This is a genomic window from Isorropodon fossajaponicum endosymbiont JTNG4 (assembly GCF_016592615.1).
GTDB lineage: Bacteria > Pseudomonadota > Gammaproteobacteria > PS1 > Pseudothioglobaceae > Ruthia.
Window position 1 is genome coordinate 859,815 of sequence record NZ_AP013043.1, and the last position, 115,343, is coordinate 975,157.

The 115,343-nt window shown below is 36.8% G+C and carries 122 protein-coding genes, 2 tRNA genes, 1 other RNA gene and 13 pseudogenes (2 of these 138 cut by a window edge); 55 read left to right on the forward strand and 83 right to left on the reverse strand.

Going from position 1 to position 115,343, the window contains the following annotated elements; translation table 11 throughout:
* The 8 genes from CVFO_RS05075 to CVFO_RS05110 form a co-directional block, all read right to left on the reverse strand.
* Window positions 1-765 carry the 5' portion of a tyrosine-type recombinase/integrase gene (locus CVFO_RS05075; RefSeq protein ID WP_201338975.1) on the reverse strand. Its footprint begins 429 nt before the window's first position, so only the first 765 of its 1,194 coding nucleotides appear in the window; its start codon is at window positions 763-765; the stop codon falls past the left edge of the window.
* Between the two features lie 156 nt (window positions 766-921).
* A tRNA-Asn gene (locus tag CVFO_RS05080) sits at window positions 922-997 on the reverse strand.
* Window positions 998-1,424: 427 nt separating this feature from the next.
* Window positions 1,425-1,958, reverse strand: a complete 534-nt coding sequence (locus CVFO_RS05085; protein ID WP_201338976.1) for a hypothetical protein — start codon at window positions 1,956-1,958, stop codon at window positions 1,425-1,427.
* 385 nt (window positions 1,959-2,343) lie between these two features.
* Window positions 2,344-2,874: a hypothetical protein gene (locus CVFO_RS05090; protein ID WP_201338977.1), complete on the reverse strand. Its 531-nt coding sequence runs from the start codon at window positions 2,872-2,874 to the stop codon at window positions 2,344-2,346.
* 108 nt (window positions 2,875-2,982) lie between these two features.
* A complete protein-coding gene (icd, locus tag CVFO_RS05095; protein WP_201338978.1) occupies window positions 2,983-4,233 on the reverse strand; it encodes an NADP-dependent isocitrate dehydrogenase in 1,251 nt (416 codons plus the stop codon).
* Window positions 4,234-4,264: 31 nt separating this feature from the next.
* Window positions 4,265-4,495, reverse strand: a complete 231-nt coding sequence (locus CVFO_RS09505; protein ID WP_201338979.1) for a GNAT family N-acetyltransferase — start codon at window positions 4,493-4,495, stop codon at window positions 4,265-4,267.
* Between the two features lie 2 nt (window positions 4,496-4,497).
* Window positions 4,498-5,991, reverse strand: a complete 1,494-nt coding sequence (gene ilvA / locus CVFO_RS05105) for a threonine ammonia-lyase, biosynthetic (RefSeq protein ID WP_201338980.1) — start codon at window positions 5,989-5,991, stop codon at window positions 4,498-4,500.
* Window positions 5,975-6,736 carry an HAD-IA family hydrolase gene (locus tag CVFO_RS05110; RefSeq protein WP_201338981.1) on the reverse strand — a complete coding sequence of 254 codons (762 nt, stop codon included), beginning with the start codon at window positions 6,734-6,736 and terminating at the stop codon, window positions 5,975-5,977. Before CVFO_RS05110 ends, ilvA begins: the two co-directional genes overlap by 17 nt.
* Before the next feature lie 89 nt (window positions 6,737-6,825).
* Here CVFO_RS05110 and dksA point away from each other — a divergent pair, with 89 nt between their 5' ends.
* Window positions 6,826-7,236: an RNA polymerase-binding protein DksA gene (gene dksA, locus CVFO_RS05115; RefSeq protein ID WP_201338982.1), complete on the forward strand. Its 411-nt coding sequence runs from the start codon at window positions 6,826-6,828 to the stop codon at window positions 7,234-7,236.
* Window positions 7,237-7,273: 37 nt separating this feature from the next.
* Here dksA and thiL read toward each other — a convergent pair whose 3' ends face one another.
* From thiL to CVFO_RS05190, 15 genes and pseudogenes are all read right to left on the reverse strand, one after another.
* Complete coding sequence (gene thiL, locus CVFO_RS05120; RefSeq protein WP_201338983.1) at window positions 7,274-8,203, reverse strand: thiamine-phosphate kinase; 930 nt, start codon at window positions 8,201-8,203, stop codon at window positions 7,274-7,276.
* The gene (locus CVFO_RS05125; protein ID WP_201338984.1) at window positions 8,203-8,712 is read right to left on the reverse strand and encodes a hypothetical protein; all 510 of its coding nucleotides are present in this window, start codon (window positions 8,710-8,712) and stop codon (window positions 8,203-8,205) included. Before CVFO_RS05125 ends, thiL begins: the two co-directional genes overlap by 1 nt.
* A gap of 47 nt (window positions 8,713-8,759) precedes the next feature.
* Window positions 8,760-9,338, reverse strand: coding sequence for an NfuA family Fe-S biogenesis protein (locus CVFO_RS05130; protein WP_201338985.1), 579 nt, complete (start codon window positions 9,336-9,338; stop codon window positions 8,760-8,762).
* 2 nt (window positions 9,339-9,340) lie between these two features.
* Window positions 9,341-10,201: a pantoate--beta-alanine ligase gene (gene panC / locus CVFO_RS05135; RefSeq protein ID WP_225879217.1), complete on the reverse strand. Its 861-nt coding sequence runs from the start codon at window positions 10,199-10,201 to the stop codon at window positions 9,341-9,343.
* Window positions 10,182-10,964 (reverse strand): 3-methyl-2-oxobutanoate hydroxymethyltransferase, encoded by a 783-nt coding sequence (gene panB, locus CVFO_RS05140; RefSeq protein WP_201338986.1) that lies wholly within the window; start codon window positions 10,962-10,964, stop codon window positions 10,182-10,184. The genes panC and panB overlap by 20 nt, the downstream gene beginning before the upstream one ends.
* Window positions 10,961-11,434, reverse strand: coding sequence for a 2-amino-4-hydroxy-6-hydroxymethyldihydropteridine diphosphokinase (gene folK / locus CVFO_RS05145; protein WP_201338987.1), 474 nt, complete (start codon window positions 11,432-11,434; stop codon window positions 10,961-10,963). Before folK ends, panB begins: the two co-directional genes overlap by 4 nt.
* Before the next feature lie 93 nt (window positions 11,435-11,527).
* Complete coding sequence (locus CVFO_RS05150; RefSeq protein WP_201338988.1) at window positions 11,528-11,785, reverse strand: hypothetical protein; 258 nt, start codon at window positions 11,783-11,785, stop codon at window positions 11,528-11,530.
* Window position 11,786: 1 nt separating this feature from the next.
* Window positions 11,787-12,893, reverse strand: a pseudogene (locus CVFO_RS05155) (IS3 family transposase).
* Between the two features lie 184 nt (window positions 12,894-13,077).
* Window positions 13,078-13,304 (reverse strand): annotated as a pseudogene (locus CVFO_RS05160) (alanine dehydrogenase); the annotation flags it as partial.
* 116 nt (window positions 13,305-13,420) lie between these two features.
* Window positions 13,421-14,101 (reverse strand): tRNA (guanosine(37)-N1)-methyltransferase TrmD, encoded by a 681-nt coding sequence (gene trmD / locus CVFO_RS05165; RefSeq protein ID WP_201338989.1) that lies wholly within the window; start codon window positions 14,099-14,101, stop codon window positions 13,421-13,423.
* Window positions 14,102-14,104: 3 nt separating this feature from the next.
* Complete coding sequence (gene dapE / locus CVFO_RS05170) at window positions 14,105-15,235, reverse strand: succinyl-diaminopimelate desuccinylase (RefSeq protein WP_201338990.1); 1,131 nt, start codon at window positions 15,233-15,235, stop codon at window positions 14,105-14,107.
* A 4-nt stretch (window positions 15,236-15,239) separates the two neighbouring features.
* Window positions 15,240-16,406: a c-type cytochrome biogenesis protein CcmI gene (gene ccmI, locus CVFO_RS05175; protein ID WP_201338991.1), complete on the reverse strand. Its 1,167-nt coding sequence runs from the start codon at window positions 16,404-16,406 to the stop codon at window positions 15,240-15,242.
* Window positions 16,403-18,307 carry a heme lyase CcmF/NrfE family subunit gene (locus tag CVFO_RS05180; RefSeq protein WP_201338992.1) on the reverse strand — a complete coding sequence of 635 codons (1,905 nt, stop codon included), beginning with the start codon at window positions 18,305-18,307 and terminating at the stop codon, window positions 16,403-16,405. Before CVFO_RS05180 ends, ccmI begins: the two co-directional genes overlap by 4 nt.
* Before the next feature lie 64 nt (window positions 18,308-18,371).
* Entirely contained in the window at window positions 18,372-19,175 is an 804-nt protein-coding gene (gene serB, locus CVFO_RS05185; RefSeq protein WP_342591000.1) for a phosphoserine phosphatase SerB, read from the reverse strand.
* A gap of 22 nt (window positions 19,176-19,197) precedes the next feature.
* Window positions 19,198-19,282 (reverse strand) — tRNA-Leu (locus CVFO_RS05190).
* A gap of 94 nt (window positions 19,283-19,376) precedes the next feature.
* Between CVFO_RS05190 and CVFO_RS05195 the strand changes: the two genes are divergently transcribed.
* Window positions 19,377-19,580 (forward strand): YgaP family membrane protein, encoded by a 204-nt coding sequence (locus tag CVFO_RS05195; RefSeq protein WP_201338994.1) that lies wholly within the window; start codon window positions 19,377-19,379, stop codon window positions 19,578-19,580.
* A 56-nt stretch (window positions 19,581-19,636) separates the two neighbouring features.
* On the opposite strand, the gene cysG is transcribed toward CVFO_RS05195, so the two are convergent.
* On the reverse strand, window positions 19,637-21,031 hold the full coding sequence (gene cysG, locus CVFO_RS05200; protein ID WP_201338995.1) for a siroheme synthase CysG: 1,395 nt from the start codon (window positions 21,029-21,031) through the stop codon (window positions 19,637-19,639).
* Window positions 21,032-21,127: 96 nt separating this feature from the next.
* Here cysG and CVFO_RS05205 point away from each other — a divergent pair, with 96 nt between their 5' ends.
* A complete protein-coding gene (locus CVFO_RS05205; protein ID WP_201338996.1) occupies window positions 21,128-21,535 on the forward strand; it encodes a hypothetical protein in 408 nt (135 codons plus the stop codon).
* Here CVFO_RS05205 and CVFO_RS05210 read toward each other — a convergent pair.
* Window positions 21,532-22,200 (reverse strand): HdaA/DnaA family protein, encoded by a 669-nt coding sequence (locus tag CVFO_RS05210; RefSeq protein ID WP_201338997.1) that lies wholly within the window; start codon window positions 22,198-22,200, stop codon window positions 21,532-21,534. The two genes, CVFO_RS05205 and CVFO_RS05210, sit on opposite strands and share 4 nt — an antisense overlap.
* Window positions 22,197-22,763: a CDP-alcohol phosphatidyltransferase family protein gene (locus CVFO_RS05215; RefSeq protein WP_201338998.1), complete on the reverse strand. Its 567-nt coding sequence runs from the start codon at window positions 22,761-22,763 to the stop codon at window positions 22,197-22,199. Before CVFO_RS05215 ends, CVFO_RS05210 begins: the two co-directional genes overlap by 4 nt.
* Before the next feature lie 55 nt (window positions 22,764-22,818).
* Between CVFO_RS05215 and purM the strand changes: the two genes are divergently transcribed.
* Genes purM through CVFO_RS05230 form a run of 3 tightly spaced genes read left to right on the forward strand, consistent with a single transcriptional unit; the run spans window position 22,819 to window position 25,189 of the window.
* A complete protein-coding gene (gene purM / locus CVFO_RS05220) occupies window positions 22,819-23,820 on the forward strand; it encodes a phosphoribosylformylglycinamidine cyclo-ligase (RefSeq protein ID WP_201338999.1) in 1,002 nt (333 codons plus the stop codon).
* Window positions 23,821-23,834: 14 nt separating this feature from the next.
* On the forward strand, window positions 23,835-24,449 hold the full coding sequence (purN, locus tag CVFO_RS05225) for a phosphoribosylglycinamide formyltransferase (protein ID WP_201339000.1): 615 nt from the start codon (window positions 23,835-23,837) through the stop codon (window positions 24,447-24,449).
* On the forward strand, window positions 24,446-25,189 hold the full coding sequence (locus tag CVFO_RS05230; RefSeq protein ID WP_225879218.1) for a DUF3108 domain-containing protein: 744 nt from the start codon (window positions 24,446-24,448) through the stop codon (window positions 25,187-25,189). Before purN ends, CVFO_RS05230 begins: the two co-directional genes overlap by 4 nt.
* On the opposite strand, the gene uvrA is transcribed toward CVFO_RS05230, so the two are convergent.
* The gene (gene uvrA / locus CVFO_RS05235; RefSeq protein ID WP_201339002.1) at window positions 25,172-27,988 is read right to left on the reverse strand and encodes an excinuclease ABC subunit UvrA; all 2,817 of its coding nucleotides are present in this window, start codon (window positions 27,986-27,988) and stop codon (window positions 25,172-25,174) included. The genes CVFO_RS05230 and uvrA overlap by 18 nt on opposite strands.
* A gap of 84 nt (window positions 27,989-28,072) precedes the next feature.
* Between uvrA and pyrH the strand changes: the two genes are divergently transcribed.
* Both pyrH and frr read left to right on the forward strand, forming a co-directional pair.
* Entirely contained in the window at window positions 28,073-28,786 is a 714-nt protein-coding gene (gene pyrH, locus CVFO_RS05240; RefSeq protein ID WP_201339003.1) for a UMP kinase, read from the forward strand.
* A 3-nt stretch (window positions 28,787-28,789) separates the two neighbouring features.
* The gene (gene frr, locus CVFO_RS05245; protein WP_201339004.1) at window positions 28,790-29,347 is read left to right on the forward strand and encodes a ribosome recycling factor; all 558 of its coding nucleotides are present in this window, start codon (window positions 28,790-28,792) and stop codon (window positions 29,345-29,347) included.
* Between the two features lie 73 nt (window positions 29,348-29,420).
* Here frr and CVFO_RS05250 read toward each other — a convergent pair whose 3' ends face one another.
* Entirely contained in the window at window positions 29,421-29,804 is a 384-nt protein-coding gene (locus CVFO_RS05250; protein ID WP_201339005.1) for a hypothetical protein, read from the reverse strand.
* Between the two features lie 99 nt (window positions 29,805-29,903).
* Here CVFO_RS05250 and cmoB point away from each other — a divergent pair, with 99 nt between their 5' ends.
* The 5 genes and pseudogenes from cmoB to CVFO_RS05275 all read left to right on the forward strand — a co-directional run bounded on the left by cmoB (window position 29,904) and on the right by CVFO_RS05275 (window position 34,021).
* Entirely contained in the window at window positions 29,904-30,860 is a 957-nt protein-coding gene (gene cmoB / locus CVFO_RS05255; RefSeq protein WP_201339006.1) for a tRNA 5-methoxyuridine(34)/uridine 5-oxyacetic acid(34) synthase CmoB, read from the forward strand.
* 41 nt (window positions 30,861-30,901) lie between these two features.
* Entirely contained in the window at window positions 30,902-31,807 is a 906-nt protein-coding gene (locus CVFO_RS05260; protein ID WP_201339007.1) for a metal ABC transporter solute-binding protein, Zn/Mn family, read from the forward strand.
* A complete protein-coding gene (gene bioC / locus CVFO_RS05265; RefSeq protein WP_201339008.1) occupies window positions 31,795-32,583 on the forward strand; it encodes a malonyl-ACP O-methyltransferase BioC in 789 nt (262 codons plus the stop codon). Before CVFO_RS05260 ends, bioC begins: the two co-directional genes overlap by 13 nt.
* 63 nt (window positions 32,584-32,646) lie before the next feature.
* The gene (locus tag CVFO_RS05270) at window positions 32,647-32,823 is read left to right on the forward strand and encodes a hypothetical protein (RefSeq protein ID WP_225879219.1); all 177 of its coding nucleotides are present in this window, start codon (window positions 32,647-32,649) and stop codon (window positions 32,821-32,823) included.
* A 169-nt stretch (window positions 32,824-32,992) separates the two neighbouring features.
* A pseudogene (locus tag CVFO_RS05275) lies at window positions 32,993-34,021 on the forward strand (IS3 family transposase).
* On the opposite strand, the pseudogene CVFO_RS05285 reads toward CVFO_RS05275, so the two are convergent.
* The 13 genes and pseudogenes from CVFO_RS05285 to CVFO_RS05350 all read right to left on the reverse strand — a co-directional run bounded on the left by CVFO_RS05285 (window position 33,977) and on the right by CVFO_RS05350 (window position 46,585).
* A pseudogene (locus CVFO_RS05285) lies at window positions 33,977-34,633 on the reverse strand (DUF2927 domain-containing protein). The pseudogenes CVFO_RS05275 and CVFO_RS05285 overlap by 45 nt on opposite strands.
* A 14-nt stretch (window positions 34,634-34,647) precedes the next feature.
* Window positions 34,648-35,817, reverse strand: coding sequence for a beta-barrel domain-containing protein (locus CVFO_RS05290; RefSeq protein ID WP_201339011.1), 1,170 nt, complete (start codon window positions 35,815-35,817; stop codon window positions 34,648-34,650).
* Window positions 35,814-37,907, reverse strand: coding sequence for an ATP-binding cassette domain-containing protein (locus CVFO_RS05295; RefSeq protein WP_201339012.1), 2,094 nt, complete (start codon window positions 37,905-37,907; stop codon window positions 35,814-35,816). The genes CVFO_RS05290 and CVFO_RS05295 overlap by 4 nt, the downstream gene beginning before the upstream one ends.
* Window positions 37,908-37,924: 17 nt before the next feature.
* Window positions 37,925-39,037, reverse strand: coding sequence for a hypothetical protein (locus CVFO_RS05300; RefSeq protein WP_201339013.1), 1,113 nt, complete (start codon window positions 39,035-39,037; stop codon window positions 37,925-37,927).
* Window positions 39,038-39,175: 138 nt separating this feature from the next.
* Window positions 39,176-39,550 carry a hypothetical protein gene (locus CVFO_RS05305; protein ID WP_201339014.1) on the reverse strand — a complete coding sequence of 125 codons (375 nt, stop codon included), beginning with the start codon at window positions 39,548-39,550 and terminating at the stop codon, window positions 39,176-39,178.
* A 280-nt stretch (window positions 39,551-39,830) separates the two neighbouring features.
* On the reverse strand, window positions 39,831-41,111 hold the full coding sequence (locus CVFO_RS05310) for a TolC family protein (protein ID WP_201339015.1): 1,281 nt from the start codon (window positions 41,109-41,111) through the stop codon (window positions 39,831-39,833).
* A gap of 10 nt (window positions 41,112-41,121) precedes the next feature.
* Window positions 41,122-42,777: a hypothetical protein gene (locus CVFO_RS05315; protein WP_201339016.1), complete on the reverse strand. Its 1,656-nt coding sequence runs from the start codon at window positions 42,775-42,777 to the stop codon at window positions 41,122-41,124.
* Window positions 42,778-42,802: 25 nt separating this feature from the next.
* Complete coding sequence (locus CVFO_RS05320) at window positions 42,803-42,991, reverse strand: hypothetical protein (protein WP_201339017.1); 189 nt, start codon at window positions 42,989-42,991, stop codon at window positions 42,803-42,805.
* Between the two features lie 2 nt (window positions 42,992-42,993).
* Complete coding sequence (locus tag CVFO_RS05325; protein WP_225879220.1) at window positions 42,994-43,152, reverse strand: hypothetical protein; 159 nt, start codon at window positions 43,150-43,152, stop codon at window positions 42,994-42,996.
* A gap of 337 nt (window positions 43,153-43,489) precedes the next feature.
* A complete protein-coding gene (locus CVFO_RS05330; RefSeq protein WP_201339019.1) occupies window positions 43,490-43,747 on the reverse strand; it encodes a hypothetical protein in 258 nt (85 codons plus the stop codon).
* Between the two features lie 21 nt (window positions 43,748-43,768).
* Window positions 43,769-44,008 carry an IS66 family insertion sequence element accessory protein TnpA gene (gene tnpA / locus CVFO_RS05335; protein ID WP_342591034.1) on the reverse strand — a complete coding sequence of 80 codons (240 nt, stop codon included), beginning with the start codon at window positions 44,006-44,008 and terminating at the stop codon, window positions 43,769-43,771.
* Window positions 44,009-44,100: 92 nt separating this feature from the next.
* Window positions 44,101-44,718, reverse strand: coding sequence for an O-antigen ligase family protein (locus CVFO_RS05340; RefSeq protein ID WP_225879221.1), 618 nt, complete (start codon window positions 44,716-44,718; stop codon window positions 44,101-44,103).
* A 208-nt stretch (window positions 44,719-44,926) separates the two neighbouring features.
* Entirely contained in the window at window positions 44,927-46,585 is a 1,659-nt protein-coding gene (locus CVFO_RS05350) for a glutamine--tRNA ligase/YqeY domain fusion protein (RefSeq protein ID WP_201339023.1), read from the reverse strand.
* 32 nt (window positions 46,586-46,617) lie between these two features.
* On the opposite strand from CVFO_RS05350, the gene CVFO_RS05355 reads away from it, so the two are divergent.
* On the forward strand, window positions 46,618-47,838 hold the full coding sequence (locus tag CVFO_RS05355; protein ID WP_201339024.1) for an O-antigen ligase family protein: 1,221 nt from the start codon (window positions 46,618-46,620) through the stop codon (window positions 47,836-47,838).
* Window positions 47,839-47,902: 64 nt separating this feature from the next.
* Here the strand turns inward: CVFO_RS05355 and CVFO_RS05360 are convergent, their stop codons facing one another.
* The 12 genes and pseudogenes from CVFO_RS05360 to CVFO_RS05415 form a co-directional block, all read right to left on the reverse strand.
* Window positions 47,903-49,090 carry a CDP-glycerol glycerophosphotransferase family protein gene (locus tag CVFO_RS05360; RefSeq protein WP_201339025.1) on the reverse strand — a complete coding sequence of 396 codons (1,188 nt, stop codon included), beginning with the start codon at window positions 49,088-49,090 and terminating at the stop codon, window positions 47,903-47,905.
* The gene (locus CVFO_RS05365; RefSeq protein ID WP_201339026.1) at window positions 49,087-49,869 is read right to left on the reverse strand and encodes a glycosyltransferase family 25 protein; all 783 of its coding nucleotides are present in this window, start codon (window positions 49,867-49,869) and stop codon (window positions 49,087-49,089) included. Before CVFO_RS05365 ends, CVFO_RS05360 begins: the two co-directional genes overlap by 4 nt.
* The gene (locus tag CVFO_RS05370) at window positions 49,869-50,501 is read right to left on the reverse strand and encodes a hypothetical protein (protein ID WP_201339027.1); all 633 of its coding nucleotides are present in this window, start codon (window positions 50,499-50,501) and stop codon (window positions 49,869-49,871) included. Before CVFO_RS05370 ends, CVFO_RS05365 begins: the two co-directional genes overlap by 1 nt.
* A 319-nt stretch (window positions 50,502-50,820) precedes the next feature.
* Window positions 50,821-51,927, reverse strand: a pseudogene (locus CVFO_RS05375) (IS3 family transposase).
* A 214-nt stretch (window positions 51,928-52,141) separates the two neighbouring features.
* Window positions 52,142-52,312, reverse strand: a pseudogene (locus tag CVFO_RS05380) (DDE-type integrase/transposase/recombinase); the annotation flags it as partial.
* A 116-nt stretch (window positions 52,313-52,428) separates the two neighbouring features.
* Complete coding sequence (locus CVFO_RS05385; RefSeq protein ID WP_225879222.1) at window positions 52,429-52,785, reverse strand: pyridoxal-dependent decarboxylase; 357 nt, start codon at window positions 52,783-52,785, stop codon at window positions 52,429-52,431.
* A 205-nt stretch (window positions 52,786-52,990) separates the two neighbouring features.
* The gene (locus CVFO_RS05390) at window positions 52,991-53,317 is read right to left on the reverse strand and encodes a hypothetical protein (RefSeq protein WP_225879223.1); all 327 of its coding nucleotides are present in this window, start codon (window positions 53,315-53,317) and stop codon (window positions 52,991-52,993) included.
* A gap of 44 nt (window positions 53,318-53,361) precedes the next feature.
* Window positions 53,362-54,426 carry an anthranilate phosphoribosyltransferase gene (locus CVFO_RS05395; RefSeq protein ID WP_201339029.1) on the reverse strand — a complete coding sequence of 355 codons (1,065 nt, stop codon included), beginning with the start codon at window positions 54,424-54,426 and terminating at the stop codon, window positions 53,362-53,364.
* Between the two features lie 4 nt (window positions 54,427-54,430).
* Window positions 54,431-54,727, reverse strand: coding sequence for a Rieske (2Fe-2S) protein (locus CVFO_RS05400; RefSeq protein WP_201339030.1), 297 nt, complete (start codon window positions 54,725-54,727; stop codon window positions 54,431-54,433).
* 5 nt (window positions 54,728-54,732) lie between these two features.
* Window positions 54,733-55,341: a transglycosylase SLT domain-containing protein gene (locus CVFO_RS05405; RefSeq protein WP_201339031.1), complete on the reverse strand. Its 609-nt coding sequence runs from the start codon at window positions 55,339-55,341 to the stop codon at window positions 54,733-54,735.
* A complete protein-coding gene (locus CVFO_RS05410) occupies window positions 55,338-55,652 on the reverse strand; it encodes a cold-shock protein (RefSeq protein WP_201339032.1) in 315 nt (104 codons plus the stop codon). Before CVFO_RS05410 ends, CVFO_RS05405 begins: the two co-directional genes overlap by 4 nt.
* A gap of 8 nt (window positions 55,653-55,660) precedes the next feature.
* Window positions 55,661-56,308, reverse strand: coding sequence for a thiopurine S-methyltransferase (locus tag CVFO_RS05415; RefSeq protein WP_201339033.1), 648 nt, complete (start codon window positions 56,306-56,308; stop codon window positions 55,661-55,663).
* 15 nt (window positions 56,309-56,323) lie between these two features.
* Between CVFO_RS05415 and CVFO_RS05420 the strand changes: the two genes are divergently transcribed.
* From CVFO_RS05420 to CVFO_RS05430, 3 genes are read left to right on the forward strand one after another with little or no spacing between them, the layout of a single operon-like run.
* A complete protein-coding gene (locus tag CVFO_RS05420; protein WP_201339034.1) occupies window positions 56,324-56,806 on the forward strand; it encodes a redoxin domain-containing protein in 483 nt (160 codons plus the stop codon).
* A complete protein-coding gene (gene ung, locus CVFO_RS05425) occupies window positions 56,803-57,462 on the forward strand; it encodes a uracil-DNA glycosylase (protein ID WP_225879224.1) in 660 nt (219 codons plus the stop codon). The genes CVFO_RS05420 and ung overlap by 4 nt, the downstream gene beginning before the upstream one ends.
* Window positions 57,462-58,499 carry a 4-phosphoerythronate dehydrogenase gene (locus tag CVFO_RS05430; protein ID WP_201339036.1) on the forward strand — a complete coding sequence of 346 codons (1,038 nt, stop codon included), beginning with the start codon at window positions 57,462-57,464 and terminating at the stop codon, window positions 58,497-58,499. Before ung ends, CVFO_RS05430 begins: the two co-directional genes overlap by 1 nt.
* On the opposite strand, the gene CVFO_RS05435 is transcribed toward CVFO_RS05430, so the two are convergent.
* Genes CVFO_RS05435 through nirB form a run of 4 tightly spaced genes read right to left on the reverse strand, consistent with a single transcriptional unit; the run spans window position 58,496 to window position 65,523 of the window.
* The gene (locus CVFO_RS05435; protein WP_201339037.1) at window positions 58,496-59,953 is read right to left on the reverse strand and encodes a molybdopterin oxidoreductase family protein; all 1,458 of its coding nucleotides are present in this window, start codon (window positions 59,951-59,953) and stop codon (window positions 58,496-58,498) included. The two genes, CVFO_RS05430 and CVFO_RS05435, sit on opposite strands and share 4 nt — an antisense overlap.
* 9 nt (window positions 59,954-59,962) lie before the next feature.
* Complete coding sequence (locus CVFO_RS05440) at window positions 59,963-61,663, reverse strand: bifunctional protein-serine/threonine kinase/phosphatase (RefSeq protein WP_201339038.1); 1,701 nt, start codon at window positions 61,661-61,663, stop codon at window positions 59,963-59,965.
* A 2-nt stretch (window positions 61,664-61,665) separates the two neighbouring features.
* The gene (locus CVFO_RS05445; protein ID WP_201339039.1) at window positions 61,666-63,132 is read right to left on the reverse strand and encodes an MFS transporter; all 1,467 of its coding nucleotides are present in this window, start codon (window positions 63,130-63,132) and stop codon (window positions 61,666-61,668) included.
* 15 nt (window positions 63,133-63,147) lie between these two features.
* Window positions 63,148-65,523, reverse strand: coding sequence for a nitrite reductase large subunit NirB (gene nirB / locus CVFO_RS05450; protein WP_201339040.1), 2,376 nt, complete (start codon window positions 65,521-65,523; stop codon window positions 63,148-63,150).
* A 294-nt stretch (window positions 65,524-65,817) separates the two neighbouring features.
* Between nirB and CVFO_RS05455 the strand changes: the two genes are divergently transcribed.
* The gene (locus CVFO_RS05455; RefSeq protein ID WP_201339041.1) at window positions 65,818-66,267 is read left to right on the forward strand and encodes a molybdenum cofactor biosynthesis protein MoaE; all 450 of its coding nucleotides are present in this window, start codon (window positions 65,818-65,820) and stop codon (window positions 66,265-66,267) included.
* A gap of 2 nt (window positions 66,268-66,269) precedes the next feature.
* Here CVFO_RS05455 and mobA read toward each other — a convergent pair whose 3' ends face one another.
* A complete protein-coding gene (mobA, locus tag CVFO_RS05460; RefSeq protein ID WP_201339042.1) occupies window positions 66,270-66,854 on the reverse strand; it encodes a molybdenum cofactor guanylyltransferase MobA in 585 nt (194 codons plus the stop codon).
* Window positions 66,855-66,935: 81 nt separating this feature from the next.
* On the opposite strand from mobA, the gene CVFO_RS05465 reads away from it, so the two are divergent.
* Genes CVFO_RS05465 through moaD form a run of 4 tightly spaced genes read left to right on the forward strand, consistent with a single transcriptional unit; the run spans window position 66,936 to window position 69,994 of the window.
* The gene (locus tag CVFO_RS05465; RefSeq protein ID WP_201339043.1) at window positions 66,936-68,201 is read left to right on the forward strand and encodes a molybdopterin molybdotransferase MoeA; all 1,266 of its coding nucleotides are present in this window, start codon (window positions 66,936-66,938) and stop codon (window positions 68,199-68,201) included.
* Between the two features lie 26 nt (window positions 68,202-68,227).
* On the forward strand, window positions 68,228-68,725 hold the full coding sequence (gene moaC / locus CVFO_RS05470; RefSeq protein ID WP_201340416.1) for a cyclic pyranopterin monophosphate synthase MoaC: 498 nt from the start codon (window positions 68,228-68,230) through the stop codon (window positions 68,723-68,725).
* Window positions 68,726-68,727: 2 nt separating this feature from the next.
* Window positions 68,728-69,723, forward strand: coding sequence for a GTP 3',8-cyclase MoaA (moaA, locus tag CVFO_RS05475; protein WP_201340417.1), 996 nt, complete (start codon window positions 68,728-68,730; stop codon window positions 69,721-69,723).
* Between the two features lie 34 nt (window positions 69,724-69,757).
* A complete protein-coding gene (moaD, locus tag CVFO_RS05480) occupies window positions 69,758-69,994 on the forward strand; it encodes a molybdopterin converting factor subunit 1 (RefSeq protein ID WP_201339044.1) in 237 nt (78 codons plus the stop codon).
* Between the two features lie 100 nt (window positions 69,995-70,094).
* On the opposite strand, the pseudogene CVFO_RS08815 reads toward moaD, so the two are convergent.
* The 14 genes and pseudogenes from CVFO_RS08815 to CVFO_RS05555 all read right to left on the reverse strand — a co-directional run bounded on the left by CVFO_RS08815 (window position 70,095) and on the right by CVFO_RS05555 (window position 82,854).
* A pseudogene (locus CVFO_RS08815) lies at window positions 70,095-70,347 on the reverse strand (HPP family protein).
* Window positions 70,332-70,658, reverse strand: coding sequence for an integrase core domain-containing protein (locus CVFO_RS05495; RefSeq protein WP_201339049.1), 327 nt, complete (start codon window positions 70,656-70,658; stop codon window positions 70,332-70,334). The pseudogene CVFO_RS08815 and the gene CVFO_RS05495 overlap by 16 nt, the downstream one beginning before the upstream one ends.
* Window positions 70,633-71,037 (reverse strand): DDE-type integrase/transposase/recombinase, encoded by a 405-nt coding sequence (locus CVFO_RS05500; protein ID WP_201339051.1) that lies wholly within the window; start codon window positions 71,035-71,037, stop codon window positions 70,633-70,635. Before CVFO_RS05500 ends, CVFO_RS05495 begins: the two co-directional genes overlap by 26 nt.
* Before the next feature lie 17 nt (window positions 71,038-71,054).
* Entirely contained in the window at window positions 71,055-71,315 is a 261-nt protein-coding gene (locus CVFO_RS05505) for an SDR family NAD(P)-dependent oxidoreductase (RefSeq protein WP_201339052.1), read from the reverse strand.
* Window positions 71,312-72,451 (reverse strand): polynucleotide adenylyltransferase PcnB, encoded by a 1,140-nt coding sequence (gene pcnB / locus CVFO_RS05510; RefSeq protein ID WP_201339054.1) that lies wholly within the window; start codon window positions 72,449-72,451, stop codon window positions 71,312-71,314. Before pcnB ends, CVFO_RS05505 begins: the two co-directional genes overlap by 4 nt.
* Before the next feature lie 8 nt (window positions 72,452-72,459).
* The gene (queF, locus tag CVFO_RS05515; RefSeq protein ID WP_201339056.1) at window positions 72,460-72,858 is read right to left on the reverse strand and encodes a preQ(1) synthase; all 399 of its coding nucleotides are present in this window, start codon (window positions 72,856-72,858) and stop codon (window positions 72,460-72,462) included.
* A 39-nt stretch (window positions 72,859-72,897) separates the two neighbouring features.
* Window positions 72,898-74,022 carry an LPS export ABC transporter permease LptF gene (gene lptF, locus CVFO_RS05520; protein WP_201339058.1) on the reverse strand — a complete coding sequence of 375 codons (1,125 nt, stop codon included), beginning with the start codon at window positions 74,020-74,022 and terminating at the stop codon, window positions 72,898-72,900.
* Between the two features lie 258 nt (window positions 74,023-74,280).
* Window positions 74,281-75,543 (reverse strand): transcription termination factor Rho, encoded by a 1,263-nt coding sequence (rho, locus tag CVFO_RS05525; RefSeq protein ID WP_201339059.1) that lies wholly within the window; start codon window positions 75,541-75,543, stop codon window positions 74,281-74,283.
* A 119-nt stretch (window positions 75,544-75,662) separates the two neighbouring features.
* A complete protein-coding gene (trxA, locus tag CVFO_RS05530; RefSeq protein ID WP_201339060.1) occupies window positions 75,663-75,989 on the reverse strand; it encodes a thioredoxin TrxA in 327 nt (108 codons plus the stop codon).
* 93 nt (window positions 75,990-76,082) lie between these two features.
* Entirely contained in the window at window positions 76,083-78,599 is a 2,517-nt protein-coding gene (gene glnD, locus CVFO_RS05535; protein ID WP_201339061.1) for a [protein-PII] uridylyltransferase, read from the reverse strand.
* Window positions 78,600-78,713: 114 nt separating this feature from the next.
* Window positions 78,714-79,220: a calcium-binding protein gene (locus tag CVFO_RS05540; RefSeq protein WP_201339062.1), complete on the reverse strand. Its 507-nt coding sequence runs from the start codon at window positions 79,218-79,220 to the stop codon at window positions 78,714-78,716.
* A 24-nt stretch (window positions 79,221-79,244) separates the two neighbouring features.
* Window positions 79,245-80,351: pseudogene (locus CVFO_RS05545) on the reverse strand (IS3 family transposase).
* Between the two features lie 683 nt (window positions 80,352-81,034).
* Window positions 81,035-82,399, reverse strand: coding sequence for a glutamate--tRNA ligase (gene gltX / locus CVFO_RS05550; RefSeq protein WP_201339063.1), 1,365 nt, complete (start codon window positions 82,397-82,399; stop codon window positions 81,035-81,037).
* A gap of 5 nt (window positions 82,400-82,404) precedes the next feature.
* Window positions 82,405-82,854, reverse strand: a complete 450-nt coding sequence (locus CVFO_RS05555) for a tetratricopeptide repeat protein (protein ID WP_201339064.1) — start codon at window positions 82,852-82,854, stop codon at window positions 82,405-82,407.
* Window positions 82,855-82,934: 80 nt separating this feature from the next.
* Here CVFO_RS05555 and CVFO_RS05560 point away from each other — a divergent pair, with 80 nt between their 5' ends.
* The 12 genes from CVFO_RS05560 (at window position 82,935) to CVFO_RS05615 (ending at window position 92,187) form a co-directional block, all read left to right on the forward strand.
* Window positions 82,935-83,297 carry an Mth938-like domain-containing protein gene (locus CVFO_RS05560; protein ID WP_201339065.1) on the forward strand — a complete coding sequence of 121 codons (363 nt, stop codon included), beginning with the start codon at window positions 82,935-82,937 and terminating at the stop codon, window positions 83,295-83,297.
* A complete protein-coding gene (rodA, locus tag CVFO_RS05565) occupies window positions 83,294-84,433 on the forward strand; it encodes a rod shape-determining protein RodA (protein WP_201339066.1) in 1,140 nt (379 codons plus the stop codon). Before CVFO_RS05560 ends, rodA begins: the two co-directional genes overlap by 4 nt.
* Window positions 84,433-85,425: a lytic murein transglycosylase B gene (mltB, locus tag CVFO_RS05570; protein ID WP_201339067.1), complete on the forward strand. Its 993-nt coding sequence runs from the start codon at window positions 84,433-84,435 to the stop codon at window positions 85,423-85,425. The genes rodA and mltB overlap by 1 nt, the downstream gene beginning before the upstream one ends.
* A gap of 6 nt (window positions 85,426-85,431) precedes the next feature.
* A complete protein-coding gene (locus CVFO_RS05575) occupies window positions 85,432-86,559 on the forward strand; it encodes a D-alanyl-D-alanine carboxypeptidase family protein (RefSeq protein WP_201339069.1) in 1,128 nt (375 codons plus the stop codon).
* The gene (dat, locus tag CVFO_RS05580) at window positions 86,559-87,392 is read left to right on the forward strand and encodes a D-amino-acid transaminase (RefSeq protein ID WP_201339071.1); all 834 of its coding nucleotides are present in this window, start codon (window positions 86,559-86,561) and stop codon (window positions 87,390-87,392) included. The genes CVFO_RS05575 and dat overlap by 1 nt, the downstream gene beginning before the upstream one ends.
* Complete coding sequence (locus tag CVFO_RS05585) at window positions 87,385-88,332, forward strand: aminoglycoside phosphotransferase family protein (protein WP_201339073.1); 948 nt, start codon at window positions 87,385-87,387, stop codon at window positions 88,330-88,332. Before dat ends, CVFO_RS05585 begins: the two co-directional genes overlap by 8 nt.
* On the forward strand, window positions 88,320-88,973 hold the full coding sequence (gene murU, locus CVFO_RS05590; protein ID WP_201339075.1) for an N-acetylmuramate alpha-1-phosphate uridylyltransferase MurU: 654 nt from the start codon (window positions 88,320-88,322) through the stop codon (window positions 88,971-88,973). Before CVFO_RS05585 ends, murU begins: the two co-directional genes overlap by 13 nt.
* Before the next feature lie 35 nt (window positions 88,974-89,008).
* Window positions 89,009-89,104: signal recognition particle sRNA small type (ffs, locus tag CVFO_RS05595), an RNA gene on the forward strand.
* Between the two features lie 33 nt (window positions 89,105-89,137).
* Window positions 89,138-90,727, forward strand: coding sequence for a DNA polymerase III subunit gamma/tau (gene dnaX / locus CVFO_RS05600; RefSeq protein WP_201339076.1), 1,590 nt, complete (start codon window positions 89,138-89,140; stop codon window positions 90,725-90,727).
* On the forward strand, window positions 90,720-91,028 hold the full coding sequence (locus CVFO_RS05605) for a YbaB/EbfC family nucleoid-associated protein (RefSeq protein WP_201339078.1): 309 nt from the start codon (window positions 90,720-90,722) through the stop codon (window positions 91,026-91,028). Before dnaX ends, CVFO_RS05605 begins: the two co-directional genes overlap by 8 nt.
* The gene (recR, locus tag CVFO_RS05610; protein WP_201339080.1) at window positions 91,028-91,612 is read left to right on the forward strand and encodes a recombination mediator RecR; all 585 of its coding nucleotides are present in this window, start codon (window positions 91,028-91,030) and stop codon (window positions 91,610-91,612) included. Before CVFO_RS05605 ends, recR begins: the two co-directional genes overlap by 1 nt.
* Before the next feature lie 179 nt (window positions 91,613-91,791).
* A complete protein-coding gene (locus CVFO_RS05615; RefSeq protein ID WP_201339082.1) occupies window positions 91,792-92,187 on the forward strand; it encodes a class I SAM-dependent methyltransferase in 396 nt (131 codons plus the stop codon).
* Between the two features lie 125 nt (window positions 92,188-92,312).
* Here the strand turns inward: CVFO_RS05615 and CVFO_RS05620 are convergent, their stop codons facing one another.
* Entirely contained in the window at window positions 92,313-92,471 is a 159-nt protein-coding gene (locus CVFO_RS05620) for a hypothetical protein (RefSeq protein WP_201339084.1), read from the reverse strand.
* A gap of 5 nt (window positions 92,472-92,476) precedes the next feature.
* The gene (locus CVFO_RS05625) at window positions 92,477-92,764 is read right to left on the reverse strand and encodes a GIY-YIG nuclease family protein (protein WP_342591002.1); all 288 of its coding nucleotides are present in this window, start codon (window positions 92,762-92,764) and stop codon (window positions 92,477-92,479) included.
* Between the two features lie 75 nt (window positions 92,765-92,839).
* On the opposite strand from CVFO_RS05625, the gene CVFO_RS05630 reads away from it, so the two are divergent.
* The 4 genes from CVFO_RS05630 to CVFO_RS05645 all read left to right on the forward strand — a co-directional run bounded on the left by CVFO_RS05630 (window position 92,840) and on the right by CVFO_RS05645 (window position 98,050).
* Window positions 92,840-95,587: a valine--tRNA ligase gene (locus CVFO_RS05630; RefSeq protein WP_201339096.1), complete on the forward strand. Its 2,748-nt coding sequence runs from the start codon at window positions 92,840-92,842 to the stop codon at window positions 95,585-95,587.
* Window positions 95,584-96,234: a TIGR04211 family SH3 domain-containing protein gene (locus tag CVFO_RS05635; RefSeq protein WP_201339097.1), complete on the forward strand. Its 651-nt coding sequence runs from the start codon at window positions 95,584-95,586 to the stop codon at window positions 96,232-96,234. The genes CVFO_RS05630 and CVFO_RS05635 overlap by 4 nt, the downstream gene beginning before the upstream one ends.
* Window positions 96,234-97,694: an IMP dehydrogenase gene (gene guaB, locus CVFO_RS05640; RefSeq protein ID WP_201339099.1), complete on the forward strand. Its 1,461-nt coding sequence runs from the start codon at window positions 96,234-96,236 to the stop codon at window positions 97,692-97,694. The genes CVFO_RS05635 and guaB overlap by 1 nt, the downstream gene beginning before the upstream one ends.
* Window positions 97,695-97,813: 119 nt before the next feature.
* Window positions 97,814-98,050 carry a cupin domain-containing protein gene (locus tag CVFO_RS05645; protein WP_245394569.1) on the forward strand — a complete coding sequence of 79 codons (237 nt, stop codon included), beginning with the start codon at window positions 97,814-97,816 and terminating at the stop codon, window positions 98,048-98,050.
* Between the two features lie 58 nt (window positions 98,051-98,108).
* On the opposite strand, the pseudogene CVFO_RS05650 reads toward CVFO_RS05645, so the two are convergent.
* The 3 genes and pseudogenes from CVFO_RS05650 to CVFO_RS05660 all read right to left on the reverse strand — a co-directional run.
* Window positions 98,109-98,367: pseudogene (locus tag CVFO_RS05650) on the reverse strand (integrase core domain-containing protein); the annotation flags it as partial.
* A 33-nt stretch (window positions 98,368-98,400) separates the two neighbouring features.
* Window positions 98,401-99,189 (reverse strand): annotated as a pseudogene (locus CVFO_RS05655) (IS3 family transposase); the annotation flags it as partial.
* Between the two features lie 65 nt (window positions 99,190-99,254).
* On the reverse strand, window positions 99,255-99,449 hold the full coding sequence (locus tag CVFO_RS05660; protein ID WP_201339103.1) for a hypothetical protein: 195 nt from the start codon (window positions 99,447-99,449) through the stop codon (window positions 99,255-99,257).
* Between the two features lie 384 nt (window positions 99,450-99,833).
* Here CVFO_RS05660 and CVFO_RS08820 point away from each other — a divergent pair, with 384 nt between their 5' ends.
* The 5 genes and pseudogenes from CVFO_RS08820 to CVFO_RS05680 all read left to right on the forward strand — a co-directional run.
* A complete protein-coding gene (locus tag CVFO_RS08820) occupies window positions 99,834-100,163 on the forward strand; it encodes a 4Fe-4S dicluster domain-containing protein (protein ID WP_225879225.1) in 330 nt (109 codons plus the stop codon).
* A gap of 205 nt (window positions 100,164-100,368) precedes the next feature.
* A complete protein-coding gene (locus CVFO_RS09230) occupies window positions 100,369-100,620 on the forward strand; it encodes a 4Fe-4S binding protein (RefSeq protein WP_342591003.1) in 252 nt (83 codons plus the stop codon).
* A gap of 72 nt (window positions 100,621-100,692) precedes the next feature.
* The gene (locus CVFO_RS09235; protein WP_342591004.1) at window positions 100,693-101,109 is read left to right on the forward strand and encodes a 4Fe-4S dicluster domain-containing protein; all 417 of its coding nucleotides are present in this window, start codon (window positions 100,693-100,695) and stop codon (window positions 101,107-101,109) included.
* A 133-nt stretch (window positions 101,110-101,242) separates the two neighbouring features.
* Window positions 101,243-102,898 (forward strand): annotated as a pseudogene (napA, locus tag CVFO_RS05675) (nitrate reductase catalytic subunit NapA); the annotation flags it as partial.
* Between the two features lie 17 nt (window positions 102,899-102,915).
* Window positions 102,916-103,602, forward strand: a pseudogene (locus CVFO_RS05680) (IS3 family transposase); the annotation flags it as partial.
* 79 nt (window positions 103,603-103,681) lie between these two features.
* Here CVFO_RS05680 and CVFO_RS05685 read toward each other — a convergent pair.
* Window positions 103,682-104,443: pseudogene (locus CVFO_RS05685) on the reverse strand (transposase); the annotation flags it as partial.
* A 399-nt stretch (window positions 104,444-104,842) separates the two neighbouring features.
* On the opposite strand from CVFO_RS05685, the gene CVFO_RS05695 reads away from it, so the two are divergent.
* Window positions 104,843-104,986, forward strand: a complete 144-nt coding sequence (locus CVFO_RS05695) for a hypothetical protein (RefSeq protein WP_201339109.1) — start codon at window positions 104,843-104,845, stop codon at window positions 104,984-104,986.
* Here CVFO_RS05695 and CVFO_RS05700 read toward each other — a convergent pair.
* The 4 genes from CVFO_RS05700 to hisF form a co-directional block, all read right to left on the reverse strand.
* Window positions 104,983-105,174 carry a DUF2970 domain-containing protein gene (locus CVFO_RS05700; RefSeq protein ID WP_201339111.1) on the reverse strand — a complete coding sequence of 64 codons (192 nt, stop codon included), beginning with the start codon at window positions 105,172-105,174 and terminating at the stop codon, window positions 104,983-104,985. The two genes, CVFO_RS05695 and CVFO_RS05700, sit on opposite strands and share 4 nt — an antisense overlap.
* On the reverse strand, window positions 105,171-106,073 hold the full coding sequence (gene cyoE, locus CVFO_RS05705; protein WP_201340418.1) for a heme o synthase: 903 nt from the start codon (window positions 106,071-106,073) through the stop codon (window positions 105,171-105,173). The genes CVFO_RS05700 and cyoE overlap by 4 nt, the downstream gene beginning before the upstream one ends.
* 7 nt (window positions 106,074-106,080) lie before the next feature.
* Window positions 106,081-106,611, reverse strand: a complete 531-nt coding sequence (locus tag CVFO_RS05710) for a redox-active disulfide-containing membrane protein (protein ID WP_201339113.1) — start codon at window positions 106,609-106,611, stop codon at window positions 106,081-106,083.
* A gap of 68 nt (window positions 106,612-106,679) precedes the next feature.
* Window positions 106,680-107,453, reverse strand: coding sequence for an imidazole glycerol phosphate synthase subunit HisF (gene hisF / locus CVFO_RS05715; RefSeq protein WP_201339115.1), 774 nt, complete (start codon window positions 107,451-107,453; stop codon window positions 106,680-106,682).
* A gap of 87 nt (window positions 107,454-107,540) precedes the next feature.
* Here hisF and uppS point away from each other — a divergent pair, with 87 nt between their 5' ends.
* The 5 genes from uppS to CVFO_RS08830 all read left to right on the forward strand — a co-directional run bounded on the left by uppS (window position 107,541) and on the right by CVFO_RS08830 (window position 111,142).
* The gene (uppS, locus tag CVFO_RS05720; protein ID WP_201339117.1) at window positions 107,541-108,257 is read left to right on the forward strand and encodes a polyprenyl diphosphate synthase; all 717 of its coding nucleotides are present in this window, start codon (window positions 107,541-107,543) and stop codon (window positions 108,255-108,257) included.
* The gene (locus CVFO_RS05725; protein WP_201339119.1) at window positions 108,251-109,051 is read left to right on the forward strand and encodes a phosphatidate cytidylyltransferase; all 801 of its coding nucleotides are present in this window, start codon (window positions 108,251-108,253) and stop codon (window positions 109,049-109,051) included. Before uppS ends, CVFO_RS05725 begins: the two co-directional genes overlap by 7 nt.
* Entirely contained in the window at window positions 109,048-110,199 is a 1,152-nt protein-coding gene (gene ispC, locus CVFO_RS05730; protein WP_201339121.1) for a 1-deoxy-D-xylulose-5-phosphate reductoisomerase, read from the forward strand. Before CVFO_RS05725 ends, ispC begins: the two co-directional genes overlap by 4 nt.
* A gap of 228 nt (window positions 110,200-110,427) precedes the next feature.
* Entirely contained in the window at window positions 110,428-110,715 is a 288-nt protein-coding gene (locus CVFO_RS08825) for a hypothetical protein (protein ID WP_225879226.1), read from the forward strand.
* Between the two features lie 19 nt (window positions 110,716-110,734).
* Window positions 110,735-111,142 carry a M23 family metallopeptidase gene (locus CVFO_RS08830; RefSeq protein WP_225879227.1) on the forward strand — a complete coding sequence of 136 codons (408 nt, stop codon included), beginning with the start codon at window positions 110,735-110,737 and terminating at the stop codon, window positions 111,140-111,142.
* 167 nt (window positions 111,143-111,309) lie between these two features.
* Here the strand turns inward: CVFO_RS08830 and CVFO_RS05740 are convergent, their stop codons facing one another.
* Window positions 111,310-111,930, reverse strand: coding sequence for a hypothetical protein (locus tag CVFO_RS05740; protein WP_225879228.1), 621 nt, complete (start codon window positions 111,928-111,930; stop codon window positions 111,310-111,312).
* 108 nt (window positions 111,931-112,038) lie between these two features.
* Here CVFO_RS05740 and CVFO_RS05745 point away from each other — a divergent pair, with 108 nt between their 5' ends.
* From CVFO_RS05745 to CVFO_RS05770, 6 genes are all read left to right on the forward strand, one after another.
* A complete protein-coding gene (locus tag CVFO_RS05745; RefSeq protein ID WP_201340419.1) occupies window positions 112,039-112,917 on the forward strand; it encodes a phosphoribosylaminoimidazolesuccinocarboxamide synthase in 879 nt (292 codons plus the stop codon).
* Between the two features lie 5 nt (window positions 112,918-112,922).
* Window positions 112,923-113,723 (forward strand): DUF2797 domain-containing protein, encoded by an 801-nt coding sequence (locus CVFO_RS05750; protein WP_201339125.1) that lies wholly within the window; start codon window positions 112,923-112,925, stop codon window positions 113,721-113,723.
* 8 nt (window positions 113,724-113,731) lie between these two features.
* Window positions 113,732-114,058 carry an FKBP-type peptidyl-prolyl cis-trans isomerase gene (locus tag CVFO_RS05755; RefSeq protein ID WP_201339127.1) on the forward strand — a complete coding sequence of 109 codons (327 nt, stop codon included), beginning with the start codon at window positions 113,732-113,734 and terminating at the stop codon, window positions 114,056-114,058.
* Window positions 114,059-114,139: 81 nt separating this feature from the next.
* Window positions 114,140-114,490 carry a hypothetical protein gene (locus tag CVFO_RS05760; RefSeq protein ID WP_201339129.1) on the forward strand — a complete coding sequence of 117 codons (351 nt, stop codon included), beginning with the start codon at window positions 114,140-114,142 and terminating at the stop codon, window positions 114,488-114,490.
* Window positions 114,462-114,767 carry a hypothetical protein gene (locus tag CVFO_RS05765; RefSeq protein WP_201339131.1) on the forward strand — a complete coding sequence of 102 codons (306 nt, stop codon included), beginning with the start codon at window positions 114,462-114,464 and terminating at the stop codon, window positions 114,765-114,767. Before CVFO_RS05760 ends, CVFO_RS05765 begins: the two co-directional genes overlap by 29 nt.
* Before the next feature lie 358 nt (window positions 114,768-115,125).
* On the forward strand, window positions 115,126-115,343 hold the 5' end (the start) of the coding sequence (locus CVFO_RS05770; RefSeq protein WP_201339133.1) for a hypothetical protein. It continues 286 nt past the right edge of the window; only the first 218 of its 504 coding nucleotides appear in the window; it begins with the start codon at window positions 115,126-115,128; its stop codon lies beyond the right edge, outside the window.

Below are 115,343 nucleotides of genomic sequence, written 5' to 3' on the forward strand. Positions count from 1 at the left end.
ATTAACCTCTTTCCATGTAAGCTTAGAAACCTCACCAGGCCTTAAGAGCAAGTAAGGCGTTAAGTTCAATGCCTCTGCAATTTGATAGGTACCTCTGCCCTTGTAATTCTCTAGCGTTAACAGTAGCTCCTTAATATCATCTTCAGTAGTTACAGTGGCATGATGTTTAGTCTTATGCTTCTTAAAATGCTCGTTGGTAATATTGGCTATTGGGTCGTACTCGATCAATCCAGTAACAACACAATCTTTAAACACCCTGCTTGACCAACCCTTAACTTTCTTAAGAGCAATTGAAATACCTTTATCATCCATCTGTCTAAGAACATGCAACATATCTGGAGTCTTAATATCTTCAATTGGAGTATTGCCGATGTAAGGAAAGATGTGTTTTTCAAAAGTAGCAACTTGTTTCTGAGCAGTTCGTTTTGTCCATTCACTCTCATGCCTATTAAACCATCTGTCAAATGCTTCTCTAAAGGTAATCTTCTGCTGTTGCTTAATTTTTAACTGTTTCTTATAAGCGCTAGGATTAATACCTTGTGACAATAAGGCTTGGTTTTCATCTCTAAGCACTCTAGCTTGAGCTAATGATACTGCTGGATATTTTCCTAACGAAATCATTGAAGCTTTACCGTCATAACGATAACGAAACCTCCACTTCTTTGCACCTTTAGGAGTGATTCGTATAGACAAGCCGTTACTATCAGCGACTCCATACTCAAAGTCCTTAGTTTTTAGGTTTTTAATTTTAGTATTGTTAAGCATAGTTTTTATCTTATACTCACAATTGTACTCACTTTATATCAGGATGTCGCGGAATTTCATGGAACAGTAAAAACACACTATATTGTTAAATACCGCTATAGGTAGGTATTTAAGACATAAATCAAGACACCCTGGGGGTGTCTTGATTTACTTGTATGGCTCCTCGAGCTGGGCTCGAACCAGCGACAAATGGATTAACAGTCCATTGCTCTACCAACTGAGCTATCGAGGAATGAAGGTGAAATTATAATGATATATGCGTGTTAAAGCAATCTAAAAATCAGTTATTTTTATAGTTTTTTTAAATATGCCAAAAACTACACTGATACGTACTTATACACTAATTTTTTTTAAACAAAAAGGACGCAATTACACCCTTGATTAATCAAGATGACTAATTATTTTATCACAGGCGTTGAACCAAGCGGTTAGGTTAATACTGAAGTCGCTACAACTACTGTGGCCATTGCTACTATTTGTATTAATGTTTTCATACCTACCTCCATACTTTTTTTAATTATAACAAAAAAAATAAAATCTAAAAACATGGCAATATTTTGACTGATGCCGCCAAAAAAAAAATTCAGACAATAAAACCACCCAAAGGGTGGTTTTATTTAACCTTGCTGCTAGATTAATCTAGCAGTCAATTAGGTGTCTTACTTAGCAATCACTTGATCACGACTGTCAGCAGTTGCGTTAGCTTTAGCATAAGCATAACCTTTAGCATAAGCATCAGCTTGTGCTTTAGCGAATGCATCAGCTTGACCTTTGGCATAAGCGTCAGCAACACCTTTAGCGCTAGCATCAGCAGTACCTGCATATTTGCCATCGGCAGTTGCGCTAGAAACGTTCTTAGTCGTGTTCTTATTATTATAATGGAAACCCCAATCAGAATCGTTGTTCATATCGTTGTTGTTTGAAAAAGGACCCCAGTTGTTAGCGCCGTTGAAAGGACCCATGTTAGAACCACCATTCATTGGACCCCAGTTGTTACCACCTGAAAAAGGACCCCAGTTAGAACCACCATTCATTGGACCAAAGTTAGAACCACTATCAAATGGACCCCAGTTAGAAAGACCATTGCCAGTACCCCAGCCGTTGTTATTATTGCCATAACCGTTGTTGTTATTCCAAAATGCTGATGCAGATGTAGCAGCTACTAAAGTAGCAATTGCAATTATTTTTTTCATATTAATCTCCAAATTAAAAAGTATTAACGCTCTTATTGTTAAGCGGGTTTTTAAGTAATCAGACTTTGTGGTCTTGATGGGGGTATTATATGGTAAATATATTATAAGTCAATGGTATTCTAATATATATTAATAATGAAACCATAAGAACCCTTCTAGCCTCTCTATTAAAATATTTTACCAAAATAAAAAAATATTTAAAAAAATAAAATAACCAGAAAATATCACTAAAACTAATTAAATTAAGTGTGAAAAAAAGATAAGTTTTAGATAAAAAAATATTCAAAATTTAGCTAATATTTAATCATTAACCTGCATATAAATATAGCAGAAACAAAAAAGCCCCCCACCCCAAAGGCGGCTTTAATTTAATGCTGTCTGAATGTTACTGACCTCTACTGTCAGCATTTCCTGCAGACTTTCCATCTGCATAACCTTTAGCATAAGCGTCAGCTTGACCTTTGGCAAAACCATCAGCTGCACCTTTAACATAAGCATCAGCCTGTGCTTTGGCATTTGCAGAAACTACACCAGTTGCATTACCATCTACTGAGGCATTAGAAACGTTCTTAGTCGTGTTCTTATTATTATAATGGAAACCCCAATCAGAATCGTTGTTCATATCGTTGTTGTTTGAAAAAGGACCCCAGTTGTTAGCGCCGTTGAAAGGACCCATGTTAGAACCACCATTCATTGGACCCCAGTTGTTACCACCTGAAAAAGGACCCCAGTTAGAACCACCATTCATTGGACCAAAGTTAGAACCACTATCAAATGGACCCCAGTTAGAAAGACCATTGCCAGTACCCCAGCCGTTGTTATTATTGCCATAACCGTTGTTGTTATTCCAAAATGCTGATGCAGATGTAGCAGCTACTAAAGTAGCAATTGCCACTAGTTTTATTGCGTTTTTCATTTTATCTCCTAATTAAAATTATGTAGTATAAATAAGAAAATTAATATCTACCCGAATAATAATACACAACTAGAAAATAGAGTGCAACACTATTAGTAGACAATAATTTTATAATATAGAATCAATGATTGCATCACCGAACTCAGAGCATGACAATAATGTCGCACCATCCATAAGTCTTTCTAAATCATAAGTGACAGTTTTATTTTGAATAACCTTAGACATCGCCTCTAAAACCATATCAGCCGCCTGTGTCCAACCCATATGCCTAAGCATCATTTCTGCTGAAAGGATGATTGAACCTGGATTGACTTTATTAAGCCCTGCATACTTTGGCGCTGTGCCATGTGTTGCTTCAAATACAGCTGTTGTGCCTGAAAGATTCGCACCTGGCGCAATACCAATACCGCCCACTTGAGCAGCCAATGCATCTGAAATATAATCACCATTTAAATTAAGCGTAGCAATGACCGAATACTCTTCAGGACGCAAAAGAATTTGTTGTAAAAAAGCATCCGCAATGACATCCTTAATTGTAATTACTGTGCCTGTGTTTGGATTTTTAAACGACTTCCACGGTCCATCACCAAGGATAGTTGCACCAAATTCATCATGTGCTAACTGATAACCCCAATCTCTAAATCCGCCTTCAGTGAATTTCATAATATTGCCTTTGTGCACCAAAGTTACTGAATCTTTATCATTGTCAATGGCATATTGAATGGCGCTGCGCACTAAACGATCTGTACCCTCTTTAGAAACTGGTTTAATACCAATTCCTGAGGTATCAGGAAAACGAATTTTTGTTGTACCCATTTCATCTTGCAAAAAATCAATGATCTTTTTTACCTCAGCAGTGCCTGCCTGATATTCGATGCCTGCATAAATATCTTCAGAATTTTCTCTAAAAATAACCATATCAATCTTTTCAGGTGCTTTAACTGGCGAAGGCGTGCCTTTAAAATACTTAACTGGGCGCTGACAAATAAACAAATCCAACGTTTGACGAATGGCCACATTCAAAGAGCGCATACCACCGCCCACTGGTGTGGTTAGTGGGCCTTTAATAGACACTGAAAACTCTTCTATAGCGTCCAAGGTTTCTTGTGGTAAATATTCACCATAAATATCATTTGCTCTTTCGCCTGCATAAATATCCATCCATTGAATTGCTTTTGAGCCATTGTAGACTTTAGCAACAATGGCATCAATCACTTTTTTCATCACTGGCGAGACATCTGCGCCAATACCGTCCCCTTCAATATAAGTAATAATTGGATAATTTGGCACTTTGATAACACCCTTTTCAAAGCTAATTTTTTCACCATTTTTAGGTACTTGAATGTGTTGATAACTCATACTTTAGTTTGCAGTTGAAAACTGCATTATTTTAGCATCTTCCCCATTTGAATAGTATTTTTCTCGCTTTGGAAATTTGTTCAAATCCAAGTTTTTGATATAATTGACAGACCTTAAAATTATCCTCCCGAAGTTCTAAAATAATTGATTTATTTAATTGTTTTAACGTTTCAATCAACGCAGTTGCCACACCATGATTTTTAAAATCATGGTGTGTTGTAATGCGAAAAATTTCGACCACATCAGTCGTTTGATACACCACAGTTAAAGAAAGTATTGATAGGCTTTATTGTTGGTTTCATTTTGATAGAAATAGCCCAGTTCATCAAACTTTTGCTCAAGTTTGGGTGCATCACTGGCTTGTAAACCAATTAGTACACGACCAAAGTCAGCACTATGATTACGATAGTGGAATAATGAAATATTCCAATAACTACCAATTTTTTTTAGAAAATTAAGTAAAGCACCTGGTCGTTCAGGAAATTCAAAACGATAAATAACTTCATTTTTACAATTTGCACGACCACCTACCATGTAGCGAATATGCGTTTTTGCGATTGAATTATCACTCATATCTAGCACACCGAATGATTTTGATAGCTTATCCAACAAGGCTTTCTTTTCGCTCAACCCCTCATTCAAAGCCACACCAACAAAAATACGTGCTTGAGCATCCGACCCAAAACGATAATTAAACTCAGTGATTACGTGGTTATCTAGCATCTGGCAGAATGTTAAAAAACTCCCTGGTTTTTCGTCAATAGTAACAGCAATAATAGCCTCATTATGCCCGCCTAAATCAGCGCGTTCTGAAATATAACGTAAACGGTCAAAATTAACATTTGCACCTGACACAATTGAGACAATATTTTCATTTTTTATATTGTTATTTTCAATATATTTTTTCACCCCAGCAGTTGCCAATGCGCCTGCAGGTTCAGCGATTGAACGCACATCTTCATAAATATCTTTAATGGCAGCGCAAATCTCATCATTACTAACCAAAATTACTTCATCAACCACCTGCTTGGCAATAGGGTAAGTTTGCTCACCGATTTGTTTAACCGCCACGCCATCAGCAAAGCATCCTACATCTTTTAATACCACGCGCTTGTTGTTTTTCAATGCTTGGTAAAGTGTGGGCGAGTCTTCTGGCTCAACACCAATTACTTTAATATTAGGTGCATAATGCTTGATATAAGTTGCCATGCCAGCAATTAAGCCGCCACCACCAACAGGAATAAAAACCTTATCCATACTTGGCAGTTGCTCTAATAATTCCTTGGCAATGGTTGCCTGTCCTGCCATGACTTCAACATCATCAAAGGCGTGAATAAAGACCAAATCTTGGCTTTTTTCTAACTGTTTGGCATATTGGTAAGCATCATCATACACATCGCCATGCAGGACGACTTTTGCACCTGATTGCTCAACAGCGTTAACTTTAATCCTAGGTGTTGAAAACGGCATAACAATAATCGCACTAATACCTAATTTTTTAGCAGACAGGGCAACACCTTGCGCGTGATTACCTGCGCTGGACGCTACGACACCTTTAGAGGCTTGTTCGGCAGACAGGTTTGAAATTTTCTGATACGCACCTCGAAGTTTGAAGGTGTGAATAGCCAGTTTATCTTCTCTTTTAAGATAAATTCTATTGCAAACGCGCTTAGATAATTGAGACGCAAAAGACAATGGCGTAACACTTGCCACTTCATAAACACGTGTATCGTTTGCTAAATCAATAATGCGTTGCATGCAGTTCTCGTAGATACGCCACATCAACATAAGTTGCATTAGTCGCATCACCTTTGATTAAGTCAAAAGGCTTATCTTTATCACCTAAATGGTCAAGCACAACCAACGCACCATCAAATTCATACTTATCTGTATATTCATTAACTGTAATAACGGTCTTAAGTCCAGCTTGTGTTGCCGAAATAATGCCATTATGTGAATCTTCAAAGGCCAGGCATTGAGCAGGGCCTAAGTTCATTTGCTCTAGCACATAGGTATAAATATCACCAGCTGGCTTTAGCTTTGGCACAATATTACCAGCACCAATCACTTCAAACCAGTCTAGTGCTCCAGATCCTAATGTATTTGCAATCAAGGCATCAACATTAGCAGGGGTTGTGGTTGTGGCAATTGCCAACCTAAGATTGGTCTTTCTTACCTCATTAAACAAACGCTTAACGCCTGTTCTCAAAGGCACTGCACCTTCATCCATTAAACGTACATAAATTTTAGTTTTTAACTGATGGATAGAGGCAACAAAATCATCCAAATGTTGATGTTCAAACGCTGGGTTGTATTTTTTTAAATAATATTTAATCCGCAATTGTCCTCCTGTCACATTGAGTAGTTTGTGGTAAATCTCATTTGACCAATGCCAATCTAGACCCAACTCTTTAAATGCCAAATTAAAGGCCTTTAAATGCCCGTCACGCTCAGTATTTGCCAAAGTTCCGTCAACGTCAAAAATTAATGCTTCTAATGCCATAAAAAATTTATAATGAGAAATATAAAAAATAAATTGCTATTTTAAGGCAGTTTAGGTATAAACATACTTTTTTAATTAATCTAGTTATTATGCCACAACCAAACTACCAAGAAATTCCTAATTACCAGCCTAAAAAAAATGAAGAATTTATGAATGATGCTCAGCTTGAGCATTTCAAAAATAAATTAAATTCATGGAGGGAACAATTAGTTGATGATGCTGAATCAACCATTAATCATATCCAAGAAGATTCAAATCAGGTTGCTGATATTAACGATAGAGCTACCCTTGAAGAAGAATTTGCTCTAGAGTTAAGAACACGCGATCGTGAAAGAAAACTGATTGGTAAAATTGACAAAACTTTACACATTATTGAACTGGGCGATTATGGCTTTTGTAAAACCTGTGGTGCTGAAATTTCCTTGATACGACTAGAGGCGCGCCCCACTGCTGATGAATGTATTGATTGCAAAACCATTGCAGAGAAAAAAGAAGTTTAAAAATATATTTGACGAGCAGAAAATACCTACCCGTCAATTAAAAGTGTTGATAAGAACAACATGGCCTATCAAAAGACCCAATTTTGGTTAACACCATAGAATCGTTAATAATGCCAATTTGAGTGACTGTAATGTTGTTTTTATTTTGTAATGCTTTGAGTAAATTCATATTTTTAACTGGCACAGTAAAACACAATTCATAATCATCACCACCTGCAAGTATCAAACACCAATCATTGGTCTTTTTAATATAGGCTTTGACTTCATTGGTCAATGGAATATCATCAAGATTAATACTTGCACCCACGTTAGAACGAGTCAAAATGTGTGTTAAATCTTGCTCTAAACCATCAGAAATATCAATACAAGCATTGGCAATATCTGGCAATTGTCGCCCTAGAAATAGCTGGGGTTTTGGTCTATTAAATTGGTTAATAACGTGCTCAGAAGGCGCTTGGTTGTTTTGTAATTGCTTCCAAGCATAAGCCGCGTCACCAATCGTATTAGACACAAAAATCAAATCCCCTACTTGGGCAGATGAGCGCAATAAAGCTTTGTTCTTTTCAACCACACCAGTAACATTGATGGTGATGCTAAGTGCGCCTCTTGTGGTATCACCACCAACCAACACAATGCCAAATTCATCTGCTAAAGATTTAAGTGAGGTAGAAAACTGACTAAGCCATTTTTTGTTAGTATTTGGCAATGTTAAGGCAAGTGTCAAATATTTTGCACGTGCACCCATTGCTGCCAAATCACTTAAATTAACTGCCAGGGCTTTATAAGCAATATCACTGGCACTGGTATTTGAGGGAAAATGCACGCCTTCAATCAAAGTATCAACGCTGGTTACTAATTGGTAATTAGCATCTATATCAATAACAGCGCAATCATCACCGATACCTAAATTAACTAAATTTGAACTATCCCAATTAAAATAGGTTTCAATTAGAGAGAACTCATTCACTAACTTTGTGGGTATTTTTGTGCCAGTTTTTGATCAACCTCGCCACGACCCGCATTAAACATTGAACCAGAACCTAGCACGACAGACACCAAAATACAAAAAAATAATGGCACCACACCTAACAAACTCAAAATTGAGTCAATAATTCTTGTACCATCCATGCTTGCAGGTGCATCGTTTGAAATAATCAACGTTAACGAAGTGACTAAAAAATAAAAAATATAAGCACCAATCAATAATTTATAACGATTAAGTGAAAGCTGCCAGTGCAAATAAACCAGATACGGGTCATTGCTTTTGGCTTTTTTAGTCCGAAAATAAGTATAGATGATGATTATAAAGGAAATTAAAATAGACAAACCAATTGCGCTACTCATGTCAGTATTTAGCAATTTAATCAAACCTAAGGTAAGAAATAAATGGACAATAACTGTATTAATAGTGAACAATTCGTGCGCTACTTTGGCGTCTCTACGCTCTTTAGCACTGGCATCAATAGTAATAATCATAACCGCTAAGTTTACACCATATTATCCCAAACCCAGCAGAGTGTTACTTACATATAAGCGTTATCAGTATTGGAATGGTCTGTTACATCACGCACCGATTTAATCTCTGGAAAGCGTGTTTTAAGCTGTGTTTCAACACCTTGTTCTAAAGTGGATTTAACCGATGAACAGCCCTGACAACCACCGCCAAAATTAAGAATAACGTCCATCTGCTTAGTAATCTCGACCAGTTCAACAAAACCACCATGAGAGGCAAGTCCAGGACTGATGTCAGCAGCAATAACGTATTTTATTTTTTCTTCAAGAGGTGCGTCTTCTTTTGGTTCTTCGCCTTTGGTATTAGGTGCAGTGATGGTTAATTTCTTGCCAGTACCTGCATCTTTTAATGCCACTTCTGAATCCTTCAAATATTCAAAATTTAACTCATCAATATAGGCATAAAATCCTTCATATTCAAATTTTTGATACGTTTTACTTAACTCTTTAGGAAAGCAAAAATTAAAAGTAACTGCGGCGGCAGGTGTGCCGGCTTTTTCAACATCCACCTTTAAGCCAAGGTCTTTTTCATCTTGTTGAGCAAATAAATCAGCTACATAAACTTTTGCTTCATCGGTAATATCAAACATGATTATCCTTTTTTAAAAATTATATTGTCAATGAGTCGCACAGAACCTAAAAACACTGCAGATAATATAACAATTTGATGCGTATTACCAGTGATTTGCCTAAGGGTATTTGCGTCTAATGCCTCAAGATAGTCCAATTTAAAGTATTGCTTTAAGTCAAACTCTGCCAATTGCTTTAACACATCAACTTTTTTATTTTGTAAAATTTCATGCTTAAAATAAGACAAAATTCTGTACAAATTAGTGGCAATTTTAGCCTCATTCTCAGATAAATACTGGTTTCGAGCGCTCATTGCTAAGCCACTTTTTTCTCTAATAGTCTCGCCAGATTCTATGCATATATCCAATGATGAATTCTTGACCATTTGCTTAATGACCAACAATTGCTGATAATCTTTTTGACCAAAAACTGCAACATCAGGACGTACAATTCCAAACAATATTTCAACAACCTGAGCCACCCCATTAAAAAAATGCGGACGTGTTTTACCGCATAAAATCTGTCCAATCTTACCAACATCAGTATGTTTGCTTATACCCTTGGGGTAAATTTGTTTAACATCTGGAATAAAAACACCATCAACATTTACCTCTAATACTGTCAAATCAGCATTAAGCGTACGTGGATAACTGTCTAAATCTTCATTTTTACCAAATTGGGCGGGATTAACAAAAATACTAACAATGACTTTATCGGCTTTTTGTTTAGCAATGTCAATTAATGACAAATGTCCTTGGTGTAATCCACCCATTGTAGGCACAAATGCGACGGTTTTGCCTTGCGTGTGCCAGTCGTTAACTAGCTTGGTTATTTGAGTATTTTGATAACACAACTGCATTGCATTAATAACTGTGCTGTTCACCTGGAAAGGACTTATCTTTTACCGCTTTGATAAAAGCATTAACAGCAGACTTAACATCACCACTATCAATTAAGAAATTTTTAACAAATTTTGGCACGTGTCCTACATGAATGCCCAGCATATCATAGCTTACCAATACTTGCCCATCACAATTCACGCCAGCACCAATGCCAATAGTAGGAATACTTAAAGATTGTGACACTTGTTTAGCCAGATTGGCAGGGACGCATTCTAGCACGATTACTTTAACACCCCAAAATGCCAAAGCCAAAGCATTTTTAATAATTTTATCAGCGCTTTGCTTGTCCCTACCTTGCACCTTATAACCGCCCATTTCTATTACCGATTGCGGTTGCAAGCCTAAGTGACCACAAACGGGAATGCCATTATCTTGCAAGATTTTAAAAGATGCCTCATGTTCACACCCACCTTCAAATTTTATCATTTGTGCACCCGCTGTTATTAAGCGTTTGGCGTTTGTTAAAGTTTGTTCAGCATTGGTATAACTTTGATAAGGCATGTCCACAATCCTTAATGCATTTTGCGCACCTTTGGTAGCTGCTTGTGTATGATAAACCATATCACCCATACTTACATCTAATGTATTTTCACCGCCTTGGATAACGTTACCAAGTGAGTCTCCTATTAAAATAATGTCAATGCCACACGCGTCAAAAACTGATGCAAATGAAGCGTCATAAGCAGTTAAGCAAGCAATTTTCTCGCCAGATTGTTTAAAGCCCTTTAGCGCTTCAATGTTCATAATTTAACCAATTTAGTGATGTCTAGTTTAGCAATCAAATCTTGAATGGGCCCTAAAACTGGCACTTTCAAATTAGGCTCTAATTCTGCTAATGGTACCAATACAAACGCCCTATTCATCATTTGCGGATGTGGAACAATCAATTGCTTAGAGGCAATCACTTGCACACCATAAATAATAATATCCAAGTCAATGGTTCTTGCACCCCATTTTTTCTCGCGCACGCGATGCTGTCTAGTCTCAATATCTTGACAAACATACAGCAATTCTAATGCAGTTAAATGCGTATCAACCTGACACATGGCATTGATATAATTAGGCTGCTTTGAATCGTCAATCGGCTTGGATTGATACAAACTTGACAAACTCACCACTTTAACATCTTTAGTAGAATTAAGCGCAATTAGCGCATCTTTAATTTGCTGTTTTGGGTTGTTAAGGTTTGAACCCAGTCCGATATATGTTAACACTAATTTTATTCCTAATTCTTTGTTAATTTTGAACTTGTAAAGAGTCTTTACAAGTTATTTTTATCTAATTTTTCACTAGTAATCGATCTGTTTTTAGCTTGATAAATGGCAGTTGCTTAATTTTTCTTTAAGTTCTAGCTTGTCATCTAAAAATAGAGTTACTTCATTATGTTCTATTTCTGTTTTTACAACAATATCAATATTTTCACCATGTAAATTTTCAAGCCAGTTGATTAACTCCTCGGGTGTTTGTATTTGTGGTTTTATAGGCTCTTTTGGTTTTTTAAGTTTTAGCCAAAAATCTTCTTTGCTATCTACTTTAGTGCAATAGTTTAACCTACTTGGACACATTTCAAGCCGCTTTTTTCAATTCAGCCATCTCTTGAGCAGGTGTTAAATACCCAATCGCTGAATGAATCCTTTTGTAATTATACAAGTAGATATAACCCTCTACATTTTGCACGACTTCACTATGATTTGCAAAACTTTGATAATTTAATCTCTCAGTCTTCAGACTTCTAAAGAAACGCTCCATGACCGCATTATCCCAACAATTACCTCGCCTGCTCATGCTTTGAGTAATGTTGTTCTTGTTGCAATAATCAATAAAAACTTTAGAAGAGTATTGAGTCCCTTGATCAGAGTGGAACATGTGTTTATTTGTATTGGGCTGGTGTCTAGACACAGCATTACTAAGCGCATCCTTTGCCAACTGAGCATTAGGCTGTTTTGACAATGCCCAACCAACAACTTGTCTTGAGCCTAAATCCAACACACTGGCTAAATAACTCCCACCTTGATAGGTTTTGATATAGGTAATATCACCAACCCAATGCGTATTAATTGATTGCTGCTCAAACACACGATTTAATAGGTTTTTTGCCTTTTTAAACATCAATCTAGTATTAGGGTAATAATGACGCTTTCTTGGGCGTATGGCAACTACATTGGCTTTTTTCATTAGCGTTGCAGTTTGGTAAATACCAATGTTATAACCTTGGTTATTCAAAACTACTCGCATTCTGCGTTTGCCATAGGTGTATCCAACTTCAATAGCAGTTTGTTTGATTAATTTAATCATAGCGTTGGTGTTGTTGTTTACTCGCTTATCTTTGACTTGATAGTAATAACTACTGCGAGGAAGTTTGAGTAATGCTCATAATTCTTTAGTATTGTATTGTTGGCAAGCCTTGTTTATCTTGATAATCATATCACTTGGTGATTGTCCACAGCGAACAAGGCTGTTGCCTTTTTTAAGATTTCATTGTCCCTTTGTGCGCGCCAAAGTTGTTTCTCAAGCAGTTGTATTGTTTGTTGTTCAGAAGTCAGCGCTTTGCCTGACTCTGGTGTTTGTCCACCAAGCTCTGCTAGGTATTGTTTTCTCCATCTGCTAACTGCTGAGGAGCAAGCTCCTGATATTATCATGATTTTTTTTATTGGTGTAATTCTCATGCACCATGAGTTTGGCATAATCTAGTGTTCCCCCCTCAAGGGGGTATTGAACAGAATGTTCAACGGTAAAAGTCACTCGTTGTTTTCTTGATTTATATTGTGTCATTACTGACCTCCTTATGGTTTGTATTATAAGGCTATCTTTGTGTCCAATAAAATTAGACTATTGCAGTAAAATTAGACCATTACAGTTTGACTTTAACAATCATATCTGCAATGCTAAATATTTCTTCTGCATTCATTAGGCATGATGACAGCACCTGCTTTCTCATACACATCGTCACTCACATTGATACCAATGCCAGCATTTGTTTTTACCAACACTTTATGCCCTACTTTTGTTGCACTAAAAACCGACTCAGGTGGTCCCTACACGATATTCATTATTTTTAATTTCTTTTGAAACGCCAATAATCATTTTTTTATCCACCTATAAAAACAACACTAAAGATACCAAGTTGTCGTAACTTAAACTGCATTTTTCCATAAAGGATACCAATTATTACGGATGGTTTTAATAAAAAGATGCTATTTTTAGCAGTTTTTATATAACAAATCCTTGCGTTTTTCTTGGGTTTTTTTAATGGATTGTTCTGCTCGCCAAGTGTTAATATTAGCTTGGTATCCGCTTAGTAATACTTCAGGTACTGCTTGGTTATCAATAACTTCAGGGCGTGTGTAATGTGGGTAGTCTAGTAAATTATTTGCAAAGGAATCGTTTAATGAATCGGCATTGCCAAGTACGTTTGGAATTTGCCGGCTAACCGCATCAATAAGTACCATAGCTGCCAATTCACCACCGCTAATAACGTAATCGCCAATGGAGATTTCCATATCAATATCGTGCTCAATAATGCGCTCGTCTACACCTTCGTAGCGTCCGCATAATAGAGTGATTGAGTCAAACGTGGATAGTTCTTTAGCTAGTTTATGTTTGAGTGGTTGGCCTTGTGGTGATAGATAAATAACCTTAGTTTTTGGGTTTGATTGTTTGATTTTGTGAATGCAATCACGAATGGGCTTGACTTGCATCACCATACCAGCACCACCGCCATAGGGTTTATCATCAATATTTTTGTATTTGTTATTGCTAAACTCTCTGAGTTGCCAAGTGTGAATTGAGAGGTGTGATTTTTTGATGGCGCGTGCAATAACACCTTCATCCTTAATGGCATTAAACATATCAGGAAACAGAGTGATAACGTCAAAGCGCATGAGCTAGGTGAGTATATTTTTTAAAACGTGGTAATAGATATCGCTCAAATCTTCTAAATCCTGAATGGATACGCACTCATCAACCTGATGAATGGTGGCATTCAAAGGGCCTAGTTCCACTACTTGAGCCTCTAAAATTGGCGCAATAAAACGTCCATCAGAAGTGCCGCCTGAGGTGGATAGTTGGGTGTTTATATTTTTGACAGTTTTAATCGCATCAACACAAGCATTGACCAGTTCGCCCTTTGGGGTTAAAAATGGATAGCCAGAATGCTCCCAAGTGATTTGATATTCAAAATTGTGCTTGTCTAAAATTACGCAAACTCGGCTTTGCAATTGCTCGTGAGTGTTTTGTGTGGAATAACGAAAGTTAAAAACAATATCACTTTCACCCGGAATAACATTGGTCACTCCTGTGCCTGAGTGAATATTAGAGATTTGGAAACTGGTAGCTGGAAAATACTCATTACCCTCATCCCAAACTTCATTACACAAATCATTCAACGCTGGTATGACTAGGTGGATGGGATTATTTGCCAAATGTGGATAGGCAATGTGCCCTTGTTTACCAATGACTTTTAAAGTGCCATTTAAAGAACCGCGACGACCATTTTTAATCACATCTCCTAACTCACTAGTAGCTGATGGCTCACCCACTAAGCAATAATCAACGGTTTGATTGATTTCTTTTAAGTACTGCGCAACTTTAACAGTACCATCAGTAGCAGGACCTTCTTCGTCAGAAGTGATTAAATAGCCAATTGAACCTTTGTGATTAGGATAATCTTTAACAAATCTATCGGTTGCACTGAGCATGGCTGCCAAAGAGCCTTTCATATCAGCTGTTCCACGACCATGCAACATACCTTCTTTAACTTGGGCAGAAAAAGGTGGCACGTGCCATTTTGACTCATCGCCCACAGGTACGACATCGGTGTGCCCTGCAAATACAAACACAGGGGGTTGATGACCACGAACTGCCCAAAAATTATCAACCTCGCCAAATTTTAAATCAATGATTTCAAAATTAAGATGGCTCAAATGATTGGTCATAATAGACTGGCAGCCCTTGTCTTGTGGGGTGAGTGAGGCTATACTAACTAGCTTTTTTGCTAATTCTAAGGTTTTACTCATTAGATTATTTCACGCTCAAATGAACGGTCGAATTGTCAGCCACATTAATGACTTTGCTAAGCACTTGTATATCGCCCACACCTCGCATGGCAGAGCCAGTTGCACTAATACGCACTACCGCAATCACTTGGTCATGGCGTGATAGTTGATTACCTTGTATCACAGAGTCTTGGTCGGTTAAAACCACTTGACCAGTAAAATCTTTTAACTTAATTTTTTTAATTGCAATCGGCATCGGTCTGCCCTTGGCTGCTTTAACATAAATCATGATAAAGTCTTCGCTAGATCTTGACTTTAGTACCTCGTTAGACACATCAACACGCACACTAATAGAATGCTCAGGTGTATCCTTGCTTACTTCAACTGCTTTTAACTCAGATAGAATATTCACCAAGGCCACTCGGTCAATACTACCCTCTAGCAGAGCATTAAGTGCGCGTTGCCAAAGCCCTTTGGCTAAATTAAAATCTTGCTGGCTCACGGCAAACATGCCTGCTAAATACAAGGCGTCTGGTGCGTTCGGCTCAATCTCTAGGGCTTGTTTGATTAGCTTAACAGATTTATCTGAAAATTGATTATCACTAGCACTAATCATCATAGAGGCATACTCAACTAACAATCTTGGGTCTTCGGGATTAATTTGATAAGATTTCTCATAAGCCTCTATTGATAAATCTAATTTTCCCAACTCAAGGTACGTAAGCCCGAGCATTTTCCAAGCTTCAGAATCATCTTCGTTAGTTTGTAAATACTGCACAATTTTGTTAGCACTCTGTTCTAAACTTAGTGGCTTTTCTGCACTTTCAAGTGGCTGACTCATGTTACTTCTTGGTGTCAAATATTGATAAACACCGATGGACACGACAGGTAGTAACACCAATATTAATATCAAAACCCATGTGTTATTACTGGCATTATTTTGAATATTACTCACTTGTTGAAGCTCAATAGCCAGTGTTGTTGAAATCTCTTCTTTGGCTTGGTTAAATTGTTTTTCATCAATCAAATTTTGGTGTAAATCTTGTTCAAGTTCTAGTAATTTTTGTTTGCCTAAGGCGATATTAGAACCTTCAAGATTAATGTCATTAGATTTAAGGGGTCGATATAAAAACCAAATTATCCAAATAGAAGAGGCTATCACTATCAAAGCAAACCATAGATATAAACTCATCCTTTCACCCTCAATCGATATCTTTTATCAAATGCGGCTAATAACGCGCCTAATGCAATCAATAACCCCCCTAGCCAAATCCAACGTATGAGTGGCTTGTAATAAATTCTTAAACTCCATGAATCACCTTCTAAAGACTCGCCCAATGCAATATAAATATCACGATATAGTGATGGGTCAATAGCCACTTCGGTCATAGGCATGCCGGTGACGTATTGGCGTTTTTCAGGTCTCAAATCTGATATTTTCTTATCCTCAAAATAAACCTCTACATGACCTTTATTGCCTTGATAGTTTTGACCAGATAGGCGTGTCACACCTTTAAAAATAAAGTCATAACCTGCCATGGTGATTGGTTTATCAATGTCCATTTTTATATCCTTTTCAACACCGTACTGAGTTGTCACTGTAGCGCCTAATAAGAATACAGCAGTACCAATATGAGCAAAAATCATGCCAATAAAAGCAAGACTCATACTGCCTTTTTGGCTTAACCTTTGAAACAAAAGCACCAGTGAATGTGTCACTATCCAAATAAACAAAAAGACGGCTAATAAAACTGAGATATTATCAGCCAATAACGCACTAATAACAAACAACAAACCAACACCTACCCACACCCACTTTAATAAACCCGCTATCCTTTGCGTGGCGTCTTTCTTCCAACGCAAAAAGGGGACAATCACCATAACCAAGACTGCTGGAATCATAATAGGTACGAACACTGCACTAAAATAAGGCGCGCCTACTGAGATTTTACCCAAACCTAATGCATCTAATAGTAGCGGATAGAGCGTGCCTAAAAAGACACTTAACATTGCTGCCACTAATAAGATATTGTTAACTAGTAAACCGCTCTCTCTTGACAAAAGAGAAAAGGTATTATTACTTTGCATGAGTGAAGCTCGCCAAGCATATAACGCCAACGAACCACCAATCACAATCACTAAAAATATCAAAATAAACAAACCTCTAGCAGGGTCAGCAGCGAATGAGTGTACTGAAGTAAGAATGCCTGACCTGACTAGAAATGTGCCTAATAAACTTAACGAAAAACCAGAAATGGCTAATAGTACAGTCCAATGTTTAAATGCACCGCGCTTCTCGCTCACGCTTAAAGAGTGCACCAATGCTGTTGCCACCAACCATGGCATAAATGAGGCATTTTCCACCGGATCCCAAAACCACCAACCGCCCCAACCAAGCTCGTAATACGCCCACCAAGAACCAAGTGTAATGCCAAATGTTAAAAATGCCCATGCGATTAATGTCCAAGGGCGTGACCACCGTAACCAAGTAGAATCTAGCTGCCCACGAATAAGTGATGACAAGACAAAGGCAAATGGAACCGCCATCCCCACATAACCCATATATAACATGGGTGGGTGGATAATTAAGCCAAAATCTTGTAGCAAGGGATTAAGCTCTCGTCCTTGTATTGGCACGATATCTAGGCGCTCAAAAGGATTAGAGGTTAATAGCAAAAATAACAAAAAACCGATACTAATTAAACCAAGAATAATAAGAATATGGTTTAACACTTCAGCAGGTAAACGTTTAGAGAAGACAGATACTGCTACGCTCCAAGCGGCTAAAATCAAGGCCCACAGCAACAAAGAGCCTTCGTGTGCACCCCAAACGGCTGACATCTTAAAAATACTGGGTAGTTGTGTATTTGAATTATTTGCCACATATTTAACAGAAAAGTCATCAACCAAAAAGGCATTCATGAGAATGACAAAAGCGATTAAAATCCAGAAAAATTGCATCCATAACAAGGGTCTGGATAAGCCAGAAAGCGCGGCGTCGTGTTTAATTATGCCTATAGCGGGTAAAACAACTTGTAACAACGCAAACACCAAAGCAAACACTAATGCAAAATGTCCAATTTCAATTAACATAGATGGTTTGAGTTAAATAAACTCATTATAACGCAAAATGTCTAATTTCAATTAACATAGATGGTTATGGATTGAATAAATCTATTATTTTATTCAATCCACCGAAGTTAATGGCAATATTGGCATGTTTCATAACGCTAGGCTTGGCGTGATAAGCAACACTCAATCCAGCAATATGCATCATGTTTAAGTCATTAGCGCCATCACCCACTACAATAACCTGGTTATACAACAAGCCTTGTTTATCGCACAATTCCTTAATGAAATCCGCCTTAGCCTGTGCATTAATCATCAAGCCTTCTATAACGCCAGTTAATTGGTTATTTTCAACCGCTAGCACATTAGCACGTGCATAATCTAGTGCTAAATCTTGAGCCAAGCGATTGGTAAAATAAGTAAATCCACCTGAAACAACTGCCGTTTGAATAGACTTGGTTTTAAGAAATGAGATAAGCGCCCTACCACCAGGATTAACCGCTAAACGCTGAGTATAAACCTTGTCTAACACATCAGCACTAAGCCCTTTTAACAAAGCAACACGCTCGATTAAAGAGTCATCAAAATCCAATTTACCTTGCATGGCAAGCTCGGTAATGACAGCTACTTGTGATTTAATATTGGCAAAATCAGCAATTTCATCAATGCATTCAATATTAACCAAGGTTGAATCCATGTCACTAACAAACAATTTAATGTTAGAAAAATCAATCTCAGGCAAGTGGTTAAAATCAGTTTGATGTTGTTGTCTTAAATCATCAAGATTGACCAGTGCCATTTGATGGCGAATATGAGTGTTGAAAACTTGAAAATTGCTTGAAATTTGCTTAGCAATATTTTCATCTAGACTGTGTTGAATAGTAATTTGCATGCTCAAATTAACAACCTAATATTGGTGCGGAAGGAGAGACTCGAACTCTCACGTCTTTCAACACTGGAACCTAAATCCAGCGTGTCTACCAATTCCACCACTCCCGCATTTGAATCTAACACCCTCTCAGGGAGTTTGAAGATTTGAAATTATACCTAATTAGTGTTATAGTGACGACTTTTAAAACATGAAGGAGTAAGCATGACAGTTAATAACGTCGTATCAGCAATGGCTGGTGTTATTATTATGATTTCACTACTATTAGGTGCACAAGCAATCAGTCCATTTGCTTATAATTCTAATTGGTTGTGGTTAACTGCATTTGTTGGTTTTAACCTGTTTCAATCAGCGTTCACAGGGTTTTGCCCAGCAGCAATTATTGCAAAAAAATTGGGCGCTAAATAACCACACTTACGCGCAAGCCTTACTAAATAAGTAAGGCTTGTAATTTCTATTATTTTTTAGATGGTGCGACTTTTGGCATCAAACCAATTCAGTTTTTCTCTTAATGTCACCACCTCGCCAATAATAATCAAAGTGGGGGCGTGAATGGTTTCATTTTCTACTAAGTCTGGCAATTCTTTTAGGGTTGTGATGTAAACCTTTTGCTCAGGTGTTGTGCCTTTTTCAACCAATGCCACTGGCATATCTGGGCGCATGCCATGTGTGATTAATTGCTCTGATAAATGTCTAGCGCCATTAAGTGCCATATAAAATACAATGGTTTGTTGTTCAACCGCTAGCTCGTGCCAAGGCAGATTCATACTGCCATCTTTTAAGTGCCCCGTTACAAAACGACAAGATTGTGAATAATCTCTATGCGTTAATGGAATACCTGAATAAGTAGAACAGCCAGAAGCTGCTGTAATACCAGGTACTACTTGAAAAGGTATGCCGTTTTCAGCCAATGTTTCAATCTCTTCACCACCACGGCCAAAAATAAAAGGATCCCCCCCTTTAAGACGACAAACTCTTCTGCCCTGTTTAGCCAAATCTACCAACAATTGATTAATATCGCCTTGTGGCACAGCATGATTATCGCGCTCTTTGCCAACATAAATCAGTTGCGCATCGCGCCTAACCAGCTCCATAACACCTTCTGAAACCAAACGGTCATACAAAACAACATCTGCCTGCTGCATAAGGCGCAAAGCTCTGAAGGTTAACAAATCAGGGTCACCAGGGCCGCCACCCACCAAGTAAACTTCACCCACTTGGGCTTTAGTGGCGCTATCAAGTTGTGCTTGTAAATCTACTTTGGCTTCCGATACTTTACCTGAGAATACTTTTTCAGCAATAATGCCAGAAAAGGCTTTTTCCCAAAAGTATCTCCTGTCTTCAATGTTGTTAAACTTTGCTTTAACTTTGTCTCTAAAATCGCCCGCTAATTCTGCCAATTTACCATACGCATGTGGCAATGTGCTTTCTAGTTTTGCACGGATTAGACGCGCCAATACTGGCGCTTTTCCTGCTGATGAGATGGCAATCACGATAGGAGACCTGTCCACAATTGAAGGCATAATAAACGTGCATAAATCTGGAGAGTCGACCACATTAACGGGAATATTGTTTTGATTGGCCAGCTCAGACACTTGCTTATTAAGACTGGTGTTATCTGTCGCTGAGACAATTAAAACTTGCCTCTTAATATCAGCTAGCTCAAAGCTCTTTTCAAGATAAGTAATTTTGTTGTCACTGGCTAATTTAGCCACATTTTTACAACTCTTTTTTGCAATACAAGTTACCTGCCCATGGGCTTTTAACAAAAGATTGATTTTGCGATAAGCAATATCGCCACCACCAATAACCAAACAAGGTTTTTGTTTAATATCAATAAAAATAGGTAGATAATTCACAGATTGTTTAGTGCTACTAATGAGTTGGCACAAGTAAAATAAAAGTTTATATTATAATGTTTTAATAATCTATATAGACACAAAACACTTATTGTTATGCCTAGTAAACACTATACCTGTCCTTTTTCCAACCTAATACTTAGTGGTAGATGCGGCTGTAAATTTGGTGCAAAAGATTGCATTGCAGAAAAAGAATTTGGCGCTTGTTTGGATGGCTCGTCTTCCAAACAATGCCAATCGTTGTATGCTCATTTGCGCGATAATAGCGATTTTGTCTTAAACACACACCATCAAAATAATTTATCAGTCGGGCAGCAATCAAAAATTAAAATGGGTGGCTTGTTGGCTTTGCAAGAAATTCTTAACACTGAAAACAGCAATCAAATTGAAGACATATCTAATCTGGTAAAAATTATCGAAGAGACATATATGGATTTTAAAAACATTCCCTTCTCAAAACTCATGCCTAGAATTGCACAATTCAAATTTAGGAAAAAACCTTAAATACTCAATATTTGTTTAACAAAGGGGATGGAAATGTTACTTTTTCTCTGTAGTGATGCTTTATCTAAAATACTAATTACGTTCAAAACATCGTTCAAATCGCGTGAAAAAACTTTGAATAAATAACGATACACTTTACTGTTTATATTGATATCCACCATTTTGCGCTCAATAATAAGAATTTTTTGCTCATCATTGAGTGTTTCCAGTGTGAAAGTAACTGCCAAAGACAGGCGTGTTTTTAAATCTTTTAATAGATTTAACTCATTAGGCAAACCGCTTGCAGAAATAATCAACTTAGTGTTGGTTGGTTTAATCCTGTTATATAAATCGAATAACGCCTGTTGTTGGATGGTGCTTAAATAATCAACATTATCAATACACATCCAATCAATAGGCACTAAATCACTTATTACCCCCTCTGGCAGCTCTTGCTTTATATCAATATAAATAACATCTAATTGTTCATCTAGTGCACTAAAAGCGCAACCTTGCAATAGGTGGGTTTTACCACTAGATTTAACACCTGAAATAAAGACAACAGCTGAGCCTTTTTGAGTCAATAATTGATTAAAAAAATCTAGGACTTGTTGATTTTTCTTGCCAATAAAATTGGACAATAACATTTTTGAATTTAATGAAAGTGGCAATCCAAGTTGATTCATTGGGAGTTTTTTTTCTCTTGCAAGATAACTTGTTCAACCCAAATCCACACATAATCTGCACCGCTAAGTACGGTTGAAGTGGCTACAATAATAAAGAAAATAGTGCTATATTGCGACAAGACTGGATACATTTGCACCATCACCAAAAATAAAACCAGTGCAATTTGCAATACAGTATTAATTTTTGAAAGTTTTGAGGGTGATAATAAATCACTTTTAGATGTGCCTGAGCCGATAAAACACCCAACTGTGCCTGAAACAATCATAAAATCACGCAAAAAAACCAACACTAATAACCATAGTGGCAATAATCCAATCACGTATAAGACCACAAAACTACTGACTAATAGCAACTTGTCTGCCATCGGATCTAAAATAGAGCCTAATCTACTTTGAAAGGAGTAGCGCTTAGCAATCCATCCATCCAGTGCATCAGTAATGCCTGCAATAAAAAACAGCACCATTGCCAAAAAATATTGATGATTTAACAAAGTCATAACAACTGGCACTGTTAAAATAATGCGTAAAATTGAAAGCGCATTAGGCAATGAAGAAAAACTCATTTTTTTTATTTGCTGAAAAGAATTCAAAAGAAATTAATTATACGGAAAAACTGTCATGTCATCACTCTCATACCTTGACTCAGGCGTTGACATTACCAAAGGTAATGCACTAGTTGAACAAATCAAACCGATTGCTAAATCAACCTCCAGATCTGGAGTATTGGCTGGTCTTGGTGGTTTTGGTGCGATGTTTGAATTGCCCATTAATAAATATAAAAACCCAGTTCTAATTTCAGGTACAGATGGTGTTGGCACCAAACTTAAAGTGGCACAAATGTTAAATAAGCATGATACGATTGGCATCGATTTAGTTGCCATGTGCGTGAATGACTTAATTGTCCAAGGTGCTGAGCCGTTATTTTTCCTAGATTATTATGCAACAGGCAAGTTAAATACCAAGCTAGCCACATCTGTTATTCATGGCATTGGCGAAGGCTGCAAGCAATCAGGCTGTGCTTTAATTGGTGGTGAAACAGCTGAAATGCCAGGTATGTACCAAGGTGAAGAGTATGACCTTGCTGGTTTTTGTGTGGGCATTACTGATAAAGATAAAATAATTGATGGCACCAAAGTCACTAAAGGTAATCATATCATTGCCCTGGCATCTTCAGGTCCACACTCTAATGGTTATTCACTAATACGCAAAGTTCTGGCGCAATCAGACCCAACTGAGGCGCAATTAAGCGCGCTAATTGAGCCTACTAAAATTTATGTAAAATCAGTATTATCACTGATTGAAAAATTCTCAGTACATGCTATTTCACATATTACAGGTGGTGGCTTGTTGGAAAATATTCCTAGAGTATTGCCTGAAAACTTGAGTGCAAAACTTGACACTGACTCTTGGCAACTACCCAGTATTTTTCAGTTTTTACAAGACAATGGCAATATTGATATGATGGAGATGTATCGAGTATTTAACTGTGGCATAGGCATGGTTATTATTGTACCAGCGCAACAAAGCACTGACGCCATTCAACACTTAAACGAACTGGGCGAACATGCTTGGCTAGTGGGTGAAATTACGAACAATCAAGGCAGTCAAGTTATCATTTAACTTGTATATTAAATATGGATGGTGTTGTTTTAATTTCTGGTAACGGCTCAAACCTACAATCAATTATCGACCATTCCACTGCTATTGATTTAGACATTAAAGCAGTTATTAGTAACCACAGTAGTGCCTATGGCCTTAAACGTGCTGAACGTGCAAATATTTCTACCCACACACTGGATCACAAACAATTTTCATCTAGAGAGGAGTTTGACCAAGCGTTAAGCAACATTATTAATCAATACAATCCTGAAATTGTTATTCTTGCTGGCTTTATGCGCATACTAGGTGCTGAATTTACACACCAATATTCAGGAAAAATGCTCAACATTCATCCCTCGTTATTGCCAAAATTTCAAGGGCTTAATACCCATCAAAGAGTCATAGAAGCTAAAGAAAGTCAGCATGGTGTTAGTATTCACTTTGTGACTGAGCAACTTGATGGAGGCCCTATTATTGCCCAAGCTAGTGTTGATATCATTGATATCATTGATACAGATACAGCAGAATCTTTGGCAAAACGCGTTTTGCTTGAGGAGCATAAATTATTCCCTAAAGTCATTCATTGGTTTACACAAGGCAGGCTAAAACTTGAAAAAAATCACGCTATACTAGATGGAAAAGTCTTATGAGGGTGCTTGCCTTAATTATATTCACAATCTTAATTAACCCCACAACGTACGCCTTAAAAGCGCATACTGCCAACTATAAATTATCAATTAACGGTTTTAAAATAGCCGAGGAAGTGAGAACATTACACAAACTAGATAAACATTATTTTTATACTGCAAATGCCAGAACCTCAGGACTTGCAGCCTTTATAAAAGACTATTCCATAGCAGCAAGTTCTACCTTTTCTACTAATCGTCAAGGTGTTAATGCTATACATTACCAAATCATAGAACAAGAAGACGGGGAATTGGTTAAAAATTATGCTATTGATATCCATTCAAAAAATCATACTGTTGTGTCTATTCTCACTAAAACCCAGCCAAAAATTAAAACTTGGCACTCTAAAGATGGCAACATTGTTGATCCACTAAGTTTGTTTTTAGCTTTGTCAAATGATTTAGAGCACAACCCTAATCAATCAATATTTACCTACCAAGTGACCAATGGAAAATCAATCGAACAGCATCAATACAAAAGAACTAATGGACACTTGCTTAAAATCAACGACCAATCTGTTAAAGCCATTAAAGTTAGCAGAATAAATGCTAATAATAACAATATAAAAGCTTACTTTTTATCTAAATATCAATATTTACCTGTATTGATAGAACAAAATAAAGGCAACAAAAGATACACCTACACATTAACTAATTTGCAGATTAAAAATGAAGTTAAAGATAAACTACAAGTAAGCTTTTAAATATTCGCCTGTGTACGACCCTTTAACTTGAGCCACCTCTTCTGGCGTGCCGAATGCAATAATCTGCCCGCCTTTATTACCCCCTTCAGGGCCTAAATCAACAATCCAATCTGCAGTTTTAATAACATCAAGATTGTGCTCAATAATCACAATGGTATTGTTGCGCTCACGCAACCTATTAATAACTGACAGCAAAAGTTTAATATCATGAAAATGCAAGCCTGTTGTTGGTTCATCAAGAATATAGAGCGTTTGTCCAGTATCCATTTTTGACAACTCTTTTGCTAATTTGATGCGTTGCGCCTCACCACCAGATAAGGTGGTTGCATTTTGTCCAAGGGTGATATAAGAAAGCCCAACATCCATTAAAGTTTGTAATTTTTGTTTAATTTTAGGCATGGGTTGGAAAAATTCACAAGCCTGTTCTACGGTCATGTCAAGCACCTGTGCAATACTTTTCCCCTTGTAAAGCACTTCTAAAGTTTGTTGATTGTAACGCTGGCCTTTGCACACATCACATGACACATAAACATCTGGTAAAAAATGCATTTCTACCTTGATTAGCCCATCGCCCTTGCACGCTTCACATCTACCGCCTTTAACATTAAAACTAAAACGCCCTGCTTTATAACCACATGTTCTTGCTTCTAAAGTTTGTGAAAATAAATCACGAATTAATGAGAACACGCCTGTATAAGTGGCTGGATTAGAGCGTGGTGTGCGTCCAATTGGGCTTTGGTCAATATTGACAATTTTGTCAAAATAATCCAAACCTTCAACTGACTCATATTCAGCAGGCGTTGTTTGTGCGCGATTAAGCTCCCTGGCTGCTAAAGCATATAAAGTGTCGTTAATTAAAGTTGACTTTCCAGAGCCAGATACACCTGTCACACAAGTCAATACACCCACAGGGATAGACAAGTCAACCTTGTTAAGATTATTACCCCTAGCGCCTTTAATGCGCAACCACTGACTGGCACTTTTACGTTTAGCAGGCACTTCAATACTTTGACGACCACTTAAATAATCACCCGTTAAAGACTTAAGGTTGTTTTCAATGTCTTTAGGACTGCCCATTGCAACAATTTCACCACCATGAATACCAGCGCCAGGACCGATATCAATCACGTAATCAGCTTGTTTAATTGCCTCCTCATCATGCTCTACCACAATTACTGTATTGCCAATATCACGCAAATAAGTCAGTGTATTTAGTAACTTTTGATTGTCTCTTTGATGCAGACCGATTGATGGTTCATCAAGCACATACAACACCCCCATCAATCCTGCACCAATCTGACTAGCTAAGCGAATGCGCTGCGCCTCACCGCCTGACAAACTATTTGCTCTACGGTCAAGGCTTAAATATTCCAAACCCACGTTAATTAAAAACGCTAAACGTTGGACAATTTCTTTTAAAATCTTATCCGCAATTTGACCACGAGCTCCTTCCAACTTCAACTCTTTGAAAAAATCATAAATATCAGCAATGGAAAGTTTGGTGATGTTTGATAAGTTTTGCCCATCAATGAATACATTTCTAGCCGATTCATTCAACCTATCGCCATGGCATTGTCCGCAATCCTTGCTCACCACATAACGAGAAAGCTCTTCTCTAACACTACGAATCTCACTTTCTTCATAACGGCGCATCATTCTTGGAATAATGCCTTCAAATGGCTTGGCTTTATTAGACCAGCCTTTACGTCCTTTTATTTTAGAAAAGTCAATGTCATCTGTACCACTCCCGTAAAGGACAATTTTTTTGTGCTTATCACTTAATTGCTCATAAGGGGTTTCAATACTAAAGCCATAATACTTACCTACCAACATTAACATTTGATAAAAATAAGCATTTGAGCGTCCCCAGCCATAAACAGCGCCATCCGCCAAACTCATGCTAGGATTGACCACGACTTTTTGCTCATCAAATGTATCTTTTACACCCAATCCATCACAAGTTTGGCAAGCACCAACTGGATTGTTAAATGAAAAAAGTCTAGGCTCTAATTCACTTAATGAGTAGCCACACTCAACACAAGAAAATTTAGCAGAAAACACCTTTTCTTGCCAAGATGGTTCATCATCCATAGATGCAACTCGCACCAAACCTGCACTTAAATTAAGTGCAGTTTCTAACGATTCAGACAAGCGTGAAGCCATATCTTCTCGTATTTTTAAACGATCAATGATAATTTCAATAGTATGGTTAACCTTGCCATTAAGTACTTCCATTTCATCTATATACACGACTACACCATCAACTCTAGCTCTTAAAAAACCTTGGTGATTTAATTCTTCTAATAGTTTTATATGGCTGCCTTTGCGATTTTGCACAATAGGTGCTAGCAACATGATTTTCTCACCCGTTGGTAATTTGACAATGCCGTCCACCATTTGAGAAATGGTTTGAGATTCAAGATTAATTTGGTGCTTTGGACACTTAGGAATGCCTGCGCGAGCAAACAACAACCTTAAATAATCATAAATTTCTGTAATTGTGCCGACCGTTGAGCGTGGGTTGTGTGAGGTGGCTTTTTGCTCAATAGAGATGGCTGGAGAGAGTCCTTCAATATGGTCAACATCAGGTTTTTCCATGAGTGATAAAAACTGACGTGCATAAGCCGATAAAGACTCTACATAGCGACGCTGCCCTTCTGCATAAATGGTATCAAAAGCCAGTGAAGATTTACCCGAACCAGACAAGCCAGTAATCACAACTAACTTGTTTCTAGGAATATCAATATCGATATTTTTTAAATTGTGGACTCTGGCACCACGAATACTAATTTGATCCATATAAAATATGTCGGACAAAGGGTTAATTATAACCACCAAGACGGGTAAAATCAGCCCAATATTATGACTTTTTAGCGCATGTTAATGAGTAAATACAAACGCATCTTATTAAAACTCAGTGGTGAGGCCTTGGCCAGCACTGAAAATACAATTGACCCAGTAACACTAAACAAGGTTGTTGATATTATCAAATCAGTACTTAGTCAAAATATTGAAATAGCGATTGTTGTTGGTGGTGGTAATATTTTTAGAGGTGCAGCACTCGCACAAGCTGGTATGAATCGCATTACTGGTGACCATATGGGCATGTTGGCAACGGTTATGAATGCACTTGCTATTGCAGATACTTGTCAAAAAAATAAGGTTGATACACTGGTCATGTCTGGCTTTCCAATTGGTGGTGGTGTGTGTGATTCAATTAACCACGTGCGCGCTAAACAAGCTTTAAACAAGGGTAGGGTCGTCATTTTTTGTGCAGGCACAGGCAGTCCATGCTTTACTACTGACACTGGCGCAGCACTACGTGCTATTGAAATTGATGCAGACGCTGTATTTAAAGCCACCAAAGTGGATGGCATTTATACTAGCGACCCCATTAAAAATCCCGGTGCAAAACGTTATGATTCATTAAGTTTTGATGAAGCGATTGAGAAAAATCTTCAAATTATGGACGTATCCGCATTTGCACTATGTCGTGAACATGATATGGAAATTTGTGTATTCAGTATGCTAGAAAATACCAACACATTATCAGGTATTTTAAAAGGCGAGCCTTTAGGCACTATCGTAAGGAAATAAATTATGTTAAATGAAATACAACAAGACGCACAAAGCAGAATGAATAAAAGTGTCACCTCACTTGAGAATGCTTTTAGTAAAATTAGAGCAGGTCGCGCGCACCCATCACTACTTGAGCAAATTCATGTGGATTATTATGGCTCTATGGTGCCACTGTCCCAAGTAGCCAGTATCAGTGCAGAGGATTCACGCACACTTAAAGTGTCTCCATGGGAAAAGGACATGGTGGCTGTGATTGAAAAAGCCATTATGACATCAGATTTAGGACTTAATCCACAAACCATGGGGCAAGTTATGCGTATTCCTTTGCCACCACTTACCCAAGAGCGCCGAGGCGAATTAGTAAAAGTCGTCAAAGATGAAGCAGAACAAGCTAAAGTTGCTATTCGCAATATTCGTCGCGATGCCAATTCTGATTTTAAAGAACTGTTAAAAGAAAAAGAAATTTCAGAAGATGAGGCTAGAAAAGCAGAAGATGATATTCAAAAAATTACTGATACACACATTAAAGAAATAGAAACCAAATTTGGCGAAAAAGAAAACTCTCTGTTAGAAATTTAATCCAATCTTTAAACAACCAATTAATAAAAAAAGCCCGCTTTGTGTCGGGCTTCTTTTGATAACTTAATGAGTGCTACTCTTGATGATTTTCTACGCAGAAAAAATAATCTTCCCATCTCTTTGGTGAGAATAATGTACCCATTTCATCAAGTGGGCCTGTATTGTACAAGAACCCACTTGCAAGTGCTTGTTTGAATCTTTCTATGTTGGCATCAGATAAATTAAGTCTACCTTTGCAAGCTTCATGTGCTGCTATTGTCACTGGAGCACCAGTTGCAGTTTGGCCAATCACCTTGGAAGTGTCAGTCAATGTCATTGTATCAATATTGTGCTCACTCTTCACCACAACTTTATCAAAAATTGGCTCAACAGGCCCCATGTCACGATCATCTCCACCAGCCATTACACTACCCACTAATGCAAATGTTATGACAAGACCTAGTGTTTTATTTATCATTTTTCTATCTCCAAATTATTCAAAAAGTTGACTTACCTCCCCCCTTTGATTCTATATTTTATACTACTTATTATAGGATAGCCATCTTTACATAAATTTATGCTTAGTGATTTTTATAAATGCGCCACATCAACACAACTAGATTTGATATGCGCACAACTTATCAACTTATCAACCCGTGCATTTAATGCAAATAACGGCAATGTAGCTAAATGGGGGCAAGCCATTGAACAGATTAAAACTCAAAATACAGGTAGCCTTGATTTTATAACGCCTTATTTAAACATTAGTGCTAGTCATATTAATAATCTCACTTTGGAAAAATCTTTAAAACAGCTTATGCCTTGGCGTAAAGGGCCTTATCAAATTGGCGATCTGCAACTTGATAGCGAATGGCGTGGTGATATGAAATGGCATAGACTCGTTCCCCATATCAAACCACTTAAGGATAAAGTTGTGCTTGATGTCGGCTCTGGCAATGGCTACTTTACCTATCTTATGGCTATCTCAGGTGCTGAAATTGCACTGGGCATTGAGCCATTCTTATTATTTAATTATCAGTTCCAAGCCATCCGCACCTTAATTAACAATCCACCAAATGCATTTGTATTGCCATTACGCCTAGAAGAAATGCCTAAAAAACCTTTGTTTGACACGGTGTTTTCCATGGGTGTTTTATATCACCAAAAAGACCATAGGTCACATTTAAAACAACTAAAAGATGTTATGAGACCAGGTGGAGAGCTCATCTTAGAAACGCTTATTATTGATTTGGAAAAAGTTGAAAAAATCATTCCAAAAGGACGTTACGCTAAAATGCGAAACGTTTACTGCTTGCCATCAGAAAATACACTGCGTACTTGGCTTGAAAATGCAGAATTTAAGAACATTAAGTTGCTGGACATTACCAAAACCACATCAAAAGAACAACGAGCAACCCATTGGATTGGCAATAACACACAATCTCTTAAAGACTTTCTTGACCTAAACAATAGCGACTTAACCATCGAAGGATTACCAGCGCCTAGGCGTGCAATCTTTATTTGTCAAAAATAAATTAAGTAGTATAATTATTCTTTTCTTTAGAAAAAATAATTATGATTTTTCGTTCACCCTTAACAATAATAACACTGTTACTTTCTGCAAATATCTTTGCAGCACCAAATATTGTGGTTAGTATTAAGCCTATTCACTCTATTGTTAGCAGCCTAACTCAAGGAATAACAGAGCCAAAATTATTACTAAAAACCAATCAATCAGCGCACCACACTCATCTCAAACCTTCTCAATTATCTTTATTAAGCCATGCGGACTTAGCTATTTTTATTCACCCCACTTTTGAAGGTAGGCTTAAGAAAGTATTGGCTAATCTTGATGCCAATAAAAAACTAATTATTGGCATTGTGAAAAATATTCATCTTATTCACAATGAGGAGCATGAAAAAGGTGAAAAACACGAGGAGCATAAGGAGCATAACGAACATCAGGAGAAAGTCAATTATCACCTTTGGCTAGATGTAAATAATATGCAAATATTTGCAAAAACATTAATTGAAAGATTGATTAAAATTGATCCTGATAACCAATCAAATTACACAACTAATTTAGAAAAACTTAACAGAAATTTAGACAAACTCAAACAAGATATTAATCAAAAATTATCAGTTTACAAGCCTAAAGTACTTTCAAGTTATTCCAATACTTTTGATTATTTTACCAATGCCAATCAATTAAAAAAATCAATCAATATTACGAGTTACCACGATGAAAGGTTGAGTATATTTAAAATACTTGAGGCTAAAAAAATAATGAAGAATACACAAACAAAATGTTTGCTCACCACCATAGAGGTACCTAAAAAACGTATCAATTCACTGACCGAAGGTCTGAATATAAATTCAGCAAGCATTGACATTATAGGTTTTAATATTCAGCAAGGATCTGGCCATTATTTTAAACTAATGCACAATATTACCAATAAAATCGTCCAATGTCTCAGATAAGATTTGCCTTTAATAAAGCCTCAAATAATTATAATGATCATGCTTTTTTACAAAAAGAAATTGCTGTTAGGTTAGATCAAAAACTTAATGCTATTTCATCCAAAACTGACATCATTCTTGATCTTGGTGCAGGCACCGGTTTACTTAGCCAACAACTAACTAAGCGCTTTTCAAACTCAAAAATTATTTGTCTAGATTTTGCCCAACAACCCTTAAAATATAACCCATCTAGTAGCAAAATTTGTGCCAATGCTAATTATTTACCACTGCTGGACAATAGTGTTGATATGATTACTTCTAACTTGATGATGCAGTGGTGTCCAGACCTTAACACTTTGTTCTCGGAATGTTTTCGCGTACTTAAAAACAATGGGTTATTTTTATTCTCTACTTTTGGTCCAGATACGCTAAAAGAATTAAAAAAAAGCTGGTCAATTGTGGATGATAAAACACATGTCAATACTTTTATTGACATGCATGATATTGGCGATCAAATGCTACAAAATGGGTTTCAAAATCCCGTAATGGAAATGGAAACTTTAACACTTACCTATCAAACAGTCATTGATTTATTACGCGATCTTAAGGCCATTGGCGCTCAAACAGTTACTAAGCGCTCAAAGTCCCTAACTGGTAAAGACAAGTTCCAATTGATGATTAAAATGTATGACTCTTACAAAAGTAATGGGAAATTACCAGCCACTTACGAAGTTATTTATGGACATGCGTGGAAAAAAACGACTGGTGTTGGCAATATCACACTTGAAAGTCAATAAAAAAATTAATTAAAATATTTACTAATATTGAGTTCCTGTGCTTTTAATACAGAAGATTTAATCATGTCCTGGACTAAGCGCTCAAAGTCCCTAACTGGTAAAGACAAGTTCCAATTGATGATTAAAATGTATGACTCTTACAAAAGTAATGGGAAATTACCAGCCACTTACGAAGTTATTTATGGACATGCGTGGAAAAAAACGACTGGTGTTGGCAATATCACACTTGAAAGTCAATAAAAAAATTAATTAAAATATTTACTAATATTGAGTTCCTGTGCTTTTAATACAGAAGATTTAATCATGTCCTGATGTAATACCCCAAAAAACCACCATTCTAAAGTAGAAAATTCTATAATAAAAAATAAGGAGTTTTCACATGAAAAAATCAAGATATACAGAGTCATAAATAGTCAACATACTCAAACAAAACCAATCAGGCATATCTGTGGCTGATCTATGCCGTGAATACGCAATGTCTCAAGCCACATTTTACAAATGGAGATCTAAATACGGTGATACAGATTTTGTCTCTATGGTTAAACGCTTAAAAGAGCTAGAATCAGAAAATGCTCAATTCAAGCGTATGTATGCTGAGAGTGAGTTGAAACTGCAAATTACAAAGGATGCCTTAGCAAAAAAGTTCTAAAGCCATCCCAGTGGCGTGAGGATGGCTTTAAACATCAATGAACAAAATAAGAACACAAGTATCAAACTTATTTACGAAGTTTGTAGCATTAGTAAAAGCACTTATTATTATCAACCAAAACTCAGTGATGACAATGCTTTAATTGCCGATTGTCTACTGCGCTTAACCGCAACGCACAAGCGTTGGGGTTTTAAACTGTGCTATTTATATCTACGTAATGTTAAAGACTACAAATTTAACCATAAACGAGTGTATCGCATTTACCAAGAACTGGAGCTCAATCTAAGAATCAAGCCAAGAAGAAGAATCAAAAGAGATAAACCCGAAGCACTGAGTGTGCCAACAACTATTAACCAAACTTGGTCAATGGATTTTATGTCAGACTCACTCACTGATGGCAGGCACATTAGAACTTTTAATGTTGTCGATGATTACAATCGGGAAGGCTTGAATATTGATGTGGACTTGTCCATGCCAGCAAGACGAGTTATTCAATCATTAGAACGTTTGATTCAGTGGCGTGGCAAGCCCAAGGCTATCAGATGTGATAATGGTCCTGAATACATTAGCCAAGCATTAAGAGACTGGGTACAAGCCTTAGGTATTGAGTTAATGTACATCCAACCAGGTAAGCCAACTCAAAATGCCTACATTGAGAGATTTAACCGTACAGTAAGACAAGAGTGTTTAGATCTGCATTTGTTTGATTCTGTTGAGCAAGCACAAGATGCAACCACACAGTGGTTATGGGTTTATAATAACGAACGACCGCACTTTAAGAATCTTTAGTAGTAAATAATCCAAACCTGTTAATAAATCTAGTACACTTTTGTCATTTGCAATGGAAGGGCTAACCCAATCTGAATCATTTGGAAGTCCCATTGCTTACGTTAATTCCTCAACAACACAAGCAGGTAATAAGCCATAACGCATTGCATGATCAACAGGAATAATAACCAATGCATTGGTTAATTCAGATTTCTTGTTATGCTTGAAATGTAACAAACAGTTGCTTTGAGTATCGAGATCTTTTATTTTGGTGTTGGTATAACGACTAATCGCTGATTTATAATGCGCTTTTTTGGTTAATAGTATTTTAAAATTGGGATTTTTATCATCTTTATTAATAACCACTCTTGTGATTTTAGATAAATCCTGGAAATGGTCTTGGATAAGCGCTTCAGCAATACCAACAGACGCATCTAAGTTAAAATAATCAACCCGATATCTAATCGGTTGCTGCCAACGTCTTAATTTTGTTTGTCTTAACTGGTACTCATTTTTATAAGCAACTTCAAAAAATGCTCTTTTGATATAGCTCTTAGATTGCCATGGTGCCAATAAGTCAGCACATACAGTACTTGAGTAAAGACCAACTAATAATATCCATGCTCCGCTCAAAAAGCGACATCTGATTATTTCTCGTTAAGAGCGCCACTAAAGCCACGACTAATTGGCTTGGTTAAATAAGTAAATAAAGAACGCCTTCCGACTTTAACATCAATCGTACCCGACATACCCAATTTAACCTTAATCGCCTTGGATTTGACATTATCCTCATGTTCTGGACCTTCAATTTTGACATTTACTTGATAAAAAGTCACTTGCCTTCCCGAAGGATCTTTGTCCAATAAAGTGTCCGAACTGATGTAATTTAGTGTGCCTTTTAAACCACCGAAAATAGTATAATCAAATGCATCAAGTTTAATCACCACTGGCATACCCAGTTTTAGTCTACCAATATCAACAGGATTAATTTTTGCCTCTAAAATAACACCACCTTGAGAAGGGGATATTTCCATCAATTGTTCTCCAGCGCGTAAAACACCACCAACAGTGGTTACTTTTAGCTCTTTAACAATGCCTGACACGGGTGAATGAACATCAGTATATTCTAAAACACTTTTTTGTTTTTTAAGTTTATATAAATTTTTAGCCAACTCACCCTCTAACCTTTCAATCTCAGCACTGGTTTTTTCGTAATATTTATTTTTAACATCCACCACTTTACGCTTAAAATCTAATACTTTTTGCTTGGCTCTTAAAACTTCTAACTGACTAACATCGCCTGTTTTTTCTAAACTTTGAGTAATTTCCCACTCCTCAGTACTCATTGCAAGACCTTCCTCCAACATGGACACTTCTTGATTTAAAGAGCGTTTCTTTTGAATATACAAAGCTTTTTGTGCATTCATAAAATCAGGATAATCTTGGGTTAATTCATCAAATACAATGGGTTTTTCTAAAATTTCTGCATTGGCTCTTGCTAATGCTGACTTCAAATGTGCCACTTGAGACTTTACCTCGTAATAACCTGCTTGTGCGCGATCTTTTTCAAGTGTTGCTAGAAGCTGCCCCTGCTTAACATGATCACCTTCACTGACTAGTAATTTAGATAAAATACCGCCATCAGCTACTTGAATAATTTGGCTACTACCATTAGCAACTACTTTACCTTGAGAGCGAACCGTTTCATCAATATCAAGTAGTGATGCCCACAATATAAAGGCAATAAAGCCGCCTAATAAAACATAAACAATCGAAAATGAATGCTCAATTCTTAATAAAATTTTCTCTAAATTCATGACTTGGCCTCTTGTGTTTTGCCAGAGAGTTGGGCAATTACATCAGCCTTTGGTCCATCCATCACTATTTGATTTTTATTAACCACAATTAAACGCTCAACCAATTCTATCATTTCCATCTTGTGCGTTACCAATACCAACGTATCTTCTGCTTTTATTGTTTTCTTAAACATGTTAATTAACAAAGTTTCTAAGTTGCGATCAACAGATGCAGTTGGTTCGTCTAATAACCATATTTTTGGTGCTCGCAGAACTACCCGAGTTAAATTAAGTAATTGCTTTTGTCCACCAGATAAGCCCATTCCACCTTCAAATATTTCTTGCTCTAGCCCTTTTTCAGTAGTAGAGATAACACCATCTAATAAGCCTGTTAATTTAGATACCTCTAAAATTTTATCATCACCAGGATCAGCCAAACCTAAAATTAAATTTTCTCTAAGTGTGCCTTTGAACAGTCGACCTTCTTGTTGTAAAAATCCAATTTTTTCAGCCAAAATAGGTTTTGAGATATGGGCTAAATCAATGTCATCTAATAAAATCCGACCAACATTAGGCTTGTACATACCGCTTAAGAGGCGTAATAATGATGTTTTTCCAGAACCAATAGGTCCCAAAACACCAATTTTTTCACCCGGGTTGATTCTCATTTCTGGCAAAGCTAAAGCCGCCTTTTCGCCATAATTTATTTGTGTTTTCGCTTCAATATAGAATTCACCACGTAGATTTTCAGGCACAATAGGTGAATCTATGCCATCATGGTCACATTTTAAATCCCAAATCACATCTAGCGATCTAATTGCTGACTTAGTATTTGCCCATTGAACTAGGTGAGATGGAATTTGTGCAACAGGCGCCAAAATTCGACCTGACAAAATAGAGCAAGCAATTAACCCACCCATAGTCAAACCACCACCACCAATCAATAATGCACCTGATGCCACCATCAGCACAAACGAAGATTGTTGAAAAAATGCCACCATATACTGAGACTGATCAGTCATTCGCTTCATCTCTAAATCATAACCACGACCTTCGTCAGTGACATTCATCCAATTAGAAAGCATGCGCCAACCACCTTGACCCGATTTAATCGTTTCAGCGCCTTCAACTGACTCCACTAGTAAACCCACTTTAAGATTAACAGATTCGTTAATATTATCTGCTAACGCTTCTATCTTCTTATGGAAATATAACCCTGTTAAAGTCGCTATAATAAAAAATGTCATAGGTACCAAGGCTAAATAACCACCAATAGCAGAAATCAATAAAACATAGAACAGCACAAATGGAACGTCAACTACCAGATAAGTCGTAATAGCAGATAAAAAACTACGTACTGATTCATAACCTCGCATTTGCGAAGCCAAACTACCCACACTTTTTGGTAGTTGATCCATGCGTAATGCCAAAAATCGTTTGTATACATCTCTAGATAAACGTCTATCTATGTTATCAATCAACTTTTCGTATAACCCTGCACGCACCAACTTAGCAATAAAATCTAATACCGTTATTGCTAATACGCCTATTGTCAGCACTAATAAAGTTTGTTGAGCGCCTGTTGGCACAACGCGGTCATAAATCTGCATAGAATAAAAAGCACTAACCACGGCCACAATATTAATCAAAACTCCTGCTAAAGAAGCGTCAATTAGCCATTTCTTATGAGTAATTAGTTCGGTTTTAACCATTTGAAAAATTCGACTATTACCTGTGTCGAATTTTTTTTTCATTTTTATGGCAAAAATCTCATACTCGCTCAAATCATCAAGTATTACTTCTAGCCAGGCATTTTTCTCTTTAGAGAACCATTCTGCCACCCATTCGCCTTTGGCATTAAAAATTTTAAGGATACCCCATTGCTGAAATTCATCAAAAATTAATAAAGGCAACAAAGAGGGGTCGTTAATAGATTTTAATGCTTTAGGATTAGGAATTAATAATGCATGACATACATTACGTAACATTGCCAATTTTTCAATTGAGCCATTGCATTCATCCTCAATAACCTGTTGTAATTCTAATGCATCAAAACGAGACCTTTGCAACTGCGATAAACGTTGCAAACTGGATAATAAACTTTGCTCCATATATGTACTACTAAAGGTTACTTAGAAAATTTAGAAGTAATATTTTTTTGCACAGTACCTAGCACGGGTAAAGAGTTATCATTCTTTAAAAGTTGTGCTGGATAGACTTTATTTAAAAAGTCCGCACTAATTTTAGCAATAGATAAAGCCTTTCTACTTGTGTTAAATTCCAATACAGGAAAGGTTTGAGTAATATTAACTTTAAATAACTTAGCCTCTTCAAGTGGCAAATCAATTGCAACTAATTTATTAAAATTACTTTTCTTAGAAGATAGATATACAAACATTTTTTGAGTATCGGCATTGTATATTGGGTTAGAAAAATAAGGAGCGCCGAGTACATTAATAATGCTCGTGTTAACAAAGTCTAAATAAACATCTTCACTACGGCTTTGCCTTTGTTTTTTCTCATCAGAAAGAGAGGCATTATAAGAGTCCAATGCTTGATTATAAATAACCATTTTTTCCTTATGCCTCTGTTCTACAAGATAGTCCTTAACCTCAGTTTCTTTTTGGACTGAAATAACCCTTTTATCAAAAGCTTTACTGGTTTCAAATTCACGCTTGATTAAAGATAATGCTTGCGGATTATACTTAATATTTTCAGGTGGTTTCATATTAAATAATGGCACGTCTGATTTTATTGAGAGCCATTTGTTTAACTTAAAATTAGCCTCTTCTACAATATACTCTAAAGGTGTTGTTATTTTTTTAAGCAGTTGAGAGGCTAATTTATTGTCTGAATTGTTATCAGAAAAACTACTTAAATAACTCTCAGCACTTGATATATCACCACTATTATATAAACACAATGCGTATTCATAACCAACATAATACTTTTGTAAACACTCTTGTGCTTGAATGGTTAATTCCGTATATCGAAAAGATGTAATCTTAGGTGTTGAAACACGCTTAACAACTAGAGTGTTTTTAGCAGTTGGAGAGGCTGCTACCACTTCTTTATTTAAGTCATTCTTTTTCTGCTTGCCACTATCGGCAGCAAAAAACAATTCTTTTTCACCACTTGATTTTAATTGATTGCTTTGGTTTGGCCAAATTTTACCAAAAGAGCACCCTGAAAGCATTGTGACAACTATACCCAACGCTAAAATATATTTAACTAAACTCATATTCTTATCCGTATTATTTATAAATAAAAGCCACCAAAACGCGAGATGAATTATAACGCCATAACACTCGTTGGTGTATTTTTTTCACCTCTACATTCATTTCAAAAACAAGTCTCTTTATTAGTGCTGCCTCCTGCGTCATATAATCTTTTTAGTGGACTGTCCGCTATTAAGAAGAGTTTTTGTATTTAATTTAATTTTAAATATTTTTTCACTAAGGTTTTTTTGATTTTCTTCGTCTTTCTTAACGTTGTATATTTTGTCTTGAGTGCTTTTAGCACCTTTCAATTCAGCAATTTTATTAAGGTATTGATGCTGAGAGTTAACACTGTTTTTACGCCACACACTTTTACCAAAGGTATTGGATATGACTTTAACCACTTCATTTTGTTTTTTCTTGTAATTAATGTTTTTTCTTTTGATTGGTTTTTGTATGGTATTGCTTTGTTTTTTATCCCGCTCTTGCTTAATACTTATCTGCTCTTTTTGCGTAATGTCTCCTACTGGATTCATTTTTGTTGTCTTTTTTGAATAGCAGCTTTAGTTAATTTTTCACGACTAGGCTTTTCTTCTTTATCAAAAAAACTCTACAAATGTTACGAAATCTCTTTTCTTTAAAGACGATTTAAAGTTTTTAGTACTATCAATATCAAAGTACCAGATAATTTTTTCTACTGGCTTTTCATCAGGTATGACAAAATTTAGCATTTTATCAATGACACTTTGCTCTTATTTAGGACTCATTGTCGGATGCCACAATATCTTATCTGTTCGATTAAATGCCAAACTTTCATTAAAAGTTGTCCACAACGGCGCCAATATCTTCAACATAAACAAAAATACGCCAATTGGCTAGTATTATCTCGCCGTAAACACTAGCCAATTGAGACTCCAATTGAGAAACCTCACGAATGGAGTTCATAACATCTTGCCATGTTTTTCTACCTGCCAAGAATTGTCGATAATAGGACTTTCGTACTTTTTCTGTATTGACCAGTGATGACTCAAGCAATGCTTTTTGTTTTTTCAAAGAGATGGAGGACATCCAATCTAGCTCAATTTGCTGCGCGACTTTACTTTCTTCGTCTTTAATTTTTGCTTGTAGAGACTGATAGCGACTCTTAATTTGTCTAGTTTGTGAAAAATTAGACAAGCCTGCACCAAAACTACTGTTAAATTCAATAAAAACACGATCTTCAGTCTTGGCATCTTTATCAAAAAAACTACCCCACTGGCGTTCCAATTTAAGATTAACACCTGGATAAAGTTTGGCACGACTTTGATCTAGTTCAGCCTCAATCACCAAACTTTCCGCTCTAATTTGCTTAATTCTAGGATTGGTTAATAATGCCTTTTTACTTAATTTAGCTTGACTAGTTTCAAACTTAACAATACTAAAGTCTCTAATTAAATCTTTTGGATCTAGCGAAGTGCCCAATAGTTCTTCCAAATTAAGCAGACTATTTTCATGTTGAATAATAGCCGAATTAAGACCTGCTTCTGCCTGAGTTAAACGTGAATTTGCCAAATTTAAATCACTACTAGAAGACAAACCTTGTTTAATGCGACGCCTTAAACGGGCGCGTAATATGTCATGCTCCTCTTGACTCTTACTATACGACTTTTTTTTTAAATAACTGTCATACCATTTACTATAAGCATAGATTACTTTTAAAGCCAAATCTTGCTGTGCAACCTTGGTTAATGCCTGAGCTGATAAAAGCTGAGCTCTTGATTTTGCCAAGCCTGCATCAATAGATCCACCCGCCCAAAGTGGTTGCGTTAAACTGATAACTGAAACACGACTATCACCATTTTTATAACTAAGGTCTGTACTAGAACTGTCAACTTGGCTTACTGAAAACTTAGGGGTTGGAAAATATTGCCATTTAGCACTGGTAATCTCATTTTTAGCAGCTTCTTCTAAAAAAACATTACTTTTAATAGAGGGGTGATAGGTAATTGCCTTATTGATTAAATTAGATAAATTAAACCCACCTTTTGATTGCTCTTGTGCGCTCACACCGCCAAGGAAAAAGCCAAAAAATAATAATAGAACTGTTCTTTTAATCATTTTAACGGGTTTACAACACAATTAAATTATCTGCCTGCAAGTCGCTCAGGGTAATTGCCGTACTGCCTGTATTTTGCAAAGTAATAGAAATATCAGAAGCAAAAGTTCCACCACTGCCACTAGAATCACTGCCATTAGCATCAATATTTAAAGTAGTTGTGGTGCCTTTATCGTCACTATCATAAACAACAGCACTGCTTTCAAGAACTTTCCACCTATCGATATCCAAAATATATTCTACTTTAGCACCTTTTTCAATGTTGCCGATTATTATCGTCTCATTACTGGTAATGCCGTCCGCACTATTTACACCAGTATCCTCTTTTGAGGTGAGCGTTAATCCCTCAACATTACCATCAAAAGTGATTAAATACGTATCTGATAACACACCTTGATTACCTACTTGGTCAATAATTCTTACCTTAAAACCATAATCTTTATTAGCCTTATTATCACCTGTAGTCAAAGTTGACAATGTCACATCTTTCCAACCTTCCTCAATATCAGCTTCACTTAACTGTACATATTTGGAATGCGTATAACCTGTACCGTCATCTTTCATGAGCTGAATTCTATCACCTTTTTCCGCAATAATATCGTTATCGCTATTCTTTAAAGAAATCCGAATGCTTGGCGTGCCATCGTTGGCTGTTTTGCCGCTGGCAAGGTTGTTATTGTCAGGAGTGGGGCTAGTTGCTGCATTATCTGTAATAGCAAACTGAATGGCATTTTCACCTTCTTTTAAATCTATTGTCCAAGAAATGGCTAATGCTGTAACAGAACTGGTAGTAATATCAATCCAATTCTCTCCACCATCAATACCACCCCAAAGCTTTTCACTATCTAGTGCTTGTGTTAAAGTAGCTGTAATATCTTGAGATGTTGTTCTCGTAATATAATCTTCATCAGTGTCTCCATAAGCAGTATCGTCGCTAATATCGATATTACCAATTTGAGATTCAAAACTGCTAATGAAACTACTAGCCACATCTGCATTCTCATCCTGTTCATCTGATTTTTTCGCACCTGCAACTAAATCATTTGCTACATTTTGACTTAATTTACCATTGGTAATACCATTCACTAATTCACTTAACACTGTCCCAGTAGACTTACGATTTGCAATTGTAAGATCACCATTTTTATCCCTTGTTTCCATACCAGAAATAGCCGCCAAAACATAACCCAATGCTTGCTCGTCCTCAGTTGCATCAACATTAGTGAACTTATCATCTTTTTTAGTATTAACAAGTGCAGGCTTGGTGGTAATAATATCGCCATTCAAACCAAATGCTGTGGCAATATTCTCATTAGCAGTGATAATTTGAGCAGACGTAAAATCTGATAAATCAGTGTCTACATTACTACTATCTTGAAATAATTGACGTGTGGCTATTTCAGTTAACATATTAAGATTAATAGTCATGTTACTACCATTTGAGCTAGCAATAGCGCGCAAATATACGCTTAAATCTTTGTTTTGACCTTGTGTCTCCCCTTCATCTAAATAATCTACGCCTGTTCCTGTATCTTTCAAGCGAATAAGAATATTACCCGTATAAGCTTCATTGACTTTTATCGTAAACGAGCCATCATCTTTAAAACTAATTGTAGTTTTTAATATTTCTCCATCCTTATCATAAACCTCAATTGTATAGCTATTCACATCAAAAACTTTCCCTGCACTAATACTACCTTACATAGTAAATATAGTTGGATTGCCAATCAATATGATGCAACACCCCTGAAACAGGCAAAGGAACCACATAGCTCAAATCAATACAGGCTGAAAAATAACCATCAAAAACAACCGTGGTAGAGTCATCTAATAATAAAGTTAAATCATCACCTGCCTTCTTGGCAATAACATCAAAATCCACATCTAATACTTTAGTATTTTGTTGAAAATAATTTGATAAGCTTCACCGTGCTTAACCTGAATATACTTGTCTTTAGCCTGATTAACAACAATATTTTTCTGCTTTAGAGCGCCAGAATTAATTGCTTGTTGTGCTTTAATTTGTTGTTTATTTTCCACCATACTTCCTTATAAAAACTTTGGATAACTCTACTTAGAAAGTATTAATTTCATTAGAATTATGCACCCCAAATTTAGTAAAATACTAAATATCAGCATTATACACAATCAAAAGTTTATTTTTCCCATGAATTGCCAAACTCAATAATTTGATAAAAATGATTGTTTACATGGTATTGCAAATAACTTAGAGTATTAAATTTAACCAACATTAACAAAAAATGTTTGTCAGTTTTTTATAAAAAAAAAGTTTGATATATATATGTATTTAAAAAAGTTATATAAACAAGGTCATAATTAGAAAATGAGTATTGCGCCTCTCACACATCAACCAACATTCTTACTCTCTACCATGACTTTTTGAAAGTGTTCTGTAATGGTTAAATTTGTAGTCTTTAACATTACGTAGATATAAATAGCACAGTTTAAAACCCCAACGCTTGTGCGTTGCGGTTAAGCGCAGTAGACAATCGGCAATTAAAGCATTGTCATCACTGAGTTTTGGTTGATAATAATAAGTGCTTTTACTAATGCTACAAACTTCGTAAATAAGTTTGATACTTGTGTTCTTATTTTGTTCATTGATGTTTAAAGCCATCCTCACGCCACTGGGATGGCTTTAGAACTTTTTTGCTAAGGCATCCTTTGTAATTTGCAGTTTCAACTCACTCTCAGCATACATACGCTTGAATTGAGCATTTTCTGATTCTAGCTCTTTTAAGCGTTTAACCATAGAGACAAAATCTGTATCACCGTATTTAGATCTCCATTTGTAAAATGTGGCTTGAGACATTGCGTATTCACGGCATAGATCAGCCACAGATATGCCTGATTGGTTTTGTTTGAGTATGTTGACTATTTATGACTCTGTATATCTTGATTTTTTCATGTGAAAACTCCTTATTTTTTATTATAGAATTTTCTACTTTAGAATGGTGGTTTTTTGGGGTATTACATTAAGGCAAGGGTTTTAGTTCGATTCCAGCAAATGTAGTTATTTTTTTTACGCTTTAATCGTAAAAATAGAGCAACAAATAACAACTCAATAGAAATAGCAAGCCATGCTGATTTGGTTGCGGTATAAAAAATATAAATAATAATAACTGCCATTAAAAATCCAGCCAAAAAGGTTTGCATTGTATTGATTTTATTAGAAAAAATAATAAATAAAACCACTGGAAATATCAATACAAATGGATGTGCTGCTATATTTTTGTTGCCAAATGTGGAAGATGGTGCTGCTGATTGTAATAAAAGTTCGGTATCAGGTGATAAATATTGGAATATACCGATGATGGCAATAAGCCCACCTGCAACAGCCAAACCAAAAGCAAACTTTAAGAGGTTGGTATGTGTTTGTTTAATGCAATAAGCAACAAAAAATGCATAAAAGATAATTAACCATAGCAGCCATTTACCGATAAAAAAATCAACATTAACACTCCAAAAAATACTACCAGTGCCTAGTAAAAACAGCACCAATAAAGATATTTTTAAATCACTAAAGTGATAAGAAAAATGCTGACGATTTACCCCATAATGTACAAATAAACAAAAAACCAATGCCAAAAGTTACGGCATATAGTTTGGCAAAACTGGAATCATAAAAACCATAAGACCCAGCCCAAGGCGCTTGTAATGCAACACCGATAAGTACAACACTAAGCCAAATAATTAAACCGTTGTTCGCCAATTTCATAAATTCATATTACAATCCATTGGATTTATTTTCTTCTTTCATTGTCATGCTATAAAACATTAACTGTGTTTGTAAGGATTAAGTACACCAAGTATCACGTAAACCCGTCGTTTTGTTAAATACCAGTTCATCGCTTGATTGATTGTCTCGACAAAAATACCCTTCACGTTCAAATTGATAAGCGAATTCAGGCTTGCTATTAGCCATACTAGGCTCTACCACGCCATAAGTAGTGACTAGTGATTGTGGATTAAGCAATTGTTCAAAGTGGTCATTTTTGCCAGGGTTTTCAAGTGTGAATAATCGCTCATATAGTCTAAATTCTGCTTTGAGTGCCTTGGTAGCTTCAACAAAGTGAATCACGCCTTTGACTTTACGACCATCAATAGGATTTTTACCTAATGTATCTGGGTCGTATGTTGCATATACAGTAGTAATATTACCGTCAAAATCGGTATCAAAAGTAGTGGCATTAATGACATAAGCAAATCGCAGGCGCACCTCTTTATTGATTGCCAATCGTTTAAATTTTTTATTCGGTGCCACTTCTTTAAAGTCTGCTCTATCAATATATAATTCACGGGAGAAAAATATATCACGCTTACCCATCTCCTCATTTTGTGGATGAATAGGGGCTTTTAGGGTTTCAATTTTACCTTCAGGGTAATTTTTAATAATAACACGTATTGGATCAATGACACCCATTGTGCGTGGCGCTTTGATATTCAAATCATCACGTATAGTAGCTTCTAGAATTGCTATATCGGTCATGCTGTCCACTTTAGAAATGCCAATTCGATTGGTAAAGTCGCGAATACTAGCCGCAGTATAGCCACGACGACGAAGCCCTGAAAGTGTAGGCATGCGTGGATCATCCCAGCCAGATACTAGCCCATCTTCGACTATTTTTTGTAATTTACGCTTTGACATGACGGTGTATTCTAAATTTAGCCGTGAAAACTCATACTGATGTGGGCGATTAGGCTTATTAAAATCATTTAGGTTTTCCAATATCCAATCATATAAGCGACGATTGTCTTGGAATTCTAACGTGCATAAAGAGTGAGTTATCCCTTCAATTGCATCACTAATACAATGGGCAAAATCATACATGGGATAAATACGCCACTGATTGCCAGTTTGGTGATGTTTATCAAAGCGAATGCGGTACAGGGTCGGGTCGCGCATGCACATGAATGAACTGCTCATATCAATTTTGGCGCGCAGTACACATTCACCTTCTGAAAATTCACCTGCTTTCATTTTTGCAAGTAATTCTAGGTTTTCCACAATCGATGTATCTCGATAAGGGCTATTTTCCCCAGCCTCTTTTAAAGTACCTCTGTAGGTGCGAGTTTCACCTGCATTTAAAAAGCAAACGTAGGCTAGGTTTTTATGAATAAGCTCAATGGCACACTCATAAAATTGGTCAAAATAATGGGAACTATACTTAATATCACCATCCCACACAAACCCAAGCCACTTAATATCTGCCTTGATGGCATCTATAAATTCAATATCCTCTTTAGCAGGATTGGTATCATCAAATCGCAAATTACACTGTCCCTTATAATCTTTTGCTAAACCAAAATTTAGACAAATTGACTTAGCATGCCCAATATGCAAATAACCATTAGGCTCAGGCGGAAAGCGTGTTTGAATTGAGTTGTGTAGTCCCGAATCTAGATCATTATTAATTTGGTTACGGATAAAGTTTGTATGAGTGTCCTTGTTCATAAGTATCAAATTATAGTCAATATAAATGTAAAATGCGCTCTATGAGATTGCCGATTACTTATTCAAATATTGTTAATACATTATTATTATTATTCCCCATCGGAATACTTATTTTAAAAGGATTTGGAGATTTTGTTTTATTGAGTCTTGCAATATTGGGACTTTATACTGCTATTTCTGAAAAAAAATCCCCTTTTAAAATTAAAGAATTAAAACTATTTTCTTGGATAACAACTGTTTATTTTTTAGTTATGTTATTTTCCATCCTATATGCAGATGGTTGGAGCGCTGAGTTTCATCATTTGGGCAGAAAACTACATTTTTTATTAGCTCCATTGATTGCACTTGCAATTTTTCAAATAGACCTACCACTTAAGAAGCTATTATTAAGTATTAAAACAGGCTTGATTATTGCTGGTATTGTTGTTATCACTCAATTTTTACTAGGCTTAGTCAGACCATCAAGCGTGATTAATGCCAATATATTTGGCGATATTGTTGTTGCCATGTTGTTTTTATCAATCGTGCAAGTATTTAGTGAAAAACCAAAAGAGCGAGTGGTCACTTTTATTGCAATATTAGCAGGAATTAGTGCGATACTTTTATCAGCAAATCGTGGCTCTTGGATGTCATTTCTTATTCTATCTATCATTTATATTAGCCTAATTTATAAGCCATTTTTAAAAAATAACAGCAAGAGGCAATTGTTTTTAGTATTATTTTTCTCGATTATGTTTGGATTTATTAATACACAGACTAATGTAGGTAAAAGAATTAATGATACCGTTGCTAATGTCCAAAAATGGTATTCTGGAGGTGGGTCACCCACTTCTGTTGGACTTAGAATGGAAATGTGGAAAGCTGGATTGAGCGTATCAAAACAGTCATTATGGTTTGGTTACGGATATAAGAATGCAAACAAAGTTGTATCGGAGTATGCATCTAACAATAAAGATAGGATTAAAGTATTCACTCATCTGCATAATGAGTATATAACTAATTTATTATCTGCAGGGGTTGTTGGGTTGTTATCATTGCTCAGTTTATTATTTGCTCCTTTAAGAGTTTTTATAAAAAAACTAAGCAATAAAAATACTTACACCTATTCATTTATGGGAATTTTGCTTTGTATTGGATATGTGACGTTTGGCTTTACACATGTAGCATTTGGAGATAAATATGTGAATGCATTTTATGTACTATTTATGAGTTTTTTGTTGCCTAGGACCATAAAAAATAATGACACATCGTAAGAAGTATCATTAATGTTTTTTTAGATGAATACTATTTTAGCGTGTGGGTGGGTTTTTAGTTGATTTATAAAAAGGTCTCAAGATGTTTATTTATATGTTCATATACTCTTTTAGATGAATCCCCATCTTGATATAAGTGATATTTGTTTGCAAGCTTATTGTACTTATCATACGAATAAGTTTGTTGAATAGTGCTATCCATTGATTCTAATAAATTATCAAAAGTATTGATTCTATCAGAAGGGATATCTAAATCAAAATTCACGGCACTTCCTCCTGCGTCTATAAGTTCTTGATAGTCAGGCAAGTAGACCAAAACGGGTCTATTCGTAATTAAAAATTCATGTGTTAATGATGAATAGTCTGATATTAGCACATCTACCCCAATAAGTTCATCAACTACATCACTCCACTCTTGAGAATACGAACTAGATGCATAAATATTAGAATGGGTTTTATTTAGATGAATAGGGCTTTTTTCGGCACGATGTGATCGAATAATAAGTGCGCTATTATTGTGTAATAAAAACTCATTCATTTTTTTTAAATCAATATTATTATTCCATTTATGTCTTCTACCACTAGGCATATAGGCAAAAATTGTGCTAAATTTTTTTAGTGACGAACTTATATTTTTAATAATGTATTTTCTATCTGTTTGTTTAGAATGAAGTCTATCAAGTCTTGGTATGCCTACAATTGGCAATGTAGAGTGATTAACTCTAAATAACTGAGAGTACAACTGCCGTGTAAATTCTGAGGTGGCACATAAGAACAAATAGCGATTATACAGCTTTTGAAATTTTGCCTTATTTCTATTAAGTCTCCACTGTGGTTTATGCTGATTATGGTTAGGAGGGACGATGTTATTAGTCACTCGGTGAAGTCCATGGAAAAGATTTATAACTAAAGCTTTGTGACTTAGATATTTATTAAGGTCTTCTAATTTAGATTTACATATAATATGTACTTGTGCTCTTGAAATGTAATAACAGCCTAGAATACTAGATTGTTTAAATGCAATGATTCCTTCATTTCTCAATTTACTCACCTGAATGTCAAATGGGGTAATATAGATGTGTGTGTTTTTATCTTGTTTTTTTGAATACTTTAATAAAGGCAGAGAAGAGTTTGTAAACCCCTCAGAATATACCCATATATTCTTATCCCTAGGAAAAAGAGATACAATCCAAAATATTGGTAGAATAATTTTGTAGAGCTTTTCCCAATAACTTTTATTATTTTTTATCATGAGAAATCTTCCTTTCTTAATTTAATGTAACGTCTTTTTGATTTTACAATTAATGATAATTGATACAATCCTAACTTTAGCTGAGAGTAAGCCCTTTTAATTCGGAATGAAAGACCACCTTTTAGGTTATTTCGATTATCAATGGTTGAGGTAGATATTTTCTCTGAGTAAGTATTATTTAACCCGTAATAATCACATTGATCCAGTTGAATAATAGGTGCTGGTTCTATTTGATAGGCGCGAATACTATAGCAAGTGGTAATATGTGCATCAGCCAGTGCAATGCCTTTTTTTCTCTCACATTGAATAAGTTTTTCAGCACCTTCTGGCCAGAGTATGTATCCTGCTGCACCTGTCCTATCTTGATAAAGGCGAAGAAGTTTTGAGTTGCATTCGAGAGTTGTACCAGATTTTGAGATGAATTTTTTCCTGCCTCTATTTTCAAGATTGACTAAATCCATGCCTTTTTTGTCAGAAAGGCATGAAAGTAATTTTGGCACGCATTTTGATAGCAATGCATCATCTTCTAGTATTAAAGCTGGTTGATTGTTTTTAATAACCTTATACCATACTAGTCTATGTGAATAATAGCAGGCAACTTCAGTATTTTTTAGTGGTCTTTGCCAATCATAATGATGCTTTTGATAGGTATTATGATTAATATCTTTGATAGATACAGCATTGATTATTTGGTAATCTAATTGTAATGATGACAATTGCTTTTCTTGAAATTCTCGTCGTTTGATTGAACTTGTTAGATTGATAATAAAAATATCCATCACCACCAGCCAGTTTTTTCTCTTGTGTGCCTATTTTTTAGGCGTTTATAAATGGTATCAAATTTTTGTAATCTTACAAATACCTCAAGCAACATTTGACCTGCAATATTAATTTTTGCCATTTTATCAATACGCCAACGCATATTTCTAAGCGTATCATCAGTGCCGACTTTAAATACTGAGGTGCCATCAAAAAGCGCCACCCTCTCTTCATTATCTAGCCTGATGATTTTTTCTTTATCATCTTTGTAGTTCTGTGCATTGGTAATGAAGCGCTCACTTTCTTGTATTTTGACAGTATTTAATAGGCATGAGCATGCTATGGATAAACCTTTAAGCGCATCATTATCAGAGTAATCTGCAAAGGTGTCAGCTGCAGAAATTAGCCATCGTGTATTTAAACTCTTGAGTAGAAACTTTGCCTCTGTATGCCAAAGATTTTCAAAAAGAGCAAAATATTTTTTTATTTCAAAGTCCCGTCTAATTAAGACAATAATTTTTGCATGGGTGTAGCAAAGTTCACTTTGTCCAGAAAACTCATTTTTTAAAGCGTTAAGATGTTTTTCAATATTGTTGGAACTGCCATGTGTGTATATTATTTTATTATTAGTAGAGACCTTTGCGTAATTCATAACTCCCTCTCCAAAATTCCATTCTTTTTATTTTTTCTAAAAAATTTACCAGATTTTCTCATCTTTGCATAAAAATCTAACAAACCACCTTTTAAATAGATGCTTTTAGCATTTATTTTTCTTATTTTTTACACCATTCCAACCTTTAAACACAACAACCCCTCAGGCTTTGCATTCGTTTGAATATATTCATGCCAGTCTTTCAAGTTGTGACTCATGGCAATTAACTGAGCCCTGGTTTTATTTCTTTCTAAACCAAGGTATCTTACCTTGCCTAAACCATGATGAACTGCAATGCTCTAACCTACTTGGACACATTTCAAGCCGCTTTTTTCAATTCAGCCATCTTTTGAGCAGGTGTTAAATACCCAATCGCTGAATGAATCCTTTTGTAATTATACAAGTAGATATAACCCTCTACATTTTGCACGACTTCACTATGATTTGCAAAACTTTGATAATTTAATCTCTCAGTCTTCAGACTTCTAAAGAAACGCTCCATGACCGCATTATCCCAACAATTACCTCGCCTGCTCATGCTTTGAGTAATGTTGTTCTTGTTGCAATAATCAATAAAAACTTTAGAAGAGTATTGAGTCCCTTGATCAGAGTGGAACATGTGTTTATTTGTATTGGGCTGGTGTCTAGACACAGCATTACTAAGCGCATCCTTTGCCAACTGAGCATTAGGCTGTTTTGACAATGCCCAACCAACAACTTGTCTTGAGCCTAAATCCAACACACTGGCTAAATAACTCCCACCTTGATAGGTTTTGATATAGGTAATATCACCAACCCAATGCGTATTAATTGATTGCTGCTCAAACACACGATTTAATAGGTTTTTTGCCTTTTTAAACATCAATCTAGTATTAGGGTAATAATGACGCTTTCTTGGGCGTATGGCAACTACATTGGCTTTTTTCATTAGCGTTGCAGTTTGGTAAATACCAATGTTATAACCTTGGTTATTCAAAACTACTCGCATTCTGCGTTTGCCATAGGTGTATCCAACTTCAATAGCAGTTTGTTTGATTAATTTAATCATAGCGTTGGTGTTGTTGTTTACTCGCTTATCTTTGACTTGATAGTAATAACTACTGTGAGGAAGTTTGAGTAATGCTCATAATTCTTTAGTATTGTATTGTTGGCAAGCCTTGTTTATCTTGATAATCATATCACTTGGTGATTGTCCACAGCGAACAAGGCTGTTGCCTTTTTTAAGATTTCATTGTCCCTTTGTGCGCGCCAAAGTTGTTTCTCAAGCAGTTGTATTGTTTGTTGTTCAGAAGTCAGCGCTTTGCCTGACTCTGGTGTTTGTCCACCAAGCTCTGCTAGGTATTGTTTTCTCCATCTGCTAACTGCTGAGGAGCAAGCTCCTGATATTATCATGATTTTTTTTATTGGTGTAATTCTCATGCACCATGAGTTTGGCATAATCTAGTGTTCCCCCCTCAAGGGGGTATTGAACAGAATGTTCAACGGTAAAAGTCACTCGTTGTTTTCTTGATTTATATTGTGTCATTACTGACCTCCTTATGGTTTGTATTATAAGGCTATCTTTGTGTCCAAGTAGGTTAGAGCATTGCACACTCACCGAAACCCTACATTTCCCTAAATCATGCCTTCATTGTGAAGATCCGCCACTGAATCAAACGTTCTAATGATTGAATAACTCGTCTTGCTGGCATGGACAAGTCCACATCAATATTCAAGCCTTCCCGATTGTAATCATCGACAACATTAAAAGTTCTAATGTGCCTGCCATCAGTGAGTGAGTCTGACATAAAATCCATTGACCAAGTTTGGTTAAGTATGGACAGCTCTATTGGGCACACATCTGGGCAAGAGGTATGCCAAAATATAGCATTGTCCACTTATTTTTACTTATCCTCAGAGGGTGTTATTTTGTTGTTATTGTCATCAATTAATGCGCATCTTTATTAACAAAGGCAAGCAAAGGTTTTTGATTAAACAGTCTTTGCTTTTTTGCCTCTTTCAATGTTTGATTACGTGCAACCATCATGGCAATCATATTGGCATTACTCGATCCTGTTGTCATTTGTCCTTCGCCGTTTTTAAAACCCACTATGTCAAGCATCTGCCCAATCATATATTTTTCCATTAACGTCGCAACAGGTACAGATTCAAAAGTGCAGTTTGAAGTATTGCTTAGCGCAGTCACAATTTCACCCACAATGGAAGGTTGATTAGCGCCCGACCACATACGATTGGCAAAATTAGGATGGCTAGTATTGGGAGAATATTCTAGGCATTGCCCCACCCATACAAATACCCCTTCCCAACACTGTGAGCCTTGTTTGTTTAAATTTAGGGTTTTTCCAACTCATTAATAGTTTGATAATTAATAAGTTGATTGGATTTTTAAAAATTTGAAGTAGCTAAGACCTGGGCTATTTTTTGTAAGATATCCTGATCTTGCATCAATTAGGCTCGTCTATTTAGAATAACCATGACAATGCCTAAAACTAAAATAGACAAAGCTGCATTTGCCAAGCCTGAGTCAGTTTGTATTTGCCCATTTTCACTCCACTTAACCACCCAGTAAACAAATGGAAAAATACTACACCTGCCATCACTACTGATGCCATTAAGCCACCAATGCAATGCAATTTTTCTCTTCGATGCCACAAAACAAGAGGAGATAATAAAACCAAAGAAGTGATCAGCTCGAAACCGCCAACAATATAAGCGCCATATTGAGTGAACAATCCACCTATCGTATTGCCTAAAAAAACATACGATGCCCATAAAGCAATTAACCAACTAACAACAACTTTAATATTATTATTCATTTTTTCTATTCCCCTTTTGTTTTGTAATGATTTTTAAAGTTTAATTATAAACGATTCAATACTTTGCCAGAGTCCAAGGCTGCTCTTGTTATATCGGCAGCCCCAACTAATGAACTGGCTTTTTTAGTATGCCAAAGAATCAAGCTAGCAGCCAAGACCAAGCCATCATAAAACAGCCCTTTTTCACCTGATAAGGCAGATTTTCCTAATTTAACTGTGTAATCTGCCAAAGCTTTAATGTCATTATGTATATCCAGCTCACTAGGAAATGAAATAGTGCGCATATCTTGATTAATGCCCAACGACTTAGGATCAATATCCACTCTGTCTTGCTCAACCAAGCCTTGATAAGAAATCATTAAGCCTTTTTGACGAAGTGAGGGAATTACACCACCCTCAACGCCACGAACTAGTAACGATGTATCCATGCCTGAGGCAGTTACTAAGTGGGCATAAATAGGAGGGTAAGGCTTATGCACATAACCCAAAATAGAATGCGTTTTTTTGCCACGCAATGGTCCAATTAAGGTTTCTACTGTGTTAATCACACTGCGCTTAATAATTTGATTACGCAAAGGCACAAGGTTGTGTAAGCCTTGGCAGTAGTTTGCTTGATCAATATACGACCAACCAATATTGCCATCTTCAAGCCGAGCTTTTGCCTGTGCAGTTGAGTGATCAACCTCTAAACCCAAAGCCTCATTAATATGCCGATGAGTAAGCCCATATTTTGGCGATACACTGTCCAAGCCATGAATAACGGTAGGCAAACCAAGCTCAGCCAACAATGGTGGTAAAAATGATGAAATTGGGACAGAACGATTATAACCACTATAAGGGTCGCCCAAATCTACCAAATCATCAACCATCACCTGCTGCTGATCAGATTCACTAAGAATAGCAGCAAGAATGCCTTCATTCTCTTCATGTGTTTCATGTTTCATACGAAGTGCAATTAAAAAGATAGCTGATTGCACGTCATTAATCTCACCACGTAATATCCCTTGCATGCCTGCTTTAGCCTCTTCAAAATCAATATTTTTACTCAAATCAGGACCTGTTGCTATGCGTTGAATAATTGAGTGCATGAGTGTTTTAGATGTTTTCATAATTTTAAATATTAATATAGATTTTATTATTTTCTTGTTTGGTAGGATAAACGCGCAAATTATCAACATCTGCCTGTGCGCTATCTCCTGTGGTCAAATCAAAGCTGAATCCATGTAGTGAACACTTGATTCGATTACCTTTTAAACAACCTAGCGTCAATTTAATATCTTCATGTGGACAGCGGTTATCTACACAATGTAGCTCACCTTGATTAAGTGTAATCAATAAATCCTTACTTTTTACGACAACCTCAATCATCGTACCTTCTTTTGGCGCCTGATCTAAAACTTTTACCCACATAAAATCTAGAAGAGTCTCCGAACATTATTACCATCTAATTGGGAGGCGCATTGTTGGAGTTGTTGTTTATAACGCTGTGCATTGTCATCAACACTACGTGCTATTTTTATCAGCCACGGCTTAGCAGAATAAGTTTGTTTATTAAAACCACCATGCCCTTCATGATAAGCAAGGTATTGATTGTGAGTATCTGATTTATCAATACCAGAACGCTTACTGGACTGATTAATATACCAACCAATAAAGTCTATAGCATCATCAAAATCATCACGATCGGCATTTTGATTGCTTGTTTTTAGCTGGTACCATTCCCAAGTTGTGTCTTTAACTTGTGCAAAACCATAGGCACTACTTGATCTAAACCATGGTACGACACCAAACAGCTTATTTCTTGGCGGTTTTGCATCTGATGCAAAATGTGATTCTTGATACATAATAGCCAACTGCACATGCATAGGTGAGCCATACTTTTTCTCACTAGCTTTAACTGCTTGATACCAACTCACCTGCTCATCCATTAAATGGCAAATATTGTTCACTTGTACAGCAGGTGTTGAAAAACACCCACTAAATGTTAACGGGATTAACGCAATGAGTAAGTACTTTTTTATCATACAAATATTTTATAAACAACAATCGCTTGAATAATGAACAAAATGACAAACATGCCCTTAACAGCGCCATTTGATAACGACTTAGACTCAGAACTAGACGCCTTAGCACCTTTTTCTAGATTAACATCCATTGCCACCCAGCCCTTTTCAGAGTTTTGCGCACTAAACACAACGCGTGTATTAACTTTTAGACGAGATTTATTAAAAATATTTTTTTGATGAATGAAATATTTTTCACCATCATCACCCGTAATAAAACCATACCCCTTAGTGCCAAATTGTATCACCATTCCTTTTATTTTTTTTGCCATTTTTCCTCTTATTTTTTACGCAAACAATACGTTGCTTTTTCAATAAAATCAACATTTTCACGTTGAAACTTGGGCTCATTTTTAATATCATCAAAACATTGTAACTGCTGACATTCAAACCCTTTAAAAAGTGAAACCACCTCCGTCTTATTAACCGCATAAGGCGGTCCACTTACTTGTGATTGAGGATAATTTAAGGTTAATAATAGCATCCTGCAACCAGCGGGTATTATAGCGTATAAGTGAGATGCATATTTCGCTCTTAAAGCTAAAGGCAGTGCGATTAAAGACGCTCTATCATACACAGCACTAACATGATTCAAAACACTGGCATCAAGGTCAAAATAATCACCGCAATAAATATCAATATTTTCTGAAGAAAAAATCACAAATTTACCACTTTTCTTAGTTGAAAAATGCAACTCATTCTCTACAAAAAACTGCCGAGTAGCAAGCTCACTCAACTCAACACCCAGCACCTTAAAACCTTTTTCTAGAACATACAACATATCAACGCTTTTTCCACATAATGGCACAAATACACAAGCATTAGTACTTAATTTTAAACAATCAATAAATTCAATTAGTCTTGAGTTAGGTTGATTTTTATGCCAACCTATTTTTCCTTCTTGCCAGCGTGTTATCCAATCGGTCATATATAATAATAATCCATGAAAAAAAGAAAAATAATTTTACAATGGTTACTAATCATTATTGCTATTTTTAGTTTTCGTACTTATCAACAATATGACTTGAGTAGTGGTGTTGTACCAAGTTTTAATAGCAAAACTTTAAGTGGAGCGATTGTTTCATCACACTCAAATGAGGCGACTTTGATACATTTTTGGGCCACTTGGTGTGGTATCTGCCAACTTGAAAATGACAATATTCAAACTATAAGCCGTGATTATAGAGTGCTTAATATTGCCATGCAATCTGGCTCTGACGCTGATTTACAAGCCTATGCACAAGATCGTAACATGAAAACAGACAATATTATTAATGATAATTCTGGCTCTTTGGCAAGGTTGCTTGGCGTTAAAGCCACACCAACGAGTTTTTTCATCTCAAAAGACAACCAAATTAAATTTAGCGAGGTCGGTTATGTGAGTACGCTGGGTTATCGCTTAAGGTTATGGTGGACAAGTTTATGAACATACAAAACTGGCACCCAAGTATCAAAACATTGCTTGAAACACAATCAATGGTTGATTTAAAACGATTTTTACAACAGCAAAAACAAGCTAAAAAAGTTATTTTCCCCCATTCTAAAAACTGGTTTAAAGCCTTTGAATTAACTGCATTTGATAAAGTTAAAGTCATTATTCTTGGGCAAGATCCTTATCATGGATTAGGGCAGGCTCATGGTTTGAGTTTTTCAGTCGTCCAAGGCGTAAAAAAGCCACCATCTCTTGGTAATATCTTTAAAGAATTACATGGTGATTTAAACATTAAACCTAGCCAAAGTGGTGATTTAACACACTGGGCAACACAAGGTGTTTTACTACTTAATAGTGTTTTGACTGTTGAAGCTCATCAGGCAGCTTCTCATGCCAACCAAGGCTGGGAAGTATTTGCCGATGGCATTATTAAAACTCTAAGCGAACAAAGGCAACATTTAGTATTTATGCTTTGGGGTGCTTATGCACAGAAAAAAGCGACATTTATTGATAAAGATAAGCACTTAATCCTTACTACCACGCACCCCTCTCCTTTATCAGCACATCGTGGTTTTTTAGGGTGTCGGCATTTTTCAAAAGCCAATGATTATCTTAAAATGCACAATCAACAAGTGATTAACTGGTCATAATGAAACTGGTTATTGACGATGCTTGCTATGCCTATAAAGAAATTTTTGATCGTTTTGGTGAAATTACTGCTATTGCTGGTAGAGATATTAACGCCAACTCGGTTAAAGATGCAGATGTATTAATTGTACGTTCACGAACTAAAGTTAATCAGGCGTTATTGAACGGTAGCCGAGTAAAGTTTGTCGGCTCAACAGTTGCTGGGCTGGACCATATTGATCAAGACTATTTAAAGACCAAAGGCACTCAATTTTTCTCAGCCCAAGGCTGCAACTCAATGGCAGTAGCTGAGTTTGTGATAAGCACCATTGTTAATTTAGCAGATGAGTTGAATTTTAACTATCAAAAGAAAACTTTGGGTATTATTGGTGTCGGTAATGTTGGCACAAGATTGGCAGAAAAATCCAAGTTGATGGGCATTAAAACCTTGCTGAATGATCCACCACGCCAAATGCATGAAAATCTAGACAACTTTGTTGATTTAAATACAGCATTAAGCGCTGATATTGTCACTTTCCATACACCATTGACCGTTGATGGTAAGCATCCATCCTATCAACTGTTAAATGAAAATAATTTTCATCACATCACAAACAAAACCATTCTTTTTAATGCAGCACGTGGTGGTGTGATAAAAGAAGTAATATGGCAAAAGCATAAAACACTTGCTAATATTATTGACTGCTGGGAGGATGAACCTAACATCAACCCAAGTTTACAAAATACTGCTTATTTAGCCACGCCACACATTGCTGGGCACTCAGTTGATGCAAAATTTATGGGTAGTTTTATAATATATGAAGCATTGTGTACTTTTTTAGGCGAAAAACAAGATGAAAATATCAGAAATTTAATTAATGCTGATGAGTTATCCATCGATAGAAGTAATTTAAAAGACACTTTAAATGAAATTTATGATTTTCAACAAGATGCGAACGCTATTAAAGATGTTAATAACTTTGAAGACTATCGTAGAAACTACCCTATTCGTTATGAATGGCGCCATTTTAAAAGCAAAACTACCCTTCCGATTGTTTAACCTTTAAAGCAAGGTTGTTTAGAATATTTATCCAGTTCAACGGTTTTGTTTTTAAACAATTCAGAGTTAGTCACATGGTGAATAGAGATAACTTCATCAGGAGTCTTGGTCATTTTGTTAAGGGTTTTGCTTTTACCTGTCCGTGACATTGAGTGCCATTGGGTCAAAAGTCTGACGTTGTTAATTGAATCGTTATCAGTGCGATTAGTGACTTTAATAACTACCAGCTCTTCTTTAACTTGAATTCTAGGCTGCCAAGACTCATCAATATCCATCTGTTGCCAAATATCATCTACTGATTGATAATCAAATCCATCAAGTCCTAATTCTTTAGCAAGTAAGCAAATAATTTCCCAATCAGGTTTTGAGTTGCCAGCAGGTGGTAAAAAGGCGTTTTGCTTTAAGTATCTGCGTTCTGAGTTTTTTATGTGCCCTGTTTTTTCTGACCAACTGCATACTGGCAAAACGATATCTGCATCGTCAGTGGTTAGAGTTTTTGTAAAATCAGACACAATTAATGTTTCAAATTGTCGATAGTTAATCATACTATGTGCAGGATTTGTTGCCATTACCCATAAGATTTTAATTTGATTGCTGGAAAAAAATTCAGTGGCAGTTAAATCATTTGTTCGTATGCCAATTTCACGACCACCCATGGCGTTGCATTGCCCTGTTAAAGACAACACGCCACAGCCAGGTTTGTTGATATTTCCAGTGATAATATGTGCATTAATCAAAGCATTAACCTTATCAGTTGCATCGGTTGATTGGGTTAATCCTTGTGAGTAAACACTGAGTACCTTTTTGTCTTTAAACCAAGGTTGATGTGGCAGATTATTAATAATACCCATGTCTTTGCCAGGTTCAACTTGAATAAATAAATCAGATTTTTTGGCTGTGGTACTTTCATAGACATCAACACAAACTACAAAAGCCTTGGATTTTTTAATATGGTTAAACACAATAGGATGACAATCCGCAGTATTACTACCAATAATAAAAATAGTTTGTGCTTGATAAATATCATCAAATGACACAGGTACAATATCAGCACCATAGGCTCTTTTGTTGGCTTCAACAGTAGAGTACATGCACAACCTTGAATTGCTTTCAATATTGTCAATGCCGTAAGCCCCTGCAAATTGCTTAGCAACATAAAAATCTTCCATTAACATTTGCCCAGACAAATACAATGCTATTTGGTGTTTTGGTGTTGATTCAAATACTTTAGCCATGGCTTTAATGGTTTTATCCCAACTGCCTAACGATGGATTGATTAATCTTGCATTATCTGTACCTACCGTTTCTAATAAGGTCTGCCCTTTAATACAAAGCATACCTTGATTAACAGGAGAATCTTTATCCCCTGTTAATTTTAATATAGACCCCGTTCGGGTAATTTCAATGCCACACCCCACACCGCAGTAAGGGCAAGTTGTCTTAAAATTCATCATTCTTTTCTTTTACTTAATAGCCAACATTAACAACAAAATAAAATTTAATGCAAGCGATAGTGCGCTTAATAGCCAGTATTTAGTTAGCTTTGATTTTGGTTGCTTGTTCTTTTGAGGTAATAAAAATACTGAATTTGGATGTTCTAAGTCATATAAAAATTCTGATAAAGCCTCATACCTTTGTGCATAATCTAAGCAACACGCCTTGCGTATAGCACCATCAATCCACACAGGTAAATTTGGGTTGTATATCAACACTGGCTCATAAATTAATTTAGACAATTTCTTAGTGCTCAGACTCTTATCTAATTTATTTTGATAAGGCAGATGAGATGAAAACATCTCATACACAATCACACCTAAACTAAATTGATCAGAGGCTTGTGAAACACTTTCATTTAAAATGACCTCTGGTGCAGTATAACCTTGCGTGCCCTGATTAGCTATGAAATTAATAGGGTTAATCAATTCTGCCACGCCTGCAATTCTAGCTGAGCCAAAATCAATAATCTTAATTTGACCAATTTCATCAATCATGATATTTTCTGGCTTTAAATCACAATGCAACATTTCTTGACGGTGAAACGCCCGAAGCCCTTGAATAATTTGCTTCACAAAACTAACCACTACTTCAATATCAGGATGCTTATTTTCATCCATCCACGCCCGCAAAGTTTGCCCTTTAACATACACCATGGCATAAGCCAAAAAGTTAGCCTTTTTATGACTGTTATAAATTTTAACGACATTAGGGCTTTGCACTCGCCGCCCTACCCACTTTTCATACATAAAATGTTGTAAGTATTCTGGATCATCTTCAAAATTAACAGACGGGGTTTTAAGAGCGACTAATTGTCCAGTACTGATGTCTTTAGCTAGATACAGTTGCATTTTTGCACTTGAAATAATTAAAGATTCTATCTCGAAACCATTGATTTTCATGCCCTTGGTTAACTCAGGTGGTACAGGTTTTTGGGTTAATTCATCAAATGCTTCACCTAGATTTTTCTCTGGCAATTGCTCAATCGTTATAATCATAGCCGAGGCATTGTCTTGAGAATCTTGCTTAATTGCCTGCTTAACAATCTCATCAGCAGACGAGCTTTTATCCATTAATGTTGCTAATGATGTATGTTGTAAATAATCATGCACACCATCAGTTGTCATTAAAAATTGATCACCCAGTTCAAGATCAAAAGTTTGGTAATCAACATTAATGCTTAAATCAAAACCCATCGCCCTTGATAGGTAAGTTTTTTCCTTGTTAAGGTTTAAAGTATGGTCTTTGGTTAGTTGTGTCAACACGCCTTTTCTATAACGATAGATGCGTGAATCTCCTACATGAAAAATATGTGCGGTATTTGATTTAATAATAACCACACTAAGCGTGCATAACATGGATGAAATTTCACCAAAACGCATTGACTGGGAATACAGCCAATTATTAAGTGCTGAGATGACTTGACCGGCTGAATGTTCAACACTCCAAGATTCAGGGGTTGAATAATAATCACTCAAAAAACCTTTAACACAACAGCCACTTGCTTCTTTAGCTCGCTCGCAAGCACTTACACCATCGGCAATAACGCCTACAATCCCTTTGTATTCTAGTGTTTGAGGGCTGGGTATATAGTAGGCACAGGCATCTTGGTTTTCTGCCTTAACCCCTGCAATGCAATGTGAATTAACAATGACTTTTAATTGTTTCATAATTAATTTAGCTTGATTATTTCAACCGTACCATCGTCTAAAATCTCAGTCATGTGTCCTTTCGGTTCTTCTAAAAAGATAACAATCAGTACCAATATTACCGCACTAACCATGCCAATTAGCATAAAAAACTCATCATAATCTACCAAAGAATTTGCAGTTAAGAACAATACCGCACCCACATTGCCAAATGCACCTGCCATACCTGCAATCTGACCTGTTAGCCTTCTTTGGATCAGTGGCACCATGGCAAATACCGCACCTGAGCCTGCTTTAGAAAAAATACCACCAACAATTGTCAACACCACCACCAAATAGATAGACCAGCTTTTATCTACATTACCCAATGCTAAAAAACTTAAAGTAATGCCAGAGAAAAGCACAACTAATATTACCTTTCGACCGTATTTATCGCTCAAATAACCACCACCTGGTCTGGCAAATAAATTAATAAATGGGTACACACCTGCTAACAAAGCTGCTGTAATTTTAGGCAACTCAAACCAATCAACATAAAACATAGCCAGAACTGAAACCACAGCTAATTCAGTACCAAAAGTAACCAAATAAGCCCAATCTAAAATCGCCACCTGTTTAAATTTATATTGATGTTGCTTAGGCACAGAATTCTTTAAATGCTGTGCATTAACAGTCCAAGTTTTAAACACTTGAAAAACAAACACCAATGCCAAAACAATATATACGCCAAATTCCACACCTGATGAAATCATATTCATTTTTTCAGGTGATAATTTCCAAGTAAGTAGCGACAAAGCAAGATATAAGGGTATGTTCATTAAAATGTACAACACCAAATCTGAGTAGCTACTCACTTCCATTGCACCCATTTTTTTAGGCTTAAAATAAGTCGACCCTTTGGGCGTATTGGTGACATTAAAGTAATAAAAAATACCATAACCTATTGCCAACACACTAGCAATGGTAATCGCATAACGCCAACCATCAATCTCGCCAAAACTACTTGCGATAAAAGGTAATGACATGGCCGCACCTGCTGAACCAAAATTACCCCAGCCACCATAAACACCTTGTGCAGTACCCGTTTGTTTGGCTGGAAACCACTCAGAAATCATACGAATACCGACCACAAATCCAGCGCCAATAAAACCTGATAAGAATCTAAGCAGAGCAAGTTGTTCATAAGACTGCATCCAACTAAATGCAATTGAAACAAGCCCACCTAAAACTAAAATAGAAGAGAACATAATTTTAGGCCCGAATTTATCAACCAACATACCAACCACAATTCTTGCTGGAATGGTCATGGCAACATTAAGAATCAGCAGCACTTTTGCCTGTTGCTCGCTTAATGATAAGGCTTGTTGTATAAATGGCATCATCGGCCCAAGGCTAAGCCATACAACAAAGGTCATAAAAAAAGCAAACCAAGTTAAATGCAAAATGCGATACTTGCCCTTAAATGAAAATAGATTTAATTTATCTTTCATGATTAACTCCTTATATTATGCTAAATACCTATGGTCTGTTGTTTCCCATGGGTTTTTAATGGTTTTGGGCAACAAGTCTGCATAGTGTTTGATCATTGAAGGTGTCTTTAGTTTGGATTGAATATAGTCTAGACCCACGCGCTCCTCAAAATGCATCACTCGCTCAAGATAATTAGCCTCAATACGATATAACTGTACAAAAGCCTTAAGATATTCAATCACTTCTTCTTCGGTTTCAAAAAATCTATCTTTCAAACAGGCCTTGGTTCGAATCCCACAAGCACCTGCCACATGAATTTCATAACCTTTTTCAGTACAAATCACGCCAAAATCTTTAATCGTAACTTCAGCACAATTACGCGGGCAACCGCTCACACCCATTTTAAATTTGTGCGGCATGAAGTGCGACCAAACAGCGTCTTCCATTTTAATAGCAAGCCCCATAGAGTCTTGCGTGCCCATCATGCAATGATCTGTGCCAACACAGGATTTACACGTTCTAGTGGCTTTGCCATAAGCATAACCAGCTTCCATGCCTGCCTCGGTCATTTCATCCCACATATCGTTTAAGTTTTCCTTAGGAATGCCTAATAAATCAATGCGTTGGCCACCAGTGACTTTAATCGTGGGAACCTCATATTTAACAGCAATATCAGCCAATGCCTTAAGTTCTTTAGGTGTTGTCAATCCGCCTTGCATTTGTGGCACAATGGAATAAGTACCATCTCTTTGTTTATTGGCATGCATTTTTTCATTGTGCGGTCGTTCATCATCATTATGAACGTATGCTTCATTAAACTGTGACGATAAATAATAATTAATGGTAGCACCACAAGCCTCGCAAGTGTTGTCAAAATCAAGCGTACTTCGAACGTCATTAACACTAACAACTTCATCTAATGCTCTAATATATTGACGCACTTCTTCTGTTGAGTGTTTTGTACAATCACACAAAGCATCTTTGCTTAATATTTCAGCACCAGAAACAAAGCTAAATACTTGTTTAGCCACTGACGCGCAACCACCACAACCTGTTGCACAACCTGTTTCTTCTTGTAATGCCTCAAAAGTATTACAACCACCTGCCACTGCACTGACAATGTCGCCTTTAGTAACACCCATGCAGCCACATACTTGCTCATCCTCGGCCATCTTCTCAACACCTTTGGCACCTGCACTTGAGTTGTCAATATTAATATCACCAAATAGTAAAGTTTTACGAATGCTGGTAATATCTGTTTCTTTTTTGATTAAGTCAAAATAAAACAATCCATCTGTTGAATCACCAAATAAAACTGCACCAACCAATTTGTTGTCTCTAATAGACAATCTTTTACGAGTATTAAGCGCATGATCCTTAGAGTCCATAACCTCATCTTCAGGATTATCAAACTCCCCTGCTGAGAAGACATCCACACCTGAAATTTTTAGTTTAGTAGAAATATCTGAACCTGTGTACATATGATGCGACACCTCACACACCTGCTCAGCACACACGCGCGCCTGTTCAAACAGTGGTGCTACTAAACCATACGACATGCCTCGGTGTTTAATACACTCGCCTACTGAGTAAATAGCAGGATCAGAGGTCATCATTGTATCACCCACAATAATGCCCCTGTCTGTCTGCAACCCTGCAGCTTTGGCTAAAGAATCTTCAGGAATGATGCCTACCGACATAACAACCATATCAACATCCATTACCGTTCCATCCTCAAATTCCAAGGCTTTAACTGTATTTGTTCCAATAATTTTATTGGTGATTGCACCTAGCTTGAATTTAATATTTTTTTGTTCTAATACTTTTTGCAATAAGCCACCAGATGAAGCATCTAGTTGCATATTCATAATAGAGTCCATATTGCCAATCACGGTGACATCAAACCCTAACTCATTGAGCCCATTGGCAGCCTCAAGCCCCAATAAACCCGTACCAATTACGGCTACTTTTTTAGCTTGGCCAACTTTTGATTGCATATACTCAACATCATAAATATCTCTAAACGACACCACACCCTCTAACGTTTTACCTGGTAATGGCAAAATAAAAGGCCTTGATCCTGTGCAAATTACTAATCGATCGTATGCTACTGAATATGACGCCTTCTCATTGGTTAATAAAATACTTTTATTTAACCTATCAATAGATGACACCAAGCAACCTGGCTTAAAGGTAATGTTATTTTGAGAGAAATAAGACTCATCATGCGTTTTTATATCTTCAAAATCTTTCTCCCCTGCCAAAACAGGTGAGAGCATAATTCTGTTATATGGCAATACCTTTTCCTCGCCAATAATGGTAATTTGATACATCAGTGGGTCAATTTTTAACACCTCGTCAACCACCTTCATGGCGCTCATTCCCGATCCAACTATGACTAAATTTTTCATGCTATTTTCCTGCCTTGTTTTAATGTTTTATGCTTTTTATAAAGCAAAAAAAGCCAGTTATCGCATTTATATACATAGACATAAAAATACAATAACTGGCTTCAATACCCAATTGCCAACTCTACTTTGAAATTGACGAAAAAAACGCTTACTTAATAATCCCATCAAGAAAAATTAAGTAAACGTCTGTGTCTGTTGTTGCCCCTCATTGGGTAACTATGTGAAATTATATCAAAAAATTAAGTTCAAGTGTATTAAGTTATTATAATATTTTTATTATCAAGGTTTTTTAACATGGATAAAATAATTATACAACAACAAGATTTTGACTTATCAACAGAAATAGCAGTGGTCAAAAACAACAATTCTGATATTGGCGCAGTGGTCAGTTTTGTTGGCTTTGTACGTGATTTGGATGACGCTCCAATTCAAAAAATGACGTTAGAGCATTATCCTGGGATGACTGAAAAAGCACTAAAATCTATTGTTGATCAAGCCAAAAAACGCTGGTCTATTGGTAATATAGCTCTTATTCATCGCGTGGGTGATTTAGATATTAATGATCAAATTGTATTAGTGATTACAAGCAGCAAACATCGTCAATCTGCTTTTGAATCTTGCGAATTTATCATGGACTATTTAAAAACTCAAGCGCCCTTTTGGAAAAAAGAACACACTCAAAACAAAAGCGAGTGGGTTGAAGCCAAAAATAGTGACAAAAGCCAAAAAAATCGTTGGGAATAATCTTACTGCCTAATTTTAAAATCCTCAGGTGAATTTAGATTAATCAACATATCTGCTTGATCTGAAAAATCAACTTCTTGTGCATGATTACTCTTAAACCACATACCCATCTTGCGTTTGCCTTGTGCTAAAAATTCACTCAAATTATCTTTTAAATTAGCCCTAATTAATGAAAAAGTAGGATGCATTTTTTGCCCTTGCATTGCCACACAAATGCTGGCATCAGCCTGCTGCATATTTTCTAATAACCTAGCCACAAGAGTTTGATTAATAAACGGCCCATCACACGGCACAACCAATAAATATTTTGTCTTGACTTTAGTCAAAGCCGACAAAATACCAGCAAGTGGCCCTTGAAACCCAGGAAAACTATCAGTAATAACCTCACCAAATTTTTGATATGCATCAAGGTTTCTATTAGCACTCACCAATATACTATGGACATCTTGATGGATAATATCGACCACATAACTAATCAAAGGCTTGTCATTAAATAAAATTAAACCTTTATCTTGAGCATTCATACGTGTAGCTTGACCACCTGAAAGTATGACAGCGGTAATGTCACTTTTAATGATGCTTTTCATATGGGTATGTTGTTGTCGAATATATAGGCTGTATGATACAATCAAACAATGAACTTTAATTATAAACCGTAAAAATTTATCATGAACAACCAACAAGTTGATTGTAGATGTGACACAATACCACAACCCTTACTTTCTATTGATGAGGTTTTAAAAATATTAATAGATTCTGCTAAAGTTACCAATAACACTCAATTAATAGGGCTTGATGATGCATTAAACAGAATGCTAGCTATTGATATACATGCCAATATTTCTGTCCCTAGTTTTGATAATTCTGCCATGGATGGCTACGCCATTAATCTTAAAGAAAATCAAATAAACACACCTGGTGGATTTGCATTTGAAATTACCGACCGTATTCCTGCAGGCAGCACTGGAGATGCACTAGCACCAGGTTGTGCAGCACGTATATTTACAGGTGCGCCCATACCAAAAAATGCTAATACAGTGCTCATGCAAGAGGAATGCGAGTTGATTGAAAACAAATTAAAAATTGAAGTTTATCGACCCATTTCGCTGGGTGAAAACATCAGGCCTATGGGCAATGACATCCAATCAGGTGATGTTATCTTACCCAAAGGAAAACAACTACAACCACAAGATATTGCGCTGGTTGCCTCTGTGGGCATAGACAAACTTAGAGTATTTCATAAAATTAAAGTCGGTGTGTTTTTCACGGGTGATGAGCTGGTTAAACCTGGAGACGTATTACAACAAGGGCAAATTTTTAACTCTAATCGCTATTCATTAGTGGCACTACTAAACAAACTTGGTTGCGAAGTTGTCAACTTAGGCAACATTAAAGACACCTTTAATGCTACTTGTGATGCCCTAAAAGCATTAAAATCTGATTGTGATTTAATCATAACCACAGGTGGCGTATCTGTTGGTGAGGAAGATTATATTAAGCCTGCTATAGAACAACTAGGTCAATTAAACCTATGGCGCATTAAGATAAAACCAGGCAAGCCACTTGCTTTTGGCAACCTAGGACATTGCGCTTTTATTGGACTGCCGGGCAATCCAGTTTCTGCCATGGTAACTTTTTTACTCTTTGCTCGGCCTTTTATTAAAAAAATGCAAGGTGCAAGTTACTATCTAAATACTGCTTTTAAAGCTCAAGCAAACTTTGATTGGCACAAGCCAAAACCTAGACGTGAATTTGTACGTGTGCGCCTTGACCATACAACCTTCCCCACCAAGGCCAATCTGTATCCCAAACAAGGCTCTGACGTGCTGAGTTCCATGGTGTGGGCAGATGGATTGATAGAAATTCCAGAAAAAACCACTTTTAAACGAGGTAAAGTTCTAAACTTTTACCCACTAAATGAGATGTTATTATGAGTGACAAGCGACACACAGCGGTCCAAGTGGGTAAATTAACCCATATTAACCAAAAAGGTCATGCACAAATGGTTGATGTGTCTGATAAACAAGTTACCACGCGTGAAGCAACAGCCATGGCTGTGGTTAGTATGAAACAATCAACCCTTGAGTTGATATTATCTGGCTCAAATGCTAAAGGGGATGTACTTGCTGTAGCGCGTATTGCTGGCATCTGCGCTGCTAAAAAATGCTGGGATTTAATTCCACTTTGCCACCCTTTAATGCTGTCAAAAATAACGGTTGAGCTGATGCCTAATGAAAAAAATGCCACGATTGAAATTAAAACGCTTGTTAAACTTGACGGTAAAACTGGCGTAGAAATGGAAGCACTCACCGCAGCAAGTGTAGCAGCGCTAACTATTTATGATATGTGCAAAGCAGTAGATCGCTTTATCAAAATTGGAGACATTCAATTACTAGAAAAAAAGGGCGGAAAATCTGGCCATTGGATAAACGACACAGCAATCCAGACGGAAACTTGAAAATATCTAAGTTAATTGACAAATTTGGTAGAGAAATTAACTACCTAAGACTTTCAGTGACTGAACACTGCAACTATCGATGTTTTTATTGTCGTGATGATGAACACACACCAAATTGCAAACGTGAAGACATTCTAAGTTATGAAGATATTGAAAAAATTGTTCAACTTTTTGCACAATTAGGCATTACCAAAGTTAGATTAACAGGGGGCGAACCACTACTACGAAGAGGTATTTCTAAAATTGCTAAACTCATCAGTCATGTTGATGGCATTGATGATGTTCCCTTATCAACCAATGCACATTTATTAGAAAAATTTGCTGGAAAGCTTTATCAAAATGGCATCAATAGAGTAAACATTTCTATTGATTCACTCATCCCTAAAAGGTTTGAAGAAATTACTCGTGATGGCGATTTAACACAAGTTATTAAAGGCATTGATGCGGCAATACAGGTAGGCATGAACCCAATTAAACTTAATGTAGTAGCAATGCGTGGCGTTAATGACGATGAAATCGAATCAATGATTAATTTTGCCATTAATAAAGGCATTGATATCCGCTTTATTGAAACCATGCCAATCGGTTTGTCAGGCATAGAAGCACTCGCTCAACACGTTAGTGAAAAAGACATTCTTGCTAAAATCAACAAATACCTAAACAATCAATTAACCCCCATCACATCTAATAAAACTGCCGGCCCTGCTCATAATTTTAAAATTAAAGGCACAAACTCTACAGTAGGCATAATCAGTGCCATATCAAACCATTTTTGCCAAACTTGTAATCGTGTTAGGCTGACTGCCAAGGGTGATTTAATCTTATGTCTAGGGCAAGAAGATTCAATTTCTTTAAAAGATGCCGTACGTTCAAATTTAACGGATGATGAAATTAAACGCATGATCCTAAATGCAATCAATAAAAAACCTGAAAAGCATGAGTTTAACTCTGTTATTGACAATATCAGCAACCGGCAAATGGTAGAAATTGGCGGGTAAAACAATACCTAAAAAATCTTACTATAAATAAATTATGAAAATTTTATATTTTGCTTCACTTAAAGAATCCCTTAAACTGTCCAGTGAAGAGATTATTCTTGCTACTAACACCACAACAGCACAATTAAAAAAACAGCTTATTGATAAACATGGCGAGCATTATTTTCCAAACAATGTTCTTTGTGCGGTCAATCAAGAAATTGCTAATGATACGGTTATTATCAGTGAAACAGATGAAGTAGCCTTTTATCCACCGGTAACTGGTGGATAAATAATATCTTTAGTTTCTTATGAACAACCTGATTACAAATAATCTTCAAACGGATTTTTATCTCTAAAACTGCCTACCGCCATAGCAACTACAAGCAATATTAAGGAATTAAAAAAATAGGTGTGATAACAAACGCATAGCCCAATTGATGTATTGCCTCACCACCGATAATGGCAGTCACTGCCGTTGCACCACTAGGTGGATGCATACATTTCAAAAAATGCATGGCAACAAGTGCAAGTGGGATGGCAATTGATATCAGCAATCAAATAAAAACAAGCAACACCTACTGCAGCAGAAACACTATGCCCGCCAATTAAGTTCCATGGACGAGAAACTAAAGCGTGTAGCAAGCCAAATACCCAATCGCTGAATGAATCCTTTTGTAATTATACAAGTAGATATAACCCTCTACATTTTGCACGACTTCACTATGATTTGCAAAACTTTGATAATTTAATCTCTCAGTCTTCAGACTTCTAAAGAAACGCTCCATGACCGCATTATCCCAACAATTACCTCGCCTGCTCATGCTTTGAGTAATGTTGTTCTTGTTGCAATAATCAATAAAAACTTTAGAAGAGTATTGAGTCCCTTGATCAGAGTGGAACATGTGTTTATTTGTATTGGGCTGGTGTCTAGACACCAGCATTACTAAGCGCATCCTTTGCCAACTGAGCATTAGGCTGTTTTGACAATGCCCAACCAACAACTTGTCTTGAGCCTAAATCCAACACACTGGCTAAATAACTCCCACCTTGATAGGTTTTGATATAGGTAATATCACCAACCCAATGCGTATTAATTGATTGCTGCTCAAACACACGATTTAATAGGTTTTTTGCCTTTTTAAACATCAATCTAGTATTAGGGTAATAATGACGCTTTCTTGGGCGTATGGCAACTACATTGGCTTTTTTCATTAGCGTTGCAGTTTGGTAAATACCAATGTTATAACCTTGGTTATTCAAAACTACTCGCATTCTGCGTTTGCCATAGGTGTATCCAACTTCAATAGCAGTTTGTTTGATTAATTTAATCATAGCGTTGGTGTTGTTGTTTACTCGCTTATCTTTGACTTGATAGTAATAACTACTGCGAGGAAGTTTGAGTAATGCTCATAAACATGACTCATGGCGCGTTGAATGGATACAGAAGAGGATAAATCCAGTTGATAAGCATCAAGGCCTAAGTTTTTTAACTTCTCAACATCAATGTCACCTCTGGCAGTGGCAAATACTTGATAGCCTTTTTGCTTTAATCCTTTCGCCAAACACAAACCAATACCACTTGAACAGCCCGTAATTAAAACTGATTTCACTGTTGAGCTTTGGTCCAAAATTTAGCCACATCAACCAATTCTGAATTGGTACTCATAGAGCGCAATAATAAGAAATCGTATGCCATTCTAAAACGTGGATTGCTTAATAATGTTTTGACTTTTTTTGGTTGCATTTTTTCCAATCTTGGTTGCATTAGCCAAATATCTTTAATTCTAGTACTTAACCATCTGGGTAACGAGACTTGCTTAATTTGATTAATAATCACCTCTTCAGAAGCCTGAGTCATCGCTAAAGACGAACAACTTTGTTTGTTTTTAAGCGCAATAAAACGCTCATTGTAGGTCTGCCATAAAAATACAGCAAATAAAAACACAGGTGTGACAGATTGATTTTTTTTAATTCTATCTGATGTATTTAACAAGGCTTTTTTAATAAATTCATTCTTATGAGTTTGTTTAAACAAATATTTTAACAAACCATATTTTTCTAAGCGCTCATACACTTCAAACCCATATTCATTGTGAAACAATTTAATACACTCTTCATACAGGCGTGCTGCAGAAATATTACCAATAAGTGATGCTTGTTCAAAAATAGCCGATTTAATCTCATCACTCAGTTGAAACCCTAATTTAGTTTGAAACCTAATGGCTCTAATCATGCGCACTGGGTCTTGTTCAAACCTTATACCTGGATTACCAATAATATGCACTTCTTTCGCTTTTATATCTTCAAGTCCACCCACATAATCAATCACTTCTTGTGTTTTAATATCATAATAAAGCGCGTTAATATTAAAATCCCTACGCACGACATCGTCCTCAATATTACCATAGCAATTATCACGAATAACAACACCATTTTTAGCGGTTTGTATCTTGCCTGACCTAAAAGTAGCCACTTCAATAAATTTACGCGCTGAAAACATAACGTGCACTAAACGAAAGCGCCTACCAATTAAACGTGAGCGTTTAAATAATTTATGCACTTGTTCTGGTTTGGCATTGGTTGCAATATCAAAATCTTTTGGCTCTAAATTTAAGAGCAAATCTCTAACGCAACCACCCACTAAATAGGCTTTAAATCCCGCTTTATTAATAACATTAATAACTTTTAAAGCATCCTTGTCTAGAAGTTTTTTATCAAACTTAATGCTTTGACGAATGGCTTTCATAAAAAATACTAGCCCAAATGCTGTAAATCAACTTTGGCTTTAGGCGTCCAGTTTTTTTGCTGATATTCAGAAATTATGGTTGTATAAATACCGCCACGAACATTAAAAATTGCCTTTAAGCGCATGAATCTTGGATTGCTTGCTTGAACCAAATCATCAAGAATTTGGTTAGTGACCGCCTCATGGAATGCGCCCTCGTTTCGATACGACCAAATATACATTTTCAGTGATTTTAATTCTATACACGCTTTATCAGCAATGTACTCAAGATGTAATATGGCAAAATCAGGCTGCCCTGTTTTTGGACATAAGCACGTAAACTCTGGCATATCAATTTGAATGACAAAATCACGCTCAATATTAGGATTATCAAAAACCTCTAAGGCTTTACTGGGTTGAGATGACATTAAACTTTTTCCTTTAAAAAAACATGACTATTTTACACTTTAAAAGGTGTAACGCTTTTTATAAAAAATAAAAATCAACAATAGCATCGCTAAATGCACCCACCACAGCCCAATAATTGGCAAAAACTCTCCTCGCTCTAGGGCTGATTTTGCAATTAATAAAACATTGTTATACACAATAAATGCAACAACACCAACCAGTACGCCTAAATTTTTACCACTTCGTGGGGAGGTTTTTCCAAGTAATACGCCAAGCACTGATAATATTAAAATACTCAAGGGCTGAGATATTCTCCATTGAAACTCTGCTATTTCTGTCAATTTGTTAGAAAATAACAATTCAAACGTCGACTTTGATTCTACTTTAGTAACTGTGCTAATAGTTTTTTGTACCTCGCCATCAATAATTTGCAAATCATATAGTTTAAAATTTAAGATTTTTTTATTTTTATCCGAAGGAAAACCGTGATAACGCGTACCATTTTTAAGGCGTAAATACACGCTGTTGGTGTTTAAGTTGGTGTATTTTTGAGCTTGCTTTGCCAAGGTTATAACTGGCTCATTATTGACCAATGTATAAATAAAAATTTCTTCCATATTTTGCTCTTTAGCATTATCAGCATCACTGACCTTTGATGCGTAAAAAACAATATCACCATTTTTAAACTCTTGAAACTCACTCTCTTTAATAAAAGAAAATTCAGATGCATTTTCACTACGTTCCATAATCAAGCCTCTTTGTTGCTTAGACCAAGGCACCACAACTGTCGTTAAAAGCAAAACAAAGATAAAAACAAAGATAACAAGCGGCTGAATAAATATCATGAAATACTTATCACCTAAGCCTAATGAGTTCATCACAATAGCTTCTGAATCCTTATAAAGCTTGCTAATACTCAAAATAATAGCCAATAATAAAGATAAAGATAAAATTAGCGCAACATCTCTAATCATATTAAAACCGACCAGTGGCAATAAGTCTGCAACAGGTATGCCTTCTTTTAAACTTTCTTTAATCACCAGCACTAATTGGTTGCCAAAAACAACCAAAGCAATCACAATAAATACCGCACTCAAAAGCACCAATACGTTACGCATTAAATACCTAGCTAGAATACTATTTTGTAATTTAAGAGCTCTAGCTACTATAGGAGGAAGTTTCATACTTTAAGATGTTGCTACGCAACCCAGTGTAGTCTAGGAAATACACTCTTTTCAGTATTCTTTTGAGAGATGAAAAACGGTGTACTTTTTAAGAAAAAATGAGAACAACAGTCGGCTATTTGACGAATTTTTTCCTGAGGAAAATACTGTTTTATAGGCTTCATAAATTATATTGAGTTGGTATAGTCTCCTTGAGTATACTTAAAGCGATTAATGAGTGCTCAGAATAATTAGGCAATGATTTTTTAAATAAATTTGTTACTTTTTTTGCGACATTGAAGCGAAAAACTCATCATTGGTTTTGGTCAATTTTAAGCGATCAATTAAGAATTCAGCCGCCTCAACAGTGTCCATAGGATGCAGAATTTTGCGTAAAATCCACATTTTTTGTAATTCTTTTTCATCCGTAATTAACTCTTCACGGCGCGTACCAGAAGCATTAATATTAATTGCTGGGAAAATTCGCTTTTCACTCAAGCGCTTTTCTAAATGAAGCTCCATATTACCTGTGCCTTTAAATTCTTGATAAATAACTTCATCCATTTTTGAACCAGTGTCAATCAATGCGGTGGCAATAATGGTAATACTTCCACCATTTTCAATGTTTCTAGCTGCACCAAAAAAACGCTTAGGACGTTGTAGTGCATTAGCATCAACACCACCTGTTAGTACCTTGCCTGATGAAGGGACGATTGTATTATAAGCGCGCGCCAAACGTGTAATTGAATCTAGCAAAATAATCACATCTTTGCCTTGTTCTGCGCGTCGTTTGGCTTTTTGAATCACCATTTCAGCAACTTTCACATGACGTTTTGCTGACTCATCAAATGTTGAAGCGATTACCTCACCACGTACGGTGCGTGCCATTTCTGTTACTTCTTCAGGGCGTTCATCAATTAAAAGCACAATCAATTCACATTTTGGATGATTAACTGAAATAGAAGTGGCGATATTTTGCATAATCATGGTTTTACCTGCCTTAGGTGGTGCAACCAACAAGCCCCTTTGCCCTTTACCAAATGGCGTAACAAGATCAATCACTCTGGCAGTAATATCTTCGGTACCACCATTGCCAATTTCTAAATTGAGTCTTTCATTAGGATGAATGGGTGTAAGTGAGGCAAATGGCACTCTATTTCTAACATTGTCCGGGTCTTCACCGTTCACTTCTGATACTTTAATTAAAGCAAAATACTTTTCACCCTTTTTAGGTGCTCTAATTTTTCCTGCAACTAAATCACCGGTTGATAAATTAAAACGTCTAATTTGATTAGGTGAAATATAAATATCATCCGCACCCGAGGTATAAGAATCATCACTTGATCTTAAAAAACCATAACCATCTTGCAACACATCCAAAACACCATCGCCTAACACTTCCTCATCATTAGCCGCTTTAGCTTTAAGAATAATGAAAATTAGGGTTTGTTTTTTAGCTCTAGAAATATTTTCTGCACCTAGGGATTGTGCTAATTCTAATAACTCTTCTGGGCTAAATTTTTTGAGTTCTGATAATTTCATGAATGTGTCCATATTAAGGATAAGTATTTTTTTACTTAACAAGGGGTATACGTCTAAAGCGCTAGAAGGTTTTGTTAAACTGAGTAGTTAAGATAAAAACAATCAGTTATTTAGTTTTTTTAAATATTGGCATCAATAAATGCACTAAGTTCCGCTTTTGAAAGTGCGCCCATTTTGGTTGCTTGAACAGCGCCATCAGAAAATAACAACATCGTTGGAATGCCGCGAATACCATACTTTGGTGGTGTTTGCTCGTTCTCGTCTATATTAACTTTAGCAATAATGACTTTACCATCATATTCATCAGCAATCTCATCTAATACAGGTGCTAATGCCTTACATGGTCCGCACCACTCAGCCCAAAAATCTACCAATACCACTTGTGATGAGTTAACAACATCTGCTTCAAAAGAGGCGTCAGTCACTACTTTAATTTTATCGTTCATATTTTTTGTAATGTTAATCTGAAATGAAAAAAGAAACAGCAGAACTGCTGATTGCATAAAATTATATCATCATTTAACTTGCGTAATATCTTTTTACAATCTTTCTTCCAAGGCCTCTTTAAGCACTGATTGTTCTGTCACACTCAATGGCTGATTTTTAGCATTGCTAATAAAAAACACATCTTCAACTCTTTCCCCCATGGTGGCAATTCTAGCATTAATTAATGAAATGTCTAACTCGAAAAAAACATAGGCAATGTTAGAAAGTATGCCCTGCTTGTCAAGCACATTAATCTCTAATTGGGTTAAATTCCACTGTTCATTCGCACTAAAACTAACTTTCATTTTATGATCAAAGTATCGATGCGTGTATATACCATGGGTTGTTCTTACGCTTACATCTAAATCATCCAACTCATTTTTGATTTCTTGATTTATATTGATGTGCTCAAGCGCTTCATCTTGCAAAACACTAATCGTGTTATACACTTTTCTGTTCTTTGTGGTTAGGATTTTAGCATCCACAATATCAAGACCCAGCCTTTCAAGAATACTAATTAATTTAAAGAATAAACCTTTAAAATCATCACACAACACAAAAATATCAACCACATTGTGTTGTGAAATTTTAGAACTAACAATAATCTTATCATTGGTTATTTTGGTAGCAAGACTCAAATGCCATAAAATATCGTCAACCTCATAACGCACATAATAGTCTTTAGGCAAGGTTGACAATACCTTTTCAACATCACTCATTTGATAGCCCTGAGCAATAGAATTCTTAATAATGATTTGCTTAATGTCTTGTACTCTTTGGTCCACACTTGGGCGCTGACTATTACTGCTTTCTAGGTATTTTTTGGTATTATAAAATAGTTTTTTTAATAAGGAGTCTTTCCAGCTATTCCACAAATCATCTTTTGTTGCACGAATATCAGCATTTGTTAATAAATATAAAAATTCTAAAAATTCAACCGTGCCCACTTGTTTAGAAAAACGCTCAATCACTTCAAAATCACCAATATCTTGCTTTTGCGCAACCATTGACATAAGTAAATGCTTTTCAACTAACTTTGAAACCAAATCAGTATCACTTGTTTTTAATTGATGGTGCTGGCAAAACTCACGTGCATCAATGGCACCCAACTGGGCATGCTCCCCACCTCTACCTTTGGCGATATCATGAAAAAGCCCTGCCAATAATAGCAACTCTGGTTTTTGAATACCTTGTGCTATCTCGCTACAAAGCGCAAATTCCTTAGCAAACTCGGGTATAAAAAAACGCCTCAAATTACGAATCACAAACAACGTATGCTGGTCCACCGTGTAAGCATGAAATAAATCGTATTGCATTAGCCCCATAATCTTACCAAAAGCAGGAATGTAATGCTCTAAAATACCGTAACGATTCATGAGTTTTAACGCCTTATTAACCCCTTGATTTTGCTGTAACAACTCAATGAATAAGCGATTATTTTTGCGCTTTTTGTAATAATCAAAATCAATTAAATTAATGCTATTTTGCATTTGTCTAAGTGTTTTTGCACTAATACCCCGTACATAATTATGCTTGGCGATGAGCAAAAATATTTCAATAAAAGCAGATGGCGTTTGGATAAAAACCTGCTCATCAATTGAATGAATATAACCATGACTAATCATAAAGCGACTGTTCAAGTGCTGTGTGTTTAAAATCTCATCTTCTAATAATTGCAACAAAATATCATTAAGACGCGACACTCTAGTCACAGTTTGGTAATAATCCTTCATAAAAGCTTCAACCGCTAAAGAATCCCCATCAACATAACCCAGCATGGTTGCCACAGATTTTTGATATTGGAATGCAAGCCTGTCTTCACGCCGATTAGCGATAATATGCAGTGCAAATCTGACTTTGAATAGAAATAGTTGTGATGTTTTTAATAACCCATACTCAGTGGTTGTTAAATATTGCTTATCGACCAGTTCAAACAAAGTATTAACGTCAAAATACCACTTTGCTACCCACACAATTGTTTGAATGTCTCTAAGACCGCCAGGGCTTTGTTTGATGTTTGGTTCTAAGTTATAAGCAGTATTGGACAAATTTTGATGACGATTGTGTTGCTCTTTTTGCTTTTCAACTAAAAATGATTGGCTTGACCAAACGCTAGATTTAATCACAGCCTTCATCTTAAAAAACAAAGATGCTTTACCTAAAATAATGCGAGACTCTAATAAATTAGTCACTACACTAAGATCATCAATCACACTAATACAATCTTTCAAATCCCGAGTTGCATGCCCTACTTCCAAGTTCACATCCCATAAAAATATTAAAAAACTAGCAATACTTTGTTGATAGGTATCATGCGCACCATCAGGAATTAAAATCAACAAATCTATATCCGAATACGGATGCAACTCTCCCCTGCCATAACCACCAACAGCCACCAAACATAACTGGTCTAAAAGATTAAAACTTTGCCAAATATCTTTAAGTAATTGATCAACCCCTTCACTTCTAGCCAATACAAGTGTTTGAGCTGCCTCTGGATTATTTAAAAAATCCGCCTTGATTGAGTCTTGTAATGCTTGATATTGCGCTTTAAATATTGATAAATCCATGCCCTATTTTATCAAAATACAAGCTGGCTACTATTTTTATTCATCATAATAACACTCTATACCAAGTAAGGTTTAGTGTAGTTACAAGAATCCACTTGTTATCTGCTCTACAATTTATAATACTTGCCAATCATTCACACTATTGACCACCACAGCATTCATTAACACTGACTGACTCCACTGAGTACCATCAACAAAATCAATTCTATCAATAGCAATTTGACTGGCATTATCATTAGTCTCAAACCTTACTTTATCGCCTGTATCCAAAATCTCTAAGTAAATATAGGTGTCATCTTGATATAGTCCTATATCTTGCATATTAATACCCTGCCCAAATTTGAGCACATCATAACCATTCGCATCCATCACTTCTAACTGTCCATCGTCAAGGTTAAAGATATAGGTATCGTTGTCTGTGCCAGCGTTAAGGATGTCGTTGCCAGCATCACCGTCTAGGGTGTCATGACCTGAACCACCATCTAAAATATCAAACCCACTGCCGCTTGTCAAAATATCATTACCATTGGTACCTATTAGGTGTAAATCAGCATCTCTTGCTAAAGCTTGTAGTAGTTGATTGCCAGTTTCATCACCTGCTTGTTCTAGTACTGGTTGCAATGCTCTAACCTACTTGGACACATTTCAAGCCGCTTTTTTCAATTCAGCCATCTCTTGAGCAGGTGTTAAATACCCAATCGCTGAATGAATCCTTTTGTAATTATACAAGTAGATATAACCCTCTACATTTTGCACGACTTCACTATGATTTGCAAAACTTTGATAATTTAATCTCTCAGTCTTCAGACTTCTAAAGAAACGCTCCATGACCGCATTATCCCAACAATTACCTCGCCTGCTCATGCTTTGAGTAATGTTGTTCTTGTTGCAATAATCAATAAAAACTTTAGAAGAGTATTGAGTCCCTTGATCAGAGTGGAACATGTGTTTATTTGTATTGGGCTGGTGTCTAGACACAGCATTACTAAGCGCATCCTTTGCCAACTGAGCATTAGGCTGTTTTGACAATGCCCAACCAACAACTTGTCTTGAGCCTAAATCCAACACACTGGCTAAATAACTCCCACCTTGATAGGTTTTGATATAGGTAATATCACCAACCCAATGCGTATTAATTGATTGCTGCTCAAACACACGATTTAATAGGTTTTTTGCCTTTTTAAACATCAATCTAGTATTAGGGTAATAATGACGCTTTCTTGGGCGTATGGCAACTACATTGGCTTTTTTCATTAGCGTTGCAGTTTGGTAAATACCAATGTTATAACCTTGGTTATTCAAAACTACTCGCATTCTGCGTTTGCCATAGGTGTATCCAACTTCAATAGCAGTTTGTTTGATTAATTTAATCATAGCGTTGGTGTTGTTGTTTACTCGCTTATCTTTGACTTGATAGTAATAACTACTGCGAGGAAGTTTGAGTAATGCTCATAATTCTTTAGTATTGTATTGTTGGCAAGCCTTGTTTATCTTGATAATCATATCACTTGGTGATTGTCCACAGCGAACAAGGCTGTTGCCTTTTTTAAGATTTCATTGTCCCTTTGTGCGCGCCAAAGTTGTTTCTCAAGCAGTTGTATTGTTTGTTGTTCAGAAGTCAGCGCTTTGCCTGACTCTGGTGTTTGTCCACCAAGCTCTGCTAGGTATTGTTTTCTCCATCTGCTAACTGCTGAGGAGCAAGCTCCTGATATTATCATGATTTTTTTTATTGGTGTAATTCTCATGCACCATGAGTTTGGCATAATCTAGTGTTCCCCCCCCTCAAGGGGGTATTGAACAGAATGTTCAACGGTAAAAGTCACTCGTTGTTTTCTTGATTTATATTGTGTCATTACTGACCTCCTTATGGTTTGTATTATAAGGCTATCTTTGTGTCCAATAAAATTAGACTATTGCAGTAAAATTAAAAAGATAACTTAGTTTGTTAGAATTGGTGTTTATTCGTATTTTTTGATGTTCACTTTTTTAAGCCACGTTAATGTCTAGGCCTTTTAGGACTTCAAAGCCATTGGTGGCTTTATTGCCAAACAGTTCAAAACTATCGTCAATCTTGCCATTGTTGTCGTGGTCAAAATACCAATAAAATCTTTTTTATTGTTTTTGTCATAATCTTATGGTTAAATTATTTAATGATTTATTTTTACCGTGCAAACAAGCGAATATTTAAAAAATATTTTTGCACTATATTACCTTTGAAAACTTATTGGTAGTTAATAAATGGTCATTCTTTTAACCGATTTAATGATTTTTGTAAACACACTCAATGTTTAAAAAGCCATTTTTTAATCTTGGTTAAGCTGACTCTTTCTACACGATATGTGCTGAAAATGCCGATATAGACTTTAAATAGCCATTTCAAACTATTCGTTTTATTGGTGGTAAGGAGTGTGTTTATTTAATGACGGCTGTTTCTTTTAAAAACTAATCGCCATTTTTAGGCGTGATAGTGTTTTATCTTTACCAACCAGTTCAGCTACAATATCAATACTACCTGCATTGCCGTTGCCACTTAGTGCAAGCCTAAAAGGTTGGCCTACCTTGCCAAAACCGATGTTAAGCTCAAAGCACACCTCTTTAACGGCTTGTTTGACGTTGTTGGCTTGCCAAGTACTTAGGGCTTCTAGTTTTGTAAGTAAGTGCTTGAGTGGCGTTTTATCTTTAAAGTGTTTTTTGGCAAGTTTTTCGTCAAAAGTATCGAAATCTTGATAAAACATTTTCACTTCAGCTGCCATATCAACTAAGGTTTTACATCTATCTTGTAAATGTTGGACAACTGTTTTAATATCAGGCGTGTCTGTAGTGGTAATTGCTTGATTTTTCAGATGCCAAGTTAGGTTATTAAGTAAATTCTCAACACTGGAATTTTTAATGGTTTCTTGATTGAGCCATAAAAGCTTATCTTGATTAAAGCTTGCAGGCGCCTTGTTAATGTTTTTTAATTCAAACAGTTTAACAATTTCATCCATAGAAAATATTTCTTGATCGCCATGCGACCAACCTAAGCGAGCTAAATAATTAAGCAAGGCTTCGGGCAAAAAACCCGCATCTCGATAAGCCATGACACTCACAGCACCGTGGCGTTTTGAAAGACGCGCACCATCACTGCCTAAAATCATGGGCAAGTGTGCAAATTCTGGCAAATGCCAGCCTAATGCCTGATAAAGGTTAATTTGCTTAGGAGTGTTGTTAATATGGTCATCACCACGAATAACACAATCAATTTGCATGTCATGGTCATCAATCACCACGGTTAAATTATAAGTTGGTATGCCATCGCTACGAGCGATAATTAAATCATCCAACTCTTTATTATTGATTGAAATTCGTCCTTTAACTGCATCATTAAAAACCACTAATCCCTCTTCTGGGTTGTTAAAACGCACAACGCCGGTATTTAGGTTTTTATCTCGACAACAACCATCGTACTTGGCTTTTTTACCTTGCTTGATTAAATCTTCACGTAAGATTTGTAAGCGCTCTTTAGAACATTCGCAATAATAGGCTTTTTTTTTATCTAGTAGTTGCTGTACAACTTGCTTGTAGCGATCAAAACGATCTGTTTGATAAAAAGGGCCCTCGTCATAGTCAAGCCCAAGCCAATCCATGCCTTGTAAAATTGCATCAACGGATGCTTGGGTTGAGCGCTCTAAATCTGTATCTTCAATACGTAATACAAGTTTACCATGTTGCTTTTTAGCCCAAGCCCAAGCAAAAAGTGCAGTTCTAGCACCGCCGATATGTAGGTAGCCTGTTGGGGATGGGGCAAATCTTGATTTCATTATTATTATGGACTTACTTTATCGGCTTTATCAAACCAATATTTTGATTTTTCTAAATCTTGCTCAACCTCTTTACCATCTTCATACAGCATACCCAATGTATACATCGGACCAGGAATGCCAAATTCAGCGCCTTTTTCAAACCACTCAATAGACTTTGTAATGTCTTTTTCTACGCCTTCGCCAGTCATATACGCCACACCTAGCATGTGATGAGCAAATACATGATCTTGACTTGCTGCTTGTAAGAAGTTTTCAAACCCTAAAGGTTGGTTTTTAACCATGCCTAAGCCATTCATTTGCATCATGCCAACACGCCATAAGGCCTCAGCATTACCTTTTGTGGCAAGTGGGGCTAATAATTGATATGCCATGGTAAAATTCTTAGTATCAAATGCAGTAACACCGCTGGATAAATCTGCATCATATATGTCTGTATTGCTTGAATTTGACATCTGTTTCTCTAAAATAAAAAAGTAATTAATTTTACACTGTTATAATGTGCTTTTATTCACCAAATAGTCGCTGTAATACCATGGAATTTAACCAACAAGAGGCGAGCCCTAACAGTATTGTTTCTATCGAAGAACGCCATGTTAAATTAGCACACACACAGCTTAAAGTTCCTTGTTTTATTTCTTCTCGTTATCATTGTGAAATTGACATGACTCATCTTGATGATATTGATAAAGTTTCATTATTCCCCCTATCCAATCAAGATGATATTGATTTATTAATCATCGGCACAGGTGCAACACATCAATTTTTACACCCAAAACAACAAGTAGCCATTCGGCAAATGGGTATTGGCACTGAAAGTATGAATAATAAATCAGCTTGTCGAAGTTTTAACTTACTATTGTCCGATGCCAGATCGGTTGGTTTGTTATTATTATGAAATTATTAAGTATTGCACAAATACGCCACTATTGGCATTATTTTAAGATGGATACGCCTTTATTTTTACTGATTATGGCACTCAGTGGATTTGGACTTGTTGTGCTTTATTCAGCCTCAGCAGGCTCTATGCAAACTATTTACAAACAAGCGTTTCACTTTGTGCTTGCAATTAGTGCGATGCTGGTCATTGCTCAAATACCACCTTACCAACTTAGGCGCCTTTCTCCTTACTTAATGTTATTTGGTATCTTTTTACTGATTTTAGTCTTGATTTTTGGCTCAAGCAGTAGTGGCGCTCAACGCTGGCTTAATTTGGGTTTTATACGCTTTCAGCCTTCTGAAATTATGAAAGTAATTGTACCTATTGCCATTGCCTCAATTTTAAGTGAAAAAACCTTACCACCAAAACCACTACCTGTTTTCTTATCCATTGTTGCCATTATTTCAATCGTAATACTCATTGCCAAACAGCCAGATTTGGGTACTTCTCTATTAATTGGTGCTTCTGGCTTTTACGTGTTGTTTTTTTCAGGCATCCGTGTTCAAATTCTTAAAAATAATTGGTTAAATTTTGCACTAATTTCATCAATCATCACCTCAGGTGCCTATGTTGCATGGAGCTATCTATTAATGGGTTATCAAAAAAAACGCATCCTAACTTTGATTGACCCAAGTTCTGACCCGTTAGGTTCTGGCTATCATATCTTACAATCAAAAATTGCGATTGGATCTGGCGGCTTGGTTGGCAAGGGTTTGGAGCAAGGTTCCCAATCCCAACTTAATTTCCTGCCTGAGCATGCAACTGATTTTATCTTTGCTGTGATCGCTGAAGAGTTGGGCTTTATGGGTGTTATATTTTTATTTACCTTGTACGGGCTAATTATTTACCGATTATTGGTCATTTCTTTCCAGTCAGAAGATAATTTTTCAAAACTATTAGGTGCAAGTTTAACTCTTATCTTCTTTACTTATATTTTTGTTAATGTTAGCATGGTGTCTGGGCTATTACCTGTGGTGGGTGTGCCATTGCCACTGATTAGCTATGGCGGCTCATCACTCATCACTTTAATGTCTAGCTTTGGCATTATCATGGCAATTCGCAAACACAAAACACCAAGATATTTACAAAATTAATGCGCGTACTTTTACTTTTACTTGTTTGTTTTTCTAGCTCGATTGTTGCTAAAACTTTACCAGCAACCAACTTTCAAGCAACTCATGACTTTATTAATAGAATGGTGAAAAATCATCAATTTAACAAGGATGAGTTGCTGTTTATTTTTTCAAAAATTGAGCTAACACTTGCAGATAAAAACCAAAAAAAGAAAAAAAGAAAAAAAGAAAAAACCATGTCTTGGGATAAATACAAAGGTTTATTTATTACTGAGCAGCGCATTAAAGACGGCATCAACTTTTGGCAAGATAACTTAACAACGCTTAAACGCGCTGAAAGTAAATACAATGTACCTGCAGAAATCATAGTTGCTATTTTGGGTATTGAAACCAACTATGGCAACAAAAAAGGCACACATCCAACTTTGGAAACGCTAGCAAAACGAGCCTTTGGTAATTATAGAAGGAAAAAATTCTATCAAAAAGAGTTAAAAGAGTTCTTGCTTATGTCACGTGAAAACGTCATTCCACCTTTATCCATACAAGGTTCTTATGCAGGTGCAATGGGGTATCCACAGTTTATTGCCAGCTCTTATAGATACTACGCTGTTGATTTTAACCATGACGGTAAGATTGATTTATTCTCAAATCCTATTGACGCAATCGGCTCCATTGCTAATTATTTTGATCAACACCAGTGGCATGATGGGGGCGAATTTGCAAGACCCATTACACTTCAATTAAACCACTTAAAACACGCTAGATTAAGCACTAGTAAACCTAAAAAAAATACTCAGTACTGGCGTAATAAGGGTTTGGACATTCACCAAGATATTAAGAATAAAACCAAATTGGCATTTATCAGCCTGCCACAAGATGAAATCAATGAAACTTGGCTCACTTTTTGGAATTTTTACGTGCTAACGCGTTATAATCATGATAATAGATATGCGATGGCAGCTTATCAACTATCAAACAAGTTAAAACAAGCATTCAATCAACTAAACAACTAATACTTTATGCAATATCAATCATTTACTAAGCCCCTGGTTATCCTTATATCCTCTCTTACCTTAAACACTCAAGCGGCAATTTTTATCACTCCTAAAGCACCCGAAATATCTGCTGCTGCTTATAGTATTGTTGATTACAATTCCGGTAAGGTCATTGCAAGCAATAAGCAATTTGATAAACGCGCACCAGCAAGTCTAACCAAACTAATGACAGCTTATGTCGTTTTTCAACTTATTAACGACGGTCGTATCAGCTTAGAAGATGAAGTGCGTATCAGCAAAAAGGCGTGGAAAACAGGCGGTTCAAAAAGTTTTGTAGAAGTGGGCAAAACCATTAAACTTGAAACCTTACTTAAGGGCATGATTATTCAATCTGGTAATGATTCCGCTGTCGCCCTGGCTGAACACATTGCAGGAACTGAAGGCACGTTTGCCACTTATATGAATGAATATGCACGTCAACTTGGTATGAATAATTCTTGGTTTGAAAACGCTTCTGGCTTGCCAAATGATAATCAGTACACCACTGCTGCTGATATAACATTATTAGTAACAGCAACAATCAGAGACTTCCCCCAATTCTACCCATGGTACTCACAAAAAGAATTCACTTACCATGGCATTAAACAGCGCAATCGCAATAAACTACTATGGAGCGACCATACAGTAGATGGGCTGAAAACTGGATTTACTAAAAAAGCAGGTTATAACTTAGTGGTCAGTGCCAAACGCGTTGGTATGCGTTTGATTTCTGTTGTGTTAGGGTCTAGTAGTGTGAACGCTCGAACCTCACAAACACGAAAAATTCTTGACTACGGCTTTCGCTTTTTTGAAACTCAAACCATTAAAGATATCAAAAAAGAAGTGCCTATTACTAGCGCAACCAAAGACACACTAAAGGTAGGTACGTCAAAGGTAGTCAGCTTCACTCTAGCGCGTGGCCAGTTCAAACTTTCAGACCAAGTGATTCAACTTGATACAGCCTTGTCAGCACCTATCAATAAAGGTGATATTGTTGGCAAATTACTCATCCAGTTTGAAGGTAAAACCATGGTAAGCATTCCACTGGTTGCACTTGAAGATGCACAACAAGCGGACTTCTTCTCACGTATGCTTGAGGCTATTGGGTTTTAGTGGTATTTTTAAACGGCGAATTTATTGAAAAAAACCAAGCACATATTTCTGTGATGGATAGAGGGTTTTTGTTTGGCGATGGTGTTTATGAAGTCATTCCTGTTTATAACAACAAAATATTTCGCCTTAATAAACATCTATTGCGCTTACAAACAAGCCTTGATTCAGTCAAAATTAAAAACCCGTATAATTCAAAAGAATGGGGCGATATTCTAAGCAAACTTCTTGGCTTTTATAACAACCAAGAACAATCAATTTACTTACAAATAAGTCGTGGGGTGAGCGACAAACGTAAACACAGTTTTAATGATTTAACACCAACAGTTTATATTGAATCAAGTCCCTTGCTGACCAAAACTAAGCAAGCACTTCAAGCAGGTTTTGCAGCCATTACCCAGCCAGATATTCGCTGGCATCGATGCGACATTAAATCCACCTCTCTTTTAGTCAATGTTATGTATTCACAACAAGCAAAAGAAAAAAACGTTGAAGAGGTTATTCTTCATCGAGACAATCAAGTGACTGAAGGCGCGACTTCCAATGTATTTATAATCAAAAATGGCATGCTATTTACCCATCCAACTAGTATTCATATCCTGTCTGGTATTACTCGCGATTTAGTACTAGAAAGTGCAAAAGCATGCCATATTCCTATTAAAGAAACCTCATTTTCAATGAGTAAGCTAAACACTGCAGATGAACTGTGGATTTCTAGCTCCACGCGTGAAATCATGCCCATTACCCAAGTTGATGGCAAGTTAATCAACTGTGGCAATATTGGTAATGTCTGGGGCTGTGTTTATGATTATTACCAAAGTTTAAAAAATGCATGATGAGCGTCTAGATAAACTAGGCAATTGGCTTGAAAATTTCTTTGGTCATCAAAATTTTGCACTCACAAGTGCAAGTGATGATGCTAGTTTTCGTCGTTATTTTAGAGTCCAGTCTCAGCAAGAAACTTTTATTGCCATGGATGCTGCGCCACCCTCAAAGGAAAATACTGGGTCTTTTATCAAAATTGCTAAACTATTTAACCGGCATAATATTCATGCACCAAAAATCATCAGCATAGATTTAAAACAAGGTTTTTTATTGTTGGAGGATTTGGGTTCAACCACCTTTTTACAAACCTTAAATGGGAATTTTAATCTTGATTTATACAAAATAGCCATTAACGAACTCATCAAAATACAAGCCATTAACACTCAAAACCTAGTACTTAAAAAATACGACAAACAACTGCTCAACACTGAAATGCAGCTACTGACAGATTGGTACTTACCTAAAACGCTATCCAATACCCATCTTCAAAATTTACAAGCTATTTTTAGGTTATTGTCTGACAATGCGCTTAATTCAAAACAAGTGTTCGTACACCGTGATTATCATTGTCGCAACTTAATGACACTAAAAGACAATGATTTGGGCGTGATTGATTTTCAAGATGCACTAATTGGCTCAAATACTTATGATTTATGTTCACTACTTAAAGATGCTTACTTTGAATTGCAACCCCTTGAATTGCAAATGCTTTTACAATACTACTACGATCAGGCTAATATTGATACTGAATTTTCTCAATTTGAAAAACAGTTTGAATTGATGGGACTGCAACGTCATTTGAAAATATTAGGCATCTTTAAACGTCTGTCAATTAGAGACAACAAGCACCGATACTTAAACGACCTACCATTGGTTAAAAAGTACGCACAACAAACAGCTAATAAATACCCAGAACTTGCAGCACTTAAAGAGGTTTTATGTTTGGTATGATTCTAGCAGCAGGTCGAGGAAAGCGCATGATGCTACTGACTAAGAACACACCAAAACCTTTAATTAAGGTTCAAGGTTTAACACTCATTGAACATTCAATTAACGCCTTAAAAAATGCTGGCATCACCAAAATAGTCATTAACATTTCATATTTAGGCGAACAAATTAAGTCTCATCTTGGTAATGGCTCAAAATTTGGTGTCAATATTCACTATAGCGACGAGTCAAAAGGCGTGTTAGAAACTGCAGGCGGTATTATAAAAGCATTGCCCTTGTTAGGCATCAAGCCTTTTGTTGTCATTAACAGCGATGTGCTTTGTGATTATGATTTGTCAAACCTAACACTCCCAGAAAACTCACTAGCTCATCTTGTACTAATTGACAATCCTAAGCACAATCCAGCAGGTGATTTTTCATTAAACGATACTCAATTAACCCTAGCAGATACAAAAACCTACACCTTTTCTGGTGTTGGTATTTACCACCCCACTCTGTTCAAATCTTATTTATTTGAGAAAAAATTAGCACTCTCAAAGGTGCTAAAAGCAGCCATTGCTAAAAATCAAATTAGTGCAGAATACTACACTGGCTACTGGCAAGATATAGGCACACCAGAACGTTTAGAATTAGCCAACAAGTAAGCCAGACTAAATGTAAAATAACGACTTGATAGTATCAAGAGTGTGCCGACAATGAATGGTTATGAACCCCGCCAGATCTGGAAGGAAGCAACGGTAATAATTTTTTCATGTGTTGGATAATATTCTTGGTGCTATCACTTTTAATATAATCAGCCCTATTTTTGATGAGTGAGCACTATCAAGTTTTAGCTAGAAAATATCGCCCACATTCTTTTGCTGGATTAGTAGGTCAAACGCACACCAAAAAAACCCTAATCAATGCACTTGATGCTAATAATTTGCATCACGGTTTTTTATTCACAGGCACACGTGGTGTTGGCAAAACCACCATTGCTAGAATCTTTGCCAAATCTATTAATTGTGAACAAGGCATTAGCTCAAAACCTTGTGGCAAGTGTTCTACTTGTATTGAAATTGACCAAGGTCAATCAATTGATTTAATTGAGCTTGACGCTGCCTCACACACAGGGGTGGATAACATGCGCGATATTTTAGAAAATGCGCAATATATGCCAAGCAAAAATCGTTATAAGATTTATCTTATCGATGAGGTGCATATGCTTTCCAAAAGCAGTTTTAACGCCCTTTTAAAAACCCTTGAAGAGCCACCAGAACATATTAAATTCTTATTAGCAACCACAGATCCACAAAAATTACCCGTAACCATTTTATCACGTTGCTTACAATTCACATTACAGCAACTGACCCATGATGAAATTCTAGGTCAGTTAAAATTTATCATGGATGCTGAAGCGTTGAGCTATGAAGAATCAGCTCTTGGTCAAATTGCTGATTTTGGCAATGGCTCAATGCGTGATGCACTGAGCTTACTTGATCAATCAATTTCTTATGGCAAAGGCACGGTAACCAACGCTGACATTAAAGCCATGCTAGGCTTGGTGCATCATGACGATATTATTAAATTAGCAACACATTTATTCAGCCAAGATGCCAAAGCTGTGATTGATTTTATTAAAGATTTGTCCCATCGTGGTGAAAACCTTAGCAATGCACTTAAAGATTTAAGCTCATTATTTCACAAAATATCTATTGCGCAAATTGTTAATACTGAAAGCGACAAGACCATCCAAAACCTTGGCACACAAATATCAAACTTTGATTTACAAATTTTTTATCAAATGTCAATCAACGGCTCTAAAGACATGGCACTAGCCCCTAGTGAACAAATTGGATTTGAAATGACGCTACTTAGAATGCTGGCATTTCGTAGCGACACCCAACCTAACGCGGAAAAAAAAACGCTAAAAATCAAGCTTGAAGTTAAAACGCCAGCACCAGTTAAGGAAAAATCACAACCAAAAGCAGAAGAAAAACCAGACATTGCAAAACCCGCTACACTTGATATTAACAATCAGCAACAATGGGAAACACTTACCCAGACACTAAAATTTAAAGGCGGTGCGCAAATATTGGTAAAAAATACACTATTTGACAATGCTAATAATGCAACGTTAACACTAACCTTGGACAGTCAATTTGCTAATTTGCTAAGTGACCAGGTGCAAAAAAGCATACTAACAACACTTAGACAAAAATTTTCAACATTAAGTTTGGTGATTAATCTTGGTAAGCCTAATACTCAAGCATTAGCACAAAAACAAACTCAAGCACATAATGAAAAGATGGTAAAAATACAAACACAATTTTTGAATGATAAAGGCGTGCAAAAATTAGAAAAAACATTTGACACAAAAATTAACATTAACTCAATTAAGGAGATCAGTCATGTTTAAAGGTGGGATGGCTGGGATGATGAAAAAAGCCCAACAAATGCAAGACAATATGAAAAAAGCACAAGCAGAAATCAAAAATCTATCTGCCACCGGAAAAGCCGCCTCAGGTTCTGTTGAAATCACCTTAAATGGTGAACACATGATGACTGATATTAAAATCCTTGATGAGATAATGAATGATAAAGAATTACTTGAAGATTTAATCCTTAGCGCCATGAATGATGCTGTTAGACAAATCTCTGAGGCGTCGTCATCTGCCAAAATGAAAACTGCCACAGGTGGTATGAGCTTACCTTTCTAATGATTGAATCACTCAACAAAGCCTTCTGTACATTGCCTGGTGTAGGCAGTAAAACTGCACAACGCTTTGTTTATCATTTATTAGAACGCAATCGTGAAGGTGGCATGGATCTTGCCAAGGCGTTAGTTAATGCTATGGAGTACGTTAAACACTGCACTTCATGCCGAACATTAAGTGAAAAAACCTTGTGTCATATTTGTGCTAGTGAAGTGCGCGATGCTTCACAATTGTGTGTTGTAGAAACACCAACTGATATTCATGCCATTGAACAAAGTGGGGTTTATAAGGGTAAATATTTTGTTCTTAGTGGTTACCTATCTCCTATTGATGGTATTGGTGCAGCTGAATTAGGCTTAGACGAACTGGCACAAAAACTCACTAATCAAAATATAGAAGAAATTATTCTAGCAACCAATGCCACGGTAGAGGGCGAAGTAACCGCTCATTATATTAGCAATATGGCCAAACAATTTGATGTTCAAATTACTCGTATTGCTCATGGCATCCCAATTGGTGGTGAATTAGAATACACTGATATCAATACTATTGCTCACGCATTATTAGGTCGTAAACAATACGATTAGAGCATCTTTGATAAAAGCTCTGTTTCATACCCATCAGAGTCTTTTAAAAATACAATAGATTTTTCTAAACACCCCACTCGCAACATTGTGTGTAAAATTCTTATCATAACAGCACTAAATCAATGACAGACACCACCACTCATTAGGATAATATTTACCAAAATCAAGCACATGCTCAAGTGAGCTGGCATCAAGCCCAGTCAACCATTTCACTTGATTGGATTTTAGAATTTACAAATAAGAATGATGCAATCATTGATGTAGGTTGTGGCGTATCAGTTCTGGTTGATAATTTGATTGACAAGCGACTTAAAGATCATACTAAAAAAGTTTATTTTCACCATGAAAATATCCTAGAGTTTAACTCTAATCATCAATTTTCCCTTTGGCATGACCGCACTGTATTTCACTTTTTAACAGATGAAAAAGACCAAAAATCTTATATTAAAAAACTAACTAAACAAGTTAAAAAAGATGGTTATTTCTTACTATCCACATTCTCACCCAATGGTCCCAAATTGTGTTCAGAGCTTAATATTGTACAATATGATGTAAAAAAATCACGCAATTATTAAGTAATAACTTTAAATTAATAAAAACCACCTCTGAAATTCACCCTCGTCCAAATGGAAATACGCAAGATTTTAATTATTTCTTATTTCAAAAAAAATAGATTCACATCGTAACCTCGCTCTTAAAATCACTCTTTTATAGTAATTTTATCTACCCGTAATTCTTGTTCTACGCCCTGCTCATCTAAAAAAATTAAAAATTCTTCTGTGGATTTAGTGATGATATTTTTTGGCCTAATTACTTGAATAATCTCATCAATAAGAACTTTTATAGATTGTGAGCGCATGATGGCTAACTCATAAGTACTACGATCTTCACAGGAGATTTGTAAGTAGTTTTTCTTTGTTTTTCGACTAGTAACAGCTTATCAGCACGACTCATTTGCTTAATTTCGTATTCACGTTTAAGTGCTTGACTTTTGTTGCTCGCTTTTTCTTGGTAAACCAACTCACAAGGTGCATAGGCACGTGTGTATTTTGCGCCACCTTTTATCTCGCCATTATGCTGCCTGATACGCTTGGCAATATCATTACTAACACCGCAATAAAGCGAGTTGTTGGCACAATGAAGTAAATACACAAACCAAGCTTTATTAACCAATTTAATTTTGATGACATAGTATAATGACGAAGTTTAATCCATCTCGCTACTTTAATGGAAAAAACTTACAATCCCGAACAAATTGAAGCAAAATTTCGCTCACTTTGGGAAGACAAAAACCTATTCTCATCTGATTCAAACGCCATCAGCAAAAATGCCTACTGCATTATGCTACCACCCCCAAATGTTACAGGCTCGCTACACATGGGGCATGCTTTCCAGCATACGGTTATGGATATATTAACGCGTTATCATCGTGCAAATGGCGAGCAAACCCTTTGGCAGCCAGGTACAGACCATGCAGGCATTGCCACACAAATGGTGGTTGAGCGTCAATTAGCAACACAAGACATGACTCGTCATGAACTTGGTCGGGATAAATTTATTAATAAGGTTTGGGATTGGAAGGCACAATCTGGTGGCACAATCACGTCACAAATGCGCAGGCTTGGCTCGTCAGTTGATTGGAAAAAAGAGCGATTTACCATGGATGATGGCTTGTCTAACGCTGTTAAAAAAGTATTCATACAACTCTTTGAAGAAGGACTGATTTATCGTGGCAAGCGTTTGGTTAATTGGGACCCGGTATTACACACTGCCGTATCTGACCTTGAAGTCATTAGCATCGAAGAACAAGGCTCACTTTGGCACATGCGTTATCCTATTACCGATACTAATGAAGTGATGATTGTTGCAACCACACGCCCTGAAACCATGCTAGGCGATAGCGCTGTTGCTGTTCATCCTGATGATAAGCGTTATACGCATCTGATTGGTAAAACAATTGACTTACCCCTAACCAATCGAAAAATTCCAATCATTGCAGACGATTATGTCGATATGGCATTTAGTACAGGCTGCGTTAAAATCACCCCTGCTCATGACTTTAACGACTATGAAATGGGTTTGCGCCATCATTTAGAGGTTATTAACATCCTAACTGATGATGCTAAAATTAATAACGTGGTTGATAGTGCCTACATAGGCATGGATAGATTTAAAGCACGCAAGCACATCATTCAAGACTTAGACAATCAGGATTTACTAGAAAAAATCGAGCCACATAAGTTAATGATACCGCGTGGTGATAGAACAAATGCGGTTATTGAGCCTTATTTAACCGACCAGTGGTTTGTTAAAATCAGGCCATTAGCCCAGCCTGCCATTGATGCAGTTAAAAATGGGGACATTCGTTTTATTCCTGAAAACTGGAACAAAACTTATTTTAACTGGATGGACAATATTCAAGATTGGTGTATCTCTCGCCAAATTTGGTGGGGGCATCGCATTCCTGCGTGGTATGACGACAAAGGCAATATCTTTGTTGCAGACTCACTTGAACAAGCGCAAAAACAAGCAGGGAAAGGGGTAACACTCACTCAAGATGAAGATGTACTTGATACTTGGTTTTCCTCAGCTTTATGGCCATTTTCAGCCCTAGGCTGGCCTGAAAAAACACCTGATTTTTCACGTTTTTATCCAACTAATGTGTTGGTCACTGGCTTTGATATTATCTTTTTTTGGGTGGCTCGCATGATTATGTTTGGGCTTAAATTTACAGGTAAGGTACCCTTCAAAGACATTTATATCACTGGCTTAATCAAAGACGGACAAGGGCAAAAAATGTCCAAATCCAAAGGAAATGTGCTTGACCCAATTGATTTAATTGATGGCATTACTTTGCAAGATTTACTCAAAAAACGCACGCAAGGGTTAATTCAGCCCAAAATGGTAGAAAAAATCAAAAAGCAAACCAAAAAAGAGTTTGCTGATGGCGTTCCCGCCTTTGGCACTGATGCGCTACGCTTTACTTTTGCTGCCTTGGCTTCTTTTGGTCGTGATATTAAGTTTGATTTAAAGCGAGTTGAGGGCTATCGCAATTTTTGCAACAAACTTTGGAATGCTTCACGCTTCGTATTGATGAAACTTGAAGGGGAAACCATTGATATTAACGTACAATTATCAACCGCTGACGAATGGATTTTATCTCGCTTACAAAACACTAAAACTAACGTTGAAAAACATTTAAATGATTATCGCCTTGATTTAATGAGCCAAACCCTATATGAGTTTGTTTGGCACGACTATTGCGATTGGTATCTTGAATTGTCTAAGCCGTTATTACAAAATGATACGACCAAAGCAGGCACACAAGCCACTTTAATCAAAGTGCTAAATGAAATAGTAACACTGTTACACCCTATCATTCCATTTATCACTGAGGAAATCTTTGAACAATGTAATGTCATTACAAGCCATAATAGCACAAGTTTAATGACTCAATCTTATCCGCAAGTCATTAATAATTTAATTTCTACCAAAGCTGAGGTAGAAATTAAATGGCTACAAACCTTTATTTTAGGCATTCGCCAAATTCGTGGTGAAATGAACATTCCACCTTCAAAGCTACTACCTTGTTTTGTGCAAAACTTTAATGCTACAGATGAGCAATATCTAGCAAATAATATAAGCATCCTCAGCTCACTGGCAAAAATGGAAAGTATTGACAAGCTAACCACCACTGAGCAAGCGCCAGAATCAGCCACCGCCTTGGTTGGTGATATGAAAATTTTTATTCCATTGGCTGACCTGATTGATAAAAACCAAGAAATCGCGCGTCTTAATAAAGAAATTGACAAATTAGAAAAGCAAAAAAGTCAGTTTGAGGGTAAATTAAACAATGAAAATTTTATAAAAGGTGCGCCTGAAGCAATCATCAATATAGAAAAAGAAAGACTTGCTGTAACACTATCTGCTATTAATGATTTCAACAATCAACTTAAAAAAATATCCAGCTTATGAATTTAATTAAACATTTATTATTAACACTCATACTACTTGGCACACTTTCTAATGCCAGGTCATTTGTCTACATCACTGACCAAGTAGACATTCCAATGCGCGAAGATAAAACATTTAGTAACAACATAGTGCGTTCTTTATCTTCTGGTTCAAAACTCTCTATCCTACAAGCCACTAAAGATGGCTGGACTCAAGTTAAGTATGAGAACTCAACAGGCTGGGTCATTTCAAGATATCTGTCTAACAATCCACCCGCAAGAGTGCAACTAGAAAAACTTAGGCAAAGCCATAACGCTAACCAATTACTAACCACCAAACAAAGCAAAAGAAACACAGAACTTGAAAAACAAGTTAAAACACTAAAAAATAAAAATACCGGGCTTTCTATGCAAATTAACAAATCTCAAGCTGAAAAGCAACACGTTGAACAAATTTATAAAGACGCACTAAAACTTGAACATTCTAACGAAAGGCTTACCACGCAAGTATTACAACTAAAAACTGAGATTCAACTATTAGAAAGCAACAGCACCGCCACGCAAGAGTCCAGTTCTCGTAATTGGTTCATTGCAGGTGGCTTGGTGTTATTTTTTGGCATGATGATAGGTTTCATTTTTCCAAACTTTGTTAACCGCAGGAGATATTAATGAATTTACTAAAAACCGCATACACATTTGATGATGTATTACTAGTCCCCGCACACTCAAAAACTATGCCAAAAGAAGTGAGCCTAGCAACGCAATTAACTAAAAATATCACGCTTAATACGCCCATTCTTTCAGCAGCAATGGATACCGTCACTGAGTCTAAACTGGCCATTGCCATTGCCCAAGAAGGTGGTATTGGTATTATTCATAAAAACATGTCAGTGGCAGAGCAAGCCAATGAAGTGCGTCACGTCAAACGTTTTGAATCGGGCATTATCAGAGAGCCAATCACCATTTCACCAAAAGCAACCATTGCTGATGTCTTTAAAATGCAACAACAGCACAACATTTCTGCCTTGCCTGTGCTTGAGGGTAATATTATTGTTGGTCTAGTGACAGGTAGAGATGTAAGATTCGAAACCCGTTTGGGTGAATTGGTTGAAAACGTCATGACCCCACAAAACAAATTAATCACCGTTCAAGAAGACACAGATATGAGCGAGGTAAGGTCATTATTACAAAAACACCGCATTGAGCGCGTTGTCATAACCGATGATACCTTCAACCTTAAAGGTATGATTAATGTCAGCGACATTCAAAAATCAACAGACTTCCCCAATGCCTGCAAAGACTCAGAAGAGCATTTGCGCGTAGGTGCTGCTGTTGGTGTTGCTATTGGTACAAGCGAGCGTATCGACGCACTTGTTGAAGCAGGTGTGGACGTTATTGTTATTGACACTGCGCATGGGCACTCTCAAGGTGTGCTTGACAGAGTTTTAAAAACCAAAAGAAAACACCCAAACTTGGCTATTATTGCCGGCAATATCGCCACAGGTACAGCAGCACTAGATTTAGTCAAAGCAGGTGCAGACTGTGTAAAAGTGGGAATTGGTCCAGGTAGTATTTGCACCACTCGCATTGTTGCTGGTGTAGGTGTGCCACAAATCAGTGCCATTTCAGAAGTGGCAGATGCACTCAAAGGCACGGGCATACCAATTATTGCCGATGGTGGTATTCGCTATTCTGGCGACATTGCCAAAGCATTTGCTGCTGGCGCATACTGCGTTATGTTGGGCTCAATGTTAGCAGGCACTGAAGAATCTCCAGGCGAGGTTGAACTTTATCAAGGTCGTTCTTACAAATCCTATCGCGGCATGGGCTCACTAGCTGCAATGAACCAAGCACATGGCTCATCTGATCGCTATTTCCAGTCAGACTCTAAGGCTGACAAATTAGTACCAGAAGGCGTTGAAGGTCGCGTTCCATTTAAAGGCTCTATGCGTCCTATCATTCACCAAATGGTTGGTGGCGTTAGATCTTCTATGGGCTACACTGGTTGTGATACATTAGAAAAAATGCGTACAAATGCACAATTTGTACAAATCACCTCAGCAGGTATGATTGAGTCCCATGTTCACGATGTATCCATTACCAAAGAAGCGCCAAATTACCATCAATAATCATCAGGCTTTCTTGCTAAGTTTTCTTTTGCTTGTTTAGCCAAAAGTACCGCAAAGGTGATTTATTTTGGCGTAATCTCTGAGCAAGAATTTCTAACCAATTACTGGCAAAAAAGCCAGTGCTAATCAAACAGGCACTGCCTAATTTTATCTCGCCCATCACCCCTGATGAATTAGCTGGGCTTTCACTTGAAAAAAAATTTGAATCAAGATTAATTACTGGCTCAATCGCCAATCAAGAGTGGCCGCTAAGCAATGGCCCATTTTTTGAAAACACATTCGCCAATTTACCAAAACAAGACTGGACGCTATTAGTCCAAGGGGTTGATAGATACATCGATGAAGTGTACCTGTAATACCCCAATTTTCCATACAACTCTAAAGTAGAGGCTTGACTTGTTTACAGTCATCTTATCACGCCACCTTTGCCCTAGGTGGTATGCCACCTAGGGCAAAGGTGCGGTCGTTCGTTATTATAAACCCATAACCACTGTGTGGTTGCATCTTGTGCTTGCTCAACAGAATCAAACAAATGCAGATCTAAACACTCTTGTCTTACTGTACGGTTAAATCTCTCAATGTAGGCATTTTGAGTTGGCTTACCTGGTTGGATGTACATTAACTCAATACCTAAGGCTTGTACCCAGTCTCTTAATGCTTGGCTAATGTATTCAAACTGCAATGCTCTAACCTACTTGGACACATTTCAAGCCGCTTTTTTCAATTCAGCCATCTTTTGAGCAGGTGTTAAATACCCAATCGCTGAATGAATCCTTTTGTAATTATACAAGTAGATATAACCCTCTACATTTTGCACGACTTCACTATGATTTGCAAAACTTTGATAATTTAATCTCTCAGTCTTCAGACTTCTAAAGAAACGCTCCATGACCGCATTATCCCAACAATTACCTCGCCTGCTCATGCTTTGAGTAATGTTGTTCTTGTTGCAATAATCAATAAAAACTTTAGAAGAGTATTGAGTCCCTTGATCAGAGTGGAACATGTGTTTATTTGTATTGGGCTGGTGTCTAGACACAGCATTACTAAGCGCATCCTTTGCCAACTGAGCATTAGGCTGTTTTGACAATGCCCAACCAACAACTTGTCTTGAGCCTAAATCCAACACACTGGCTAAATAACTCCCACCTTGATAGGTTTTGATATAGGTAATATCACCAACCCAATGCGTATTAATTGATTGCTGCTCAAACACACGATTTAATAGGTTTTTTGCCTTTTTAAACATCAATCTAGTATTAGGGTAATAATGACGCTTTCTTGGGCGTATGGCAACTACATTGGCTTTTTTCATTAGCGTTGCGGTTTGGTAAATACCAATGTTATAACCTTGGTTATTCAAAACTACCCGCATTCTGCGTTTGCCATAGGTGTATCCAACTTCAATAGCAGTTTGTTTGATTAATTTAATCATAGCATTGGTGTTGTTGTTTACTCGCTTATCTTTGACTTGATAGTAATAACTACTGCGAGGAAGTTTGAGTAATGCTCATAATTCTTTAGTATTGTATTGTTGGCAAGCCTTGTTTATCTTGATAATCATATCACTTGGTGATTGTCCACAGCGAACAAGGCTGTTGCCTTTTTTAAGATTTCATTGTCCCTTTGTGCGCGCCAAAGTTGTTTCTCAAGCAGTTGTATTGTTTGTTGTTCAGAAGTCAGCGCTTTGCCTGACTCTGGTGTTTGTCCACCAAGCTCTGCTAGGTATTGTTTTCTTGATTTATATTGTGTCATTATTGACCTCCTTATGGTTTGTATTATAAGGCTATCTTTGTGTCCAATAAAATTAGACTATTGCACAATTCAGCTCGCGCAGCAACCAGTACTGCACTCATTGCGACAGGGCTTGGTTAGTTATTCTTATTCTCTGCCAGCAACGGCTATACGTCCGCCTAGTGCTTTGGCTGAGGATGAATTTAATACAGCTTGCATTCGCTGTGGTTTATGCGTGAATGACTGTCCTTATCCCACGCTAAATTTGGCAACATTAAAAGACAATGTTGCCTTGGGTACGCCTTTTTTACTGCTAGAAAAGCCGCTTGTGAAATGTGTGAGGACATTCCCTGTGTTGGTTACTTTGTCCAACAGGTGCATTAAGTAGGCAATTAACCAATATTAATGATGCTCAAATGGGATTTGGCTAGAATTGTGGATACTCAAGGTTATATTGCTTATCAAGGCTTACGTTGTGAGGTGTGTTTTAATGTTTGTCCAGCCCAAGGCAAAGCCATTACCATTGAGATGAAGCACAATGGTAATGGCAAACACGCATTGTTTATTCCAATGGTACATTATAACAGCTGTACAGGCTGTGGCAAGTGTAAACAAGCTTGTATTATGGAAGAAGCTGTTATTAAAGTATTACCCATTAAACTTGCAATGGGAAAACGCCAAGAACATTATAAATTGGGCTGGGAAGAGGAAGAAATCAGGAAACTCCCTAGTTAAGTAAGACATTAAACATCAATACAACCTGCCTAAGGGCAAGGACTATGATTACAATGGCAAAGGCTTGTTTGATATTGATGATTAAGCGCATTTTTAAAAAAGCATGAAAAGCCCAATATTTGTAAAAAAATAGGCTTAGATGCACAAGCTTCTAAAGGTTGGTTTGGAGCTAACAAATATCTGATATTGCGCCGTTTTAGCCAAGTTGTTATTTTTACTAGGACCTTGGTTTGATGTTTGGATTGTTAAAGGTAATTTAAGCTCAAGTTTAACGCTGAATATTGTGCCATTAACCGACCCTTATGTGTTGTTACAGTCTTTATTTGTAGGTTATTCACTGATATTGGATGCACTAATAGGTGCGTTGATTGTGTTATTGTTGTACGCTATTATTGGTGGGAGAATGTTTTGTTCTTGGGTATGTCCAGTTAATATTGTGACTGATGCTGCCAGTTAGCTACGTTGCCAATTAAACATACAAAACAAAAGTGGTGGCGTTTCTAACAAAATGCGTTACTGGCTGTTAGGAATGAGTTTGTTATTAGCATGGCTGACAGGCACACTTGTTTGGGAATTGGTCAATCCTGTTTCTATTTTGCATCGAAGCATGAGTTTTGACTGGGGGTTAATCGCACTGATTTTTTTATTTGATTTGTTTGTGCTTAAAAATGGCTGGTGTTCTCACTTGTGCCCAGTTGGTGCATTTTATAGTTTGCTTGGTAAGAAGTCATTGTTACGGGTTAATGCACTGGCAAGAGAAAATTGTACAGATTGTTTGGAATGTTTTGCAGTTTGTCCAGAGTCACAAGCGATTAAGCCTACACTTAAAGGCAATACAAGCAATATCATATTGGATAGTCATTGTACTAATTGTGGCCGTTGTATTGATATTTGCAAACCTAATGTTTTTGGTTTTACCAGTCGCTTTAAAAACACCATTAAATAAAACATAAAAACAATCTATGTTAATGAAAGTTGATTGCTAATGATTTAAAGTTGCTGTTATCTTTAAATAGATGAGTTTAGTTGATATTGGTATTGGTATTGGTATTGGTATTTTTTTTGAGGAGAGTAAATAAATGAGCATTACAAGAAGAGCGTTTATAAAAAATAGCGCAATAGCAGCTACTACAACAACTGCTGGGGTGATAATACCAGGCATTGCACTTGCTAATACAAGTAAAGATGAGGTGAAATGGGACAAAATCCCTTGTCGCTTTTGTGGTACGGGTTGTTCAGTTTTTGTAGAGGTTAAGGATGACAAAATTATTGCCTCACAAGGCGACCCTGACGCGTCAGTCAATAAAGGTCTTAATTGCATCAAGGGCTATTTTCTTTCAAAAATTATGTATGGCAAGGATCGTTTAACCCGGCCATTACTCAGAAAAACAAATGGCAAGTATGATAAAAACGGCCAATTTGAAGTCGTATTATGGGATGAGACTTTTGACATTATGGCAGATAAATTTAAAGCTGCCATCAAGCAATCCAACAAAGAAAACGAAGGTAAGCCTGTTGATAAAATGACCTCAGGTGTTGGTATGTTCGGCCCTGACCAATGGACGGTATGGGAAGGATATGCTGCTTACAAACTGTTTAAAGCTGGTTTTCGTTCAAACAATATTGACCCTAATGCACGCCATTGTATGGCGTCAGCTGTGGGTGCATTTATTCGCGCTTTTGGCTCAGATGAGCCAATGGGTTGTTATGATAATTTTGAACATGGTGATGCGTTTGTGTTGTGGGGTTCAAATATGGCTGAAATGCACCCCATTTTGTGGTCACGCATTTCAGACACGTGCCTAACCAAACCAAACACAGAAGTGCATGTTTTATCCACTTTTGAGCACCGCTCTTTTGAGTTGGCTGATAATGGCGTGATTATGCACCCACAATCAGATTTAGCCATTCTTAATTATATTATTGAGAATAAAGCTTACAACAAAGAATTTATTGAAAAGCATGTTAATTTCAAAAAAACACCTACTGATATTGGTTATGGCTTGCGTCCAGAACATCCCTTGCAAAAAGCAGCAAAAAATGCCAACAAGGGCAAGTTAAGTTCAATTACTTTTGAGCAATATGCTGAATCTGTTAAACCTTATACCTTAGAAAAAGCAGTAGAAATTTCTGGTGTGCCAGCGAAAAATTAGAACGCTTGGCAAAATTATATGCCGATCCAGATAAGAAAATCGTTTCATTATGGACAATGGGTTTTAACCAGCATACTCGTGGCGTATGGGTCAATGGACTTATGTATAACGTGCATTTGCTTACTGGGGAAATTCTGAGCCAGGTAATGATCCATTTTCATTTACAGGGCAGCCTTCTGCTTGTGGAACAGCAAGAGAAGTAGGTACTTTTGTGCATCGTTTGCCTGCAAATTATGTCGTTATGAAAAAATCACATCGTCAGTTTGCTGAAAAGATATGGAAATTACCTACAGAAACCATTCCTGGTAAAAAAGGTTACCATGCTGTTTTGCAAAAAAGAATGCTTAAAGATGGTAAGTTAAATGCGTATTGGATGATGTGTAATAATAATATGCAAGCAGGTCCAAATATCAATGACGAAATGCTACCTGGTTGGCGCAATCCGGCTAATTTTATTGTGGTGTCAGACCCCTATCCTACGGTGTCAGCACAAGCAGCGCAGCTGATTTAATTCTACCTACAGCAATGTGGACAGAAAAAGAGGGTACTTATGGTGATGCTGAACGGTATACTCAATTTTGGCGCTAGCAGTTGGATACACCTATGGCAAACGCAGAATGCGAGTAGTTTTGAATAACCAAGGTTATAACATTGGTATTTACCAAACTGCAACGCTAATGAAAAAAGCCAATGTAGTTGCCATACGCCCAAGAAAGCGTCATTATTACCCTAATACTAGATTGATGTTTAAAAAGGCAAAAAACCTATTAAATCGTGTGTTTGAGCAGCAATCAATTAATACGCATTGGGTTGGTGATATTACCTATATCAAAACCTATCAAGGTGGGAGTTATTTAGCCAGTGTGTTGGATTTAGGCTCAAGACAAGTTGTTGGTTGGGCATTGTCAAAACAGCCTAATGCTCAGTTGGCAAAGGATGCGCTTAGTAATGCTGTGTCTAGACACCAGCCCAATACAAATAAACACATGTTCCACTCTGATCAAGGGACTCAATACTCTTCTAAAGTTTTTATTGATTATTGCAACAAGAACAACATTACTCAAAGCATGAGCAGGCGAGGTAATTGTTGGGATAATGCGGTCATGGAGCGTTTCTTTAGAAGTCTGAAGACTGAGAGATTAAATTATCAAAGTTTTGCAAATCATAGTGAAGTCGTGCAAAATGTAGAGGGTTATATCTACTTGTATAATTACAAAAGGATTCATTCAGCGATTGGGTATTTAACACCTGCTCAAAAGATGGCTGAATTGAAAAAAGCGGCTTGAAATGTGTCCAAGTAGGTTAGAGCATTGCACACTCACCGAAACCCTACATTTCCCTAAATCATGCCTTCATTGTGAAGATCCGCCACTGAATCAAACGTTCTAATGATTGAATAACTCGTCTTGCTGGCATGGACAAGTCCACATCAATATTCAAGCCTTCCCGATTGTAATCATCGACAACATTAAAAGTTCTAATGTGCCTGCCATCAGTGAGTGAGTCTGACATAAAATCCATTGACCAAGTTTGGTTAATAGTTGTTGGCACACTCAGTGCTTCGGGTTTATCTCTTTTGATTCTTCTTCTTGGCTTGATTCTTAGATTGAGCTCCAGTTCTTGGTAAATGCGATACACTCGTTTATGGTTAAATTTGTAGTCTTTAACATTACGTAGATATAAATAGCACAGTTTAAAACCCCAACGCTTGTGCGTTGCGGTTAAGCGCAGTAGACAATCGGCAATTAAAGCATTGTCATCACTGAGTTTTGGTTGATAATAATAAGTGCTTTTACTAATGCTACAAACTTCGTAAATAAGTTTGATACTTGTGTTCTTATTTTGTTCATTGATGTTTAAAGCCATCCTCACGCCACTGGGATGGCTTTAGAACTTTTTTGCTAAGGCATCCTTTGTAATTTGCAGTTTCAACTCACTCTCAGCATACATACGCTTGAATTGAGCATTTTCTGATTCTAGCTCTTTTAAGCGTTTAACCATAGAGACAAAATCTGTATCACCGTATTTAGATCTCCATTTGTAAAATGTGGCTTGAGACATTGCGTATTCACGGCATAGATCAGCCACAGATATGCCTGATTGGTTTTGTTTGAGTATGTTGACTATTTATGACTCTGTATATCTTGATTTTTTCATGTGAAAACTCCTTATTTTTTATTATAGAATTTTCTACTTTAGAATGGTGGTTTTTTGGGGTATTACAGATGCCTCGCGAATATATTAAATTTAGAGTTCCTGCTAGTAATGGCATGTCCACACTCATGAGCAGCAAACATTAACAATTGAAGATAGGCTTTTATCATATCCTTTAGTAGGTAAAGCAGGTGTGTAATAAATACTATTGTTAGAGTGCGAAGCATTAAACTGAGGGCCTGGGTTAGGGTCAGTCTCAAGATGAGGAAGAGACCTTGAACAAAATAACAAAAGCACTAGGTGTTTATCACGAAGTGGCACAAACAAAACAAAGGTCTACTAAGGGAGCATAGTAGTCACAAGTCTATGAACATGAACAATCATTACTTAATTAATCACACTGCTAGTTATTTATTATTGAACCCCGACCTTAAATTAACTGGATTATTAACCAATTCACACCACGCTAAAAAAATGGCAGTTGCACTTGGTATCATTATTGAAACGCTTGACTAAGGCAATACCAACTTAACAGCCACTATTATTAAACCAATAAAAGCAAAGGTCATAATCAGTCCAACTATAATGTAGGCCCATGGACCTTGTTTTTCAGTACGCGCAAAGTCCTTAGCCAAGTCTTCTTTTTTACCCACACCAATCATGGCAGATGTTACCGCTTTAAATACTTGCCCCAACCCTTTCATTTAAAAACCTCCCAAGGCAATATTAGCCAATAGTGATCAAATAATAGTGCAACAAATAACAACATTAAATAATTAATTGAATACGTAAAGGTACGCCAAGCAATCCTTTTATCATCTGGATTGTTATAAATCTTAATCGCATACATCAAAAATCTAATACCCAGCGCTGTTGTTACTGCTAAATAAATAAGCCCTGACATGCCAGCCAAATAAGGCAACAAACTAACCAACAACAACAACACTGTGTATAACAAAATCTGTGTTCTGGTATAGGCCAGTCCGTGTGTGACTGGCAACATTGGCACGTCGACTTTTTTATACTCCTCAACCCGATGAATGGCCAATGCCCAAAAGTGTGGTGGCGTCCAGATAAAAACAATTAAAAACAACAAACAAGCATACTCAATACCTTGAATGCCAGACACTGCTGTCCAACCTAGCACTGGAGGTGCTGCACCTGCTGCACCGCCGATAACAATATTTTGTGGTGTTGCGCGTTTAAGATACAAGGTATAAATGATGGCGTAGCCAATCAGTGAAACGAACGTAAGCACCATAGTAATAGTATTAACAAACAATTGTAAAACGCCAAGACCAACAAGCCCCAAAAATACACCCCATACTAATGCTTGGTTTCGGCTTACTTTCCCTTGTGGCAAAGGGCGCTTGTTAGTACGAGACATTTGAGCGTCAATCTGTTCATCAACCACATGATTAAACACTGAAGCTGAAGCGGCTGCCATACTAATGCCAATTGAAGCACTCAGCACCAACAACCCGTTAGGTAAATACGGCGCAGGTACAGCTAAAAACATGCCCACCACTGCTGTTAGCAATATCAGTGCCACTACTTTAAGTTTACACAAAGCTAGTAAGTCACTGATTGAAGGCATTGTCATCTCCTGTTTAGCCAATGCGTGAATATTTAAATAAGCGTTTTAAATCTTTAATAACACGCTTAATCTCTAAATTTTTAGAATTGTAACGCAACATCACATTGCCAAGCGGGTCAATCAAAAATAAACTATTTTCTGGAAACTGATTCAGTTGTCGATTAAGCGCTTTACTAGCATGTCCAACTAATACATCTGCTTGTTGCGCTTTGGCTTTGTTTGTTATTAACAGCAAATTTTGAATACGGCGCATGTCTTCATTCATCAAAATACGAACAGTCTTCATATCTTGCAATGCCTTTATACAAGTATTACCACATTGCTTAGTTGTGTAGGTCAATGTCCACAAACCTTGCAAGCTACTTTGGGTGTCAATAAAAGTAATGTCTTGTTTTGTAGTGGTAATGATAGGGTTAACAAACTCACCATAATTAACCGTATGCTGAGTAAAAGAAGCAGGACTTAAGTAAAAGAAAGCCGTTCCAAAAGCAATTGGCAATACAAAGGATGCCAACAATATCCACAATTCTTTCTTAGAGTCCATAAAAATCTTATGCTTATAAAGCGCCTAATAATACACTTAAAAACACCAAGAAATTAAAAAACCAAGTATTATAGTCTGACTTCTATGCCGTTTTCTTGCATGGCTTGTTTGGCTTGTTGTATCGTATAGTCACCAAAATGAAAAATACTAGCTGCCAGCACTGCATCAGCACCACCTTGTAACACACCTTCAGACAAATGCTCTAAATTACCCACACCACCAGAGGCAATCACAGGCACATCCACCGCATCAGAAACTGCCTTAGTGAGTAACAAATCAAAGCCTGTCTTAACGCCATCACAATCCATTGAGGTAAGCAGCACCTCACCAGCACCATTATCACCTTGAGTCATGTTAACTGCCCACTCAATAGCGTCAATACCCGTTGGTTTGCGTCCGCCGTGAGTAAAAATTTCCCATTTCAATGGGCTCTCGGTCACTCTTTTAGCATCAATTGCAATCACAATACATTGCGAGCCAAATTCTTCACTTAACTGGTTAATTAGATTAGGATTAAAAATGGCAGCAGAATTAACAGCAACTTTATCCGCGCCTGCATTTAACATCGCGCGCACATCAGCCGACTTACGAATGCCGCCACCCACAGTCAGTGGAATAAATACTTGTTCAGCAATTGCCTCCACCATATGTACCATAGTGTCCCTACCCTCAATTGATGCAGTAATGTCTAAAAAAGTAATCTCATCAGCGCCCTCAAGATCATAACGCTTAGCCGCCTCAACTGGGTCGCCTGCATCCTTGATATCAACAAACTTAGTGCCTTTAACCACACGACCATCACGCACATCAAGACAAGGAATGATTCTTTTTGCTAAACTCATAAGCATGAATTTTACCGCACACACCAACTCTATATTAACTGTGTTTACTGATTGCTTGCAATGCTATGGGTATAATCCGACTTTGTTATGGGTACGCTTAAACACATCGCAATTATCATGGACGGCAATGGTCGTTGGGCATCAAAACGCTCTTTACCCCGCATTCTGGGACACCAACAAGGGATTAAAGCGGTGTGTGGTGTTGTTAAAGCTTGTGCAATACGCGGTATTAAAACACTGACCTTGTTTGCTTTTAGTAGCGAGAATAAAAACCGTTCGACTGAAGAAGTCTTTTTGTTATTTAAACTATTTCTTGGTGTGCTTAAACAAGGGGTTAAAAAACTCAATGAGCACAATATCAAACTAAAAATAATTGGGGATATGTCTTTATTTCCTGCCAAAATCCAACAAACAGCACTTGATGCACAGGCACTACTCGCTAGCAATACTGGTCTAACGCTAGTGATTGCAGCCAATTATGGTGGTCAATGGGACATTGCTCAAGCAGCAGCCAAGATCGCACAAGCAGCTATTGCTGGCAACATAAAAGCCAATAATATTAATGTGGATAGCTTCTCACAATATCTGTCATTAGCCAATGAGCCAACTGTTGATTTGTTAATTCGTACTAGTGGTGAACTTAGGATTAGTAATTTTTTACTGTGGGATATTGCTTATAGTGAGTTTTATTTCACAGAAACACTGTGGCCAGATTTTAGCGAGTCTGAATTAAACAAAGCCATCACCAACTTTAATAATTGTAATCGGCGTTTTGGCACAAGACTTAAAGAAAAACCATGCTAAGACAAAGAATCATCACCGCGCTCATTTTGGCACCATTATTTATTTGGGCAATATTCGCCATGCCCAGTCATTACTTCGCACAATTACTTTTGGTTTTTGTTGCACTTGGTGCATGGGAATTCTCACGTTTAATTAAATTTAAGCACTTAGTTGCTAGACTGTTATTGATGGTTGGTATTGTTGCCTGCGCACTCATCATTCAGAACAATGCCCAAATTATTGCGTTTGTGCTTTACTTGTCCATTTTATGGTGGATGGTTAATGTATATTGGGTACTAAGTTATCCCAATAAAACCAATCTGTGGTTTAATCCACTTATTGTTCGTATCATAAGTGGCGTATTGTTATTAGTGCCTATGTGGGTTGCATTAATTACTTTACAACAACAATACGGCGCTGATTATTTCTTACTACTCATGCTGATTATTTGGGGTGCTGATTCTGGTGCTTATTTTACTGGCAAGGCAATTGGCAAAAGAAAATTAGCACCAAAAGTAAGCCCAGGAAAATCAATCGAGGGTGTGATTGGTGGCATTGGCGCTGCCTTAATAGTGATGGTTGTGTTTTTACAATATCAAAATATAGCGACCAATCAATATTTGAGTTATTTACTATTAGCCATTGTTGTCGCTAGCGTATCAGTATTGGGCGATTTGCTTGAAAGCTTATTTAAACGCACCTCAAACATTAAAGACAGTGGACAAATTCTGCCTGGACATGGTGGCATTCTAGACCGAATTGATTCTCTCACAGCAGCAGCACCATTCTTTCTACTAGGGCTTGGCTTAATATGAAAAATATAACCCTGCTCGGTGCGACTGGCTCTATCGGTAAAAGCACTTTGTCGGTAGTAGATTTACACCCTGATCAATTTAACATTTTTGCTCTAAGTGCCAATACCAACTGGCAACAAATGCTTGAGTTGTGTAACAAATACCAGCCCAATTATGCAGTCATGGTAGACGAGCAGTCTGCTGAAAAATTATCAAATGCCATCACCACTGACACCCAAGTACTTAGTGGCACTCAAGCGCTAGATAAGGTTGCTGCCCATCAAGACACCGACTTTGTTATGGCTGCTATTGTAGGCGCTGCTGGCATGTCCTCAGCCCTTTGTGCCACCAAAGCAGGCAAGCGCATTATGCTTGCAAATAAAGAATCACTGGTATTGGCAGGTGATATTTTTATGCAGGCAGTGGCAGAATTTAATGCCGAACTGATTCCTGTTGATTCAGAGCACAGCGCAATTTTCCAGTGCCTACAAAGTGGCAGATCAGGCTTAAACAAAATCCAGTTAACTGCCAGTGGTGGCCCGTTTTTGCACACATCGATTAGCAAACTTAAATCCATTACCCCAGATCAGGCCTGTGCACATCCAAACTGGTCAATGGGGCGTAAAATTTCGGTTGATTCTGCCACCATGATGAACAAAGGATTGGAAGTGATTGAGGCGCATTACTTATTTTCACTTGCGCCAGAACAAATTGACGTGGTGGTACACCCGCAAAGCATTGTACACTCATCAGTCTATTATAAAGACGGCTCAACGCTGTCTCAATTAGGCAATCCAGATATGCGCACAGTCATCTCATATGCCATGAGCTATCCACAACGTATTAACTCTGGCGTTGCTGAACTTGACTTGACTAGCACTCCTGCCTTAGAATTTTACCAACCAGATTTTGAAAAATTTACTTGCCTTAAGCTGGCTTTTGAAGCGCTAAACAAAGGCGGCAATGCCATGATTACCATGAATGCAGCCAATGAAATTGCAGTTGAACATTTTCTTAACCATCAAATTGGTTTCTTAGACATACCAAAAATCATTGACCAAACACTAAGCACCATGAAACACACAACGCCTAACTCTTTAGATGGTGTTGTTAATAACGACCTTGTTGCTCGTGAAATGACCCGTGAAATCATCAAGCAGTATGGGTAAGCTTTATACAAGCATATTGCTAATATTGATGTCTTTTAGTATGGCATCTATGCCTGCTTATGCTGACAACAACACATATCACTTTACTGTTAAACGCGGTGACTCACTAATAAGCCAATATTTTTCCAAGCTTGGGCTGTCTAATCGATTGCTTGCTAATCTGCTTTTGCCAATAAAAACAATAAAAAACTCAACCAACTTACTATTGGTCATAAGCTAACCATTAGGTTGCGTAATAATCTACAGTTCAAATCCTTAACCTATCAGTTAAACCGTAAAACCAACCTAAACATTGTGCTTAACGGTAATTACTTCTCTACTATTCTCAACAGGCAATCTAAACAGACATCTAGTGATTTGTCCACAACAGTGGTTAATATTAGCCACTCCTTTGGTGCTGATACGCAAAAATCAGGGGTTGGTTTTAGCACTATTAACCTCATTGTTAAAGCGCTTTCATGGCAACTAAATTTTAATACTGACCTTAAAAAAAGGCGACCGATTTATCATTGTTAATGATGGTAGCACAAAACCAGTGGCCATCATTTACCAAAGTATTATCAAAAACAAATCCATTGAGGCGTTTGCTTATAAAAATAAACATGGGCATCTTGATTACTTTGATCGCTTTGGCCACTCTCTGAGTTCGTCTTTTTTAAAAGCGCCCTTGAAATACAAGCGCATTAGCTCCAAATTTCAACTCAGGCGCTACCGCCCAATCTTAAAAACTTGGCACCCCCATCGAGCCGTTGATTATGCAGCCAACTATGGTACGCCTGTTTATTCTACTGCTAATGGCATAATCACTACTAAAGGCAGAAAAGGCGCACTTGGCAAGACTATCATCATTCAACATGGCTTTGATCACACCACTGTTTATGCGCATTTATCAAGATATGCCAATAGCCTGTACAAAGGCAAAAAGGTTAAAAAAGTCAAATAATTGGTTATGTAGGCTCAACAGGTCGCTCAACAGAGGCCCGCACCTACATTATGAACTACACCACAAAGGAAAGAGAAGAGACCCGCTCACTTATAAACTGCCCGCACAAAAGAGCATCAGCCGTGCCAATTTGCAGGATTTTAAAATCAAGATTAATAAGATTTTATCTAGTTTATAGTTTGAGTATCAATCCAAATACGCCAACTGGGCGGATTAAGATCAGATAAATAATCTAACTTTATGTATTGCTCTTGATATGCCTGCGCCCCTGCGACATGGTTTAATATTGCAAACGTAATTAACTCATTAATATATTGTACTTTTTTAGTGCCTGGCACCAGCGACTCATTACGAATAATAGCTGCCATTAGTGCAGATTTTGCATTGCCATGCACTTTAAAAGACTCTTCAAATAAATTTAAGGCTAAAAATTCATTCTTAATAAAGCCGCTACTGCCATCAAGCAAATTTAAAGCATACTCATACAAAGCAGGGTCATAACTCTTTCTCACCAATTTAATCAAAATTTCATTGGCTTCACGCTCTAAAGGAGCGTATCCCATCAATTTACTGCCGTATCGAACTTGTTTTGAAGCCTCATACATGGCATCAAAATCGCCCAAATCAAAAGCACCTTTTAACAATAAAGACTGCCCTCTTAATGCCACATCGCGTGAACCAATTTCATGGCCAATTTTAATAAGTCGCAACGCGCCTTCTGACAACGTTGAGGCAATTGCCGAATGCTGCACAAGTACGCAAATAATGAGAATTTTTCTTAGCATCATAACTTAACAATCATTTTACCATGGCTTAAGTTGTCATAATTTGCAAGCCTAGCCGCACAATTGATTAAAATAACGCTTAAATTAAGCAATTTATACACACGTAAACTCATGGGAACACTATTTAGCACAAACCTAAGCCTGTCACTGATTCAAAAAGGCAAAGTTAGAGACATTTATGACATTGACGATAAACGCATGTTGATTGTTACCACCGACCGACTCAGTGCCTTTGATGTTGTTTTTGATGACCCTGTTGCCAACAAAGGTGTCATCTTAACTGAAGTGGCAAATTTTTGGTTTGAAAAAACCAGGCCTATTATTCCCAATCACTTAACCCTTGAGCCACTTGATAGCGTTCTAAATACCAAAGAGGTGGCTCTAATCAAAGGTCGTGGCATTATTGTCAAAAAACTCAAACCCCTTGCTGTTGAGGCCATTGTTCGTGGCTACATTATCGGCTCTGGCTGGAAAGACTACCAACAAACAGGCAAGGTTTGTGGCATCAAACTACCCACCAACCTACAACTGGCCGAAAAGCTGCCTAAAGCACTCTACACTCCCTCCACAAAAGAAAATTTAGGTGAATATGATGCCAATATTGATTTTGATAAAACGGTTGAAATTTTAGGTCAAAATCTAGCTGAACAAGTTAAGCAAGCAAGCCTTAAAATTTATCAATTTGCTACTGATTATGCTTTAGAGCGTGGCATTATTATCGCTGACACCAAGTTTGAATTTGGACTGGATGAACACAACCAATTAACCTTAATGGATGAAGTGCTAACGCCTGACTCATCACGTTTTTGGTCAAAGGCTGATTATCAAGTAGGCACTAGCCCCAAAAGTTTTGACAAGCAAATTGTGCGCGATTATCTAGAAACACTAGATTGGGACAAAACCCCGCCCGCCCCAATACTACCCCAATCCATTATTCAACAAACCGCTGATAAATACAAAGAAGTTCAACAACGATTAATGCAAGATTAAAAACCATGCAAATTAATGGACTTATTGCAAAAATACACGCCCACTTAAATAGTGGCGTGGCACAGTATCAACTGCCAATGGGTGATAAATTGCTAACTATGAATGATTTGGTAGGCGAACAAATCAGCCTTGAATTTAATGGTGAAATTGTGTGCTCAAATTGTAAAAAACGCACCAATAAAAGCTACTCTCAAGGGTTTTGCTATCCTTGCTGTCAACGTTTAGCCAGGTGTGATTTGTGCATTATGAGGCCTGAAACTTGCCACCATCACCTTGGCACATGTCGTGAACCACAATGGGGGTTGGATAATTGCTTTAACCCACATGTTGTTTATTTGGCTAATTCGTCTGGCGTAAAGGTTGGTATCACTCGTAAAAGCAACATTCCTAGCCGTTGGATTGATCAAGGTGCAATTGCTGCGCTACCAATACTTGAGGTCAGCAATCGACTCAAATCAGGGCAAATTGAAATAGCACTTAAAGATTATGTTAATGATAAAACCAACTGGCGAAAAATGCTCAAAAACGAAGTGGAATACATTGACTTAAGTACAACGCGCGATGCTTTGCTTAAAAAAATATCCCACTTAATCGATGCTTTAGGTGCAATCGTGCTAGACAATGAAGTTCTAGAGATTAACTACCCTGTGGTAGAATACCCTAGCAAAATTAACTCATTAAATTTTGATAAAACCCCTAAAATTGAAGGCGTTTTGCAAGGCATTAAAGGACAATACTTACTGCTTGATACAGGCGTGCTAAACATTAGAAAGTTTAGCTCGTATCATATTACATTAGCTTATTAGGAAAATACATGGCAGATTTAGAAATACAAGATTTAGAAACTGGCACAGGTACGACTTGCAAGGTCGGCGATTCTGTCTCAATGCATTACACTGGCTGGCTCACCAATGGCAAAAAGTTTGACTCTAGCGTTGATAGAAACGAACCTTTTGATTTTAAACTTGGCGTTGGGCAAGTCATTGCTGGCTGGGACCAAGGCATTGATGGCATGTGCGTTGGTGGTAAGCGCAAACTCACTATCCCTTCAAAACTGGCTTATAGCGAGATTGGCGCAGGCAGTCTTATTCCGCCAAATGCCACACTGGTTTTTGAGGTTGAATTATTAGCCATTCAATAGTTTGGATATTTTACTTGGGGGTAAAATTTGTTTGGTCAACAAATGAACGCCTACTAGTAGGCTCACCATATATATAGAAACATGGCGAAAATACCCTTTAAAGTATCAGCAAGAACGGCAAGGTTGATTGGCAGGGAAAATATCGCCTCATCAAAAGGTACGATTATCGAACTGGTTAAAAATGGAGAAGAGGCATCTATTTGGTGCGTTGATTGGAGAGATTTTGAAGGAGACTCGAAAACAATTGGCTCTGTTACGGCTGATTTATCAACCCAAGAAAATTTAAACTTAAGACAGTATCTCTTAGATGAAATTTTTGACAAAAAAGTACAAGAAATTATTAATCAATACTCTTTTGATCATGGCACAGTCTTAAAAATTTCGAGTCTTAGAGACGACTGGGATGATTATTTCGTTTCATCAAACGTTTGATGACCCAGAAGTACTTGTACCTCCTAAAGAACAAAATAGTTTTAAGTTATTTTTTTATAGCTATGATAAACCTAATGAATACGGTGAAATACTAGGCTCTATTTGTGATGATTATGATTATAAATTTTTTGCAAAAGCAGATGAAAATCAAAAGGTAGAAATTCAAATTTTTAGAAAAAAATACGACATGGAGACCATATCTCCAGAATTTTTTAAAAGAGATTTTCAAAACAAATGCCTTATACAGAAAATGATTTTAAGAAAGGAAAGTGGATAAAAGATACAACTTTTTCTGAACTTTTGCCAGGGTTTAAAGAAGTAGATAAGGATAACATTTTTGAAAAAATAGGGGGTTTAAATTTACATTTAATTTTATGAAAAGGACTTATTCAACCCCCTATTTAGAGAAGTCTCATTACAACAAATTTAATCCCAATGACAGGAAAGATTGGCTCAATAAATTTGGCGGTATTAAAGTTTTTAGGGATGACTTTAGAGTAAGACCTTATGGGGGGCTAAAGACAGTGCGTTTGACTGGGTGGTAGAAAGGCAAAAGTCCAGCTACACCTTCAAAACCTGGAGGCGGATGGAGGGTTACGCCTGACAATGTTGCAGGCGGGATAAATATTACAAGATTGGGAAATTTAGCATTTGAAGATAAATCTAGTAGAGAAGGATTACAAGAAAATAAAACCTTTCAAATTTTAAAACAAAAAATATTAAATATTCTTGAAATTGACAGAGCAATTATTGCAAAGAAAATGAAACTTTTTTATGACGATGTACACGCCGATGACAAAGTGAAAGAAGATGCTGACAAATTAGCAAAAAGAATAGAAGAAAAAGATGGAGA

Excerpts from the sequence above, each read along its gene's own strand:
- purM (WP_201338999.1), top strand. The coding sequence starts at position 22,819 with ATGTCATCACTCTCATACCTTGACTCAGGCGTTGACATTACCAAAGGT.
- CVFO_RS05415 (WP_201339033.1), bottom strand. The coding sequence starts at position 56,308 with ATGACCGATTGGATAACACGCTGGCAAGAAGGAAAAATAGGTTGGCAT.
- CVFO_RS05745 (WP_201340419.1), top strand. The coding sequence starts at position 112,039 with ATGGGAACACTATTTAGCACAAACCTAAGCCTGTCACTGATTCAAAAA.
- lptF (WP_201339058.1), bottom strand. The coding sequence starts at position 74,022 with ATGAAACTTCCTCCTATAGTAGCTAGAGCTCTTAAATTACAAAATAGT.
- CVFO_RS05395 (WP_201339029.1), bottom strand. The coding sequence starts at position 54,426 with ATGAAAACATCTAAAACACTCATGCACTCAATTATTCAACGCATAGCA.
- CVFO_RS05290 (WP_201339011.1), bottom strand. The coding sequence starts at position 35,817 with ATGAATTTAGAGAAAATTTTATTAAGAATTGAGCATTCATTTTCGATT.
- CVFO_RS08820 (WP_225879225.1), top strand. The coding sequence starts at position 99,834 with ATGATGCTCAAATGGGATTTGGCTAGAATTGTGGATACTCAAGGTTAT.
- guaB (WP_201339099.1), top strand. The coding sequence starts at position 96,234 with ATGAATTTACTAAAAACCGCATACACATTTGATGATGTATTACTAGTC.
- CVFO_RS05630 (WP_201339096.1), top strand. The coding sequence starts at position 92,840 with ATGGAAAAAACTTACAATCCCGAACAAATTGAAGCAAAATTTCGCTCA.
- trmD (WP_201338989.1), bottom strand. The coding sequence starts at position 14,101 with ATGCGCTTTGACGTTATCACTCTGTTTCCTGATATGTTTAATGCCATT.
- murU (WP_201339075.1), top strand. The coding sequence starts at position 88,320 with ATGTTTGGTATGATTCTAGCAGCAGGTCGAGGAAAGCGCATGATGCTA.
- CVFO_RS05500 (WP_201339051.1), bottom strand. The coding sequence starts at position 71,037 with ATGATTAAATTAATCAAACAAACTGCTATTGAAGTTGGATACACCTAT.
- CVFO_RS05215 (WP_201338998.1), bottom strand. The coding sequence starts at position 22,763 with ATGAGTTTTTCTTCATTGCCTAATGCGCTTTCAATTTTACGCATTATT.
- CVFO_RS05410 (WP_201339032.1), bottom strand. The coding sequence starts at position 55,652 with ATGGCAAAAAAAATAAAAGGAATGGTGATACAATTTGGCACTAAGGGG.
- moaD (WP_201339044.1), top strand. The coding sequence starts at position 69,758 with ATGAAAATTTTATATTTTGCTTCACTTAAAGAATCCCTTAAACTGTCC.
- CVFO_RS05455 (WP_201339041.1), top strand. The coding sequence starts at position 65,818 with ATGGATAAAATAATTATACAACAACAAGATTTTGACTTATCAACAGAA.
- serB (WP_342591000.1), bottom strand. The coding sequence starts at position 19,175 with ATGCAAATTACTATTCAACACAGTCTAGATGAAAATATTGCTAAGCAA.
- CVFO_RS05270 (WP_225879219.1), top strand. The coding sequence starts at position 32,647 with ATGTCCTGGACTAAGCGCTCAAAGTCCCTAACTGGTAAAGACAAGTTC.
- purN (WP_201339000.1), top strand. The coding sequence starts at position 23,835 with ATGGATGGTGTTGTTTTAATTTCTGGTAACGGCTCAAACCTACAATCA.
- CVFO_RS05365 (WP_201339026.1), bottom strand. The coding sequence starts at position 49,869 with ATGGATATTTTTATTATCAATCTAACAAGTTCAATCAAACGACGAGAA.
- CVFO_RS05465 (WP_201339043.1), top strand. The coding sequence starts at position 66,936 with ATGAACAACCAACAAGTTGATTGTAGATGTGACACAATACCACAACCC.
- cmoB (WP_201339006.1), top strand. The coding sequence starts at position 29,904 with ATGCTTAGTGATTTTTATAAATGCGCCACATCAACACAACTAGATTTG.
- CVFO_RS05585 (WP_201339073.1), top strand. The coding sequence starts at position 87,385 with ATGCATGATGAGCGTCTAGATAAACTAGGCAATTGGCTTGAAAATTTC.
- cyoE (WP_201340418.1), bottom strand. The coding sequence starts at position 106,073 with ATGACAATGCCTTCAATCAGTGACTTACTAGCTTTGTGTAAACTTAAA.
- CVFO_RS05310 (WP_201339015.1), bottom strand. The coding sequence starts at position 41,111 with ATGATTAAAAGAACAGTTCTATTATTATTTTTTGGCTTTTTCCTTGGC.
- CVFO_RS05325 (WP_225879220.1), bottom strand. The coding sequence starts at position 43,152 with ATGGTGGAAAATAAACAACAAATTAAAGCACAACAAGCAATTAATTCT.
- CVFO_RS05430 (WP_201339036.1), top strand. The coding sequence starts at position 57,462 with ATGAAACTGGTTATTGACGATGCTTGCTATGCCTATAAAGAAATTTTT.
- icd (WP_201338978.1), bottom strand. The coding sequence starts at position 4,233 with ATGAGTTATCAACACATTCAAGTACCTAAAAATGGTGAAAAAATTAGC.
- CVFO_RS05555 (WP_201339064.1), bottom strand. The coding sequence starts at position 82,854 with ATGTCAAATTCAAGCAATACAGACATATATGATGCAGATTTATCCAGC.
- CVFO_RS05405 (WP_201339031.1), bottom strand. The coding sequence starts at position 55,341 with ATGATAAAAAAGTACTTACTCATTGCGTTAATCCCGTTAACATTTAGT.
- CVFO_RS05740 (WP_225879228.1), bottom strand. The coding sequence starts at position 111,930 with ATGATGCTAAGAAAAATTCTCATTATTTGCGTACTTGTGCAGCATTCG.
- pyrH (WP_201339003.1), top strand. The coding sequence starts at position 28,073 with ATGAGTAAATACAAACGCATCTTATTAAAACTCAGTGGTGAGGCCTTG.
- CVFO_RS05260 (WP_201339007.1), top strand. The coding sequence starts at position 30,902 with ATGATTTTTCGTTCACCCTTAACAATAATAACACTGTTACTTTCTGCA.
- CVFO_RS05635 (WP_201339097.1), top strand. The coding sequence starts at position 95,584 with ATGAATTTAATTAAACATTTATTATTAACACTCATACTACTTGGCACA.
- ccmI (WP_201338991.1), bottom strand. The coding sequence starts at position 16,406 with ATGAGTTTATATCTATGGTTTGCTTTGATAGTGATAGCCTCTTCTATT.
- CVFO_RS05495 (WP_201339049.1), bottom strand. The coding sequence starts at position 70,658 with ATGCGCTTAGTAATGCTGGTGTCTAGACACCAGCCCAATACAAATAAA.
- CVFO_RS05205 (WP_201338996.1), top strand. The coding sequence starts at position 21,128 with ATGCCTAGTAAACACTATACCTGTCCTTTTTCCAACCTAATACTTAGT.
- uppS (WP_201339117.1), top strand. The coding sequence starts at position 107,541 with ATGGGTACGCTTAAACACATCGCAATTATCATGGACGGCAATGGTCGT.
- CVFO_RS05760 (WP_201339129.1), top strand. The coding sequence starts at position 114,140 with ATGGCGAAAATACCCTTTAAAGTATCAGCAAGAACGGCAAGGTTGATT.
- ispC (WP_201339121.1), top strand. The coding sequence starts at position 109,048 with ATGAAAAATATAACCCTGCTCGGTGCGACTGGCTCTATCGGTAAAAGC.
- CVFO_RS05305 (WP_201339014.1), bottom strand. The coding sequence starts at position 39,550 with ATGAATCCAGTAGGAGACATTACGCAAAAAGAGCAGATAAGTATTAAG.
- CVFO_RS05195 (WP_201338994.1), top strand. The coding sequence starts at position 19,377 with ATGACAGTTAATAACGTCGTATCAGCAATGGCTGGTGTTATTATTATG.
- CVFO_RS05700 (WP_201339111.1), bottom strand. The coding sequence starts at position 105,174 with ATGAAAGGGTTGGGGCAAGTATTTAAAGCGGTAACATCTGCCATGATT.
- CVFO_RS05605 (WP_201339078.1), top strand. The coding sequence starts at position 90,720 with ATGTTTAAAGGTGGGATGGCTGGGATGATGAAAAAAGCCCAACAAATG.
- dnaX (WP_201339076.1), top strand. The coding sequence starts at position 89,138 with ATGAGTGAGCACTATCAAGTTTTAGCTAGAAAATATCGCCCACATTCT.
- CVFO_RS05560 (WP_201339065.1), top strand. The coding sequence starts at position 82,935 with ATGGAATTTAACCAACAAGAGGCGAGCCCTAACAGTATTGTTTCTATC.
- CVFO_RS05085 (WP_201338976.1), bottom strand. The coding sequence starts at position 1,958 with ATGAAAAAAATAATTGCAATTGCTACTTTAGTAGCTGCTACATCTGCA.
- ung (WP_225879224.1), top strand. The coding sequence starts at position 56,803 with ATGAACATACAAAACTGGCACCCAAGTATCAAAACATTGCTTGAAACA.
- CVFO_RS05710 (WP_201339113.1), bottom strand. The coding sequence starts at position 106,611 with ATGGACTCTAAGAAAGAATTGTGGATATTGTTGGCATCCTTTGTATTG.
- frr (WP_201339004.1), top strand. The coding sequence starts at position 28,790 with ATGTTAAATGAAATACAACAAGACGCACAAAGCAGAATGAATAAAAGT.
- CVFO_RS05620 (WP_201339084.1), bottom strand. The coding sequence starts at position 92,471 with ATGCGCTCACAATCTATAAAAGTTCTTATTGATGAGATTATTCAAGTA.
- bioC (WP_201339008.1), top strand. The coding sequence starts at position 31,795 with ATGTCTCAGATAAGATTTGCCTTTAATAAAGCCTCAAATAATTATAAT.
- CVFO_RS05300 (WP_201339013.1), bottom strand. The coding sequence starts at position 39,037 with ATGAGTTTAGTTAAATATATTTTAGCGTTGGGTATAGTTGTCACAATG.
- CVFO_RS05180 (WP_201338992.1), bottom strand. The coding sequence starts at position 18,307 with ATGTTAATTGAAATTGGACATTTTGCATTAGTGTTTGCTTTGGTGTTT.
- mobA (WP_201339042.1), bottom strand. The coding sequence starts at position 66,854 with ATGAAAAGCATCATTAAAAGTGACATTACCGCTGTCATACTTTCAGGT.
- CVFO_RS05765 (WP_201339131.1), top strand. The coding sequence starts at position 114,462 with ATGATTATTTCGTTTCATCAAACGTTTGATGACCCAGAAGTACTTGTA.
- CVFO_RS05435 (WP_201339037.1), bottom strand. The coding sequence starts at position 59,953 with ATGATGAATTTTAAGACAACTTGCCCTTACTGCGGTGTGGGGTGTGGC.
- hisF (WP_201339115.1), bottom strand. The coding sequence starts at position 107,453 with ATGAGTTTAGCAAAAAGAATCATTCCTTGTCTTGATGTGCGTGATGGT.
- dksA (WP_201338982.1), top strand. The coding sequence starts at position 6,826 with ATGCCACAACCAAACTACCAAGAAATTCCTAATTACCAGCCTAAAAAA.
- panB (WP_201338986.1), bottom strand. The coding sequence starts at position 10,964 with ATGAACATTGAAGCGCTAAAGGGCTTTAAACAATCTGGCGAGAAAATT.
- CVFO_RS05355 (WP_201339024.1), top strand. The coding sequence starts at position 46,618 with ATGCGCTCTATGAGATTGCCGATTACTTATTCAAATATTGTTAATACA.
- trxA (WP_201339060.1), bottom strand. The coding sequence starts at position 75,989 with ATGAACGATAAAATTAAAGTAGTGACTGACGCCTCTTTTGAAGCAGAT.
- queF (WP_201339056.1), bottom strand. The coding sequence starts at position 72,858 with ATGTCATCTCAACCCAGTAAAGCCTTAGAGGTTTTTGATAATCCTAAT.
- CVFO_RS05360 (WP_201339025.1), bottom strand. The coding sequence starts at position 49,090 with ATGATAAAAAATAATAAAAGTTATTGGGAAAAGCTCTACAAAATTATT.
- CVFO_RS05725 (WP_201339119.1), top strand. The coding sequence starts at position 108,251 with ATGCTAAGACAAAGAATCATCACCGCGCTCATTTTGGCACCATTATTT.
- recR (WP_201339080.1), top strand. The coding sequence starts at position 91,028 with ATGATTGAATCACTCAACAAAGCCTTCTGTACATTGCCTGGTGTAGGC.
- pcnB (WP_201339054.1), bottom strand. The coding sequence starts at position 72,451 with ATGAAAGCCATTCGTCAAAGCATTAAGTTTGATAAAAAACTTCTAGAC.
- CVFO_RS09235 (WP_342591004.1), top strand. The coding sequence starts at position 100,693 with ATGAGTTTGTTATTAGCATGGCTGACAGGCACACTTGTTTGGGAATTG.
- CVFO_RS05370 (WP_201339027.1), bottom strand. The coding sequence starts at position 50,501 with ATGAATTACGCAAAGGTCTCTACTAATAATAAAATAATATACACACAT.
- CVFO_RS05440 (WP_201339038.1), bottom strand. The coding sequence starts at position 61,663 with ATGAAACAATTAAAAGTCATTGTTAATTCACATTGCATTGCAGGGGTT.
- CVFO_RS05575 (WP_201339069.1), top strand. The coding sequence starts at position 85,432 with ATGCAATATCAATCATTTACTAAGCCCCTGGTTATCCTTATATCCTCT.
- dapE (WP_201338990.1), bottom strand. The coding sequence starts at position 15,235 with ATGAGTAAAACCTTAGAATTAGCAAAAAAGCTAGTTAGTATAGCCTCA.
- rho (WP_201339059.1), bottom strand. The coding sequence starts at position 75,543 with ATGAAATTATCAGAACTCAAAAAATTTAGCCCAGAAGAGTTATTAGAA.
- CVFO_RS05110 (WP_201338981.1), bottom strand. The coding sequence starts at position 6,736 with ATGGCATTAGAAGCATTAATTTTTGACGTTGACGGAACTTTGGCAAAT.
- CVFO_RS05295 (WP_201339012.1), bottom strand. The coding sequence starts at position 37,907 with ATGGAGCAAAGTTTATTATCCAGTTTGCAACGTTTATCGCAGTTGCAA.
- CVFO_RS05695 (WP_201339109.1), top strand. The coding sequence starts at position 104,843 with ATGAACAATCATTACTTAATTAATCACACTGCTAGTTATTTATTATTG.
- CVFO_RS05755 (WP_201339127.1), top strand. The coding sequence starts at position 113,732 with ATGGCAGATTTAGAAATACAAGATTTAGAAACTGGCACAGGTACGACT.
- CVFO_RS05230 (WP_225879218.1), top strand. The coding sequence starts at position 24,446 with ATGAGGGTGCTTGCCTTAATTATATTCACAATCTTAATTAACCCCACA.
- CVFO_RS05090 (WP_201338977.1), bottom strand. The coding sequence starts at position 2,874 with ATGAAAAACGCAATAAAACTAGTGGCAATTGCTACTTTAGTAGCTGCT.
- uvrA (WP_201339002.1), bottom strand. The coding sequence starts at position 27,988 with ATGGATCAAATTAGTATTCGTGGTGCCAGAGTCCACAATTTAAAAAAT.
- CVFO_RS05250 (WP_201339005.1), bottom strand. The coding sequence starts at position 29,804 with ATGATAAATAAAACACTAGGTCTTGTCATAACATTTGCATTAGTGGGT.
- gltX (WP_201339063.1), bottom strand. The coding sequence starts at position 82,399 with ATGAAATCAAGATTTGCCCCATCCCCAACAGGCTACCTACATATCGGC.
- mltB (WP_201339067.1), top strand. The coding sequence starts at position 84,433 with ATGCGCGTACTTTTACTTTTACTTGTTTGTTTTTCTAGCTCGATTGTT.
- nirB (WP_201339040.1), bottom strand. The coding sequence starts at position 65,523 with ATGAAAAATTTAGTCATAGTTGGATCGGGAATGAGCGCCATGAAGGTG.
- CVFO_RS05420 (WP_201339034.1), top strand. The coding sequence starts at position 56,324 with ATGAAAAAAAGAAAAATAATTTTACAATGGTTACTAATCATTATTGCT.
- glnD (WP_201339061.1), bottom strand. The coding sequence starts at position 78,599 with ATGGATTTATCAATATTTAAAGCGCAATATCAAGCATTACAAGACTCA.
- rodA (WP_201339066.1), top strand. The coding sequence starts at position 83,294 with ATGAAATTATTAAGTATTGCACAAATACGCCACTATTGGCATTATTTT.
- CVFO_RS05400 (WP_201339030.1), bottom strand. The coding sequence starts at position 54,727 with ATGTGGGTAAAAGTTTTAGATCAGGCGCCAAAAGAAGGTACGATGATT.
- CVFO_RS05750 (WP_201339125.1), top strand. The coding sequence starts at position 112,923 with ATGCAAATTAATGGACTTATTGCAAAAATACACGCCCACTTAAATAGT.
- CVFO_RS05150 (WP_201338988.1), bottom strand. The coding sequence starts at position 11,785 with ATGTGTCCAAGTAGGTTAAACTATTGCACTAAAGTAGATAGCAAAGAA.
- CVFO_RS05210 (WP_201338997.1), bottom strand. The coding sequence starts at position 22,200 with ATGAATCAACTTGGATTGCCACTTTCATTAAATTCAAAAATGTTATTG.
- CVFO_RS05330 (WP_201339019.1), bottom strand. The coding sequence starts at position 43,747 with ATGGCTTTAAACATCAATGAACAAAATAAGAACACAAGTATCAAACTT.
- ilvA (WP_201338980.1), bottom strand. The coding sequence starts at position 5,991 with ATGCAACGCATTATTGATTTAGCAAACGATACACGTGTTTATGAAGTG.
- CVFO_RS05660 (WP_201339103.1), bottom strand. The coding sequence starts at position 99,449 with ATGACACAATATAAATCAAGAAAACAATACCTAGCAGAGCTTGGTGGA.
- CVFO_RS05390 (WP_225879223.1), bottom strand. The coding sequence starts at position 53,317 with ATGAATAATAATATTAAAGTTGTTGTTAGTTGGTTAATTGCTTTATGG.
- CVFO_RS05445 (WP_201339039.1), bottom strand. The coding sequence starts at position 63,132 with ATGAAAGATAAATTAAATCTATTTTCATTTAAGGGCAAGTATCGCATT.
- CVFO_RS05130 (WP_201338985.1), bottom strand. The coding sequence starts at position 9,338 with ATGTTTGATATTACCGATGAAGCAAAAGTTTATGTAGCTGATTTATTT.
- CVFO_RS05125 (WP_201338984.1), bottom strand. The coding sequence starts at position 8,712 with ATGATTATTACTATTGATGCCAGTGCTAAAGAGCGTAGAGACGCCAAA.
- CVFO_RS05350 (WP_201339023.1), bottom strand. The coding sequence starts at position 46,585 with ATGAACAAGGACACTCATACAAACTTTATCCGTAACCAAATTAATAAT.